Origin of the sequence: Curtobacterium sp. MCBD17_023 (assembly GCF_003224415.1) — a bacterium.
Classification (GTDB): domain Bacteria; phylum Actinomycetota; class Actinomycetes; order Actinomycetales; family Microbacteriaceae; genus Curtobacterium.
In genome coordinates, this window is record NZ_QKLJ01000001.1 from 169,889 (window position 1) to 279,869 (window position 109,981).

Sequence of the window (109,981 nt, forward strand, 5' to 3'; positions counted from 1 at the left end):
CACGAGGCGCATCGCGCGACCCGCGACGTCCTCGCGCAGGTCCCACTCGGGGCTGCCCGGGGTCGCCTCCGGCAGGCACCGGCGGCAGGCGCGGAACCCGGCGAGGTGCGCGGCGGCGCTCGTCCGGTAGAACGTCACGCCGGTCGACCGCGGGGTCCTGGCCGGACAGCTGGGTCGGCAGTAGATGCCGGTGGAGTGCACGGCGGTGACGAACTGCCCGTCGAACCGGGCGTCCCGCGAGGCCGCGATGCGGTACCGCTCGTCGTGCAGCGCTCCGGCTCCGGTCGTCGTCATGCGGTCAGCCTGACACGGGCCGACGACAGCGGACTGGCGGAGATCGGACATCGCAGCGGGCGGGGGCCGGGGTGACGGGGCGACGGCCGGCCGGGAGGCACGACTACCGTCGTGCGCATGGGTCCCGGTTCCGACACGGTCGCGTCCGACGCGCTGCCGCATGCCCGCGAGGTCGAGGTCGTGATGCTCCTCGCCTCCCGGCGGCACCGCTACGAGGGACGTCCGGCCGACGGTTCCGCTCCTCCGCAGCCGGGGGAACGGGAACTCCGGGAACGGATCGACCTGCGGGCCGGACTGGGCATCGTCGGCGACCGCTACTTCGCGGCCCGGGCGCACGTGCACGCGACCGTGACGGTGATCGGCGTCGAGGGACTCGAGCAGGTCGGCCGCGAGCTCGGCACGTCGATCGACCTGGCGGCGACCCGGCGGAACGTGTTCCTGCGCGGCGTCGACGTCGAGGCGCTGCGCGGCGAGCCGTTCTCGCTCGACACCGGCGACGGGCCCGTGCGCTTCCGCGGGTACCGGCCGGCGAACCCGTGCGCGTGGATGGACACGCAGGTGGCACCGGGGGCGTTCCGCGCGATGCGGGGACACGGCGGGGTGCGGTGTGACCCGGAGTCCGACGGCGTGCTCTCCCTCGGCGCGGCGGTGCTCCGCACGGCCCACCCCGTCCCGGACCCCTGACCGCGACGAGGCGGCCGTGACACGCAACGTGGACGGCACCGCGCAACGGAACACCGCTGCGGGTGACCGCCCACGTCGCGCCCCGTGAGGTGTCAGACGAGCGCTGACTCGATCGCGTCGACGAAGGCCGGCAGGTCGTCCGGCGTGCGCGAGGTGATCACGGTGCCGTTCGTCGTGTCGACCTGGACCTCCTGGTCGACCCACTCGCCGCCGGCGTTGCGCACGTCGGTCTGCAGCGACGGGAACGACGTGATCGTGCGACCCGGCAGGACACCGGCCTCGACCAGGGTCCACGGGCCGTGGCAGATCGCCGCGACCGGCTTGCCCGCGTCGACGAAGGCCTTCACGAGCCCGACCGCGGTGCTGTCCTGGCGGATGGTGTCGGCGTTGATGGTGCCGCCCGGGACGACGAGCGCGTCGTAGTCGCCGGCGGAGACACCGTCGTAGGTGGTGTCGGTGTCGACGCTCTTGCCCGGGTCCTTGTCGCCGACGAGGGTCTCGATCGAGCCGGACTCCTTCGCGGCGACGGTCACGGTGGCTCCACGCTCACGGAGCTGGTCGGTGGGGACGACGATCTCGTCCTGCTCCACGCCGTAGTTCGTCGCGATGACGAGGATCTTCTTGCCGTCGAGGGCTGCCATGGTCACTCCTTCCGCGGACCGGGGTCTCCGGGGCCGCGCGCACCACGGTCGTCGCCCCGCGCTGGACGCGCTCGCAGTGCGCAGTCGACGTCCAGCGAGCGGTGCGCGGAGCGGACCGGAGGCTCAGCCGCGGATCCGGAACCCGTCGCCCTCCGGCGTGACCGTGATCCCGTCGTACCCCGTGATGCGCGGGAGGTCGGGGGCCACGTCGGCGGCGAGCACCCCGACGGCGACCGTCGTCGCGCCGGAGGCGACCGCAGCCTCCAGGCCGGCCGGCGCGTCCTCGAAGGCGAGGCAGTCCGTGGCGGCGAGCCCGAGCAGGGCGGCCCCGCGGAGGTAGCCGTCCGGGTGCGGCTTGCCGTGCTCGACGTCCGCGGCGGAGACGAACGCGTCCGGGACGGGCACGTCCGCGGCCCGCATCCGGTTCACGGCGAGGTCCCGCGGGGCGCTGGTGACGAGCGCCACCGGCACACCGGCGTCCTGCAGCCGTCGGACGAAGGCGCCGGCACCGGGGACCTCGACGATGCCGTCGGTGTTCTCGACCTCGTCGTTCACGAGTTCGAGCGCGACCCGGCGCTGCTCGTCCGGGGACAGGTCGGGCAGGAACCGCCGGATCGTGTCGATCGTCTGACGGCCGTGCGAGAAGGCGAGGATCGTCTGCGGGTCCAGGTCGTGGTCGGCGCCGAACCGTCCCCAGGCACCCTCGACGATCGCGGTCGAGTCGACGAGCGTCCCGTCCATGTCGAACAGGACCCCGGACACCACGACGTCGATCACGTGCCGACCCTACCGCCGGCCGTCCCCGTGAGGCCGGACGGCGACGGCGAAGACAAGCGCCGCCAGCAGGAGCGTGAGCGCTGCACTCCAGACGACGATCGGCGCCTCTCGGAGCGGCGGGAGGAGCCTGCCTGCGAGCATGACCAGAGCCGCTGCGATCGCGAGTACCGGTGGAACCATCCGTCGTGTCGTCTTCGTGGTGCGGGTCATCCCCGACTCGCCTTCCCCGCACAGAACGAGATCGTTCCACTGGTCACTGCGGACGCCGCGGTCAAGCAGGCGATGCAGCCGACACCAGCAGTCACGACACAGGCGGCCGAACAAGCGATCGACAGCGCGGTGATCGCCCATGCAGCAACACCGGCACCATTGAGGCACGACGAGAAGCGACTCCACCACGACGAGCGGACCACCGGCGCGGTCGCCTCCACGATCCGATCGATGCGGCGCGTGCCATCGACCCACGTTCGGAGGCGTCCGGAGTCTGCCGACCGAGGGGTGAGCACCATCTCACTCCACCCGAGCACCGTGTTCCCTTCGACCACGGCGGACAGGTTGGACTGCGGGAGCACCCCGGCTGAGGACGCGAACGGGATCCTGAGTACCGTCCCCCCGGAGGTACGGAATGCCCTGGCGGCCTCGACGTCGAGTAGCAGACCGCTCGCAGATCGACCCGTTCGCTCCGTCCACGTCCCGACCGCAGTCGAGGTGGCCTCCTCCGACAGCGGCTTCCACGTCTCGGCTTCCCGCACGATGTCCTGGAGGTCCTGCTCCACCGACGGTGCGTCGCTCATCGCACTCGGAGCGTTGGTCGCGGTCGAGACCGCGGCGCTCGTCGGAGATGTACCGACCGAGAGTGTGGCGCTGACGGCGAGCACGGTGGAAGCGGCAGTCAGGAGCATGAGACGGGGCGGAACACTGAACGATGGCATGCACCGATCGTACTGAAATGGTACATGTCAGGCAATGATGCTGAGCGATCGGTCCAGCCGCAAGCCGTCAGCGCGCCCGGACGTACCTCGTGAGCAGCACGTCGCCCGCCCCGCGCAGCACGTGCGCCAACCGCATCCGCCGCAGCTCCGGGGACGAGCCGTGGACGATGCGTCCGCCGGCCCCGCCCTCGAGCGACGGGTCGATCGACAGGCACAGCTCGTCGACCAGGTCCGCCGCGACGAGGGACCCGAGGAACGACGGACCGCCCTCGCAGTGGATGCGTGCGAGGCCGCGGTCGACGAGGGCAGCGCGGACGAGCACCGGGTCGACCGAGTCCTCGCCGCAGGACACAACGTCGGCCACGGCCTCGAGGGCCCGGCGGCGCTCGGGGTCGGCTGCGGAGGTCGTGAGCACGATCGGCCGGACGGGCGCCTCGGTGAACACGCGGGACGCCGGGTCGAGGCCGAGCGACCCCGTGACGATCGCGAACACCGGGTGGTCTGCCGTCCCGCGCGCCCGGCGCCAGGCCACGTCCGGGTCGTGCAGGACCATCGGCCCGTAGCCCTCGTCGCGCACGGTGCCCGCGGCGACCAGGACGACGTCGGCCGCTCGCCGCAGCAGGTCGAACACGCGCAGGTCGTCGGGGCCGCCGAGGGAGCCGGACCTCCCCGCCGCCGTGGCGGAGCCGTCGAGCGAGCTGACGAAGTTGACGCGGAACCAGCCCCCGTCCGCGGTGCCCTCGGTGCCGTCCGTGTAGACGGCGAGCAGGTCGTCGTCGGACAGGTCGTCGACGGAGCCAGGCAGGTGGGTCACGTGTTGTGCCTCGCTTCCAGGGGTTCCCGCCAGCCGAGGACGGCCTCGACCATGCGCATCGCGTCGACGGCCTCGGGGACGTCGTGCATCCGGACGATCCGCGCGCCGAGCAGCGCGCTCATGGTCGCGGCGGCGAGGGACCCGGACAGCCGCTCACCGCGCGGTCTGCCGAGGGTCTCCCCGACGAAGTCCTTGTTCGACACCGCCGCGAGGACGGGGTAGCCGAGCGCGACCACCTCCGGCAGGCGCCGGGTCAGCTCGAGGGTGTGCACGGTGGTCTTGTTGAGGTCGTGCCCGGGGTCGATGACGATCCGCTCCTCGGGGATGCCCGCGGCGAGCGCCCGGTCGACCCGGAGCCGGAGGAACGCCGCGACCTCACCGGCGACGTCGGCGTACTGCGGCTTCGGGTACTCCTGCCGGGGTGCGGCGAGCGAGTGGGTGATGACGACGGTGGCGTCCGAGTCCGCGACGACCTCGGCCATCCGCGGGTCCGCCAGCCCGGTGGTGTCGTTCACGACGCTGGCACCGGCGGCGATCGCGGCGGCGGCGACCTCCGGCCGGAAGGTGTCGACGCTGATCGTGACGTCGGACTGCTGCGCGACCTGTGCGACGACGGGCACGACGCGGTCGATCTCGTCCGCCGCGGACAGTTCGGGTCCGGGCGCGAACTTCACGCCGCCGATGTCGACCCAGTCGGCGCCCTGCTCGGCCGCGGTGACGGCGGCCGCGACGGCACGGTCGAGCGCGAAGGTGCGGCCCTGGTCGTGGAAGGAGTCCGGGGTGCGGTTCACGATCGCCATGACGGCGATGCGGGAGTCGAAGTCGATCGTGCGGCGGCCGATGGTGCGGACCGGGGCGCGCAGCTCGGGGACGACCCAGCCGGAGGGTCCGGACGGGAGGCCCGACGCGGGTCCGAGGCGCATCAGGCGTCCGTCCCGTGGCCGGCATCGGCCGCAGCGGCCGTCCCGTTCCCGGTCCCCGCACCGATGAGCGCGATCGCCTCCGCACGACCGGCGGCCTCGGACAGGATCCCGCTCGCCGCGACCGTCACGGTCGTGGAGCCCGTCTGCCGCTCGCCCCGGGTCGTCACGCACTGGTGCTGGGCGTCGAGGACGACGAGGACGCCGCGCGCCTCGAGGCCGTCCTGCACGGCGGCGACGACCTGCTCGCCGAGGCGCTCCTGCAGCTGCGGACGCGAGGCCAGGGCCTCCACCACCCGCGCGAGCGTCCCGAGGCCGATGAGCCGCTCCCCCGGCGCGTACGCCAGGTGCGCGGTCCCGAGGAAGGGCAGCAGGTGGTGTTCGCACACCGACCGGAACCGGATGTCCCGCACGACCACCAGGTCGCCGCGCTCCCCGTCGCCGGCGGGCACCGTGCCGTCCCGGGCGATCTGCGTCGCGTCGAGGTCGAGCCCGTGGAAGAACTCCGTGTAGGCGTCCGCGACCCGCTGCGGGGTGCGTTCGAGTCCTGGTCGGTCGGGGTCCTCGCCGATGCCCGCCAGCAACTCGCGCACGGCGGCCTCGACACGGGCACGGTCCATGCGCTGCGTCACCCGCTCATCCAACACCGGTCACGCGGTGCGGTCCTGACCGGAGAACGCGGTGACGTACCCCGTTCTCCAGGAACGGGCCTCCCGGCAGGACTACCATCCCGTCGCGACGTGACCATCGGCGTTGCCGTCCTCTAAACTCCACCGGTGAGCGCCCCGCAGACATCCAGCCCGCCCCGGAACAGCGTCGCATCCGGTCTCGACCGCTTCTTCTCCATCACCAAGCGCGGATCGACCATCCCGCGCGAGGTCCGTGGTGGCGTCGTGTCCTTCGTGACGATGGCCTACATCGTCATCCTCAACCCGCTCATCCTGGGCGGCTTCAGCGCTGACCAGGCCGCCAAGGACGTCAGCGGCGGATGGCTCGAGAACGCTCAGGTGGCCGCGGCCACCGGCCTCGTCGCGGGCCTGATGACCATCGCGATGGGCGTCATCGCGAACCTGCCGTTCGGCATCGCGGCCGGTCTCGGGATCAACTCGTTCCTGGCCGTCAGCGTCGTGCAGCAGGTGACGTGGGCCGAGGCGATGGGCCTCGTCGTCATCAACGGCGTCATCATCGTGCTGCTGGCCCTGACCGGGATCCGGACGCTGATCTTCACGGCCGTGCCCGCACAGCTCAAGGCCGCGATCACCGTCGGCATCGGCCTGTTCATCGCGTTCATCGGGCTCGTCGACTCCGGGTTCGTGCGCTCGTCGGGGCTCGCGTCGCCGCCGCTGCAGCTCGGCGAGGACGGGTCCGTCGGGGCACTGCCGACCATCGTGTTCCTCATCGGTCTGGTCATCATCGGCACGCTGATGGCCCGCCGCGTCAAGGGCGCGCTGCTCATCGGCATCGTCGCGACGACCGTCATCGCCATCATCCTGCAGGCCGTGTTCCAGGTGCCGACGTCCGTCGAGTCGAAGACCGGCTGGAACCTCAACGCCCCGGGGCTGCCGAGCGCACTGTTCGCCCTGCCCGACCTGTCCCTCGTCGGCCAGTTCGACTTCGGCGCCTTCGCCCGGATCGGCCCGCTCGCCGCGTCGATGCTCGTCTTCACGCTCGTCTTCACGAACTTCTTCGACGCGATGGGCACGATGACCGGCCTGGCGAAGGCGGCGGGGGTCGCGGAGCAGGACGGGACGTTCCCGCGCCTCCGCGCCGCACTCGTCGTCGAGGGTGCCGGCGCGATCGCCGGCGGTGGTGCTTCGGTGTCGTCGAACACGGTGTTCATCGACTCCGCGTCCGGCATCGGCGAGGGCGCCCGCACCGGCATGGCGTCGGTCGTCACCGGCCTGCTGTTCCTGGCGTCGATGTTCCTCACGCCGCTGACCCAGGTCGTCCCGCTCGAGGTCGCCGCCGCCGGGCTCGTCGTCGTCGGTGCCCTCATGGTCGCCCAGGTCGCGGACATCGACTGGACGGACTTCGGGTCGGCGCTGCCGGCGTTCCTCACGATCGTCGTCATGCCGCTGACCTACTCGATCGCGAACGGCATCGGTGCCGGCTTCATCAGCTGGGTCCTCATCAAGGCGCTGTCCGGCAAGGGCCGCCAGGTCTCGTGGCTGCTGTACGTGGTCGCCGCCGGCTTCCTGCTCTACTTCGCACGCGGTCCGCTGGAGTCGCTCCTCGGCGTCGGCTGAGGTCCGGCCGCGGTGCCGCTCGCCGCACCGGCGCCGATCGGCCCGGCACGACAGGAACCGGCCCACACCACGGACGTCCGTGGTGTGGGCCGGTTCCTGTTGTGCGCTGTCGGTCCGCGCTGCGCCGATGTCCGCTGGCGCCGCTCGGCCGGGAGGCGCGGATCAGTCCGGCAGGTCGGCCGGCGTGGCCTCGTGGTGGGGCAGACCCGGCGTCCGCCGGTCCTCCTTCATGCTCGCCTCGAACAGGTGGCGCCTGCCGCCGACGAGCTGCTCACGCGCGGTCCGCTCGAGCTCCTTCGCGGTGGCGTAGTAGCCGTCGTCGTAGTCCTCCATGATCTGGAACGTCCACCGCCCGGCGATGACGTTCCGCCCGACGAGTTCGGTGTCGATCCGCTCGGCGAGCTCGGTGTGCCCGGCCTTCCGCAGCTGCTCGACCGCCTCGCCGATGTTCAGGTCGGCGGTGCCGGTCAGTCGGTGGAAGCCGTAGAGGAGTCCGCGTGCGTGTTCGATGACCTCGATCGCCGCGGAGAGGCTGCCGAGCGCCTCGACGGTCGCCTCGGACACCCCCTCGGGGACCTGGTGTGCGGAGTCGGGACCCTGCCCGTCGTCGTTCGTCATGCTGCTCGTCTACACGACCGCTCCTCGCGTCGTCCTGGGCGTGCTCCGGAGGACGAACGCGGCACGCCGGAGCGCTTGCAGCTGTCGGAGGGCCGACCTAGCATTCGAACACACGTTCGAACGAGGAGGCTCCTGATGATGATCGTCGACACCGCTGCCACCGTGTGGTGGACCGGCGGCGCACCCGCCCGACTGGTGTGGCTGGGCCGGCGCTGGCGCGTCTCCGACGTCCCGACCCGGCTGACCACGACGCCGACCGACCTGCCCACCGCCATCACCCACGCACCCGAGCGCACCGCCGGGTGGCGCTTCCAGGCGACGGCCGAGGACGGCGAGACCCTGGTGGTGGACATCGTCCCGGACGCCGACGGGTGGAGCGTCGCCCGGACGTGGACGTGATCGTGGACGACCCGTCCGGCCCGCGCTACCGTCACCACATGACGAGGTGGGTGGCGCTCCTGCGCGGGGTGAACGTGAACGGGATCACCATCCGCAGCGCCGAGCTGGCCGAGCTCGTCCGCGGCCTCGGGCACACCGACGTCCGGACGGTCCTGGCGTCGGGGAACGTCCTCTTCACGGCGGATGACGCGGCCGACGCGGACGCACTCCGGACGACGGTGGAGCAGGCACTCCGCGACCGCTTCGGGTACGACGCCTGGATCGTCCTCCTCCCGCACGCCGCGATGGCCGGGATCGTCGCGGGCTTCCCGTTCCCGTCCGCAGCGGACCGGCACGACTACGTCGTCTTCGGATCCGAGGACGCCGCGCTCGACGACCTGCTCGACGGCGTCACGGCCGACGGTGTCGAGCAGGTCGCGCGCGGTGACGGCGTCGTCTACTGGTCGTGCCCGAAGGGGTCGAGCACCTCGACGCCCTTCGCGAAGCGCGCCGGGGCCGCCCGCTTCAAGCACACCACGACGACCCGGAACACGAACACGCTCCGCAAGCTCCTCTGACGCAAGGTCAGGCCTGCGGCGGCTGCCCGTTGCTCGCCGTCGTGCCGCCGTCCACGGGCAAGACCGCGCCGGTGATGAACGACGCGTCGTCGCTCGCCAGGAACAGCACCGCGGCCGCGACCTCCTCCGACCGGCCCCCGCGACCGAGGGCGATCCGCTCGGCGAACGCGGCCTTGAGCTCCTCGTCCTCCGCCTGGGACGTCGTGAAGTCCGTCCAGATGAGTCCCGGCGCCACCGCGTTCACCCGCACGCCGTGCTGGCCGTTGTCGAGCGCTGCGGCCTTCGTGAAGTTCGTCACGCCGCCCTTCGCCGCGTTGTACGGGCTCATCCGCCAGTCGGCCGCCAACCCGGACACCGACGAGGTGTTCACGACGGACCCCTTCGTGTCCCGCAGGGCCGGGAGGGCCGCCCGCGTGCCGTAGAACACGCTCGACAGGTCCGTCTCGACGACCCGGCGCCACTCCTCGGGCGCGATCTCGGTGATGTCGCCCGACGTGAACGTGCCGGCGTTGTTCACGAGCACGTCGACGCGACCCCAGCGGTCGATCGCCGCGTCCACGACGGTCGGCCATGCGTCCGGGTCGGCGACGTCCGCCTGCAGCCAGAGCGCCTGCTCGGTCGGCAGGGAGTCGGCGACGTCGCGGACCTTCTCCTCGACGCTGTCCACCAGGACGACGCCGGCGCCCTCGGCGACGAACGCCCGCGCGGTGGCCTCTCCGATGCCGGACCCCGCGCCCGTGACGATCGCGACCTTGCCCTCGAACCGCTTGCCCATGATGTGCTCCTCTCGCGACGGTCGTGCCCGGGGTGGGACGTCATCGGCCCGGAGGGGCACGGGAGACCACGCTGCCCGCCCCGGGCTGGACGGTGGTCCAGGCGGAAGCGGGCAGCGGGACGGGCGGAGGACAGGCCTCCCGACCGGTCAGGAGGTGACGTCGTCCTCCTCGTCGCGCTCCAGCGAGATCGTCGGGATGGAGGCGGTGATCACCGATCCGTCGGCACGGAGCGTGCCCTGGATGTCGCTGGTCGTCGGCGCGTGTCCGCTCATCCGCGGCCCCTGGTGCGGCAGCGGCACGACGGTCGGCTCGTCCGGACGGACCTGGATCGGGGCGTTGTGCACCCACGCGTCGAACCCGCCACCGGTCTCGACCGTGAACGTGAGCGCCTCCTGCGTCAGGTCGACACGGACCCGAGACCCGTTCACGGTGATCCGGAAGGTCAGGCGCTCCCAGTCCACCGGCAGGCGCGGGTTGAACGTGAGCCGGCCACCGTGGTCCCGCATGCCGCCGAAGCCGTTGACGAGCGCGCCCCAGATGCCGCCGGTGGACGCGATGTGCACGCCGTCGGTGGTGTTGCCGTGCAGGTCGGCGAGGTCGACGTAGAGCGCGGTCTGGAAGTACTGGTCGGCGAGCTCGTGGTAGCCGACCTCGGCGGCCATGATCGACTGCACGACGGCGGACAGGGTCGAGTCGCCCGTCGTGAGCGCGTCGTAGTAGTCGAAGTCACGGCGCTTCTCGGCGGGCGTGAACTCGTGGCCCTGCAGGAACAGCGCGAGCACGACGTCGGCCTGCTTGAGCACCTGGAACCGGTAGATCACCAGCGGGTGGTAGTGCAGGAGCAGCGGGCGCTTCGACTCGGGCGTGCGCTCGAGGTCCCACAGCTCCTTGTCGAGGAACTGGGCGTCCTGCGGGTGGATGCCGCGGTGCGGGTCGAAGGGGATCTCCATCGACTCGGCGGCGTGCTCCCAGTTGACGATCTCCTCGGCGTCGAGGCCGGTGCGACGGACCATGCGGGCGTACTCGTCCGGGTCGTCGACCGCGAGCTGCCGGCAGGCGTTCACCGCGGACCACAGGTTCGCCCGCGCCATGACGTTCGTGTACATGTTGTCGTCGACGACCGTCGTGTACTCGTCCGGGCCGGTGACGCCGTCGATGTGGAACTTCTGGTCGCCGTTCGAGCGCCAGAACCCGAGGTCCTCCCACAGCCGGGCGGTCTCGACGAGGATGTCGATCGCACCGCGCTTCAGGAAGTCGGTGTCCCCGGAGGCCCGCACGTACTGCATGAGGGCGTGGGCGATGTCCGCGTCGATGTGGTACTGCGCGGTGCCGGCCGCGTAGTAGGCGCTGGACTCCTCGCCGTTGATCGTCCGCCATGGGAACAGCGCGCCCCGCTGGTTCAGCTCGCGGGCCCGGGAGCGGGCGGCGTCGAGCATGTTGTAGCGGAAGCGGAGAGCGTTCCGGGCGACGATCGGCGCCGTGTACGACAGGAACGGCAGGACGTAGATCTCCATGTCCCAGAAGTAGTGCCCGCCGTAGCCGGAGCCGGTGACGCCCTTCGCCGCGATGCCGTGCCCGTCGGTGCGGGCCGTCGCCTGCGCGAGCTGGAACAGGTTCCAGCGGACGGCCTGCTGGATCTCCGGCTGGCCGGCGACCTCGACGTCGCTGCGGGCCCAGTAGTCGTCGAGCCACTTCCGCTGCTCGCCGAAGACCTGCTCGACGGACTCGTACTTCGCGCGGTCGAGCGTGCGGTCGCAACGGTCCGCGAGTTCACGCGCCGGGACGCCGCGGGAGGTGTGGTAGACGATGCTCTTGACGAGACGGATCGGCTGCCCGGCCTTCGCCTGCACCCGGTAGACGTGCTTGGCGAGGTCGTCCTCGATGCTCGAGGTCTCGTCCCAGGCGTTCTCGGTCTCGAGCCGGTGCTCGACGCCGACGCAGATCGTCATGCCGGAACTCGACGCCTGGTAGCCGAGCAGAGCGCGGGAGCCCGCGTTCCGCTTCAGCCGCGGCTGCAGGACCCGGTCCGTGAACGACTCGGCCTTGCGCGGGTCGAACGCGGCGGCGGCGGCCTTCATGCCGGCGTGGTACTCGTCGGCGACGTCCTGACGGTTGAGTACCTGGCTCGACAGCAGCACCGACGCGTCGTGGTCGAGCATCGTGACCTCGTAGTCGATGACGGCGAGGTGCCGCTCGACGAAGGACACGAGGCGCCGGGAGCGGATGAGGACCCGCTTGCCGGACGGCGTCGACCACTCGGTCTCGCGCAGCAGGTAGCCGCCGCGGAAGTCGAGCCGGCGGCTGTGGCGGAGGATGTCCGCCTCGGACAGGACGAGTGGCTCGTCGTCGACGTACAGGCGGATGACCTTGGCGTCGGGGACGTTGATGATCGTCTGCCCGGTCTTCGCGAACCCGAAGGCGGTCTCTGCGTGCCGGATCGGCCACGTCTCGTGGAACCCGTTGATGTACGTGCCGTACTGGACCCCGCCGCGGCCCTCGTCGAAGTTGCCGCGGAGGCCGAGGTACCCGTTGCCGACCGCGAAGTTCGTCTCGTCGACGCCCTGCTCGTCGGCGTACTCGGTCTCGATCAGGGCCCACTCGTCGACCGGGTACCGGACGCGGTCGAGGGGGTCTTCGGTGATGGGGTTCATGCGGTCTTCCGGGGGTCGACGGGAGGCAGGTCGGCAGCGGGCGCGTCGGTGCCCGCACCGCGCAGGTCGGGCAGCAGGTCGGCGAGGTCGGACACGACGACGTCGGCGCCGTGCTCGCGGAGGGCGTCGGCCCCGGCGCCGCGGTCCACCCCGACCACCAGGCCGAAGGCACCGTTCCGGCCGGCTTCGACACCGCTCGTCGCGTCCTCGACCACGACGCACTCCGCCGCGGTCAGTCCGAAGCGGGTCGCCGCGTCGAGGTACGTGTCGGGGGCGGGCTTGCCGGCGAGCCCGTCCGCGCGCGCGACGGCGCCGTCGACGATCACGTCGAAGCGGTCGATGATGCCCGCGGTGCGGAGCACGTGCTTCGCGTTCGCGGAACTCGACACCACGGCGACCTCGTAGCCGGCGGCGATCGCTGCGGTGAGGAAGCGCACCGACCCCGGGTACGCGGCCACGCCGTGCTCCTCGAGCTCCGCGGTGAACTCGGCGTTCTTCCGGTTGCCGAGCCCGCAGACGGTGTCCAGGGTGGGGTCGTCCGCCGGGGTGCCCTCGGGCAGGTCGATCCCGCGGTCGTGCACGAGCGAGCGGACCCCGTCGTACCGCGGCTTGCCGTCGATGAACGCGAAGTAGTCCTGCTCCGTGTACGGCGCGACCCCGTGTGCGGCGAGGTACGGCGTGAAGAGGCGGCTCCAGGCACGCATGTGCACCTCGGCCGTCGGCGTGAGCACACCGTCGAGGTCGAAGAGGAGCGCCCGCTGGTCCGCGAGGCGAGCAGGGGTTCGCCGATCCGACGACGTCATGGGGCAGACCTTCCAGGGAGCGGTGTCGAACACGAGTGCTGCGCGTCCCACTCTAGGACCGGCACGCGGCGCTGTCCTCCAGCCGTGGCCGATGCCCACGGGTACCGGTCCGGTCCGCACAACGCGGACCTGTGGACGCGTCCAGCGACTGGCAGAGACGCTCGCGCTCATGACATCCGACACCACCGCACGGCCGCAGGACGGGACCGGCTCGAAGCTGAAGCAGGCGATCACCGGTCCCCTGCTGTTCCTGTTCATCCTCGGCGACGTCCTCGGCGCGGGCATCTACGCCCTCATGGGGACGCTCTCGAAGGACGTCGGCGGTGCGCTGTGGGCCCCGCTCGTGCTCGCACTGCTCCTGGCCCTGCTCACCGCGGGCTCGTACGCCGAGCTCGTCACGAAGTACCCGAAGGCCGGTGGCGCCGCGGTGTTCGCCGAGCGTGCCTACAAGGTGCCGCTGGTGTCGTTCCTGGTCGGGTTCTCGATGCTCGCCGCCGGTGTGACGAGCGCGGCCGGCCTCTCCCTCGCGTTCGCCGGCGACTACCTCGGCACGTTCATCGACGTCCCGCCCGTGCCCGCCGCGATCGTGTTCCTCGCCCTCGTCGCCTGCCTGAACGCCCGCGGCATCTCGGACTCACTCCGCAGCAACGTCGTGATGACGATCATCGAGCTCTCCGGCCTGGTCATCGTCATCGTGTCGGTCGCCCTGATGATGGGCGGTGGCGGCGGTGACGTCTCCCGCGTCGGGGCCTTCCCGGCGGAGGCGAACCCGGCACTCGCGACCCTCAGCGCCGCGATCGTCGCCTACTACTCGTTCGTCGGCTTCGAGACCTCCGCCAACGTCGCCGAGGAGGTCCGCGAGCCGGCCAAGGTCTACCCCCGTGCGCTGTTCGGCTCCCTCGCCACCGCCGGCGTCGTCTACGTGCTCGTCGCGCTCGCCAGCTCGATCGCGTTGCCCGCGTCGGAGCTGTCCGACTCGAGCGGCCCGCTCCTGGCGGTCGTCGCCGCGACCGGCGTCGGCATCCCGGACGTGGTCTTCAGCCTCATCGCCCTGGTGGCGGTCGCGAACGGTGCCCTGCTCACCATGATCATGGCGAGCCGCGTCACCTACGGCATGGCCGAACAGCGTCTGCTGCCCAGCCTGCTCGGCAAGGTGCTCCCGAAGCGGAAGACGCCGTGGACCGCGATCATCGCCACCACCGTGGTCGCGATGGCGCTCACCCTCGTCGGGGACGTCGGCACGCTCGCCGAGACCGTCGTGCTCCTGCTGCTCTTCGTCTTCATCAGCACGAACGTCGCGGTCCTCGTGCTCCGCAAGGACAAGGTGGAGCACGAGCACTTCCGGGTGTGGACCTTCGTCCCCGTGCTCGGCGTCGCGTCCTGCATCCTGCTGCTCACGCAGCAGAGCGGGCAGGTCTGGCTGTACGCGGCGATCCTGCTGGCCGTCGGCGTGGTGCTGTACTTCATCGCCCGCGCGACCCGCGGCCGCGACCGGACCGCCTCGGGCACGGACGCCCGCTGACGGAGCCGGGACGGGCCTCCCGGCCGACCGCCGGGAGGCCCGCCCCGCGTCGGCCGTGCCCCCTCGGTCCGTCCAGTGGTCACGTCGCGCACCCGCCGGTCAGCGGAGGTCGCGGACCCAGCTCTCGACGGCGGCGGTGATCGCGCGGCCGGACTCGCGGCGGGAGACCGTTGCGGGGAGGTCGCCGGGCTGGGCGCCGTAGGCCCCGAAGGCGGCGTGGTCCGCGCCGGCGACCTCGGTCATCGTCGCGCTGGCCGGGAGCAGGTCGCGGGCGGCAGCCACGTCCTCGGGCGTCGACAGGCCGTCCCGCGAGCCGGAGACGCTGAGCACGTCGAGGTCGCTGTCCGAGCGGTCGTCCGCGCAGTAGCTGCCGAGCAGGAGGAGCCCGGCGACGTCCCGGTCCTCCGCGAGCTGGCACGCCCGCACGCCCCCGAGTGAGTGCCCGCCGACCGCCCACGTCCGGACGTCGGGCGCATGTGCCTCGAACCGGGCGAGCGGGCGCCTGTCGAAGAACGCGAGGTTGAGCGTCGGCTTGGTGATGACGACCGTCGTGCCGTCCGCGACCACCTGCCGGAACGTCGCCATGTAGGTGTAGGGGTCGACCTTCGCACCGGGCACGAAGACGATCCCGACGCCGTCCGCGATGCCCGTCGGGGTCATCACGACGGCGTCGCCCGCGTCCCGCACGGACACACGGTCGTCCCGCCAGACCGTGAGGGCGGCCGACGGGGTGCCCTGCAGGACGATGTGCGCCCAGACGAGGAACACCAGCACGAGCACGAGCACGACGATGTGCGCCCAGACGAGGAACACCAGCACGAGCACGAGCAGGACGGCGAGGACCCACGAGACGATCCGGAGGAGCCGTCGCCTCCGGGTCGGACCTCGGCGGTCGGAGCGGGGAGCGGTGCTCATGGCCCGACCGTACCGAGGGCACCCGTGCTGCCGCTGCCGGGCCGGATCAGCGCGGGGACTGCCGGGTGCCCGGGGCGTCAGTCGTCGGTGTCGACGGCGTTCGTGACGACCTTCCCGCTGCCGGCGTCGATGCGGATGCTGTGCGTCGTGCCGGAGCCGTCGAGGACGTCGCCCTCCCAGACCACCGTGCCGGCGTGGTCGTCGAGGCCGAGCTCGGTGACCGTGCCGCGGACGGTCTTCGTCAGGGTCGACGCCGCCTGCGCGACCGACAGGTCCGCGGCGCCCACGAACCGCTCGTTCTCCGCGACGTCGTCCGCATCGGCGGTCTCCTCGGTCGGACCGGCGGTGGTGCGCTCACCGTCGGCGTCGACGTGGACCTCCTGCTCGGCACCGTCGGAGGTGACGACGATGACCTCCCACGAGGTCCCGCCGGCCGCCTGCTCGACCGAGGTCACCGTCCCGGAGCCGACGGCCTCGCGCGCGGTGGCCGCCGCGGCGACGAGGGCGTCCTCCCCAGGCGCGGCGGCGGCGTCGGTGGTCGTGTCGTCGTCGCCGGTCGTGCCCTCGGTGGCGGAGACGGACGGGGCGGAGGCCGCCGGGGCTGCGACGTCGTCGCGGTCGTCGTCGTCGGTGGCGCACCCGGCGAGCGCCAGCGCTCCGACGAGCGGGAGGGCGGTGACGAGGGCGATGCGGCGGGCGGTGGTCTTCTTCGTGGTCTGCATGGCGTCAGCCTGCCGAGCGGGCACTGAAGCAGACCTGAAGCGACCTGGGGCGACGCCGCACCAGCCGGCGACCGGGCACCGGGCGACTCAGTCCCGCAGGAGTGGCAGCCGCACGGTGAACCGCGCTCCCCCGTCTGGCGCGGCCGACACCGCGACGGACCCGCCGTGCCCGCGGACCACGGCGTCGACGATCGCGAGTCCCAGCCCGGAGCCCCCGGCGTCCCGCGCCCGGCCCTCGTCGAGCCGCACGAACCGCTCGAACACGCGCGTCCGGTCGCCCTCGGGGATCCCGCGCCCGTCGTCGTCCACGGTGAGCACCGCATCGCCCGCGACGCTCCCGAGCGCGACGGTCACCGCCCGGTCCGCGTGCCGGACGGCGTTGTCCACGAGGTTCCGCACGACCCGTCCGAGCAGCCGGTCGTCGCCGCGGACCCGGGCCGGTGCGACCCCGGACACGTCGACGTGCACGGCCGCCCGCGGCCGTGACGCCTCCGCGAACACGAGGTCGTCGAGGTCGACGGCACGGTCCCGGTCACGTCCGCGTTCGTCCAGGCGGGTGAGCAGGAGCAGCGACTCGACGAGCTCCTGCAGACGGGCTCCCTCGTCGAGCACGACGTCGGCCAGGTCAGCGGTGTCGGTGACCTCGGGGTGCGCCCGTGCGACCTCGGCGTGCTGGCGGATCGTCGCGAGCGGGGAGCGGAGTTCGTGCGAGGCGTCGGAGACGAACCGCCGCTGCGCCTGCTGGGACGCCTCGAGCCGGCCGAGCATGCGGTTCATGGTCACGGCGAGCCGGTCGACCTCGTCCCCGGAGCCCGGTTCGTCGACCCGGGCGTGCAGGTTCGTCCCCTCGACGTCGTCGACCTCGCGGCGCATGCGGTCGACCGGACGGAGCGCACGGCCGACGACGAACCAGGTCACGAGCGACATGAGCGCCACGACGACCGGGACGGCGACGACCAGCAGCACGGTCACCGTCTGCACGGCGGCGTCGGCGTCCTCGAGCGGGGCGCCGACGACGAGGACGCCGCCGGTGCCGTCCGGCAGGTCGACGTCGTCGGCGACGAGCAGCCACCGTTCACCGTCGTGCCGGTACCGGGACTCCTCGGCGGTGCCGAGCGGCCGGCCGGGGCTGTCCTCCGCCCGGGCCAGCACGCGGCCGTCGTCGTCCTGCAGCTGCGCGAGCACGTCGTCGTCCTCCGCCGTCACCGCACCGGCTCCGTCCGCCTCCACCCGGGTGGCGAGGCCGTCGAGCGTCTGCTCCGCCGACGACCGGACGCCGTCGGACAGCGAGGTCCGCAGGACCCCGACGAACGCGACCGCCCCGATCACGAGGGCGACGAGGACGACGAGGGCCGCGCCTCCCGTCGCACGCGCGCGGATGGAACGGGGGCGACGGGGCGGACGCGACCGGTCAGCCACCGTCGGCGGCGAGACGGTACCCGGCCCCGCGGACGGTCTCGATCGCCGACCGGCCGAAGGGCCGGTCGACCGTGCGGCGGAGGTGCCCGACGTAGACCTCGACGATGTTCGGGTCCCCCGTGAAGTCGTCGTCCCAGACGTTCGCGATGACGTCCCGCTTCGACAACACCTGCCCGGAGTGGCGCATGAGGTACTCGAGGACGGTGAACTCCCGGCTCGTCAGGTCGAGCAACGTCTCGCCGCGCCAGACACGACGCTCCGCCGGGTCGAGCCGCAGGTCGCCGGCCTGGAGGACCGTGGGGCGTTCCCGGGATCCGCGCCGGACGAGCGCACGGAGGCGTGCGACGAGCACCGGGAACGAGAACGGCTTCGTCACGTAGTCGTCGGCGCCGGCGTCGAGGGCGTCGACCTGGTCCCACTCGCCGTCCTTCGCGGTCAGCATGAGCACCGGGGTCCAGTCCTGCTCGGCCCGGAGGGTCTCGCAGACCTTCCAACCGCTCATGCCCGGCATCATCAGGTCGAGGACGATGGCGTCGTACGGGTTCTCGCGGGCGTACCAGAGCCCGTCGACCCCGTCGTGGGCGACGTCGACGGCGAACCCCTCGGCCTGCAGGCCCTTCCGGATACCGTCGGCGAGCCGCACCTCGTCGTCGACCACCAGCACGCGCATCGTCCGAGCATGGCGGCGCGGCCTGAACCGGCGCTGAAGCCGGGCCGCGCCGGGGTCTCTCGGACAGGGTGCGGCTGGTCGTCCCCGTCGGGCGCTGGTCGGCTCGGGACGCCGCTCGCCTGCGGAACCTCGATGCCGCCGTGGCCGCTCACCGGACAGCCCCCATCAGCGGTTGAGCGACCACGTCTGCATGCCCTGCATGACGAGCGCGACCCCTACCGTCATGCCGACGGCGCTGAGGGCCATGGCGACGGCCGGGCTCCACCGCGCCCGACGTCGACGGGACGACCAGGCGGCGGTCGCGAACAGGACGAGCATCACCGGCAGGGTCGTCAGCTGGAGCATGCCCCACAGCCCGTGGATGTGCTCGAGCTGGTCCGGGGAGGTACCGGCGACGGCGGCCGGCATCAGGCCGCCGAGCGGGACGTCCCGTGTTGCGGCCCGTTGGGCGACGAGGCACAGTCCCGCGATCCACAGCACGACGCCGATGCTGGTCAGGACTGCCAGGAGACGAGCACCCTCTCGTGACGGGCGCGGTACCCGCTCGGCGATCTCCCGCTGCGCTCTGGACGGCCGAGCCGTCCAGCGTTCCCAGTCGTCGTCCTGCCCCCACGCGTCCCACCCTGAAGTCATGCCCTCACGCTAGGGAGCAGGCGAGGCGGTGACATCGGCCGAACGGCGGTGCCCGGTCATCCGAGCGGGTGAGCCGGCCACGACCAGCCGGCTGCTGCGACGCCCCCGTCTCCCCGTGACGCCCTGTCCACCTCGAGACGCCGCCGGATACCGCGGCGTCTCGCCAGCACCGCGGCGTCTCGGAGGAGGAACGGCGTCTCGGGGAAGCAACGTGGGCGACATCGCGCACTGGGGTCCCGGTGCGCGATGTCGCCCACGTGGCGTGTTGCGAGGGGACTACGCGGCGTCGATCGCGGCGCGGATCTCGGCGGCGGCAGCGCCGACGTCCGAGGCGCTGTAGATCGCGCTGCCGGCCACGGCCACGCGAGCGCCGGCGGCCTTGACGGACGCGACGGACGACGCCTTCACGCCACCGGCGATCGAGAACGGCACGCCCGACGCCTTGCCCTCGTCGAGGAGCGTGTCGAAGGTGAAGCCCTCCTCGGCCTGCTCGTCGAGGCCGGCGTGCACCTCGACGAACTCGACGCCGAGCGCGGTCACCTCGCGGGCACGAGCGGCCTTGTCGGGCACGCCGATCAGGTCGACGACGATGCCCTTGCCGTGCTTCTCCGCCGCGGCGACGGCACCGACGATCGTGCTGTCCCCGGCGACGCCGAGCACGGTGACGAGGTCGGCCCCGGCCTGGAACGCCATGTCGGCCTCGAGCTCGCCGGCGTCCATCGTCTTGAGGTCGGCGAACACGATCTTGTCCGGGTGCGCCTCCTTCATCGCGGTGATCGCGGCGACGCCGGCGCTCTTCACGAGCGGGGTGCCGAGCTCGAGGATGTCGACGTGCGGGGCGGCCTGGGCGGCGAGCTCGAGCGCGGTCTCGGTGGACAGGGTGTCGATGGCGAACTGCAGCTGCATGCTGGTGCTTCCTTCTTCCGTGGGGGTCATTCGAGGTTGGCGTGCCGCGGCCAGAGGTCGTCGGCGGAGTGTCCGCTGCGCTGCCAGAGCGCGTGGAACAGCGCGTCGCCGAGCAGGACGACGCCCTGCTCGAACAGGCTGCCCGCGTACTGCGCCGATGCGGTGCCGGAGCGGTCGGTCTTCGTCGCGGCCGGCAGGACGAGGGTGACCTCGGCCAGCTCGGCGAGCGGCGACGAGGCCGTGGTCGACACGGCGACCACCTGCGCGCCGACGTCCACCGCGGTCCGCGCGGCCTGCACGATGCTGCCGGTGGTGCCCGAGCCGCTCGCGGTGAGCAGGACGTCGCCCGACTCGATCGCGGGGGTCGTCACCTCGCCGACGACGTGGACGTCGAGCCCGAGGTGCATGAGGCGCATCGCGGTCATCCGCAGTGCGAGCCCGGACCGTCCGGCACCGTGCACGAAGACGCGCTCGGCGCCGTCGAGCAGGTCGAGGGCGCGTGCAGCGGGCCCCGGGTCGCTCTCCCCGACCGCGTCGACGAGGTCGTCGAGTTCGTGGCTGACGAGGTCGAGCGCAGCGGTGAGGGTCTGTTCGGACATGCCCTGAGCCTGCGCCTGTCCGCCGCGGTCCGCCGCTACCCGACACGGCGGGCGTCCCGTCCGATCGGGTGGGTGGAACCGGCGTGCAGAGCAGGGCGGGTAGGTTCGGGCCGTGGACACCCAGACGGGACCGGAGACCGGCCGGGAGGCGCGCACTGCCCCCGACGACCAGGTGACGTCCGTCGCGGGGTCCGGTCGGGCCTCCCGTCCCGCGCTCCCCGCGACCGGCGCCGGTCCCGCGAGCCGCGCCGAGACGGCGGAGCACGCGCGCGTCGTCGCGGACCTGACCGACCGGCACTCGCTCACCCTCGAGTCGGTGCTCGCGGTCCTGCGCTCCCCCCGCGTCGGCGACGCCGCGGCCCGTGCGGAGGCGGTCGAGATCGCGTCCGCGGCCCTCGTCGACCTGCGGACGTCGAGCGACCGCCAGCGGGAGGTCCTGCTCGAGCCGGTGACGGGGGCGTTCTCGCGCCTGCGCGCCGACCTGCGTCCGCTCGTCCGGTTCGGTGACCTCGACGTGCAGTTCGTCGAACCGCCCGCGACCGGCCGCGCGCTCCCCGGCGACGTCGCGCACGCTGCCCGGGCGATCGTCCGGAACGCGGTGCTCACCCTCGTCGACGAGGGCAACGCGAACCGGGTCCGCATCCAGTGGGACTGCGACGGGCGCAACCTGCTCATGCAGTTACGGGACGACGGTGCCGGGACGCACGACGTGCAGGACGACGCGATGCGGCCGATCGCCGAGCGCGTCGGGGTCCTCGACGGACGGATGCACGTCGACTCGACGCCGGGCTGGGGGTCCGTGCTCGACATCACGATCCCACTCGACCCCGCCCCCGGATCGGTGCCGAGCCCGGACGAGGCCGACCTGACGCCCCGCGAGGCCGAGGTCCTGCGCCTCGTCGCGACCGGCGTCGGCAACCGCGAGATCGCGGACGGCCTCGGCATCTCGGTGAACACGGCGAAGTACCACGTGGCGAACCTGCTCCGGAAGCTCGGGGCGCGGACCCGGGCGGAGCTCGCGGCGCACGTGCACGCCGGCTGAAGCGGGACCGCCCGGGCGGTGGCGTCCTACCCACGGCGCGGTGGCGTCCTACCGACGGCTCTGGCACGATCGGAGCGAGGGAGGTGTGATGAACCCGCGTGTGCTGTTCCAGGACGTCAAGCCGGTCGACGTCGTCGCCTCCCTCGACGACCTCCGCGGTCCGGCAACCGGTCCGCTCGTGCTCCCGCTCGCGGTCTACTGGGGCCCGGAACCGCTGGTCGACCTGGCATCCACCTCGGACGTCGCCAAGGCGTACCAAGCGGTCCTCCGCGAGGGCGACGCCAGAGCCCAGGCGGCGCTGCTCGACCGGGACCTGCTCGTCCGGACATGGCCGGATCTCTTGCTGCCCGATCGCGTCCGGGCAGCGTGGGAGGCGCACTTCCCGAAGTTGACGGCGTGACCGACCTGCGCGCTGCGCAGCGGGAGGTCACCGCGCTCGTCCTGAGGACGGTCGGCGGACAGGGCTTCGTGCTCGCTGGCTCCGGCGCGATCCGCGAGCACGGCCTCGTCGACCGGCCGACCCGCGACATCGACCTGTTCACCGACCGGTACGACCGCGAGTTGTTCCGTACCGCAGTCGAGGACGCGGTCGGCGTCCTCTCCGGACACGGGTACCGGGTGGACGTCCGACGGCACGACGAGCTGTTCGCGCAGCTCCTGGTGACGTCCGCGCAGGGTGACCGTGTGGAGATGGACCTCGGGTACGACTGGCGCGGCCATGCCCCGGCGGATCTCCCGATCGGGCCGGTGCTGGCCGCGGACGACGCCGTCGCCTCCAAGCTCGACGCGCTCTACGGCCGCCTCGAGGTGCGCGACTTCATCGACGTCGACGCGATCCGGGCCTCCGGCCGGTGGACGGACGCCGATCTCCTGCGTCTCGTCGCTGAGCGGGACGACGGGTACGACCCCGTCGTCTTCGCACAGCAGCTCCGCCTCGTGACCCGCGTCGCGGACGACCGGTTCGCCGAGTACGGCGTCGCTCCGCCGGAGGTCGCCGCCCTCCGGCAGCGCGCGCTCGCCTGGGCGGGCGAGTTGGAGGACGAGACCGGGGGTCAGCCCGCCGGCGCGAACCGGTAGCCCATCCCCGACTCCGTCACGAGGTACCGCGGGTGCGACGGCTCCGGCTCGAGCTTCCGCCGCAGCTGCGCCATGTACAGCCGCAGGTACCCGGAGTCGGTGCCGTGCGTCGGACCCCACACCTCGGTGAGGAGCATCTCCCGCGTCAGCAGTCGGTCGGGATTCGTCACGAGGACCTCGAGCAGCCGCCACTCGGTCGGGGTGAGCCGGATCGCCGGACCGTCGGGCGCGGTGACCTGCTTCGCGACGAGGTCCACCACGAGGTCGCCGACCCGGATCGTCGGCGCTGCCTCGCCGCCCGCGGGAGCCCGGCGTCGCCCGAGCGCCCGGAGCCTGGCGAGGAGCTCGTCCATCTCGAACGGCTTCGTCACGTAGTCGTCGGCACCGGCGTCGAGCGCGTCGACCTTGTCGCCCGAGTCCGTCCGCCCGGACAGCACGAGCACGGGTACCTGCGACCACCCGCGGATGCCCTCGAGCACCCCGATGCCGTCGAGCCGCGGCATGCCGAGGTCGAGCATGACGATGTCCGGCCGCTCGGTGATGACGGCGTCGATGGCCGCCCGACCGTCCCGGGCCGTGACAACCTCGTACCCGCGGGCCCCGAGCGTCACGGCGAGCGCCCGCACGAGCTGCGCGTCGTCGTCCGCGATCAACACCTTCATCGTCCCACCACTCCCAGGTGTCCGGCGATCGGCAACCGCACCACGACGGTGAGCCCGCCGCCCGGGGTGTCGTCGACCTCGATCGTGCCGCCCATGCCCTCGGTGAACCCGCGCGCGAGCGCCAGCCCGAGCCCGAGCCCGGTCTCGTTGTCGGTGTCGCCGAGGCGCTGGAACGGCTGGAACACGTCCTCGCGCCGGTCCTCGGGGATGCCCGGACCGCGGTCGGCGACCCGGAGTTCGACCCCGCCGGCGAAGGCGCTCGCCGCGATCCGGACGCGCTCGCCGTCGGGTGAGTAGCGGACGGCGTTGGCGAGCAGGTTCACGACGACGCGCTGCAGCAGCACGGGGTCGGCGAGCACCGGCGGGAGCTCGGCGGGCAGGTCGAGGTCGACGTCCTCCGGCCCGAGCTCGAGTTCGTCGAGCGCGGGGGCGACGACCGTGTCGAGCGAGGTCGGGACCGGGGACGCGGCCAGTACCCCGGCCTGCACACGGCTGACGTCGAGCAGGTCGCCCAACAGCACCGCCAGTTGACGGAGGCTCTCGTCGGCGGTGGCGAGCAGGGCCTCCCGGTCGGCTTCGCGCAACCGCACGTCCCGCGCCCGGAGGGACTGCACGGCCGCGGACGCGGCGGCGATCGGCCGCCGCACGTCGTGGCTGACGGCCGCCAGGATCGCGCTCCGCACCCGGTCGACCGCGGTGATCCGCTCGGCGTCGACGGCGGTGCGGGTCAGCGCGCGGTGCTCGAGGGCGGCGTCGAGCTGCTGCTCGACGACCCGCAGCAGCCGGCGCTGGGTGGGGTCGTCAGGCGCACCGGCGAACTCCAGGACGGCGCCGGACGGGAGGCTCGTGGTCGCGTCCGGTGCGTCCCCGAACGTCCCCGACGTCGCCGGCACCTCGTCGCCCTGGCGGACCCGGACCCCGGCGAAGCCGAACGCCTCGCGGGTCCGGTCGACGAGGGCCTGGAGGGCGTCGTCGCCGCGGAGGACGCTGCCGGCGATCCCGACGAGGAGCCCGGACTCGGCGGCCGCGCGGCGGGCGGTGCGGGACCGGCGGGCGGAGCGGTCGACCACGAAGCTGACGAGCACGGCGCTGACGACGTACATGACGAGGGCGACCAGGTGCCAGGGCTGTTGCACGGTGACCTGGTGCAGGGGTTGCACGAAGAAGAAGTCGAGACTCAACCCGGAGAGCACGGCGGCGAACACCGCGGGGAGCATGCCGCCGATGAGCGCCACCACGAGCACGAGCAGCTGGTAGGCCAGGACGTCGACCGTGATGGAGTCGGGGTCGTCGGTCAGGCTGAGCAGCCAGGTCAACAGCGGCCCGGCGACCAGCGCGAGCACGAAGGCGGCGAGCACCCGGCTGCGGGACAGGCTCCCGCCGAGCTTCGGCAGCGCGAACCCGCCGCCGGCGCGCTCGTGCGTCACGACGTGCACGTCGATGTCGCCGGACTCGCGGATGACCGTGCTGCCGATGCCCGGGCCGGTGAGTGCGGCGGCGAGTCGGCTGCGACGGCTGATGCCCATCACGATCTGCGTCGCGTCGATCGAGCGGGCGAAGCGGACGAGGGTCGTCGGCACGTCGTCGCCGACGACCTGGTGGTAGGTGCCGCCGAGCTGTTCGAGCAGGGCGCGCTGCGTGCCGAGCGCACCAGGGTGGCGCTCGCGGAGGCCGTCGTTCGTCGTGACGTGCACGGCCGCGAGCTCGCCGCCGGCGGACCGGGCCGCGATGCGGGCGCCGCGACGGAGCAGGGTCTCGCCCTCCGGGCCTCCCGTCAGGGCGACGAGGACGCGCTCCCGCGTCTCCCACCGGTTCGCGATGCCGTGTTCGGCGCGGTACCGCTTCAGGGCGTCGTCGACCTCGTCGGCGAGCCAGAGCAGCGCGATCTCGCGGAGGGCGGTGAGGTTGCCCAGCCGGAAGTAGTTCGACAGTGCGGCGTCGACGCGGGCGGCCGGGTACACGAGCCCGTCGGACAGCCGGTCGCGCAGGGCCTGCGGGGAGAGGTCGACGACCTCGATCTGGTCGGCCGCGCGGACGACGGCGTCCGGGACGGTCTCGCGCTGCACGGTGCCGGTGATCTCGCGGACGACGTCGCCGAGTGACTGCATGTGCTGCACGTTCACCGTCGAGATGACGTCGATGCCCGCGGCCCGGAGCGCCTCGACGTCCTGCCAGCGCTTCTCGTGCGGGCTGCCCGGGGCGTTCGTGTGGGCGAGCTCGTCGACGAGGGCGACCTCGGGGCGACGGGCGAGCACGGCGTCGAGGTCCATGTCGTCGAGCGCGACCCCGCGGTGCTCGACCGTCCGGCGCGGGACGACCTCGAGCCCGTCGACGAGCGCGGCGGTGGCGGCGCGGCCGTGGGTCTCGACGACGGCGACGACCACGTCCCGCCCGTGGTCGGCCATCCGACGCCCCTCTTCGAGCATCGTGTAGGTCTTGCCGACGCCGGGGGCCGCACCGAGCAGCACCCGCAGCTTGCCTCGCTTCACGTGCTCATCCTCTCCTGCTCGGTGCCCGGCGCGGACCGGATCTGCACGTCTTCGTCCAGCTCGAACCGCAGTCACACGCGGTTCGGACGGGTCCCGGTTGCACGAGTCCGGTCCACACCGGGGTCAGCGCGCCCGCGCCAGGGCCAGGTTCAGCTCGAGGACGTTCACCGCGGGGGCGCCGAGCACGCCGAGCTGGCGGCCGTCGGTGTGCTCGGCGACCAGGGCACGCACCCGGGCCTCGGACAGCCCGCGGGCGGCGGCGACACGGGACACCTGCTGCTCCGCGTACGCCGGGCTGATGTCCGGGTCGAGGCCGGAGCCCGACGCGGTCACGGCGTCCGCGGGCACCTGCGATGCGGGCACGCCGTCGGCCTCCGCGATCGCGGCTCGGCGCTCCTCGACGGCCTTCGTCAGGTCGGGGTTGGACGGGCCCAGGTTGGACCCGGACGACGCACCGGCGTCGTACCCCTCCTCCCCCGCGGCGGAAGGACGGGACTGGAACCAGCGGTCCGCTTCCTTGCCGGCGAAGGACTGGCCGATGAGGGAGGAACCGACGACCGTGCCGGACGAGTCGGTGACCATCGAGCCGTTCGCCTGGTCGGAGAAGGCGGCCTGGCCGACGCCCCACACCGCGAGCGGGTAGGCGACGCCGAGGACGACGGTGGCGAGCACGGTGAGGCGGACGGCCACGCCGGCGGAGCGGGAGAACGAACGAGTGGAAGTCATGACGAGAACCCCGGGATGAGACCGACCACGAGGTCGATCAGCTTGATGCCGATGAAGGGGACGACCACGCCGCCGAGCCCGTAGACGAGCAGGTTGCGGCCGAGGATCGACGACGCCGACGCTGCGCGGTACTTCACGCCACGCAGGGACAGCGGGATGAGCGCGACGATGACGAGCGCGTTGAAGACGATCGCCGACAGGATCGCCGACGCGGGGCTGTGCAGCCCCATGACGTTGAGGACACCGAGGCCCGGGAACGTCGCCTGGAACATCGCCGGGATGATGGCGAAGTACTTCGCGATGTCGTTGGCGATGGAGAACGTGGTCAGGGCACCGCGGGTGATGAGGAGCTGCTTGCCGATCCGGACGACGTCGATGAGCTTGGTCGGGTCCGAGTCGAGGTCGACCATGTTGCCGGCCTCCTTCGCCGCGGTCGTCCCGGTGTTCATCGCGACGCCGACGTCCGCCTGGGCCAGCGCCGGGGCGTCGTTCGTGCCGTCACCGGTCATCGCGACGAGGTTGCCGCCCTCCTGCTCCCGCTTGATGAGCGCGAGCTTGTCCTCCGGCGTGGCCTCGGCGAGGTAGTCGTCGACGCCGGCCTCGGCGGCGATCGCCTTCGCGGTGCGCGGGTTGTCGCCCGTGATCATCACGGTGCGGATGCCCATGCTGCGGAGTTCGGTGAAGCGCTCGGCGAGGCCGTCCTTGACGACGTCCTTGAGGTGCACGACACCGAGCAGCGCGACCCGGCCCGACGGGTCCTTCCGGGCGACGACGAGCGGGGTCCCACCCTGGTCGGAGACCTCGGCGACGGTGGCGTCGACGGACGCCGTGACGGCGGGGTCGCTCGTGTCCGCCCACGCGAGCACCGCTGCCGCGGCGCCCTTGCGGACCTCGGTGCCGTCCGGCAGGTCGACGCCCGACATGCGCGTCTGTGCGGTGAACGGCACCTCGACGGCACCGGCCGGGAGGCCCTGCACGGCCCCGGCGGTCAGCGCCAGGTCCACGATGGAGCGGCCCTCGGGCGTCCCGTCGGCAGCGCTGGACAGCGCGGCCGCGGCCGTGAGGTCGGCCTCGGTCACCCCGGGCACCGGCACGAACCGGGAGGCCCGACGGTTGCCGTACGTGATCGTGCCGGTCTTGTCGAGGAGCAGCGTGGTGATGTCACCGGCTGCCTCGACCGCGCGGCCCGACATCGCGAGGACGTTGTGCTGCACGAGCCGGTCCATGCCGGCGATGCCGATCGCCGAGAGCAGCGCCCCGATGGTGGTCGGGATGAGGCAGACGAGCAGGGCGATGAGCACCGTGATGCTGACCGTCGAGCCGACGAGCCCGGCGATCGGCTGCAGCGTGAGGCAGACGATGACGAACACGATCGACAGCGACGCGAGCAGGATGTTGAGCGCGATCTCGTTCGGCGTCTTCTGCCGCGCGGCACCCTCGACGAGCCGGATCATCCGGTCGATGAAGGTCTCGCCCGGGGTGGACGTGATGCGCACCACGATCCGGTCGGACAGCACGCGGGTGCCGCCCGTGACGGCACTGCGGTCGCCGCCGGACTCGCGGATGACCGGTGCGGACTCGCCCGTCACGGCGGACTCGTCGACCGAGGCGATGCCGTCGACGACGTCCCCGTCGCCGGGGATCACCTCGCCGGCGACCACGACGACGAGGTCGCCCTTCGCCAGGTCGACCGACGCGACGTCCTCGGTGGACGCCGACAGTGCGGCCGGGTCGGCCGGGGAGTACCCGACGATGCGCCGGGCGGTGGTCGTCGAGCGGGTCTTCCGCAGGGTGTCGGCCTGGGCCTTGCCCCGGCCCTCGGCGACGGACTCCGCCAGGTTGGCGAACAGGACGGTCAGCCACAGCCAGACGGCGATGACGAGGGTGAAGGAGGACGGGACGGGCGCGCCGGAGTCGGCCGCGCCTCCCGTCCGGCTGAACGGCTCGACGACGGCGGTGACCGTCGTCAGGGCCGCGCCCACCTCGACGAGGAACATGACCGGGTTCTTCCACATGAGCCGGGGGTCCAGCTTGCGGAAGGCGCCCGGGAGGCCCGCCGCCAGTTGGCGGGGCCCGAACGCCGACGGGCGTCGGCCCGGTTCGGGGGTCGTGTGCTGCTCCGTCTCGGGAGTCAGGGTGGTCATCAGGACAGTCCTTCTGCGAGCGGCCCCAGTGCGAGCACCGGGAAGTAGGTGAGTGCGGTGACGATGACGGCGACGCCACCGAGGAGCGCGATGAACAGCGGCCGGTGCGTCGGCAGGGTGCCGACGGTCGCGGGGACCTTGTCCTGCGCGGCGAGCGACCCGGCGAGCGCCAGGACGAACACCATCGGCACGAAGCGGCCGAGCAGCATCGCGACACCGAGCGCGGAGTTCATCCACGTCGTGTTCGCGGTGAGACCGCCGAAGGCCGAGCCGTTGTTGTTGCCGGCGCTGGTGAACGCGTAGAGCAGTTCGGACAGGCCGTGGTTGCCCGGGTTGAAGAGGCTCGTGCCGAGCACCTGCTCCCGGACGCCCGGGATGACGAGCGACAGCGCCGTGCCGAGCAGCACCACGGTCGGGGTGACCAGGATGTACAGCGCCGCGAAGGTCATCTCCTTGGCGCGGATCTTCTTGCCGAGGTACTCCGGCGTGCGGCCGACGAGCAGCCCGCCGATGAACACCGTGATCACGGCGAGCACGAGCATGCCGTACAGGCCCGAGCCGACGCCGCCGGGGGTGACCTCGCCGAGCATCATGTTGACGAGCGCCATCATGCCGCCGAGCGGGGTGAAGCTGTCGTGCATGGCGTTCACGGCGCCCGTGGACGTCGAGGTCGTCGCCGTCCCGAAGAGCGTCGAGCCGAGGATGCCGAAGCGGACCTCCTTGCCCTCCATCGCGGCACCCGCGGCGTGCGTCGCGGCACCGCCACCGGCGAGCTCCGCGATCGACATCGCCGAGAGCGACACCAGGAAGATGCTGCTCATCACGGTGACGATCGCGGTCCCCTGACGGGTGTCGCCGACCATCCTCCCGAAGGCGCGCGGCAGGGAGAACGGGATGACGAGCATGAGGAACACCTCGAACAGGTTCGTCCACGCCTGCGGGTTCTCGAACGGGTGCGCCGAGTTCGCGTTGAAGTAGCCGCCACCGTTCGTGCCGAGCATCTTGATCGCCTCCTGCGAGGCGACGAACCCGTCCGGGACGTGCTGCGTCCCGCCGGCGAGCGTCGCGACGTCCGTGCCGGCGCCCCACGACTGGATGACACCACCGGCGACGAGCACGAGGGCGGAGACGAACGCCAGCGGCAGGAGCAGACGACCGGTGCCACGGACGACGTCGACCCAGATGTTGCCGATCGTGCCCTGACGGCGGCGGGCGAATCCGCGGACGAGGGCGACGGCGACGGACAGGCCGACGGCGGCGGACAGGAAGTTCTGCACCGCGAGGCCGGCCATCTGCACGGTGTACCCGACGGTGACCTCGGGCGAGTACGACTGCCAGTTCGTGTTCGCGACGAACGAGGCTGCCGTGTTGAACGCGAGTGCGGGGCCCACGGCGGGCAGGCCGAGGTCGCCCGGCAGCACGATCTGGATGCGCTGGAGCAGGTACACGAGCAGGAGCCCGACGACGCTGAACAGCAGCACGCCGCGGAGGTAGGCGGGCCAGGACTGCTCGGCGTCGGGGTCGACGCCGATCACGCGGTACACGAGTCGCTCGACACGGCCGTGCCGGGGGCTCGTGAAGACGCGGGCCATCCAGTCGCCGACGGGACGGTGCACGAGGACGAGCAGCAGGACGAGGACCGCGACCTGGGCGATGCCCGCCCAGGTCTGCGCGGTGCCCATCAGAACCGCTCGGGGCGCACGAGCGCCCAGACGAGGTACACGACAGCGGCGATGCCGAGGACGGCAGCGGCGATGGTGATGCCGATCACAGCCGCTCCACCCCCTTGGCGATCAGTGTCACGACGCCGAAGACGGCGAGGACACCGGCGACGACGAAGACGTCGAACACGTGGGACTCCTGGAGATCGAGGTGCCCGCGGCAGGTGCCGTGGACCGCACCGGTGGTGGTGCGGTACCGATGCTGTGCCCGGTGCTGTGCCTCGCGGCCCGTCCTAACGGTTCCCTGACGGACGCGTGCGCGACGCATGCGCGCCACTAACAGAGGCGCGCAGCTGATCGGCGAGCGCCGTCGTCGCCGTTCGGAGATGCTCCGGACCGACCACCGTGAACGGCACGGTGAACCCGGCGAACCGGGCCGCGAGCGCCGGCCGCGACCACGACCCCGTCGTCAGCCGACAGGTGCCGTCGTCGAGGTCCTCGAGCACGGCGTCGTCGTCGACGTACGGTGCGACTCCGTTCGCCGGGACGTGGAGGACGGCGGTGCCGGTGCACGGCCAGCCACGTCCGAGGGGATCAGCGGTCCCCTCGGCCCCGCGGAACCGGGCCGCGACGAACGCCGCCGGGTCACCGCCCGGCACCGGCCGGGGTGTGAACGCCAGACCGCTCGGCGCCCGGGGCTGCATCCGGTCGATGCGGTACGTGCGCCAGTCGTCCGCATCGGGCGACCAGGCGAGGAGGTACCAGCGACCCGACCGCGCGACGACGGCGTGCGGCTCGACGCGGCGGGTCGGCCCGCCGTCCGTACCGACGCCGGGCCAGGCGGACGTGTACCCGAAGCGGAGGACGTGGGCGGAGCGGACGGCGTCGCTCACGGCGACCAGGACCGCGGGGTCCACGACGGTGCTCTCCGGCGCGGTCGCGACCTCGACCGCGTCGATCCGGTGGCGGAGCCGCGACGGCATCACCTGGCGCACGGTCGCGATGGCCCGCGCTGCGGCGTCGGCGATGTCCGCGCCGGACGCCGGTGCGACGGCGAGCGCCAGGGCGACGGCGACCGCCTGGTCGTCATCGAACAGGAGCGGTGGCAACTCCGAGCCCGCGGCCAACCGGTAGCCACCGGTCGGGCCACGGAGCGACGTGATCCGGTAGCCGAGCTCCCGCAGGCGGTCGACGTCGCGGCGCACGGTCCTCGGGCTGACGTCGAGCCGCTCGGCCAGCACGTCACCGGCCCAGTCGCGCCGGACCTGCAGCAGCGACAGCAGGGTGAGCATGCGAGACGACGGTCCGGACATGGTGCGAGTCTGCCGGAGGATGCGGACACGATCTGACCGCATCACCGGGGAGGCTCGTCAGCAGCGCGGCCGGAGCGGTCGCCACCAGCACGAGGAGTCGACATGACGTTCACCACCACCCCGCACCTCAACTTCGACGGCCGGGCCCAGGATGCCCTGGCGTTCTACGCGGCCGCCTTCGGGACCGAGGCCTCGGTCGCCACGTACGGGCAGGCGGGCGCATCGGAGGACCCGGCGTGGGCCGACCGGGTCGTCTTCGGTCAGGTCGAGCTCCCCGGGGGCGCCCGGGTCATGGCGTTCGACGTCTGGCCGGGACAGCCCTACGACCAGGGCCAGAACGCCTCCTACGTGTACCTGATCGCCACGGACGAGGCCGAGCTCCGCGCCGCGTGGGACGGGCTCGCCGTGGGCGCCGAGGTCCGGCAGCCGCTGGGCCCGTCGGCGTGGTCGCCCCTGGCCGGGCAGCTCCGCGACGAGTTCGGGGTCGTGTGGGCGTTCGACATGCCGCAGCAGCAGTCCTGACCCGCCTGGACCGGGCGTGCCACGCGCGCGCCCGGCCCGGTCAGCCGACCGGCACCCAGGTGCTCACGGTCACGGTGGCGGTCACGGTCGTCGGCGCGAAGACCGTGTCCGCCGCGACGTGGTGGTGACTCGGCCCCATGTGCACCACGTCGTGCACGTCCTCGGCGGACAGGTCCATCGTCCACGTCAGGTCCTCGCTCGACCGGAGCGCGAACGCCGGCGTGAGGGACCCGTGCAGGCGCCGCTCCTTCTCGGGGTCGACGCTGATCGTCGCCTCGGCGAGTTCCGCGAGGTGCCCGACCCGGGGCGTCACGACGGCCAACACCCCGGCGGGGTGCAGCACCCGGGCGTACTCCCGCTGGTTCCGCGGTGCGAAGACGTCCAGCACGACGGCCGCGGCGTCGTCGATGACCGGGAGGCGCTCGGTCACGTCCCCGACGACGGCCCCGGCGCGCGTGTGGACGCGCGCCGCACGTCGGATCGCGACGGCCGACAGGTCCAGGGCGACCCCGAGCCTCACGTCCGGTCCTGCCGGTCCGTCCTCCTCCGCCGGTCGCGCGGCGTCGAGCACGTGCGCGAGGTAGGTGCCCGGGCCGGAGCCGACGTCGAGGACGATGCCGGGAGCGGTCGCGCTGACGGTGACGGCGGCGAGCGCACGTTCCACGGGCGCGTAGTGCCCGCGCCCGAGGAACCGCAGACGCGCGTCCACCATCTCCGGGGTGTCCGCGGTCAGCGCCCGGCGCTTGGCGGGCAGGAGCGTCAGGTGTCCCTGCTTCGCCTCGTCGTACCGGTGTCCGTTCGTGCACCCGGCCTGTCCGCTCCCGGTGCGCGCGAGCGGCTCGGTGCACACGGGACACGCGAGCACGGGGAGGAGGTCGTCGCGCACCGGTCCAGGGTACGGGGAGGGCGGTAGGTTGCCGGCATGGCCGTCATCCACGAAGCGACCCTCACCCCCGGCAAACTCGACGCGATCAGCGCCTGGCTGCCCGGACAGCCCTGGAGCGGGGTCGGCACCCGTACCGCGGTCGAGCAGGTCGGCCGGTTCCGGTTCGACGACCCCGACGGTGAGGTCGGGGTGGAGACCTACCTCGTCCGCGCCGGGGACGGGCCCCTGCTGCACGTGCCGCTGACCTACCGCGGTGCTCCGCTCGCCGGCGCCGGCCCCTTCCTGGTCACCGAGATGGAGCACTCCGTCCTCGGGCACCGCTGGGTGTACGACGCCGTGGGCGACCCCGTGTACGCGGACGTGCTGCGCCGTGCGATCGCGACCGGCGGCCACGAGGCGGACCTGCAGCGGGCCTCCGGAGACGGCACCGTCGAGAAGGAGGGACGGGCGTCGGGCAGCGGTGCCGACGCGGAGTCCCCCACGGTGACCGAGGTCACGGTGCACACCGAGGGGACGACCACCACGATCACGACCGGGCACGGCGCCGTCGCGGTCCTCCGGGTGCTCGGAGGACCGATCCCGGCCGGAGCGACGCTCACCGCCGGCTGGGGTGTCGACCGCTCCGCGGTGGTCGCCGTCCTGCTCGCGTAGCCGAAGCGGGTACGGCCAGGGCCTCGCACGCACGGGTGGCGGCTGGCAGGATCGGTCCGGTGAAGACACTGGAGTTGCCACAGACGGACCTCACCGCTTCCGACGTCGTCGTCGGACTGATGCGGATCAACGACATGAGCGACGAGGACATCCGGTCGCTGTACGCCGCGTCGCGCGACGCGGGCGTGACGATGTTCGACCACGCGGCCGTGTACGGCGGCTGGCACGGCTGCGAGGAGCGCTTCGGTGGCGCGGTCACGCTGTCCGCGGCCGAGCGCAGCGAGATCCAGCTGCAGACCAAGGTCGGCATCCGGCCGACCGCGAACGGCGCGTACTTCGACTTCTCGTACGAGCACATCATGTCCTCGGTCGAGGAGTCGCTGACCGCCCTGCGCACCGACTTCATCGACGTGCTGCTCCTGCACCGCCCGGACGCGCTGGTCGAGCCGGACGAGGTCGCGAAGGCGTTCGACGAGCTGCACGCCGCCGGCAAGGTGCACCACTTCGGCGTCTCGAACCACACCCCGGGTCAGACCGAGTTGCTGAAGAAGTCCGTGCGGCAGCCGCTCGCGTTCAACCAGGTGCAGCTGAGCATCACGCACGCGAACGTCATCACGCAGGGCCTCGTCGCGAACATGGCCAGCCTCGACCAGTCGATCGACCGGGACAACGACATCCTCAACCACGCCCGCCTGAACGACGTCACGCTGCAGGCCTGGTCGCCGTTCCAGAAGGGCTTCTTCGACGGCGTCTTCCTGGGCGACCGCGAGCACCACGCCGAGCTCAACGACGTGCTCGAGGAGATCGCCTCGGCGCACGGCGTCACCCCGACCGGGATCGCGGTGGCGTGGATCACCCGGCACCCCGCGCACTTCCAGGTGGTGCTCGGGACGACGAACCCGCAGCGCGTCCGCGACTCCGCCGCCGGCTCGGACGTCGAGCTCAGCCGCGAGGAGTGGTACCGCGTCCTGACTGCGGCGGGGCACACCGTCCCCTGACGCCCGACCTCCGGGCCACGTCCCACCGGGCCCCGACCTGTCGCCTCAGCGCGTCGGGTCGGGGTCCTCGTCGTGGTCCCGCAGCGTCGGCGCCGCGGTCGGGTCGGTCGTCCCCCCGGACACGACCTCGATCCGGAACCCGAACGCAGCCGGGTCCTCGTCGAGCTCGAGCCCGTCGCCGCTGACCTGGTCCTCGGGGATGGCGCGACCCTTCGACGGGTCGAACGCGCTGCTCATCGACATCCGACGAGCATGCCCGGCGTCCCCGGGAGTCGCCGCAACGTCGGCTGGCTAGGAGCCGAGGTCCTCAGGGTGCAGGCGGTCGCCGGGGTGGGGCGTGCGGAAGACGGGCCCGCCGCCGGCCTCGTCCTCGTCGTCGTGCCGGACCGGGGAGTCACCGGGGTTCCCGGTCGCCTCGGCTCCGGACACGTCGGCTCCCGACGGCTCGGACCCGGAGGACTCGGGCCCGCCGGAGGCCCCGCGGGCTTCCTCGACCTCGAGTTCGTCCTGGTCGGAACCGTCCACGGGGACGTCGCTGCCCTGCTGCATGGGATCGAACGGTGCACTCATCGACATGGGTCGAGTGTGCTCCTCGCAGGTGGACAGCGCGTCCGGACTGTCCGTCGGGCGTCAGCCCCGGCCGGGAGCGTCGCCGGACTTGCCGGGCCCGCCGCCGGGGCCACCACCCGGTCCACCGTTCCCGGTGCCCTTGCCCGGGTTCGCGGGGACCTCCTGCGAGGTCGTGTCGACGCCCGTGTCCAGGGGCTCCTCGACCGGCAGACTCGTCTCGACGCTGGGCTCCGGGACCGGGACCGACGAGGGCAGTTCCTCGGCCGGCTCGCTCGGCTGTTCCTCCGCGGGCTCGCTCGGCTGCTGCTCGGCCGGCTCGCTCGGCTGCTGCTCGGCGGGCTCGCTCGGCTGCTGCTCCGCGGGCTCGCTCGGCTGCTCCTCGGCCGGCTCGCTCGACTGGTCCTCGGTGGGCTGCTGTTCGGCGGGCTCGCTGGACTGGGTGGGAGCCGGCGTCCCGTCGTCCCGGCCGAGGGCGAGCGCTGCGACCAGCACCCCGGCGACCAGGAGCACGGCGAGGACGATCACCGGCAGCACCCAGCGCTTCCGCTCGCGCTCCTCGGGCGCACTCCCCGACGGGCCGGCCGGGACGGCAGCGGTACCCGTCCGTCCACCCGCACCGCCGGCGGCACCGGCACCGGCACCGGCCGGCGTCCCGAGCACCGTGGTCGCGACGTCGTCGTCAGCGCTGCGTGCGGACTGCGTCGGCAGGCGGCGGGTCGCCGTGTCCGCATCGGAGGCTCCGCTCACCGACATCGCACGGGTCGCGGCGTCCGCCGACGCGGCTCCCGCTCCGGCCGCGGCGGCCGCCCCGACCGCCCCGCCAGCGGCAGCCGCCTTCGTGAGCGCCCCCGGGCCTCCCGGCAGGAGCTGGGTGGCGGGCGCGACGTCGTCGCGGCCGAGTGCCCGGAGCCGCGCCGCCGCTTCCGCGGCGGACGGACGGTCCTCCGGGTGCTGCGCGGTCATGACGTGCAGGAGCGTCCGCCACGCCGTCGGCAGGTGTTGGTCGATCTCGGGAGCCCGCGCGAGTCGGGCGGTGGCTGCCTCGACGGCGCTGCCGGGGAAGGCCTGCTTGCCGGTCAGGGCCTCGAGGAGCATGAGCCCGAGCGCGTACACGTCGGCCTCGCCGGTCACCGGCTGACCGAGGACCTGCTCCGGGGCCAGGTAGGCGGCCGTGCCGATCACGGTGCCGGTGCCCGTGACCCGGGCGGCGTCGCGGAGGAGCGCGATGCCGAAGTCGGCGAGCTTGACGTGCTCGCCGTCCTGCTCGAGCAGGACGTTCGCGGGCTTGACGTCCCGGTGCACGATGCCCTGCGCGTGCACGGCGGCGAGGCCCTCCGCGACCTGCGCCCCGACGCGGGCGGTCGTGACGGTGTCGAGCGGTCCCTCGCGCAACCGCGTGGCGAGGTCACTGCCCGGGACGAGCTCCATGACGAGGAACGAGTCGCCGTCGGCGGTGTCGAGAGCCGCGTCGAACAGCGTCACGAGGTTCGGGCTGCGGAGCCCGGCGAGCACGTGGATCTCGGCCTCCGCGCGAGCCCGCTCGCCGTGGTCGACCGGTCCGATCCGGAAGAGCTTGACCGCGACCTCGCGTCCGAGCTGCTCGTCGACGGCGCGGTACACCGACGCCATCCCGCCGTGTCCGAGGGTCCCGGTCACCCGGTACCTGCCACCGATCAGCCGTTCTTCCATGCAGGGGAACCTACCGGGCTCAGCTGGCGAGCACGCGCAGCCGGGTCAGGACGGGGTGGGCTCCGCTCCCCGGTGCAGCGCCGTCAGGTAGAGCCGGTGCGCGGTGATCACCACCGCGAGCCAGGCGAGGCCGAGCGCCCACGCCGCCAGGACGTCCGTCGTCCAGTGGTGCCCGAGGAACACCCGCGAGACGCCGACCGACAGGACGAACAGCGTGCCCGCGACGATCGTCCAGACCCGGGTCACGACGCGGCTCTGGCGGAGGAGCAGCAGGTACACGATGGTGCCGACGATGACGGTGGAGTTGAGGGTGTGCCCGGACGGGAACGACGGCGAGTGCTCGTACGGCGGGACGGCGTCGGACAGGGGCGGACGGCTGCGACCGATCAGGTCCTTGCCGGCGATGGTCATCGCGAGCGACCCGGCGCTGGCGGCGACGAGCAGGACGAGCGGCGTCCACGCGCGGCGCTGGACCGTGAACCCGATCAGGAAGAGCACGGCGACGATCGGCATCCCGATGGTCCCGGCGATGTCGGTCCACCACGTGACGCCCTGGTCGAGCACGGGCGAGCGGAGCGTCAGCATCCAGTCGAGCACGGGGCGGTCGAGCACGGCGACGTCGTCGGCCTCGCGCACGGCGTCGTAGACCTCGGACGCGGCCCAGGTCGCGGTCGTCGCGATGCCGATCCCGACGAGCAGCGTCAACACGAGCAACGGGAGGGCGCCGTACCGTCGACCGAGGGCGGCCCACCCGTCCGCGACCGACCGGCCGGCGCGGGTCCGCCAGCGGGTGAGGTCGACGTCGCCGACGGTCCGGTCGGCGCGCTCGCGGTCGGCGCCGCCGATCACGGGGGTCCGACCGGAGGGGGTGTCGTGCTGTTCCATCCGACCAGCCTGGACTCCCGTGGCTGTGCAGGCCCGGCCGACGGTGCGGCTACTTCGCCTCGGAGTAGGCGTCGACGACCGCCACCGACAGCGGGAAGGTGACCGGGAACCCGCCGAACATGATCCGCCCGGCGTCGACTGCGGCGGCGCGGACCTGCTCGGCCACCCACTCGGCGTCCGCGGCGGGAGCGTGCACGACGAGCTCGTCGTGCACGAAGAACACGATGTGTGCGCCGGCGGTGACGGGCCCGGACGTCCTGGTGGCGAGCCGGGTGCGGAGGCCGCCCATCCAGGAGAGCGCCCACTCCGCCGCCGTCCCCTGCACCACGAAGTTCCGGGTGAACCTGCCCCAGCTCCGGGCTCGCGACTCGACGGCCCGCTGCATGCCCGGCGACCCCTCCACCGAGTAGGCGCGGTTCCTCGCCTCGAACCAGGACGGGTCGGGGACCGGGGAGGTCCTGCCGAGCCGCGTCGTCACGGGCTCGCCGCGTTCCCCGGCCCGGGCCGCCTGCTCGACCAGGTCGAGCGCGCGCGGGAAGGCCCGGGCGAGCCGCGGGACGAACCGGCCGCCCTCGCCCTGGGTGGCGCCGTACATCGCCCCGAGCATCGCCATCTTGGCCTGCTGCCGGGTCTGCACGGCACCGGACGCCACGACCCCGTCGTACAGGTCCTGCCCGTCGCCGGCGGCCGCCATGGCGGTGTCGCCGGACATCGCCGCGAGGACCCGCGGTTCGAGCTGCGCTGCGTCCGCGACGACGAGCTTCCACCCGGGGTCGGCGACCACGGCGGCCCGGACCTGCTTCGGCAGCTGCAGGGCGCCGCCGCCGTTCGCGGCCCACCGTCCGGTGACGACCCCGCCGACGACGTACTCGGGGTGGAACCGGCCGTCCCGCACCCACTCGTCGAGCCAGGTCCAGCCGTTCGCGGTGAGCAGCCGGTACAGCCGCTTGTACTCGAGCAGCGGTTCGATCGCCGGGTGCTCCAGGTGCTGCAGCTCCCACTTCCGGGTGCTCTCCACGACGAGCCCGGCCCGCCGCAGGGACCGCAGGACGTCCGCGGGTGAGTCCGGGTTGAGGCCGGGGTCGTCGAGCCGCTCGCGCAGGACCTCGGCCAGGTCCTCGAGCTTCCGGGGACGGACGCCGTACGGGACCCGTGGTCCGAGGGCGTCGGCGAGCAGGCGCTCGTGCACGTCCGTCCGCCAGGGCAGGCCGGCGTGCTTGACCTCGGCCGCGACGAGTGCACCGGCGGACTCGGCCGCCAGCAGCAGTCGGAGCGCGCCCGGCTCGGTCGAACCGGCCACGGCGTCGAGCTGCGCCCGCAACTCCGCGACCGGGTCGAGGTCGTCGTCGGCCGGGGCGAGCGCGAACAGGTCGTCGTCGAAGAGCGACGCCTGCGTGGCCGGCGCTGGCCGGGCCTCCACGACGGCCGGTGCGTCCCAGCCGCTCTCCGGCGCCTGCGCGAGGGCGGACCCGCGGCTCGCCAGGGCGGTCCGGAGGACCCGGTGTCCCAGGCGCAGGTCGACACAGCGGGCGACCCGCCCGCCGGCGGCGAGCACCGCGGGGTACCAGCGCGCGGTGTCGGACCAGACCCAACGGACGCCCGGTGCGTCGGTCACGGCGACGAAGGCCGGGAGGTCCGACTCGGCCACCCGTGTCGGCTCGCCGTCCGGCTGCCCCGCGTCCGTCAGCGGCGTCGCGGTGACGCGGCCGCCGACGGCGGCGAGGACGAGGTGCACGGGTCGATTCTGCCGTGCGCCACCGTCCGCCCCGCACCGGGCGGTGCGCTCAGTCGCCCGGGCGGACCGCAGCGCTGTCGGCGACGTCGATGCGGACGTCGCCGGACTCGGTCTCCTCGACCTCCACGCGGGGTGCCTCGTCGTGCTCGTCGGACCCGGACATCCGGCGGAACGTGTCGTGCCGACGCTCCTCGAAGGTCATGTCGACGCCGTCGTCCAGGTGGTCTCGGTCGGGTGCGCTCATGCGGGCGACGGTACGCCGACCGGAGCGGTCCCGGCGCGCTCGGACCAGTACCCGCCAGCGGCCCACCGCTCCTGGACCGCACGCTGGAGCCGACCCGAGGGCACCGCCCGACGCGCGGACGCCAGGTCGGTGCCGAAGACGAACTTCGCCACGGAGACGTCACCCGCCCCGTGCGGATCGGCCGGTCCCGGCAGCAGCGCGAACCGCGCTGCGAAGCGCGCGGTGTTCGACGACGGGCCGAGGACGGCAGCGACCTCGGGATCGAGCAGCCACGACGAGCACACGAACGTGTCGACCGTGGACGCCGGGTCGAGCCGCCGGAGCACGGTGGGCGCGGCCGCGAACGACCGGTCGCATGCGGCCGGGTCGAGCGGTCCCGTCTCCGGCACGTGCACCCCCCACGCCAGCGTCCCGTCCGGCAGCCGGGCGGTCCGCTCGAACTGGAGGCGCCCCACGGCCACCACGCGGCCGGTCGCCACCTGGACGAGCCAGTCGAGACCCGTGCCGTCGAGCCCGTAGCGGCCGACCTTGCGGTCGACGTCGGCGACGCTCGCCGCGGCGTCCTCCGGGCTGCAACCGTGGGTGACGAGCCACTGCTCGGTGACCGGCAGCACCGCACGGAGGGCTCCGAGGAGGGCGGCCTCCCGGCGCGTCGGGCCGAGGTGGGCCACGGCGTCCTCGAGCGCCGGAGCCAGCCCCGCTGGTTCCCCCGGCGAGCCGACGGCGGCGGTGAGGAGCGCGACGGGGTCGGGGCGGGCCTCCCGTCCGTCGTCGGCCGGACTCACTTGAGACCGGAGGAGGCGAGCCCGTCGATCACCCGGCGCTGCAGCACGATGAACATGATGAGCACGGGCGCCATCGCCATCAGGCTCGCTGCCATCAGCACCGGGTAGTTCACGGTCCGGTCACTCGACAGCGTCGCGAGCCCGGCGGCCAGGGGCATGGCCTCGGCACGGGTCGACACCACGAGGGGCCAGAGCAGTTCGTTCCACGACCAGAGCACGGTGGTGATCGCGAGCACGCTCATGGACGGTCGCGCCAGGGGGAGCATGATGCGCCAGAACGTCTGGAACGGGTTCGCACCGTCCATCCGGGCAGCCTCCTCGAGCTCGGCGGGCATGTTGAGGAACGCGGTCCGCATCAGGAACGTGCCGAACGCGCTGAACAGCCCCGGCGCGACGATGCCGGCGAGGGTGTCGAGCCAGCCGAGTCCCTGCACGATCTGGTACTGCGAGATGAGGTAGACCTGCGACGGCACCAGCAGGATCGACAGCACGATCCCGAGGATCAGCCCACGGCCCCGGAACCGCATGCGCGCGAAGGCGTAGCCGGCGAGCGTGCACAGGACGATCTGCGCCACGGTCCGGATGAGCGTCACCCAGATCGACGTCCCGAGCTGGCTGAGGAACGGCAGCCGCTCGAACACCTGCGCGAAGTTGTCCCACTGCAGCTGACCCGGCCAGAACACCGGCGTCGGGGAGGTCACCTGCGCGTTGGTCGACAGCGACATGATGATCTGCCAGAGGAACGGGAACGCCATCACGAACCCACCCACCCCGAGCACCACGTGGATCCACCAGTGGCTGCCGCCGCGGCGACCGGGACGTGCCTGGCCGCGGACCCGGCTCCGGCTGGCGGCCGAGGCGGCCGCCGAGAGCTTGCTGCCGTGCGCTTCGATGATGCCGGTCATGACTGCACCCACTTCTTCTGGACACGGAACTGGACGACCGTGATGATGCCGATGAGCAGGAAGATGACCATCGCGATCGCCGCCGCGAAGCCCTTGTCGCCGTCGACGAACCCGGAGTTGTAGAAGTAGAAGACGAGGGACATCGTCTCCGGGACCACCGGGTTCAGCGGGCCGAGGATCGCGTAGAGCAGGTCGAACAGCTGGAAGCTCGAGATGGTCGTGACGATGAGCACGAAGAAGATGCTCGGGCTGAGGAGCGGCACCGTGACCGAGCGGAACTGCCGCCACCGGCTGGCGCCGTCGAGCTCGGCCGCTTCGTACAGCTCGGGCGGGATGTCCTTGAGCCCGGCTCCCAGGATGATCATCGAGAACCCGAGCGATGACCACAGCCCGACCAGCGAGACGGCGACGAGCGCGAAGCCCGGGGTCGAGATCCAGTACGGGCCGTCGATGCCGAACAGGCCGAGGAACGAGTTCACGATGCCGAAGTCGCCGTTGAACATGATGCGCCAGACCAGGGCGATCGCCGCCGGCATCGCGACGTAGGGCAGGAAGAACAGCACGCGGTAGAACTGTGCGAAGCGCAGGCCGGGGGTGTTCAGCAGGCTCGCGAGCCAGACCGCGATCGGGATGCCGAGCAGGACGATCACGGTGTAGACGATCGTGTTGCCCAGCGACTGGTAGAGCTGCGGGTCCGCCAGCAGTCGCGTGTAGTTCGCGAGTCCGGTGAAGCTCGCTCCGCCGAACACGCCCCAGCTCGTGAACGAGTAGTAGAACGTCTGGATGATCGGCCAGATGAAGAAGGTGCCGACGCCGATGAGCAGCGGCAGGACGAAGAGCCACGGCCAGAATCCGTCGCTGCGTGGGGCCCGCGTCGGCCGCGACGGGTCGGCGGGGCGGGTCTCGGGCGGCGGGGACGCCTGCGCGGCATCGGGTCGCTGGGTGTGGATCGTCATCAGGTCGCTCCTCGGCCAGGGCGGTCGGATCGGGTGGTCCGGGTGGTGCTGGGTGCTGCGGGTGGTGCGGACGTGTGGGTGCCGGCCGGTCGGGCGTGGGGCCCGACCGACCGGCTCGTCGTCACTCCTTGGCGAGTGCCGCGTCCATCTTCTGGGCGAGTTCCTTCGTCACCTGGTCGACGGGCTCGGAACCGTCGAACGCACTCGGCAGCAGGTTCGTCTCGAGGGTGTTCCACGCGGCGGTGTTCTTCGACACCGGCAGCGGCTTGGCGTAGTCGACCGCGTCGAGGAAGACCTGCAGGTCGGCATCGGGCATGGTCTTCGTGAAGGCGTCCTGCGTGCCGGTGTAGGCGGGGATGACGGCGCCCATGTCGCCCTGCTGCTGCTGGGCGGGCTTGCTGGCCAGGTAGGCCTGGAGTGCCTGCGCGGCGGCTTTCTCCTTCGAGCCCTCCGCGACGACGTTCGAGACGCCGTGGATGACGGTCGCCTGCTCCTTGCCCTTGGGCAGCGGGTAGGCGACGACGTCCTTCTCGAGGTCGGATCCGATGAGCGCGGAGCGGAACCAGCTGCCGCCCTGGTACATCGCGACCTTGCCGGAGGTGAACCACTGGTCGGCCGTGGTGTCGGTCAGCTGCTTGATCGAGGGCGAGGCCCCGGACGCGATCAGGTCGGTCCAGAAACCGATGCCCTCCTGCGTGGCCTTCGAGTCGTACCCCGACTCGTCGCCGTCGATGACCGAGCCACCGGCCTGGAAGATCGTGTCGTAGTAGGTGGTCTGCCCGTCCATGCCCGCGGCGGCGCCGTACGCACCGTCCGACTTCAGCTTCTCGGAGAGCTCGGTACCGGTCTCCTGGAAGTCGTCCCAGGTCCAGTCCTTCGACGGCATGGCCACGCCGGCCTTCTCGAACAGGGCCTTGTTCATCCAGACGCCGATGGTGTCGAAGTCCTTCGGGACGCCGTACTGGGTGCCGTCGTACGTGTAGAGCTTGTTGAGCGCTGGCGAGTAGTTCTCCGGGTCGATCGCGCCGGACTTCACCTCGCCGGTGATCGGGGCCAGCTTGCCGTTCGCTGCGTACAGCTGGAAGTTCGGGCCGTTCATCCAGAAGAGGTCGGGGAGCGTGTTGCTCGAGCCCTGCGTCTGCAGCTTCGTGAAGTAGCTGGCGTACGGCGTGACGTCGACGTTCACCGTGATGTCGGGGTACTCCTCGTTGAACCCCTTGATGTTCGCCTTGATGGCCTTCACCTGGTTCTGGTCCCAGACGGCGTACGTCAGGTTCGCCTTCGTGTCCTTCGCGACCTCACCGGAGCCGGAGTCCGAGGACCCGGCGGAGGACTGGCTGCTGCATCCGGCGAGGAGCGCGACGGCGCTGACGGCGGCAGCGAGACCGAGCAGTGCGCGGCGGCGGCCGCGGCCCGGACGGGCGGTTGGAGCGGTCATCGGGTGGTCCTTTCGGGGACGTCGTCGCGGTCGGGAGCGGTCGCGAAGTGTCGGAGGGTTGCGTCGGGGAGGGGCGGCACGTCGATGGGGACGGAGCCGTTGCGGAGCGAGCGGGTGGCGAGTGCCCCGGCGGCGACGGCGGCGCGCGCCGCGATCGGGGACAGGGTGGTCGGCTCGCCGAACGCCAGGGAACGGAGGAACTCGGTCACGGTGAGCAGGTCGGCGTCGGCGTGGCCGTCCTCGACGCCGTCGATCGGGTACTCGACGTCCCCGGCCACGTCCCAGTTCCGGCGGTGGTTCCACACCTTGACCACGCCGCCGCCGGTGTCGCCGATGTTCTCGAGGCGCCCATGGGTGCCGATGACCGTGTAGTTCCGCCAGTAGTCGGGCGTGAAGTGGCACTGCTCGTAGCTGGCCTGGACGCCGTTGTCGAGCGTCATCATGACCATCGACACGTCCTCGACGTCGACGACGGGGTTCAGGCCGGTCTGCTCGGCGGGCGGCCAGTTGTCGAACGAGAACCAGTCGGTCATGAGTTCGCCGCTGCGGTCCCGGCGGTCGGTGACGTCCCCGTAGACGGAGAGTGACCCCATGCCGACGACCCGGCTGGTGTAGGCGCCGGCGAGCGCGTGCACGACGTCGAGGTCGTGGCTGGCCTTCTGCAGCAGGAGCGAGTTCACCCGGCTGCGGTCGGCGTGCCAGTCCTTGAAGTAGTAGTCGCCGCCGTTGCCGACGAAGTGGCGGACCCAGACGGCCTTGACCTCGCCGATCTCACCGCGTGCGATCACGTCGAGCATCAGGCGCACCACGGCCGCGTGCCGGAAGTTGTGGCCGACGTAGAGCGGGGTGCCGGTCTCGGCGGCGGTGTCGAGGACGGCGTCGGCGTCCTCGACCGTGATGGCGAGGGGCTTCTCGAGGTAGACGGCGATGCCGGCCCGGAGCAGGTCGATCGCGATCTCGGCGTGGGTCCAGTCCGGGGTGGTGACGATCGCGGCGTCGACGGCGTTCGGGGCACCGTCGGTCCCGATCAGTGCGCGGTGTCCGTCCACGACGGTGGCGTCCGGCCAGGCCTCGGCAGCGCGCTGCCGGCCGGCTTCGGTGACGTCGGCGGCGGCCACGATCCGGGCGTCGACCCCGTCGGCGTCGAGCCCGGCGGCGGCCACGTGGTCCGCGATGTACGACCGCTGGCCGATGCCGACCACGCCGACTCGGAGTGTGCGGGTGCTCGTGGTGCTCATCTCGCTCCCTTGCGTGATTGTGACGGCCATGATGCCAAATCGATCATGAATGCACAATATGCGCTCATGGATCGCTCACGGAAGCGCGATGCGGGGGTTTTACACGCCGGTAACGTTCCCGCCCTCCGTCCGGAGGCGCGGGACGGGTCGGCGGGTCAGTCCGCGACCACGAGCTCCGTGCCGGCGGCTGCCAGGTCCGTGGCGAACGACGCCGGGACGCCACGGTCCGTGACCAGGACGTCGATGCGGTCGAGCGGGCAGATGCGGGCGAAGGTGGACCGCTCGATCTTCGTCGAGTCGGCGACCACGATCACCCGACGACCCACCGAGGCGAAGTGCCGGCTGACCTCGGCCTCCCCCTCGTGCATGGTCGTGGCGCCGTACTGCCCCGTCAGCCCGTCCACGCCGAGCACGACCACGTCCAGCGCGAACTCGTCGAGCGTGTCCCGGACCAGCGGCCCGATCAGCTCGTAGGACTGCCGACGGGCGACCCCACCGGTCACGACGATCTTGACGTTGGCGCGGACCGACAGCTCGTACCCGATGTTCAGGGCGTTGGTGACGATCGTGATGCCGTACTCGCCGTCGGCGCGGATGAAGCGCTCGCTCTTGCCCAGTTCCCGCGCCACCTCGGTCGTCGTGGTCCCGCCGTTCAGCCCGACCGTGTCGCCGGGAGCCACGAGGGCTGCGGTCGCCCGGGCGATCGCCGTCTTCGCCTCGGCCTGGCGGGCGATCTTGTACTGCAGCGGGAGCTCGTACCCGGCGCCGAGGGCAGCGGCGCCCCCGTGGGTCCGGGTGACGAGGCGCTGGTCGGCGAGCGTGGCGAGGTCGCGGCGGGCGGTCGCGGCGGAGATCCCGAGCTCGTCCCCGATCTCGGTGATCGAGACGTTGCCACGGTCACTCACCAGCTCGAGGAGGGCGTTGAGCCTCTGCTGCGGGGTCATGGCGTCATCCTACGGGCGCGTCTCCACCGGTCGCGTGATCGGAAATGACGTTTTGCACTTGCATCGAGCACGATCGATCGTCATGCTGGCCGGTATCCGATCACACGGATCGGTCCGACCGGAAGGACACCATGTCCGACACCTTCGTGGGCGCCGAGCTGGCATCGCAGCCGGACTCCTGGCGCTCCGCCGCGGCCCTGCTGCCCTCGTTCATCGACGTCCTGCCCCAGCCGGGTGAGCGCGTCGCCGTCATCGGCTGCGGCACGAGCTGGTTCATCGCGATGAGCTACGCCGTCGCCCGCGAATCAGCGGGCCTCGGACAGACCGACGCGTTCGCCGGCTCCGAGTACCCCGTCGACCGGCAGTACGACCGCGTCGTCACCATCTCGCGCTCGGGCACGACCACCGAGATCATCGACCTGCTGCGTGCCCTGCCGGAGCAGCGCACCGTGCTGATCACAGCCGTACCGGACAGCCCCGCTGCGGCGGACGCGGACGCCGTCGTCGCGCTGCCGTTCGCCGACGAGCGCTCCGTGGTGCAGACCCGCTTCGCGACCACGGCGCTCGCGCTGCTCCGCGCCTCCCTCGGCGACGACGTCGAGGGCCTCGCCGACCAGGCCGAGACCGCGCTCACCCTGCCGATCGACGACCTGCTCGACGCCGAGCAGGTGACGTTCGTCGGCCGTGGCGCCGCGGTGGGCCTGACGTCCGAGGCCGCCCTGAAGACGCGTGAGGCCGCACAGTTCTGGGCCGAGTCGTACCCGGCGATGGACTACCGCCACGGCCCGATCGCGATCGCGCAGCCCGGTCGCCTGGTCTGGTCCCTCGGCGCCGTGCCGGACGGTCTCGCCGACGAGGTCGCCGCCACCGGTGCCCGCCTCGTGCACCACGACCTCGACCCGCTCGCCGGACTCGTCGTCGTCCACCGGTTCGCCGTCGCCCTCGCGGAGCGCCGCGGGCTCGACCCGGACCACCCGCGATCGCTGACCCGTTCGGTCATCCTCACCTGATGGCCGCGCGCGGGGCGGTGCTCGGAGTCGACGTCGGCGGCACGGGCATCAAGGCCCGACTGACCGCGGACGACGGACTGGTGCTCGACGAGCAGCGTGTCCCGACTCCCCGCGACGACCCCGCTGCCGACGCCCTCGCCGTCGTCGTGGCCGAGCTCGCCGTGCGCGCCGGCTCGGTCGCCCGTCAGCACGGCACGGGCCTCGGCGCCGTCGGCCTGGTCGTCCCCGGAGTGGTCGACGAGGCCGCCGGCCGCTCGGTGCTGTCGGTGAACCTCGGCTGGCAGGACGTGCCCGTGCGCCAGCGGGTGGCCGCGGCGCTCCGGGCGTCGGGCACCGACGTCCCGCTCGCGTTCGGCCACGACGTCCGCGCCGGGGCACTCGCGGAGGTGCGGGCCGGGGGACTCGACCGCGGCACGGTCGCGTTCGTCCCGGTCGGCACCGGGCTCGCGAGCGCCCTGGTCGTCGACGGCCGGGTCGTCAGCGGTGACGGCTGGGCCGGCGAGATCGGCCAGGTCCGCATCCCCCACGGGCCGCTCGCCGGCCTCCGGGTCGAGGAGGTCGCCTCGGCCGGTGCCGTCGCCCGCCGGTGCGGCGTACCGACCGCGCACGCGGCGATGCTCCGCGTGCGCGACGGCGAGCTCCGTGCCCGGCAGGTGTGGGACGACTGCGTCGACGTGCTCACGGACGCGCTGGCCTGGCTGACGGCCGTCGCGGGCTGTCACACGCTGGTCATCGGCGGTGGACTCGCGCAGTCCGGCCCACTCCTGCTCGACCCGCTCACCGCGGCGCTGACGGACCGGTTGGCGGGCGTCAGGGTCCCGGCCGTCGTCGGTGCACGGCACGGCGACGCAGCCGGCGCGATCGGTGCGGGCCTCCTCGCCGAGGAGCTGCTGGAACGAGACCTGCCGACCCGCCACCGGCGGGACGACGACCGCCCGCAGCAGCACGACGACGGGCCCACGGCGGTGTCGGCGTGACGACGCTCGTCCGCGCCCCACGGGTGGTCACCGCCGAGGCCGACCTGGTCGACGGCTGGATCGCGGTGACGGGGGGTCGTGTCACCGCGGTCGGGAGCGGCCCGGCGCCGACGTCCGACCGCGTGCTCGAGGCACCCGGCACCGTCGTCCCGGGGTTCGTCGACCTCCATGCGCACGGCGCCCTCGGCCACGACTTCGCCTCGTGCTCGGCCGACGAGGCCCGCGCCGCCGCCGCGCACCACGCCGGACTCGGGACCGCGCACCTCGTCGCCTCGATCGCGACCGGGACCGTCCCGGACACGGTCGCCGCGCTCCGCCGCCTCCGACCGCTCGTCGCCGACGGGACCCTCGCCGGGCTGCACCTGGAGGGGCCGTGGCTGTCGCCCGCTCGACGCGGCGCGCACGCGGTGTCCCTGCTGCACGCGCCGACCGCCGGCGAGGTCGACCTCCTGGTCGACGCCGGCGGCGCGGCCCTCCGGGTCGTCACGCTCGCACCCGAACTCCCCGGCGCGATCGACGCGATCCGCCGCCTGGTCGACGCCGGGGTCGTCGCCGCGATCGGGCACACCGACGCCGACACGGAGCAGGTGCAGCGAGCGGCCGACGCCGGCGCGACCCTGGTCACCCACCTCTTCAACGGCATGCCCCCGCTGCACCACCGTGAGCCCGGTCCGGTCGGGGTCGCCCTGGCGGACGAGCGGCTGACCGTGGAGTGCATCGTCGACGGCCACCACCTGGACCCGGTCGCCGTCGACCTGGTCCGCCGCGCCGCCGGTGACCGCATGGTCTTCGTCTCGGACGCGATGGCCGCCACCGGCTGCGCGGACGGGGCGTACCGGATCGCCGGGTCCGCCGTGGTCGTCGAGGGCGGTGTCGCGATGCTCGCCGACCGGTCCTCGCTGGCCGGCAGCACCATCACCGTCGGCGACGCCGTCGCCCGGGTCCTCGCCGCTCGTCCCGACAGCGACCGTCCCGGCCACGTCCGGGAGGCCGTGGTCGCCTCGTCCGTCCGGGCGTCCGCCGTGCTCGGCCTGCGTCCACCACTCACCGTCGGTGCTGCGGCCGACCTGGTCGTCATCGACCCCGCCGGCCGTCCCGTCGTCCTGGAGGTCCCCGCGTGATCGTCGTCCTCACCCCGAACCCGGCGGTCGACGTGACCTACCGCGTCGCCGAACAGTCCGTGGGCGTCACCCAGCGCGTGCTCGACGTCGACCGCCGACCGGGCGGGAAGGGCGTCAACGTGGCGCGGGTGCTCGACGCCGCCGGCGTGGCGACGACATCGGTCCTGCCGCTCGGCGGGACCACCGGCGCCTGGACCGCCGCGGCCCTGCAGCGCGACGGACTCGCGGTCACCGCGGTGCCGGTCGCCGGGGACACGCGCACCACGGTCACGGTCGTCGACGACCTCGTGCACCCGACGATGTACGGCGAACCCGGACCCTCGGTGACCGCGGACGAATGGGCCGCGGTGGGCGTCGCACTCCGCCACAGCTGGGCCACGGCGTCCGCGTTCGTCGTGTCCGGGTCCCTCCCGCGCGGCACCGACCCCGACGTGGTGCGCGCCTGGGTGCGCGACGCGGTCGACGCCGGGGTGCTCGTCGTGGCCGACCTGTCGGGTCCGGCGCTGCTCGAGGCCGCGTCCGCCGGGGCGTCGATCTGCAAGCCGAACCGCGACGAGCTCCTCGACGCCACCGGCGCCCGGGACGAACGGACCGGCGCCCTCGACCTGCTCGCACGCGGAGCCGGGATGGTCGTCGTCTCCGCGGGTGCCGCGGGCATCAGTGCGCACACGCTTGCCGGAGTCGTCACCGTCCCGGCCGTCCCCGACGTCCACGGCAACCCGACCGGCGCGGGCGACGCCGCGACGGCGGGGCTCGTCCTCGCCCTCACCGCATCCGGCAGCCGCACCACGTCGGGCGCCCAGCGGTCGGACCTCCTCGGGCACGACCTCCTCGGGCACGACCCCCTCGGGCACGACGTCGTCCGCCACGCCCTGCGTTCCGCCGCGGCGTACGGCGCTGCCGCGGTCCTGCGTCCCGTCGCGGGCGAGGTCGACCTCGACGCCGTCGACCGATTCCTGACCCAGCTCGACCGAACCGGGAGCACCACATGACCACCGGCCTCGCCCTGACCGGCCTCCTCGACACCGCCCGCACCGCCCGCCGGGGCGTCGGCGCCTTCAACGTCGTCCTCCTCGAGCACGCCGAGGCCATCGTGGCCGGTGCCGAGCAGGCCGGACTGCCGGTCGTCCTGCAGATCAGCGAGAACTGCATCCGCTACCACGGTGGGGTGACGCCGATCGTCACCGCGACCCAGGCGATCGCACGATCCGCCGACGTGGCGGTCCTGGTGCACCTCGACCACGTCGAGGACCGCGCACTCGTCCACGCCGGCATCGACCTCGGCGTCGACTCGGTCATGTACGACGGCTCGCACCTCGACTACGACGCCAACCTCGCCGCGACCCGGGAGCTCGCCGACGCGTGCCACACCGCCGGGATCGCGATCGAGGCCGAACTCGGCGAGGTCGGTGGCAAGGACGGTGTCCACGCACCCGGGGTCCGGACCGACCCGGACGACGCCGCCGCGTTCGTCGCGGCGACCGGTGTCGACGCCCTGGCGGTGGCCGTCGGCACCTCCCACGCGATGCAGACCCGTGAAGCGTCCGTCGACCGGGACCTGGTCGGCCGGCTGCGGGCCTCCGTCCCGGTGCCGCTCGTCCTGCACGGCTCGTCGGGCCTGTCCGATGACGAGCTCCGCGGTGCCGTCCACGCGGGCATGACGAAGATCAACATCTCCACGCACCTGAACGGCCTGTTCACCCGGGCGCTGCGGGACGTCCTCGACGACCGGCCGGACCTCGTCGACCCGCGCCGCTACGTGGCCGCGGGTCGGGACGCCGTCGCCGCCGAGACCGCCCGGCTGCTCACGCTCCTGGCCGGCTGAGCCGGACGAGCACCACCGGCGGACCCGCCGTCGGTCACGCGGAGCACGTCGAGCGGTCCGGTCCGCTCAACCCCGGGTGCGGCTCGCCCAGACCACCGTCGTGCCCTTCCGGAGCACCAGGTTGCCGTCCGACTGCATCCGCAGGACCATGCCGGCTCCCCCGCGCTCGGCCGTGCCGGTGGACCACCGCGTCTGGCCGAGCGGAGCCGCGAGCACCAGGTCGCCGCTCGGCAGCAGCAGGAGGGACGCCCCCGCGCCACCGCCGGACCTCCGGGACAGCACCCGGCTGCCGGAGCCGATCACCAGGTCCCCGTCGAAGCGCATGGTGAGCCGCCGGCCGCCGGAGGCGTCCCGCAGCGACTGACCCGGGACGAGCGTGGCCCCGGGGACGAGCCGGTCGGCACCGGGGGCCCGGTTGTGCCACAGCACGGCACCGTCCCGTGCGGTCACGCGGACGTCGCCGGCGTCGGTCACCGTCAGACGTGCGCCGCCCGAGGCGGTCCGTGCGGACGTGGACCAGAGGACCGCACCGGACGGCGCCACGACGGCGAGCCGCCCGGTGGTGCCGAGCCGCAGACCGGCACCCGCGGCACGCCCGCTGCTCTGCCAGAGCCGGCGGCCGTTGCCCCACTCGACCAGCGAGCCGTCCGCCTGCACGTCGAGCCAGTACTGGCCGTTCGGCGAGTGGATCGACGTCCCGGACGGCACGGTCCGGGTCCCCGAGGTCACGGCCGTCGCGCCCGCTCCCGCCGCGGCCGCGGTGGTGGTCGGCCGCGTGCAGTCTGCCGCGGTCGGGAGGAGCCGTCCGAGGGCGGACCACTTCGGCGAGCCGAGCCCGGTCGCCGCGTCCCAGCCCCGGGTAGCGGGCGCGGTGCCGTTGCTGCCGGTGACGACGTCCCGGAACGCGGTCGGGTTCGCGTACAGCGCCTGGTGCACGTCGCCCACGCCGACGGCGCACCCACGTGCGGTCAACGCGACGGCGAGCTGTCCGGCCAGCACCGGGGACGCCAGGCTCGTGCCGCCGCCGAGCACGAAGCCGTGCGCCGTCGACATGTACACCGCCGGACCCTTCGCCGGGTCGGCGAGCGCGGCGACGTCGGGCAGCATGCGCAGCGTGCCGGTGATGCCGGTGCCGGTCTGCCACGCGGGCCGGGCGTAGGCCGACGACGTGCCACCGCCGCCCGCGCCGAGGGAGTTCGACCACCCGGACTCGGTCCACCCGGCCTTCGTCTTGCTGAGCGACGTGCCGCCCACGGCCACGACCGCCGGCGAGGACGCCGGGTACGAGACGTCGCGGATGGTCGTCCTCGGGCCGGTCGGGCAACGGGCGCCGTCGTCACCGGTGGCGGCGAAGACCGTGGCGCCGGCTGCGACGATCCGCGACAGCGCCGCGTCGAGCGCCGCCCGTGCCCCGGCCGGGGTCTGCGTCTCACAGCTGCCCCACGAGATGCTGACCGCGGTGATGCCGGCGGTGCGGACGTCGTCGGCGATGCGGCTGTAGGCGTCGTAGCTGCCCTGGAACGAGTTCGGCGTGACGTACACCCGCTGACGGGCACCCGGCGCGACGGCGAGCAGCGCCTGCTGGTCGAGCGCGACCTCGGTCTCGCCCTGGTACCCGTCGCCCCGGTGCGGGTCGGCGCCGTCGACCGCGATCTGGTCGAGTGCGGGGAGCTTCCGTCCGGTCGCCGCGGCGTAGGCACTCAGGTCGTTGCGGTCCCAGCCGGAGAACTGCACGGTCGCGACCGTCGCGCCGGCGCCCGCGGTGGCCGACCCCGAGGACCGGTACGCGCTCGCCAAGGTGGCAGGGCCGTACCCGGCGGGGACGGCCGCGTGCGCCAGCGCCGGGCGCACGTCGAGCCCGAGCACGGCGACGACGCTCCCGCCGAAGGACTGTGGCAGGGTCGGTTCGGCGGTCGGGTGCATGCCGTCGCCGGTGCCGACCAGGTCGACGCCGAACAGGGCCTCCGCCTGGGCTGCGGTGCCGTGCGCCTCGACCTCCCACGTGTCCGGGTCGGTCACCGTGAAACCGGCGTCGGTCAGCACGGTCCGAGCGCGCGACCGGGCGTCCTCGACCGGTGCGACCGCCGCCACGGCGTCCGCGCGCTGGTCGACGGTGTCCCCGGCGGTCGCCCCGGGGAGCGCGGTGAGGGCGGCCGGGTCGACCGGCCGGAGCACGAGCGTCAGGTCGACCGCGGTGTCGCCGGGTGTCGCGCCGACGGTGGCGTCGGCCGGGGCGGGCACGCCACCGGTCGCGGGAGCGGGCACAGCGGTGCCGGCAGCAGGAGCGGTGGTCGCGGTGGCGGCCGCAGGAGCGGTGGCGGCGGGCAGCGCCTGCGCGGGGAGCCCCGTACCGGTGACGGCGAGCGCCACCACGACGGCGGTGGCGAGGAGGGTCGGCGTGCGGGGTGACATGAGCGATCGCTCCCGGAGGTCGGCGACGACGGCCGTCCCTGACCGTCGGTCCGAGCGGTGACGGACGCTGCACGCTAACGCGGGGCGGCACGACCGCCGCAGCCCCAGTTCCGGGGGCTGCGGCCGCGGTTCAGCAGAGCGGGACGTTCACCGCGAGACCACCCATCGCGGTCTCCTTGTACTTCGTCGACATGTCGGCACCGGTCTGCCGCATCGTCTCGACGACCTGGTCGAGCGAGACGTGGTGCACCCCGTCGCCGCGCAGCGCCATCCGGGCGGCGTTCACGGCCTTGTTCGCGGCGATGGCGTTGCGCTCGATGCAGGGGATCTGCACGAGGCCGCCGATCGGGTCGCACGTCAGCCCGAGGTTGTGCTCCATGGCGATCTCGGCCGCGTTCTCCACCTGCTCGGGGGTCCCGCCCAGGACCTCGGCGAGCCCGGCCGCCGCCATCGACGCCGCGGAACCGACCTCGCCCTGGCAGCCGACCTCGGCGCCGGAGATGGAGGCGCGCTCCTTGTAGATCGAGCCGATCGCACCGGCGGTGAGCAGGAACCGCACGACGGCGTCGTCGCGTTCCGCCCGGGACCCGCGTGCGACCGGTCCGACGTAGGTCAGGGCGTAGGCGAGCACCGCGGGGATGATCCCGGCGGCACCGTTCGTCGGCGCGGTGACGACGCGGCCGCCCGAGGCGTTCTCCTCGTTGACCGCCATCGCCGTGAGGTTCACCCACTCCATCGCGAAGAGCGGGTCGTGGTCCGGGTCGTCACGCGTGAGCTGCTCGTACCAGTCGGCCGCACGTCGGCGGACCTCGAGCCCGCCGGGCAGCGTGCCGGTGCGTCGGACGCTGCGCTCGACGCAGTCCTCCATCACGGCGTGGATGCGCAGGAGCCCGGCACGGACCTCGTCCTCGCTGCGGTGCGCGGTCTCGTTGGCGAGCGCCACACCGCTGACCGGGAGGCCCGTGGTCGCGCAGGCGGACAGCAGCTCGGCTCCGCTGGAGAACGGGTACGGCACCGCGTCCGTCTCGACCGGGATCGCGGTGCCGGCGACGTCCTCGCCCGGCTCCTCGTCCCCGTCGCGGGCGATGAACCCACCGCCGATCGAGTAGTACGTCTGGACGGCGGTCTCGGTCCCGGTCGCGTCGAACGTCCGGAGGCGCATCGCGTTCGGATGCCGCGGCAGCATCGTCAGCGGGTGCAGCACGACGTCGGCGAGCCGGAACGGCACGACGGTCCCGCTCGCCAGGGTCAGGCGTCCGGTGGACTCGAGGGCGGCGAGCGCGGCCGTCATCACGTCGGGGTCGACGTCCTCCGGGCGGTGCCCCATGAGCCCCACCGCGACGGCGCCGAGCGTGCCGTGTCCGTGACCGGTCGAGGCGAGCGAGCCGTAGAGGTCGACGCGGATGGACTCGACGGGTCCGTCCGCCGTCCGCGCGGCGAAGTCGGCGGCGGCGCGCATCGGTCCCACGGTGTGGGAGCTCGACGGGCCGACACCGATGCTGAACAGCTCGAAGACGGAGACCGGCACGACGACGAGCCTACGCCGTCCGGACGGGACGGCAGGGCTCCGGAACCGGGACCCGTGCGGGCGACCCCGGGGAGGTCAGCGGCGCTTCCCCTCGGTCGGCATCACGATCCAGAGCACCACGTAGGCGATCCAGAGCGGCCCGGGGAACAGGCTCAGCAGGACCCAGAGCACGCGGACGGCGGTGCGGGACCAGCCGAAGCGGTCGGCGATGCCGGCGCAGACCCCGGCGAGCAGGCGACCGGAGCGGGGACGGTGGAGTGTGTTCGTCATGTCCCCGACGCTACGGTGTCCCGCTGCGCGGCGGCACCCGGGCGGCACCCCGCCCCGGGGTGGGGGCAACCCCACCCCGGGCTGCACGGGCCTCCCGGCCGTCGCCCTACGGGAGCAGGACGATCTTGCCGCGGGTGTGGCGTTCCTCGAGCTGGGCGTAGGCGTCCTGCACCGCGTCGAGCGGGAAGGTCGCGGCGATCGGGACCTCGATCGACCCGTCGGCGACCATGTTCGCGAGTGCCGACAGGATCTCCGGGTCGGCGGTGTCCGTGCTACCGGACGCCTTCGCGCCCACCTCGGCCGCGGCGTCGAACGCGATGACCGTCTCGATGCGGTCGGCGGGGATCCCGAGCGTGATGCCGAGGTGCACGTACTCCGGGCCGAACGTGTCGATGAGCGCGTCGATGCCGTTGGTGGCGAGCTCGCGGATCCGGTCCTCGAGGCCGTCGCCGTACGCGACCGGGCGGGCCTTCTTCTCGCGCAGCCACTCGTGGTTCGCCTCGGAGGCGATCGCGATGACGTCGACGCCCTCGTTGGTGAGCAGCTGCGTGACGAACCCGCCCACGCCCCCGGCGGCACCGGACACGACGACGGTCTCGCCGGGCCGCGGGTCGACGGCGCGGACGGCCGCCGCGGCGGTGGTGGCGATCACGTCGAGGCCACCGGCGGCCTCCCACGAGAGCAGGCGGGGCTTCGGGACGAGCTGTCCGGCGGGGACGGAGACGTACTCCGCCTGGCTCGATCGCTCCCACGACCACCCGAGGACCTCGTCGCCCTCCTCGAACCCGTCGACGTCGAGGCCGATCGCGGCGACGGTGCCGGCGAGGTCGGTGCCCTGCCCGGACGGCAGCCGTTCGGGGTCGTGGTCGTCGACGAGGCCCTGGCGGATCGCGGTCTCGCCGGGGTTGACGCCGGCGGCGCGGACCTTCACGAGGACCCGCCCGGGGGCGACCTCGGGGACGGGGACCTCGGCCACGTGCAGGACCGCACGGTCGCCCCACTCGTCGAAGCGGACGGCGCGCATGGTGTCAGGGAGAGCAGTCATCCCGCGTCACGGTACGCCAGCACGCTGTCCCGCGCCCGGAGCGACACCACGTGGACCGCTCCATCGGCGGATTCGTGGGACACTGACGCCATGCCCATCCTCCACAAGGACATGCAGCTGTGCATCTCGCTCGCCGCCCGTCCGAGCAACATCGGCACCCGCTTCCACAACTTCCTCTACGACGAACTCGGCCTCGACTTCGTCTACAAGGCGTTCACCACGACGGACCTGCCCGGCGCCGTCGCGGGGATCCGGGCGCTCGGCATCCGCGGCTGCTCGGTGTCGATGCCGTTCAAGGAGGACGTGATCCCCCTCGTCGACGAACTCGAGGAGTCTGCCCGCGCCATCCGCTCCGTCAACACGATCGTCAACGACGGGGGCGTCCTCACCGCGTCGAACACCGACTACGAGGCCGTCGCGTCGTTGCTCGACTCGCACGGCGTCGACCGCTCCGCACGGGTCCTGCTGCGCGGCTCGGGCGGGATGGCGAAGGCCGTCACCGCGGCGTTCCGTGGTGCCGGGTTCGAGCGCCTGACCGTCGTCGCCCGCAACGAGGCGACCGGCAGTGCCCTCGCCGACCAGTACGGCTACGCCTGGGTCGCGGACGAGGACGAGGACGGTGCCGGCGACGCCGACCTGCTCGTCAACGTCACGCCGCTCGGCATGCGCGGCGACGACGAGGCGACGCTGTCGTTCACGCCGGAACGCATCACCGCCGCGCACACGGTCTTCGACGTCGTCGCGTTCCCCGCCGAGACGCCGCTCGTCCGGGCCGGTCGGGAGGCCGGTGCACACGTCATCACGGGCGCCGAGGTCATCGCGCTGCAGGCCGCCCGGCAGTTCGAGCGGTACACGGGCGTCGCGCTGACGGCCGACCAGGTCGCCCGCGCGAGCGCGTTCTCGCGGGAGGAGTAGCGCGAGGCGCCCCCGTCGCCGCGAGACGCCGTCGCCTCGCCGAGACGCCGCCGGATCCGGCGGCGTCTGGCGCAGGCCGCGGCGTCGCACGCGGACGGGGGCGTCCCGGTGCTCGCCAGCGTCAGTGGCTGCGCGCGCGCCCCGCAGCGACCCAGCCGAGTCGGCGGGCGGTCTCGTGGTTCCGGAACCAGATGCCGGGCTGCGCGATGAAACCCGGGACGAGCGACCCGGGGCCCTTCACCGGGTTCTCGCGGATCGTCACGCGGCAGCCGCGCGGGTGCGGCTCGACGTCGACCTCGACACGCGCCTCACCGACCGGCCAGCCCCGCGCCTGGATCACCATGTGGCGTGGCTCGTCGTACTCGAGGACGGTCGTCGTGTCGTTGATGACGAACGGCCAGACGCCGAACGAGTGGTGGATCTCCGTGCCGACCGCGGGCCACCCCGGGTCCTCGCCGCGCATCCGGGACGCGCCGACCACCCACGTCGGGTAGAGCCAGCCGTCGCGGAGGACGTCGAAGACCTCTTCGGGGGTGCAGTGGATGATCCGGACGTTCTTCGCCATGTCAGCTCCTCGGTGCCAGGTCGACGTCCACCGGCAGCCCGTAGGTGTGCCGGAGGGCGCTCTTCGCCGCGTGCCAGCCTGCCATCCCGTGCACCCCGGGCCCGGGAGCCGCGGACTGCGAGGCCAGGTACATGCCGCCGCCCATCCGCCACGGGTCGCTCGAGAGCACGGGACGCTTGACCAGCTGCCAGAAGCTCGCGGCACCGGAGGCGATGTCGCCGCCGGCGTAGTTCGGGTTGTACTGCTCCATGTCCGCCGCGGTCCGGCTGTTCGTCGCCACGATGGTGTCCCGGAAGCCCGGGGCGAAGCGCTCGATCTGGCGGATGACGGATTCCTGGTGGTCGACGGTCGAGCCGGCCGGGACGTGCGCGTACGCCCAGAAGACGTGACCGCCCTCCGGGGCCCGGCCCGGGTCGACGACGGTCGGTTCGGAGCCGAGGACGTACGGGCGCTCGGGGTCCTGCCCGCGGGCGACCTGCGCCTCGGCCTCGGCGATCTCGGCACGGGTGCCGCCGATGTGCACGGTGCCGGCGCGTCGGAGCTCCCGGTTCGTCCACGGCACCGGCTCGGACAGTGCGAAGTCGACCTTGGCCGCTGCGTTGCCGAACCGGAACCGACGCAGGGCCCCGCGCTTCGGTGTCGGCAACTGGTCCCCGGCGATGGCGAGCATGGTGGGGACGCTCGTGTCGAAGAACACCGCCTTGGCCGGGGTCAGGTCCCCGAGCGCGTGCACTTCGCGACCGGTCTCGATCGTGCCGCCGTGCGCGACGAGGTCCGCGGCGAGCGCGTCGACGATCGCCTGGCTCCCGCCGATGGGCACCGGCCACCCGCGGGCGTGGGCGTAGACGCCGAGCGAGAGTGCCGCGGCGGCCGTGGCGAGCGACGGCATGTGCTGGATGGAGTGCGCCGCGACGCCGCTGATCATCGCCGGGGCGACCTCGTCGCGGAAGCGAGCGTTCCACGCGCGGGTCCCCTGCTCGAGCGCACGGAGTCCGAAGCGGGCCACGGTCACCGGGTGTCGTGGCACGTGCAGCAGGGCGTCGGTGGCGAAGTCGGACACCTGGTCGGCGTTCCGCACGAGCGGGGCCATGAGCTGCCGGTAGGCGCGGCCGTCGAGGCCCAGGGCGTCGGCGGTCCGGTCGAGGTCCTGGTACGCGATGCCGGCCCGGCCGCCGTCGAGGGGGTGGCCGAACTGCACCTCGGGCAGGCGGAGCTCGATCCGCTGCTCCATGCCGAAGGCCCGGAAGAACTCGGACTGCAGCGCCATGGGGTGCACGGCCGAGCAGACGTCGTGCAGGTAGCCCGGGAGGGTCAGTTCCTTCGTCCGGGCACCACCGCCGATGGTGTCGTTCCGCTCGACCACCTCGACGCTGAGCCCGGCGCGGGCGAGGGTCACCGCCGCGGCCAGCCCGTTCGGTCCGGCTCCGACGACCACCGCATCAACCATGCGGGTGAGCCTACGGAGCGGCGGCTGGACGTGGTACCGGCCCCGGTCAGCTCGTGGTGGTGTCCGCCTCGGCCGGGTCCGTGCCGTCGTCCGACCCGTCCACGTCCGTCGGGTCGTCGTCGCCCACCGGCCGGCCCGTGCCCACCGGGTGCTCGGCGACCAGGGCCGCGAAGTCCTCGTCGAGGAGCTGTTGCACGCGCTCCTCCCGCCCGATCTCGTAGTCGTCGGCCGGCCGCTGCGCCCACCCGAGTCGTCCGACGACCGTGGTGCCGATGTCGTCCCAGGCCCGGGCCCGGGCGGCCAGCACGATGCCGTCGACGAAGTACTGGTCGTCACGCCGGGCGTCGAGCCGCTCGGCGAGTTCCTCGTAGGTGGCCTCGCGCGTCCGGAGCTTCAGGTCGTCGCCGCGGCGGTAGTCGTGCTGGTGCTGCGAGCGACCGCCCTGCTTGCTCGACCGGACCCGGATCGCCCGCATCCGCTCGGCGTCGGCACGCTGCTCCTCGGCCATCCGGTGCAGTTCCTGACGGGCGGCGTCGGCGATGAGGGCGTGGTCGAAGTACCCCTGGTCGCGCAGGGCGTTCGTGATGATGCGGTTCGCCACGGCCACGGTGACGGCGGCCTTCGCGATGAGGAAGCCCTCGTCCACGGCGCGCTTCAGTTCGACCTGGCTGACGGGTCGGTCGCGCACGTCGGGCTTGCGTCGTCCGAACAGTGCCATGCGACGACGATACCGGCGACGGACGACGGTCCGCCCGGAGACGGACACGGATCACCGTCTGGAGGGACGCCACCGGTCCGCCCCGCCCGTACCGTCGAGGGCATGGTCATCACGGACGACTCCCAGCGCACCGGCCTCGGCACCGCGAGCCTGGTGCTCGGCATCTGCTCACTGCTCGCGGGCTGGACGTTCGTCGCCCCCGTCGTCGGGCTCTGCCTCGGCATCGCGTCCCGCGGTCGGGAACGCGCCGCCCGCGGCCGTGCCGGGTGGGGGATCCTGCTGAACCTCGTCGCGCTGGCCTTCTGGATCCTGCTGTTCGTCTTCGGGCTCGGGCTGGGTGTCCTCGCCACCTGGCAGTCGGTCGTCCAGGGGTCGTGACGGACGGGAGGCGCGGTGCCTGCTGGCACCGCGCCTCCCGTCCGTCATCGCGACCTCGCGACCTCGCGACCTCGCGACCTCAGGGCTCCGTGATGAAGCCCTTCTTCACCATCCACTCGAACGCGACGTCGGCGGGCTCACGTCCCTCGACGTCCACCTGGCGGTTGAGTTCCTGGAGCACCGCGTCGGTGAGCTCCGGCGAGATCTGGTCGAAGACGCCCTCGAGCTGCGGGTACTCCTCCAGCGTCGAGGTCGACAGCACCGGGGCGACGTTGTACGCCGGGAAGAACCCGCGGTCGTCCTCGAGGACGCTCAGCCCGAGGGACTTGATGCGGCCGTCGGTCGTGAAGACCTCGCCGAAGTTGCACGTGCCGCGGTCGGTCGCCGTGTAGACGGTTCCGGTGTCGAGGATGTCGACCGCGTCCTTCGCCACCGCGCTGTCGCCGGAGCCACCGAGATCGAGGCCGTACTTCTCGAGCATCGGCTTGAAGCCGTCCGCTCGGGAGTTGAACTCGGACTCGACGCAGAACGTGCGCTCGTCGGCGGGCAGCTCCGCGATCTGCGACAGCTTCGTGATGCCGCCGAGGTCCTCGACCGCTTCCTCCCGCACCGCGAACGCGTAGGTGTTGTTCATCGGCGCCGGGGCGAGCCAGGTGAGGCCGTTGCCGGCGTCCTCGTCCTTGACCGCCTGCCACTGCTCGGTCTTGTCCGGGATGCCCTCCTTGTGGGCCATGAAGGTCAGCCACGCGGTGCCGGTGTACTCGTACGTCATGTCGGCGTCGTGCGAGGTCATGAGCTGCCGGACGGCGACCGACCCGGGCACGTTCGTCTCGTCGGTGACGTCGAAGCCGGCTGCCGAGGCGGCGAGGACCGCGATCTTCCCGAGGACGAGCTGCTCGGTGAAGTTCTTCGACGTGACCGTGAGCGGGGCGTCCTCGGGCAGGCTGTCGATCCGCTCGATCGTGCCCGGCGCCGCCGCCGGGACGAAGGACGCGGCGGGCTGCAGTCCGCAGCCGGCGAGGAGGCTCGTGGTGACGCCCGCCAGGGCGGCGGCGGTCAGCAGGCGGCGGGGTCGCGGGCTGCGGGTGCGTGCCGTGCGGGTCATCGGAGTCCCTTCGGTCGGGCGAACGTCTCGACGATGCGGCCGAGCCAGTCGATGGACAGGGCGAGCAGGGCGATGAGGAGCGCGCCGGAGACGAGCACCTTCGGCAGGAACAGGTTCACGCCCGTGGTGATGAGCAGCCCGAGCCCACCGGCACCGATGAACGTCGCGAGGGCGGCCGAGCCGACCAGGAGCACGAGCGCGGTGCGGATGCCGGCGAGCATGACGGGCACGGCGAGCGGCAGTTCGACCTTGAGCAGGACGGACGCCGCGCTCATGCCCATGCCCCGGCCGGCCTCGACGAGTCGGGCGTCGACGCTCTCGATGCCGATGATCGTGTTCCGCAGCACGGGCAGGATCGCGTAGAGGACGAGCGCGACGACGGCGGCCCAGAACGTGAACCCGAGCCAGAAGGCCAGGAGCACGACGAGCCCGACGGCGGGGGCGGCCTGACCGAAGTTCGCGACCGCCAGGATCGCCCCGCTCGCCTTGCGCAGCGGTCCGCGGGTCAGCGCGACGCCGAGCGGGATGGCGACGACGAGCACGATGACGGTCGACACGACGGTCAGCAGGACGTGCTGCCAGGCCAGGTCGAGCAGCCCGGAGGGGTTGAGGGTACTGCGCTCGGTCGCGGTCAGGTCCGCGTTGGCGAGCCAGACCGCGAACGCGGCGAGGACGACGATGATCACGACCGGCTGGATGACCAGCCCGCGCCAGCTCGTCCGCTCCCCGGTCGCCGGGGACGCCGTGACGACGTCGCTCACCGGTCGTCCCGGCCGTCGGACGGGACGGAGTCCGCGTCGAACGAGTCGTCGGCGGACCCGGCGGGCTCGTCCCCGAGGTCGGCGGCCGCGCTGCTCGGCATCGCCTGGAGGGGGTTCGTGTTCGTCCCGACAGGGGTGTACGCCTGGTCCTCGGCGGCCGCGGCGCGGGTACGGGTGATCGCGTCCATGACCGTCTCGACCGTGATGACGCCCTGGAAGGCGTCCCGGCGACCGGTCACGAGCGCGGCCCCGGCGCTCGAGACGAGCATGGTGTCGAGCGCGTCGTTCAGGGTGGACGCCTCGGAGACGACGGGCAGGTCCGCCTCGATGCCCTCCGGGATCCGGTCGAGGCGCTCGAGCTGGCGGCGCGACGGCCACCCGATCGGCCGCTGCCGCCGGTCGACGACCACGGCGTGCCCGTGGCCGCCGGCCTCGCGCATGCGCTGCAGGACGGCCTCGGCCTGCTCGCCCGGCGAGCACGTCACGGCGTCGGCCAGCCCGACCTCGCGGACACGGGTGAGCGTGAGCTGCTTGAGCCCGGCACCCGACCCGATGAAGTTCTCCACGAACTCGTTCGCGGGCTCGGCGAGGATGCGCTCCGGGGAGTCGTACTGCACGATGTGCGCGCCCTCGGAGAACACGACGATCCAGTCGCCGAGCTTCACGGCCTCGTCGAAGTCGTGCGTGACGATGACGATCGTCTTGTGCAGTTCGGCCTGGATGCGGATGAGCTCGTCCTGCAGGCGCTGCCGGGTGATCGGGTCGACGGCGCCGAAGGGCTCGTCCATGAGCAGGACGGGCGGGTCCGCTGCGAGCGCGCGGGCGACGCCGACGCGCTGCTGCTGACCGCCGGAGAGCTCCCGCGGGTAGCGGTCGCGGTAGGTGTCCGGGTCGAGCGAGACGAGGTCGAGGAGCTCGTCGACGCGGGCGGCGATCTTCTCCTTCGACCAGCCGAGCATCTTCGGCACGACGGCGATGTTCGCCGCGACGGTCATGTGCGGGAACAGCCCGCCGGCTTGGATGACGTACCCCATCCGGCGGCGCAGCTCGTCGCCGTCGATCTTCGTCACGTCGTCGTCGCCGACGACGATGCGGCCCTCGGTCGGCTCGATGAGGCGGTTGATCATCTTCAGGGTGGTCGTCTTGCCGCAGCCGGAGGGGCCGACGAGCATGACGATCTTGCCGGCCGGGATCTCGAGCGTGATGCCGTCGACCGCGGGCTTCGCCTGGCCCGGGTACCGCTTCGTGACCTGGTCGAGCAGGATGCTCCGGCCGGTGACGTCGGTGTCGGGCGCGGTGGTCGGGGAGTCAGTGCTGGACACGGATACCTCTCGAGGTGGTCAGGCGGCCGAGGCCGAGGAGCAGGAGGTCGAGGACCAGGGCGAGCAGCACGACGCCCACGGTGCCGACGATCACGGAGTTGAGGGAGTTCGCGCCGCCGAGACGGGAGAGCCCGGAGAAGATGAAGGTGCCGAGTCCCGGGCCGAGCGCGTACGCGGCCACGGCGGCGACGCCCATCACCATCTGCGCGGAGACCCGCACGCCGGTGAGGATGATCGGCCACGCCATCGGCAGTTCGACCTGCACGAGGGTGCGGAAGCGGCTCATCCCGATGCCGCGGGCCGACTCGACGACGGCCGGCGGGATCTCGTTGAGCCCGACGACCGCGTTCCGGAGGATCGGCAGCGCGGCGAAGAACGTCACGGTGACGACGGACGGCACGACGCCGAACCCGAGCGGCACGAGCAGCAGGCCGATGACGGCGAAGGAGGGCAGCGTCAGCCCGATCGTGGACACCTCGTTCGCGGCGGACCGCAGACCGGGGATCCGGTAGACGAGCGCCGCGAGGACCACGGCGATGACGGTCGCGAGCACGACGCACTGGACCACCAGCGAGAAGTGCTGCCAGGACGAGAACCAGATCTGGTCCCATCGCTCGGCGATGTACTGGAACACCGGTTCTCCGCTCCCTCCGGTCGGCTGTCCGCCCCACGGAACGGGGTACGGACGGCCCCAAGCTACGCAGGTCGCGGACGTCGGACCGGCGGGCTGGCGACCGTTCCTGGGTGGACACCCATGGAACGCGCGAGGAGAACCCCTGATGAGGGCACAGCTGTACCGGGGACCCTGGGAGAACGGTAACGATCGGGCGGGACGGTCGGCTACAGGCCGGATCCGCGCCTGCCGGCCTCTGCCCGGAGCGCGACCGACCGCAGGGCCACCCGTGCCTGTTCGTGCACGGCGACGCGCTCGGCCGTGAGGAGCAGGCCGGCGACCTGTTCGGCGGTCCGGTCACCACCGTCGTTCCACCGGGTGAGGTCTCGCACGCGGGCCATCCGGACGTCCGGAGCGGGACACCACGTCACCGGGGACCCCTCGGGCACGGCGAGCGCGTGCCACACCAGGTCGAGCGAACGCTGCACCGACTGGGCGTGCACGGCGTGCGGGCCGCCGGCCGCGTCGACGACCGCACCGACCAGACAGGCCCCGACGAGCGGTCGGCCGACGACCTCGATGGCGGCGGCGCTCGACGCGGTCCGGGTGCGTCCGCGGTCGTCGAGGTAGGCGAACCACGCGTGCTGGACCCAACCGCGCTCCACGACGGCCCGAGCGTCCGACAGCACGCGCTGCAGGTCCACCAGTTCGGCCTGCTCCGCCTCGAGCCGCCGCAGTCGTGCGGCGGTCCGTCGGGCGGCGAGGTGGTCGAGGACCCGCCGCACCCGGCCACGCCGGTCGGGGACGGCTCGGGAGGAGGGAGCGGCGTCGGTGGCGACGTCGTGCTGGACGCGGAACTCGAGGGTCATGAGGCCCCTCCCGATCTTCACGTGCACGGATGGTGTGGGGGCACGCTAACCCCGTGCCCGCGGCGGCGGTAGCCCCCGCCCGACGGTCGTGCGCGAACCGGAGGGCCGGTCGGTCAGTCGTCGACCACGGCGTCGATCGCCCGCCGTGCGACCGCGCGGGACGACGCCTCGTCGCTCAGGGCGAGCGCCGAGGCGATCGAGACGGCCCAACCACGCGCCCGGCCCCACGTGTGCGGGTCCAGGCTGGCGTCCTGCGCGGTGACCCGACGTCGGAAGTCGGCCCGGGCCTCCCGGCCGAAGGTGAGCCAGGCGGTGGCGAGGTCGACCGCCGGGTCCCCCGCGGTCACGTCGCCGAAGTCGACGACGGCGGACAGGCGGTCGCCGACCGGGCCGGGCGTGACGAGCAGGTTGAACGGGTGCAGGTCGCCGTGCACCCAGACGGGAGGCCCGGCGTGGCCGGGTAGGTCCGCCGCCGTCCGCCAGAGCGCGGCCAGTTCCACGGCTCGCGGTACGGGGTGCGACGACAGCCGCTCGGTGACCGCCTCGGTCCTGGTGTGCAGCGGGACGGCGCGCACCGGGTTGGCCGGTGCGTCGGCCGGCGCGGGGACGTGCAGTGCGGCCACGAAGGCGGCGAGCGTCCCGGCGACGGACGGGCTGCCGGTCCGGTCGCCGACGGGCACGCCGGGGAACCACGGCACGACGCTCCACGACCACGGGAAGCCGGAGCCGGGTCGACCGGTGCGGACGGGGACCGGGACGGGGACGACCCCGCCGACGAGACGGGCGAGCCCGGGGAGCCACCGCTGCTCGTGCTCGACCAGCGTGGCCGCGGCGGCCCGCCGGGGCAGCCGGACGGCGAGGTCGGGGCCGAGCCGGAGGAGGACGTTGTCCCAGCCGTTCGCGACGACGGTGAGTGGGCGGTCGGCGAGGTCCGGGTGCTGGTCGGCCAGCAGCGCCCGGACGAGCGGGACGTCGACCTCGACCTCGGCTTCGGGCGTGGGCACGACGCGATGCTAGCCCGGCGGTCGTCCGGGTTCGTGTCGTACCGTGCCGCCATGCATGCTTGGCGGGAGCCCGCGCGGTGGGCCAGGACCGGACGGTGGCTGCTGGTGCCGATCGCCGTGCTCGACTGGTTCGCCCTCGTGCCGCAGGTGGTGTTCGTGGTGGCGTTCTCGATCGCCGTCGTGGGGCTGGTCGGGATGGGTGCGGCGCTCGTCGTCCGCGCGCTCGGACGGCGGCGCGGCACGATGGCGGCGCTCGGGGTCCTCATGCTCCTCGGTGGCCTGGCGATGTTCGGGCTCGACCCGTTCCCGGGGTCCGTGCCGTTCCTCGACCCGTGGTGGCCGGAGGTCCTGACGCAGCCGCAGCACGTCGGGAGCGCCTACTGGCAGCTCGCGGCCCTCGGCGTCGTCCTGACCGGCTTCGGGCTGCTCGCGACCCTGCTCGTGGCCGCGTTCACCGACGGGCCGCGCCGCACCGTCCGCTGAGGCATCCGGGTGCGCTGGCCGGTCCGTGTGCACGGGTCGGTCCGGGCGCACGGGATCGCGTGCCGTCAGGCGGTCGGCTACTCCGCGGTCCTCCGGCGCGTGACGACGACGAGCGTCACGTCCGTCGGTGGGTCCTCGTCCCCGAGCAGTCCGCGGACCCGGTCGACCAGGGCCGCCGTGTCCGACGCACCGGCGACCGCCGCAGCGACCTCGTCGAGGGTCGCGAACCCGGGCAGCGTCGTCAGGCCGTCCGAGGACACGACGAGCCGGTCACCGACGGCGAGGTCCAGCGCCACCACTGGGTGCTCCTCTGCCGCACCGCCGACCCCGAGCGGGAGCGCGGACGGGAGCGCCCGGTGCGTTCCGTCCGACCGGACGAGCAGCGCGGTCCCGAGCCCGGCGTCCACCGCGTCGACGTGGCCCGACGTCGGGTCGAGCCGGGCGTGCACGAGCCGGGCGACCGCGTCCGCGACCCGCAGGTCGGGGGCGACCTGGGCCTCCAGGCCGGGCAGTGCGGACGCGAGCGGTTCGTCCACCCGCGCGACGAGTGCCCCGCGGACGGTCGCCGCGAGCAGCGCGGAGGCCGCACCGCCGGTCGCGACGGTGCCGACCGTGACCGCGAGGGTCCCGTCCGCCGCGACCCGCCAGTCGGCGACGTCACCGCCGCCGTCCGGACGTCGTGCCGTCACCGTCGCGAGCTCGAGTCCGGGGACCGCCACCGGGTCGGGCACCAGGCCGGTCCGGACCCGTCCGAGACGGTCGCGCTCGAGCGCGTGGCCGAGCTCGCGCTCCGCCCAGTGCGCCAGGTCGCGCAGCAGCGCGAGGTCCTCGTCGGAGAACGCGCGCGGCTGCGCGTCCATGATGCAGAGCGTCCCGACGCGGGTCCCGTCGTCCATCGACAGCGGCGCGCCCGCGTAGAACCGGATGCCGAGCTCGGCCACGGCAGCGGTGTGGGCGAACCGCTCGTCGAGGGTCGTGTCCGGGATCACCATCGGCGCCGGGGTGAGCACGGTGGTGGCGCAGAACTGCTCACTCGCGGGCACGCTCGACCCCTGGTTCCACCCGAAGGTCGACTGCGTCGTGACGAGGTCGTGGTGGACGAGGTTGAGGAACGTCAACGGCACGCCGAACGCCTCGTGCGTCATCCGGGTGATCCGGTCGAAGCGTTCCTCGGGCCCGGCACCGAGGACGCCGAGCGCCTCGACCAATGCCGTGCGGTGCTCGGCGTCCTGCGGTGTGCTCACACGCCCTGTCTACGCGCTCCCTCGTCCGTGAACCAGTCCCTCGGGTGGGGGTCGGCGGTGAGCTGCCGACGCGGTCCGGTCGGTGCCGCCCACTGCGCGGCGTTCGCCAGCACCCGCTGGATGTCCGGGTGGTGGTACACCGGGTACTCCTGGTCGCCGGGCGAGAAGTAGAACACCTTGCCGAGGCCGCGGCGGTAGGCGACCCCCGAGCGGAAGACCTCGCCGCCGGCGAACGTCGACAGGAAGACCTCCTCGTCGGGGCGCGGGATGTCGAAGTACTCGCCGTACATCTCCTGGCGGTCGATGACGATCGGGTGCGGGACCCCGGCGGCGATCGGGTGGTCGGGCGCGATCGTCCAGACGAGTTCCCGCTCCCCGTCGTTCCGCCACTTCAGCGAGCACGTCGTGCCCATCAGCCGGGTGAACGGCTTCGAGTAGTGGCCGGAGTGCAGCACCACGAGCCCCATGCCGGCGTGCACGTGGCGGACGACGCGCTCGACGACCTCGTCCGCGACCTGGTCGTGGGCGATGTGCCCCCACCAGAACAGGACGTCCGTGTCGGCGAGCCGCTCCTCGGTCAGGCCGTGCTCCGGCTCCTGCAGCGTGGCGGTCGTGACGGTGTGCGTCGACGCGTGCTGGCCGTGGGCCGGGTGCGAGCCGTCGGCGCCGTCCGCGCCGGGGGCGAGTCGGGCCTCCAGGCCGGCGGCGACGACCGCGTGGATGCCGTCCGGGTAGTGCTCGCGGACGGTCTCGTCGCCGCGGGTCTCGTGGACGTTCTCGTTCCAGACGACGATGTTCACCGGACGACCTCCACTTCGTGCCCGGCCTGCGCCGATGCGTAGATCGCGTCCACCACGCGGCTGCGGTGCAGGGCGAACTCGCCGTGGTGCCCGTCGTGCAGACCGGAGCGGATGGTGGCGAGGAACTCCTCGATGACGCGCTGGTGGTGACCCGCGGGGACCTGCACGCCCGGGCGGGTGACCGTCGGGACGCCCTGCTCGTCGGAGTACAGGGTCACGGTGCCCTCGGTGGCGTAGTCGCGGACGAACAGCCGCGCGCCGCCGGTCGAGCCGAGCAGCTCGACCTCGATGTCCTCGACGTCCTTCGAGTAGCTCGCCCACGACGCCTGCAGGAGCAGACTGGCGCCGTTCTCGAAGCGGAGCAGGGCGCTGGCGAAGTCCTCGACGTCGAACGGGCGGCCCGTGGCGGCGGACACCGGGTCGCGGTCGCTCCCGCCCCGACCGGCACGGCCGAGCTCGTTGTACGTCACGGCACTGGCGGTCACCACGCGGGGCTCGCCCATGAGGTGCAGGGCGATGTCGAGCACGTGCGAGCCGAGGTCGATGAGCGGACCACCGCCCGCGGTCTCCTTGTTGACGAACCAGCTGCGGATGCCCGGGATGCCGGCGCGGCGCATCCAGCTCGCGCGGGCGTGGTAGACGTCCCCGATCGGGCCGGTGCCCGGCTCGGCGAGGGCGCCGTCGTCGGTGGCGTCGACGGCGGTACCGGCGGTCTGCCCGCCACGCAGGTGCGTCGCGAGGAACTGCACGTCGGCACGGCGACGGTGGTTGTAGGCGACCTCGAGGACGCGGTCGTTGCGGACGGCCGCGTCGACCATCTCCTGCGCCTGCTGACCGGTCGTGGCGAGGGGCTTCTCGCAGAACACGTGCTTGCCGGACTCGAGTGCGGCGATCGCGATCGGGTGGTGGAGGCTGTTCGGCACGCCGATCGAGACGATGTCCAGGTCGTCGCGGGCCACGAGGTCCTGCCAGTCGGCGTACGCGTTCGGGACGCCTCGGCTGGACGCGAGTTCGCGGAGCCGTTCGGGTTCCTGTCCGGCGAGGGCGATCACCTCCACGCCGGGGAGTGCGGTGAATGCGTCGAGGTGCGTGGTCCCGGCGAAACCGAGGCCGACCACCCCCACGCGCAGCGTCTTCGATGCATCAGTCGTCTGCGACATGCCTCCACGCTACCGAGATTCCGGTCGAATCGATACGACGAGCTCGTGCTGGTCTTTCCTGACCGTTTGGCCTACTTTTTGATCACATCCGCGCAGTCGTCGACACCAGGGGGTGCCGATCAGCGTCCGCGCCGAGGACAGGGGCTCGTCCGATGCAGCACCGCACCATCACCACCGCCGCACTCGCGGCCGTCATCGCTCTCGCCGTGCCGACGAACGCGTGGGCGTCGCCGCACGGCGGTCACCATCATCCGGCACCGACCAGCTCGACCGTGACGTACACGGCGAGCGACGCGGTCATCCCGAACCCCTCCCGCGGGTTCGACCACACCACCGCGACGCACTACCGCGCCGACGGCAGCGGCTACACCCCGCTCGACGCCGCCACACTCCGCGGCTACCGGTCGGAGGGCGTCACGCAGATCGTCCGGGTGTTCTACATGGAGGCGTTCGCCGACCAGCGACGCCTCAGCCCGGCCTGGCTCCGCCTGGTGCAGCGCGACTACGACACCGCCCGCGCGGCCGGCATCGGCGTGATCACCCGGTTCGCCTACGTGCAGGGCGGCGACTACCCGTACTCGGCACCGTACGGCGACGCCGACCTGCCCACCGTGCTCGCGCACATCGAGCAGCTCACGCCGACCCTCCGCCGGAACGCGGACGTCATCCCCACGCTGCAGGAGGGGTTCATCGGCCTCTGGGGCGAGGGCTACTACACGGACCACTTCGCCAGTGATCCGGCGAACCCCGGCGTGCTGACGGAGGCGGACAAGGACGCCAGGCGCCAGGTCGTGGAGGCCGAGCTCGCCGCACTGCCGTCGAGCCGCTCCATCCAGGTGCGCACCATGCAGATGAAGCAGGACGCCCTCCGCACGCCGTCCGGCACCGCCGGCGCGCTCACTCCCGCCCAGGCGCACGACGGTTCCGCGGCGTCGCGCATCGGCCACCACAACGACTGCTTCCTCGCCTCGCCGGACGACTTCGGCACGTTCCTGACCGATCCGCTGTCGCTCGACCAGGACTACCTGGCCGCTGAGTCGCGGTACGTCCCGGTCGGTGGCGAGACCTGCGCGGTGAACGCCCCGCGGTCGGAGTACCCGTCCGCCTCGGCCGAGATGGCGAAGTACCACTACAGCTACCTGAACCTCGACTACAACCAGGCCGTCCTGGCGTCGTGGGGCGATGCGGGCATGACGGACGCCGCGAAGAAGCTCGGCTACCGGTTCACGATGACGTCGAGCACCGTGACCTCCGGGAAGCACGCGTCGGTGTCGGTGTCGGTCCGCAACGACGGCTGGGCTGCGCCGTACAACCCCCGTCCGGTGCAGCTCGTGCTGACGAACGGCCACCGCCGCGTGACCGTCCCCGTCCGTGCGGATGCGTCGTCCTGGCAGCCCGGGACGACCGCGACGGTCACCGCCTCGCTCGCGCGGGTCCCGTCCGGTACCTGGCGGGTGGCACTGGCGCTGCCCGCTCCGGAGCGGTCGATCGCACGGAACCCGGACTTCGCGATCCAGACCGCCAACGTCGGCACGTGGAAGGCCGGCACCGGTGTGAACGACCTCCAGCAGGTCGTCTCCGTCCGACGCTGACCAGGAACCACACGACGCCCCGGCCGACCACGGTCGGGGCGTCGTGCTGTCCCTCAGCGGAGTCCGCCACGATGGTCGGCATGACGCCTCGATCCCTGTTCCGCGGCCTCGCGATCGCGGAACTCGTGACCTGGACGATGCTCCTGGTGGGCATGCTGCTGAAGTACGGCCTCGGCGCCGGGGACTGGCCGGTCCGCGTCGGCGGCGGCGTGCACGGCTTCGTGTTCCTCGCCTACCTCGTCGCCACGACCGTCGTCGCCGTCAACCAGCGCTGGTCGTTCGGCGCCACGGCCCTCGGGTGGCTCAGCTCGGTCGTGCCGTACACGACGCTGCCGTTCGAGGTCGCGGTCGCCCGGCGCGGCATGCTCGACGGCGCGTGGCGTCGCCGGCCGTCGGCCGGGGAACGACCGGGGCCGCTCGACCGGCTGCTGTTCCTCGTGGTGCGGCACCCGGTGCTCGCGGCCGTGGTCGGCGTCGTGCTCGTCGCGGCCGTGTTCGGCGTGCTGCTCGTGCTCGGTCCGCCGGTGCCGTCCCGCTGACGGCAGGCCGCCGGCCGGCTCGCACGCGGGCCGGGTCGCGCGCGGGCCGGATCGCGTGCGGACCGAGTCGCGAAAGCGACAGGTGCGCGCGGAAAGATCCCCGCGGACTGTCGCTTCCGCGCCGGAGTCCGCGTCGGGCCGCACCGGATCAGCGGACCCGCCGAGCGCGGACGGACGGGAGGCCCGGTGCCAGCCGGCGCCGGGCCTCCCGTCCGCGTGGGACCGCGCCTACAGGCTCGCGAGCGCCGCGTTCAGCGTCGCCGACGGGCGCATGACCGCACTCGTCTTGGCGTCGTCGGGCCGGTAGTACCCGCCGATGTCCGCCGGGTGGCCCTGCACCTCGACGAGTTCGTGGACGATCGTGTCCTCCTGCTCGGCGAGGGTCGTGGCGAGGCCCTGGAACGCGGCAGCGAGCTCGGCGTCCTCGGTCTGCGCGGCGAGCTCCTCGGCCCAGTACTTCGCCAGGTAGAAGTGGCTGCCGCGGTTGTCGATCGAGCCGAGCTTGCGGCCGGGCGACTTGTCCTCGTCGAGGAACGTCCCGGTGGCGCGGTCGAGCGTGTCCGCGAGGACCTTCGCCCGGGCGTTGCCGGTCACCCCGGCGAGGTGCTCGAGGCTGACGGCGAGCGCGAGGAACTCCCCGAGGCTGTCCCAGCGCAGGTAGTTCTGCTGCACGAGCTGCTGCACGTGCTTCGGCGCGGACCCGCCGGCACCGGTCTCGAACAGTCCGCCACCGCCGAGGAGCGGGACGACCGAGAGCATCTTGGCCGAGGTGCCGAGCTCCATGATCGGGAACAGGTCGGTCAGGTAGTCGCGGAGCACGTTGCCCGTGACCGAGATCGTGTCCTCGCCGCGGCGGATGCGCTCGAGCGAGAACCGCATCGCGTCCTCGGGCGACAGGACCTCGATCTGCAGGCCGTCGGTGTCGTGCTCCTGCAGGTACGTCCGGACGAGGCCGATCAGCGCGGCGTCGTGCGCACGGGTCTCGTCGAGCCAGAACACCGCGGGCGAGCCGGTGGCGCGGGCACGGGTGACCGCGAGCTTCACCCAGTCACGCACGGCGACGTCTTTGGTCTGGCAGGCGCGCCAGATGTCACCCTGCTCGACGTCGTGCTCGAGGACGGTCTCGCCGGCCGCGTTCGTGACGCGGACCACACCGGCGCCCGGGAGCTCGAAGGTCTTGTCGTGGGAGCCGTACTCCTCCGCCTTGAGCGCCATGAGACCGACGTTCGGCACCGAGCCCATGGTGGCGGGGTCGAACGCGCCGTTCGCGCGGCAGTCCTCGATCACGGCCTGGTAGATGCCGGCGTAGCTCGAGTCCGGGATGACGGCGACGGTGTCGTGCTCCTCGCCGTCCGGGCCCCACATGTGGCCGGAGGTGCGGATCATCGCGGGCATGGACGCGTCCACGATGACGTCGCTCGGGACGTGCAGGTTCGTGATGCCCTTGTCCGAGTCGACCATGGCGAGGTCGGGGCCGGCGTCGATGCCGTCCTGGAACGCCTGCTTGATCTCGGCGCCGTTCGGCAGGGCGTCGAGCCCGGCGAGGATCGAGCCGAGGCCGTCGTTCGGGGTGAGCCCGGCCGCGGCGAGGTCTGCGCCGTAGCGGGCGAAGACGTCGGGGAAGAACGCGCGGATCACGTGCCCGAAGATGATCGGGTCGGAGACCTTCATCATCGTGGCCTTGAGGTGCACCGAGAACAGGACGTCCTCGTCCGCGGCACGCTGGATCTGCTTCCGCAGGAACGCCTCGAGCGCGGCGACGTGCAGCACGGTGCCGTCGACGACCTCTCCGGCGAGCACCGGGATCGGCTGGCCGAGCGTCTGCTCGGTGCCGTCCTGTGCGACGTACGTGATGGTCAGGGTGTCCTCGGCCGGGGCGACCCAGGTCTTCTCGTTCGACCGGAAGTCGTCGACGCCCATCGTGACGACGTTCGTCTTCGAGTCGGCACGCCACGCACCCATGCGGTGCGGGTGCTTGCGGGCGTAGTTCTTGACCGACAGCGGGGCCCGGCGGTCCGAGTTCCCCTCGCGCAGCACCGGGTTCACGGCGCTGCCCTTGACGCGGTCGTACCGGGCGCGGGCGTCGCGCTCGTCGTCCGTGGTCGGCTCGTCCGGGTAGTCCGGCAGGTCGTAGCCCTGCGCCTGGAGCTCCGCGATCGCGACCTTGAGCTGCGGGATCGACGCCGAGATGTTCGGCAGCTTGATGATGTTGGCCTCGGGCGTCCCGGCCAGCTCCCCGAGCTCGGCCAGGGCGTCGTCCAGGCGCTGCTCGTCGGTGAGCCGCTCCGGGAACTGGGCGATGATCCGTCCCGAGAGCGAGATGTCGCGGGTCTCGACCTCGACACCCGCGGTCTTCGCGAAGGACGCGATGACGGGCAGGAAGGAGTGGGTCGCGAGGAACGGGGCCTCGTCGGTGAGCGTGTAGATGATCTTGGCCATGCTGGCGGGTACTCCCTTGTTCGCGCGGTCCGTGCCCCCCCACGCTACTCGCGGCGCGAGATGTCTCGACGTCAAGACACCGACGCTGGGGAAACTGTCGGCCAGGCGCCCGCCTGTGGACGGCGGCCGTGCCGGCGGAGGCGCCACGGGCCTCCCGGTCGTCAGACCGTCAGACGGAAGACCCGCAGCCCGGCGGTGCGCAGCCCGGCGGTCCCGAGCCGGGTCCGCAGGTTGCGGAACGGCCGCCGGAAGCCGGACACCGCCGTGGCCGCTCCGAGCTGGTGCAGGACCTCCGCCGTGAGGGCGCGCTCGAGCTTCGGTACCAGCCGGGTCCGGCCCGACACGGTGATGACGATGCGCACGGCAGTGGGTCGGAGCAACGGGGCGAGCCGTTCGGCGGTCTCCTGCGCGCGGAGGAACGCGGGGTCGTCACCGGAGCGACGGATCGCGATGACCGCCAGTTCGGCGTCCGCCTCGCCGTCGAGGTCCGGCACGTCGTCGACGCCGACCACCCGCATGCGCGCCGCGTCCACCCCGGCGCGGACGGCCGCCGACCGGAGGACGGGGAGGAGGTCCTGGGTACCGGCGAGCACGACCTCCGCCGACCGCAGGTCGATGGGTTCGTGCCGCTCCCGCGGCGATCGGGCCATGAGGGGTCCTCTCCGTCGCTTCCCCCGACCCTACTGACGGACCGGCCGGGAGGCCCGGATCGCCCGTGTCCGCCGGGTCGACTCCCAGCGGGGCCGGCTGCCACCCCACCGCGCCGGAGGCCACCGGCGACACTGCAGGGTGTCGGAAGAGGGGCTGTACAAGCGGACAGCTTCGTGCAGAATGGGCTGCGGCCATGACTCCCCCTGACGCAGACCACCCCAGCAGCACGCCCGTCGTGCACCTGACCCGCCGTGCTGCCCTCGCCGCCGAGCGGGCCGCGCGGGCCCGGCAGACCGAGCAGGTCGAGCAGGTCGAGCAGGTCGAGCAGGTCGAGCAGGCGGCGGGCGCTGCGCAGAGCGGCCGGACCGAGCAGACCGGCCGGACCGAGCAGACCGGCCGGACCGAGCAGAGCGGCCGGACCGAGCGGCCGCACGTCGCCGCTCCCGCATCGGAGCGCCACGCCGACACCCGCATCCGCCGGGTTCCGCGTCGGCAGGTCGCACTCGCGCCGCGTCGGACAGCCGCGGTCGCCGCCCCGACCCCCCGGAGCCCCCGTCGCGCCGCCCGGGCGAGCAGCCTCACGGTGACGAGCGCCGTCGCCGCCCTCGTCATGTTCGGCGCCTCCGCCATGCCCGCGCACGCCGGCACCGGTCCCTCCGTCGCGACCTCGACGCTCGCGCCGACCGTGACCACCCAGGACTTCGCCGTCACCCAGGTCGCCCTGGCGAGCACGAGCCGCGACGGTTTCACGGTCGGTGGTGGCGTCGCCGCGGCCGACGCGAAGCCCGGAGCCTCGGTGACGTACGGCGGCGCGGTCCGCTCGCCGTTCCCCGGTCCCGTGCGGATGAGCTCCGGCTTCGGGTACCGCACGGCTCCCTGTGGCGCGTGCTCGTCGTTGCACCAGGGCCTCGACTTCAACCCCGGCATGGGTGCGCCGATCGGGGCGGTGGCCGCCGGGACGGTCCGGGTCTCGGGCGTGTACTTCTCGTACGGCGAGACCGTCATCATCGACCACGTCGTGGACGGTCGGAAGGTCTCGACCCTCTACGGGCACATGATCCCCGGCTCCTCCCCGCTGCAGGTCGGCGACCGCGTCGAGCCCGGCCAGTTCATCGGCAGCGTCGGCTCCTCCGGGGTCTCGACCGGGGCACACCTGCACCTCGAGGTCCTGATGGACGGCACGCTCCCCATCGACCCGGCAGCGTGGATCGCCGCGCACACCGGGCAACCGCTCTAGATCCCGTCCCGTCCCCTGTCGGGCTGCCACGACCGCGGCGGACAGCGACGGCACAGCCGCCCCGCGGCACCGTCCCAGTCTCCCTGTGCATGATCACAGGATGGACGATCACCACAGACCGCCCGCCCACCCGACGTCGCCGCAGGCGTCCCACTCCGCGCAGCCCCGCTGATGGGCGCCGACACCTGGATCGCCTTCGGACTCGTCGTCCTCTTCGTGCTCGTCGGTGGTGTGTTCGCCGCCGCCGAGATCGCCCTCGTCTCGCTCCGCGAATCCCAGCTGCAGCAGCTCGAACGCCGCGGGTCCCGGGGTGCACGCGTCGCCGCACTCGGCCGTGACCCGAACCGCTTCCTGTCCGCGGTCCAGATCGGCGTCACGGTGGCCGGGTTCTTCTCGGCCGCGTACGGTGCCGCGTCGATCGCGCCCGACGTCGCCCCGCTCCTCACCGGGCTCGGGCTCGAGCAGGGCGCTGCCGAAGCCGTCGCCCTCGTCGCGATGACCCTCGTCATCGCCTACCTCTCGCTCGTGTTCGGTGAACTCGTGCCGAAGCGGCTGGCCCTCCAGCGCGCCGAGTGGTTCTCGATGCTCGTCGCACCGACCCTCGACCGGTTCGCCGTGCTCATGCGCCCCGTGATCTGGGTGCTGTCGACGTCGACGAACGCCGTCGTCCGACTCCTCGGCGGCGACCCCGACGCCCGCAGCGAGTCGATGAGCACCGAGGAACTCCGCGGCCTCGTGACCGACCACGACGCGATCGACGCGCAGGGCCGCCGGATCGCCCGCAGCGCCCTCGACGCCGGGGACCGCATCCTCCGCGAGTCCATGCGGCCCTGGTTCGACGTCGACGTCCTCGACGCGGGCCTGCCGCTCGCCCGGGCGACGGACCAGGCGATCGACCGCGGCCACACGCGGTACCTCGTCACCGGCGGGTCCCGGGACGACGTCGTCGGGTTCGTGCACCTCCGGGACCTCCTGCGACCGACCGACCCCGGCGCGGCCGTCGCGACCGTGGTCCGCCCGGTGCTGGCGATGCCCGAGACGAAGTCGCTGACCGGGGCGATCTCGGACATGCGCGCCGACGGCCACCAGATCGCGCTCGTCGTCGACGAGTACGGCGGCAGCGCCGGCATGGTCACGCTCGAGGCGCTGCTCGAGGACCTGGTGGGGACCATCCGCGACGAGTACGACGACCGCACCCCGACCCGCCACGACGAGGTCGACGGGGCACTCGTCCTCGAGGACCTCGCGGCCGACGGGGACTACGAGACCGTCGGCGGCCTGGTGCAGGTCGCCCTCGACCGTGTCCCGCGCGTCGGCGACCTGGTCGAGGTGGCCGGACACCGGCTCGAGGTGACCGCCATGGCCGGTCACCGCGTCTCCCGCGTGCGGATCAGCGCCGTCCCCGTCGCGGCGGCTGCCGAGGCCGCGGGGTGACCAGCGCCGGACGGGAGGCTCGACACCGGACCGGAGTCGGGCCTCCCGTCCGGCGGTCACCGCGTCGCGCCGCCGTGGCCGGCACCGGCGGTACCCGCACCGGTCCCGGCTCCGCCCCGTAGCCTGGCGTCATGGGTATCGACGTCCGCAACGAGATCCGCGACTTCCTCTCCAGCCGGCGAGCGCGCCTCACCCCCGACCAGGCCGGTATGCCGTCCTTCGGCGGCGGCACCCGGCGCGTCCCGGGCCTCCGTCGTCACGAGGTCGCGATGCTCGCCGGTGTCAGCGTCGACTACTACACGCGGCTCGAACGCGGCACCCTGAAGGGCGTCTCGGAGGGCGTGCTCGACGGTCTCGCCACCGCGCTCCAGCTCGACGAGGCCGAGCGCGCCCACCTGGCCGACCTCGCCCGCCTCGCGAACGCGGGCGTGAAGAGCACCCACCGCGCCGTGCCCACGTCGGTCCGCCCCGCGGTGCAGCGACTCCTCGACGCGATCACCGGGGCACCCGCCTGGATCCGCAACGAGCGGCTCGACATCGTCGCGACGAACACCCTCGGCCGCGCGCTCTACGCGCCCGTCTTCGCCGGGACCGGACGTCCGGTCAACACCGCCCGGTTCGCGTTCCTCGACCCGGCCGCCCGCGACTTCTTCCCGCGCTGGGAACAGACCGCCCGCGATGCCGTCGCCGTGCTGCGGACGACGGCGGCCTCGAACCCCTGCGAGCCGGGCCTGATGACCCTGGTCGGCGAGCTGTCGGTGAAGAGCGAGGAGTTCCGCACGTGGTGGGCCGAGCACGACGTGCACGTGCACCGCTCCGGCCGGAAGCACCTGCACCACCCGATCGTCGGCGACCTCGAGCTGTCGTTCGAGGCGCTCGACCTCGTCGCGGACCCCGGGCTCACGGTGTTCACCTACGGAGCCGACCCCGGGTCGGAGTCCGAGCGATCCCTCTCCCTGCTCGGCACGTGGGCGGCCACCGAGCTCGCCGAGCAGCGGGCGGCGTCACGGTCGTCCGAGTCGGTCGACTGAGGCTCCGCCTCCGACCGGTCGCGGCGCGGGTCCGCCGCCGTAGGCTGACGGCGTGACGAGGACTGCGGACGGATCGGCCGGGGACGCCGACTACGGCACCATCGGCGACGGGTACACCCGGTACCGCCGGCCGGAACCGTCGTTCGAACGGGCGATCCGGGCGGCACTCGGGCAGGCCCGCACCGTGCTGAACGTCGGAGCGGGTGCCGGGTCGTACGAGCCGCGGGACCGCGAGGTCACCGCCGTCGAGCCCTCCGCCACCATGCGGGCACAGCGTCCGGGCGACCTGCCGGAGGCCGTGGACGCGTCTGCCGAGGACCTGCCCTTCGCCGACGACGCCTTCGACGCGGCGATGGCGACGTTCTCCGTGCACCAGTGGGCGGACCTCGAACGCGGTCTCGCCGAGGTCCGGCGCGTCACCCGGGGCCCGGTCGTCCTGCTCACCTGCGATCCCACCCGCGTCGAGGACCTCTGGCTGGCCGAGTACGCCGCCGAGGTGATGGCGACCGAGGCCCGCCGCTACCCGTCCCTGGACCGCATCACCGCTGCCCTCGGTGGCGACGTCACGACCACGCGCCTGCCGATCCCGTTCACGTGCGTCGACGGGTTCTCGGAGGCGTACTACGGCCGACCGGAACGGCTCCTCGACCCGGGCGCCCGCAAGGCGAACTCGGCGTGGGCGTTCGTCGACGAGATGACGGCGGCGCGCTCGGTCAACGCGCTCCGCACCGCGATCGAGGACGGTTCGTGGGACGCCCGGCACGGCCGTCTCCGGGTGCAGCCGTCCTACGAGGGGTCGCTGGTGCTCGTCGTCGCGCGACCGTAGGGTGGAGGACGTGAGCACCCGTTCCGAGGAGGTCGTCGGCGCCAGCGCCGGCATCAGGGCCTGACGCCCCCGCCGTGTCGTCCGACACGGCGCCGTCATCGACCCCTCTGAACGACCGCACCGCTGACGCACGACACTGCGCCGGTGCCAGAACGACAGGCTCACCATGCTCCCGATCACCCCGGAGGCCGTCCGTGCCTCCTTCGTCAACGCCTCCCGTCGCGAACTCGCCGACATGACCGTCCCCGACCTCGACGCCGTCGTGTGGGACGACCTGACCTTCCTCGGGTGGCGTGACCCGAAGACCGCCCGCCGCGCTTACGTGGTCGTCGCGACGCTCGACGGCGACCTCGTCGGCATCCTGTTCCGGCAGGCCGAGGCCTCGCCCAGGTCCCGGGCCCAGTGCTCGTGGTGCCAGGACGTGAAGCTGCCGAACGACGTCGTCTTCTACGCCGCGAAGCGCTCGGGGTCGTCCGGCCGGAAGGGCAACACGGTCGGCACACTGGCCTGCCAGGACTTCCAGTGCTCGCGCAACGTCCGGACGACCCCGCCGCCGGCGTACGAGGGCTACGACGTCGAGGCCGCGCGCCTCCGGCGGATGGAGGACCTGCAGCTGCGCGTCGCGGCCTTCGCAGCCGAGGTCTGACGGCGGACATGAGCAATATATCCATGTTGTGTTCCACCCTTCGGTGCGCCACTCTGGCGCTGAGGCTGACGTCGGTCTCGTCGAAGAGAGGAACACGATGTCCAGAACGAGACGGTGGGCCTCCGTGGCTCTCGCCGCGGGAGCCGGCAGCGACAGGAACGGCCTGTACCTCGACTTCAACTCGTACGACCAGGGAGCGATCATCGGTGGAGGAGCCGCTGCCGCGAACTACGGACTGTGTCTGCTCGGTCCCGCGGTGTGCGCCGTCGCGACGGTCGCCGTCGTCCTGGCCTCGACCGCGATCACGACACACGGCATCCGCTGCGGAACGCATGTCATGCGCGTCCACCTGAGTGGCCGGCCCGGCCCGAAGTGCCTGTGACCCGTCGCGAGGTCCGCCGCTTCGTCGTCCATCCGCTGGTCGCCGGGAGCATCGCGACCGCGCTGGTCATCGGTGGAGCCGCGGTCGCGGCTCCACTCATCGGCACTGCACAAGCCACTCTCGGGGGAGCGATGATCGGCGTCACCGCGGCGGGCAGCGGTGCGTACCTCGCTGCCGCCCATCGTGCACGGCGGCGACACCCCCGCGACTGACAGCAGAACGCAACGGAGGCGGCCCCGCGCAACGCGATCGCGTTGTGTGGGACCGCCTCCGTTGCGTGTTGCGGGAGGGTCAGCGCCCGATGCTCGACATGTCGGGGTAGCGGTCCCCGGTCGGCAGCGGCAGCGCCGACAGGCGCTCGACCTGGTCGGCCGACAGCGTGACGTCGGCCGCGCCGACGTTCTCCTCGAGCCGGGTGACGCGCTTCGTGCCCGGGATCGGGACGATGTCGTCGCCCTGCGCGAGCAGCCACGCGAGGGCGACCTGGGCGGGGGTGCCGCCGACCTCGTCCGCGATGCCCTTCACCGCGTCGACGATCCGCATGTTCGCCGCGAAGGCCTCCTCCTGGAAGCGCGGGTTCGCCGAACGGAAGTCGTCCTCGCCGAGGTCGGACGGCTTCGTGATCGCGCCGGTGAGGAACCCGCGGCCGAGCGGCGAGTACGGCACGAGGCCGATCCCGAGCTCGCGGAGGGTGTCGAGCACGTCGCCCTCCGGGTCGCGCGTCCACAGGGAGTACTCGCTCTGCAGCGCGGTGATCGGGTGCACGGCGTGGGCCTTGCGGATCGTCGCGGCAGAGGCCTCGGACAGCCCGATGTGGCGGATCTTGCCCTCCTGCACGAACCCGGCGAGCTGCCCGATGACGTCCTCGATCGGGACGGCCGGGTCGACGCGGTGCTGGTAGTACAGGTCGATGTGGTCGGTGCCGAGGCGGCGGAGCGACCCCTCGAGGGCGACCCGGACGGACTCGGGGGCGCTGGAGATCGCCCGGGTCTGGGTCGGCGTCTGCTCGTCGGCCTCGTGGTGGTAGAGCCCGAACTTCGTGGCGATGACGACCTCGTCGCGACGGCCCTTGAGGGCTTCGGCGAGGAGTTCCTCGTTCGTGTACGGGCCGTACGCCTCGGCGGTGTCGAAGAGCGTGACGCCGAGGTCGATGGCGCGCTGGATGGTCCGGATCGACTCGGCGTCGTCGGAGCCGGCGCCGGAGTAGAAGGCGCTCATGCCCATGGTGCCGAGGCCGATCGCGCCGACCTGGAGGTCGGAGAGGGAGCGTGTCTGCATGCGTGGTCCTTTCATCAGGTCCGTTGTCTGCAGGTCCCGGTGTACTCGCCCGGGTCGTCGTGGAGGGAGGCCCTGACCGTGCCCGTCTGACGGGAATGCACCGCGGAGCGGGAAGCGGCGGCGGGGAGCGGGAAACGGCAAGGTCGAGGCGGGCGACGGCACCGTCGTGGTGGGGAACCTCCAACCTCCTCGCGCCGCGGCCCCGGTGGTGGTCGGATCGACCCCGTGAACCTGACCTTCCGGCTCCTGCTGCTGACCCTGCGCATCCGGTTGTCCCGGCGGCGGCTGTCGCTGTGGGACGAGTCGCGGACGCCGTTCCGCGTGACGCTCACCGACCTGGACCCGCTGCGGCACGTCAACAACGGGAAGTACCTGTCGCTGCTCGACCTCGGCCGACTCGACCTCATGCTGCGCTCCGGCTTCTGGCAGGTGGTCGGCGCGCGCGGCTGGTACCCGGTCGTGGCCGCACAGACGATCACCTACAAGCGGTCGCTGACGCTCGGGCAGCGCTTCGAGCTGCGCTCGCGGGTACTCGGGGTGGACGAGCGGGCGGTGTACATGGAGCAGACGTTCACGCGGCACGGGGACGTCGTGGCCCGGGCGGTCGTGCAGGCCCGGTTCCTCCGCCGGACTGGAGGCACGGTCCGGCCCGACGAGCTGCTCGCCGCCGCCGGTGGCGCACCCCGCGACCTGACCCTGCCGGGCTGGGTGTCCGCGTGGGCCGACGCCGTCCGCATCAGTGGTTCGGGAGGCGACCGCGTGCGACCATGACCGGCATGGAGATCGAGCCGTTCGTCGTCGCCGACGCCGCCGCCTGGCGCGCCTGGCTGGACGGGCACGAGGACACGTCCGACGGGGTCTGGCTCGTCCTCGCCAAGAAGGGCACGACCAGCCCGACGAGCCTGACGTACGCGCAAGCCCTGGACGAGGCGCTCTGCTCCGGGTGGATCGACGGGTCGAAGCGCGGGCTCGACGCGGCCACGTTCCTGCAGCGGTTCACCCCGCGGCGGAAGGCGTCCCTGTGGTCGAAGCGGAACGTCGGACTCGTCGCCGCGCTGGTGGAGGCCGGACGGATGCGGCCGCGCGGGCAGGCGGAGGTCGACCGCGCGAAGGACGACGGTCGGTGGGACCGCGCGTACGCGGGGGCTGCGACCGCCGAGGTGCCGGCGGACCTCCGGGCAGCGCTCGACGCCGCACCGACGGCCGCCGCTCTGTTCGCGGAGCTCGACGCGACGAACCGGTACGCCGTCGTGCACCGAGTGGTGACCGCCCCGAGCGAGACCGCGCGGGCGAACCGCATCGCGAAGCTCGTCGGTGGCCTCACGCGTGGGGAGACGCCGTACCCCCGTCCCGGTGCGCAGCCTCCACGGGTGGTCGACCCGGAGGCGTAGACCGGGATGCATGACCACTGGCACTGACACCACGAACCGTCCGGCCGCGTCCTCCGGCACCTTCCGCATCGGCGGGGACCTCGAGGTCAACCGCCTCGGCTACGGCACCATGCAGCTCACCGGCCCCGGCGTCTGGGGACCGCCGAAGGACCACGACGAGGCGATCCGCGTCCTGAAGCGCGCCGTCGAGCTGGGCGTGAACTTCTTCGACACGGCCGACTCGTACGGCCCCTACGTCGCCGAGGAGCTCCTCAAGGAGGCCCTCAACCCCTACGGCGACGACGTCGTCATCGCCACGAAGGCCGGCCTGACCCGCACCGGCCCGAACGAGTGGCCGCCGGTCGGCCGCCCGGAGTACCTGCGCCAGGAGGCCGAGATGAGCCTCCGCCGCCTCGGTCTCGAGCGCATCGACCTGTTCCAGCTGCACCGCATCGACCCGAAGGTCCCGCTCGAGGACCAGATCGGGGAGCTGAAGAAGCTGCAGGACGAGGGCAAGATCCGCCACATCGGCCTGTCCGAGGTCTCCGTCGACGACGTGAAGGCCGCGCAGCAGATCGCCACGATCGTCTCCGTGCAGAACCTCTACAACCTCACCGACCGTTCGGCCGAGGAGCTCCTCGACTGGTCGGAGGAGCAGGGCATCGGGTTCATCCCGTGGTTCCCGCTCGCCACCGGCGGCCTGACCGGCGAGGACTCCCCGCTCACCGAACTCGCGAAGCAGAAGGACGCCACCCCGGCGCAGGTCGCACTGGCCTGGCTGCTCAAGCGCTCGCCCGTCATGCTGCCGATCCCCGGCACGTCGAGCGTCGACCACCTCGAGGACAACCTCCAGGGCGCGATGATCGAGCTCAGCGACGAGGAGTTCCAGGAGCTGTCGAAGCTGCACAGCTGAGCTGTCCCGCTCCGACCGGGAGGCCCGTGGCGGGATCGCCACGGGCCTCCCGTCCGTCTGCAGGATGACTTCCGCCCGATCCGCTTGCCGCCGCATACCGGGTATGTGCATACTCGGTATGCCCGGGAAGAGGCGCTCCGCCGGGTCGGAGGGGGAACGATGAGTGTCCGCATGGGCGTACTCGCACTGCTGGTGGCAGAGCCGGGCTACGGCTACCAGCTCCGGGGGGAGTTCGAGCACCGGACCGGGGGCAGCTGGCCGCTGAACATCGGCCAGGTCTACACGACGCTCGACCGGTTGGAGCGCGACGGCCTCGTGGCCCGCGGGGACGCCGACGACGACGGACACGTCGTCTACACGGCGACCGACGCGGGCCGCGAGGCGGTCGACCGTTGGTTCAGCGAGCCGGTCCCGGCCAAGCGCGGACGGGACGAACTCGCGATCAAGTTCGCGATCGCGGTCACCGTCCCCGGCGTCGACGCGCAACGCCTCGTGCAGGTGCAGCGCACGGCAGCGGTCCGGGCGCTGCAGGACCTGACGCGCCTCAAGCGCACCACGGACCCGGCGACCGACCTGGCATGGTCGCTCGTCCTCGAGTCGATGGTGTTCCAGGCCGAGTCCGAGGTCCGCTGGCTCGACCACGTGGAGTCGAGCGTCGCGCGGTACCAGCCGACGTCGCGCGGGACCCTCGGCCAGCCCGACGACGAGGACGCGTACGGCAGCGAGCCCACCGGCCGTCGCCCCGGCGAGGCCGTCCGATGACCTCGACCCCGCTCCTCGAACTCGACGCCGTGGCCGTGCAGTACGGCAGCGGTGCGCAGGCCGTGACCGCTCTGGCCGGTGTCGACCTGACGATCCGTCCGGGCGAGATGGTCGCCGTGATGGGGACCTCCGGATCGGGCAAGTCGACCCTGTTGTCCGTGTCCGGGACGCTCATGCCGCCGACGAGCGGTGAGGTCCGCATCGACGGCGAATGGGTGTCCGACCGTCCGGCCCGGGAGCTCGCGGCCCTGCGTCGGCGGGTGCTCGGCTTCGTCTTCCAGGACTTCAACCTCATCCCCTCGCTGACCGCGGTCGAGAACGTGGCGCTCCCACTCGAGCTCGACGGCTGGCGCACCGGGCGTGCCCGGAAGGCCGCACAGCTCGCACTGGAGAGCGTCGAGCTCGGGCACCGCCTCGACGCCTGGCCGGACGACCTCTCCGGCGGCCAGCGGCAGCGGGTCGCGATCGCCCGCGGGGTCGTCGGCAACCGGAAGCTCGTCCTCGCCGACGAGCCGACCGGTGCCCTCGACTCGCAGACCGGCGAGGTCGTGTTGCGCATGCTCCGCCGACACGTCGACTCCGGTGCCGGCGCGCTGCTCGTCACGCACGACGCCCGGCACGCAGCCTGGGCGGACCGGATCGTGTTCCTCCGCGACGGCCGCATCGTCGACGAGACCGCCTACGCCGGCGTGGAGTTGGCCCTGTCGGACGCGCAGGACCGGTCGTGAGCGAGCGGCCCCGTCGGGACACGCACCGTCCGACGATCCGCAGCCGCTCCCCGTTCGCCCTCCGGCCCGCGCTCCTGCTGGCCCGGCGTCTGGCGTTCGCCCGGACCGGTCGCGCGGTGCTCGTCGCGTCGCTCATCGGGCTGCCGATCGCCGGACTCGCGGCGGGCAGCGTGCTCATCGCATCGACGACACAGAGCACCGAGGACGAGCTGACGGTCGAGCTCGGGCGGTCCGCCGCGCTCCTCGAGTCGAACGGCCCGGACCTGGTCGGGATGCGGCAGGACCCGGTCGACCGCTACGCCGCCGTGACGCGGCCCGGCACGCCGCTCCAGCGTTGGCAGGACGACCCCACCAGCACCGACGCCGACACCCCGGCCCCGCCGACCGCGGACCTGCTCACCTCGGTCCCGGACGGAGCCGCGTCCATCCCGGTGCGGGAGGGCTCCGCGGTCGTCGTCGGGCCGGAGGTCCCCGTGACGGTCACCGCGGTCGAGGGCGAGACCTGGGCCGGCGCCCTCCACGGGCACTGGGACCGGATCGACGGCGCCGTCCCGCGCGCCGCGGGCCAGGTGCTCGTGACACCCGCCACGCTCGACCGCCTGCACGTCGCCGTCGGCGAGACACTCGAGCTCGAGGACCCGGTGCAGCGGCAGGTCACGATCGTCGGCACACTCCGCGACCTCGGTCGACCGTCGTCCACCCTCGCCGTGTTCGCCCCGTGGGGGTCCCTCGGGCTCGGCGACGACGACGCCACCCAGGTGTTCCTCCCCGACCACAGCGTGACCTGGCCCGAGGTCCAGCGGTACAACGACCACGGCATCGTGGTCGAGTCCCGGGCCGTCGTGCTCGACCCGCCCTTCGCCAGCAGGAGCTCCGGCGGGTACGACCCGATCGTCAGTTACGGGTACGTCGGCCTCGCCGGGGCGTTCGCCCTGTTCGAGGTCGGGTTGCTCGCGGCTGCGGCGTTCCTGGTGAGCTCCCGTGCGGACACCCGCTCGCACGCGGTGCTGGCGAGCGTCGGCGGGGACCGGCGCTTCCTCTTCACGGTCGTGTCGTCCTCCGGCCTCGTGCTCGGTGCCGTCGGAGCGGTGTGCGGCACCGTGCTCGGCATCGGCGGCGGTGTCGCGGCCTTCCACCTGCTCGACTCGGGGGACCGCGCTCGCTACCCCGGGGTGCACCTGCCGTGGCTCGTGCTGCTCGCCGTCGTGGCGCTCGGGGTCCTGGCCGGGTGGGCTGCCTCGCTCGTCGCCGCCAGGAGCGCGAGCCGCGTCGACGTGGACAGTGCCCTCCGTGGCGCCACCCGCCCCGCGCCCGCGTCCCGGCGTCGGTGGGCCGCAGCCGCGGGACCCGTGCTCGCCGGGGTCGGCGTGCTGATGACGATGGCCTGCGGCGTGGGCGTGCTGATGCTCAACGACCGTCCGGTGCAGGACGACCACCTCGCGCTCGTGGTCGGCGTCGGCGTGGCGGTCGGTCCCTGCCTGGCGCAGCTCGGCATCGTCCTCGCCGCGCGTCGGCTGCTCGCCGGGGTCGCCCGGATCGGGGAGCGGCTCGGTCTGCCCGCCCGGATCGCCGTCCGCGACGCCGTCCGCAACCCGGTCCGGACGGTCCCCGTGCTCGCGAGCGTGATGAGCGTCGTGTTCGTCTCGACCGTCGTGCTGACCTTCGCGGCCGCGGGACAGGCGCAGACCGACGCGCAGTACGAGTTCTCCACCGCGGAGGGCGTGGGCACCGCGTCCATCACCGGGGACGGGATCGACGCGGCGCTCCGCGACCGGGCACTCCGGGTCGTGCGTCAGGTCCTGCCCGACGCCGACGTCCGACTCCTCGGCGCGGGCGTCGAGACCGGGTCCGACGACGCCCCGGTCACCCTGCCCGTCGACGTGCACCAGCGGGACTGTGCCGACAGCAGCACCGGAGCGTGCTCCGACTGGTTGACCGCACCGGACGCCTCGAGCCCGCACGTCCTGACCGGAGACGTCGACGACCTCGCCGAGCTCCTCGGCCACCGGCCGTCCCGGGCCGCACGCGCCGCACTCGAACGCGGCGACGCCGTCTCCATGCGGCCCGAGTACGTGCGCGACGGCGTGGTCCGGCTCGACACCCGACCCTTCTCGCAGTTCACCGCGTACGGCGAGCAGCCGACCTCGCGGGCGACGAGCTCGACGACCCTGCCGGCCGTGGTCGAGCACACCGACCAACCCCTTCACCTCGGACTGTTCCTCACGCCGCAGGGCGCCCAGCGGCACGGGCTCGAGACCGAGCGCTCCTTCCTGGTCGGGTCCTTCCCGGGCGGCATCACCGACGAGCAGACGGACACCCTCGCGGCGACCTGGCAGACCGCGGCGGGTGCCGACGCCGACCTCTGGTACCCGTGGTTCTCGGTGGAGAACGGCCCCGAGGACCCGTTCCGACCGATCGCGGTCGTCGTCACACTCCTGGCCGGGATCGTCACGCTCGGTGCCACGACCGTGGCGATCGGGCTGGCGCGGGCCGACGGGCGTCGTGACGACGAGGTGCTCGACGCGGTCGGTGCCTCGCCCGGTGTCCGCCGCCTGGTCTCGACCTGGCAGGCCGCGCTGCTCACGCTGGTCGGCTCGCTGGTCGGGGTCGCGCTCGGGACCCTGCCGCTCCGCGCCCTGACGCTCCGGTTCACACCGACACCGGACGGCGTCGTCCACATGCCGTTCGCCCCGGACCCGGTGTCGCTCGCGGTGCTCGGACTCGGGCTGCCGGTCCTCGTGACCGCGGGGGTCTGGGCGGTCGCCGGTCGGCGACGGCGTGTGGCGGTCCGACGGACCGCCTGACGGACGGGAGGCCCGCTGCCAGCTGGCTGCGGGCCCCCCGTCCGGCGGTCACGTCGCCGGCAGCGGACTCGACGCGCTAGTCGGCGAGCCGGGCGAGCAGGGGCAGGAAGAGCCCGGCCAGCCAGGACAGCACCAGCACCGACGCGCCGACCGCGAGGATCCGTCGGCGTCGGCGCTGCCGAGGGGTCTCGTCGACGCCCCACACGCCGGCCCGGACGAGGACACGGTTCGCCTCGCCGACCAGGCGGCGGACCTCCGGGTCCTCCATGTCGAGACGGCCGGCCTCGGCGTGGTCGGCGATCGCGGTGGCCTCGTCCACCGTCAGCGCGGTGTCACCGGTCGGCCGGTCCCTGCGTCGCATGCGCACCACGGTAGCCCGCCGGTGGGGTCGTCGACACCCCGGAACGGACACCGCACTCCGCACTCGCGCGGTGCCGGGTCCGCTGCGCGATGTCGGGCGCCGCGACCGTCTACTCGGGGAGCGGCTCCGCGTACGTGCGGAAGTCGCCGCGCTCGGTGTGGATCGACCAGAGCCGCTCGGCGATCGCGGCGCCCGAGTGGTCCTGTTGCCCGTCGTCGATGCCGAACGGGATGATGAGCTGGCCGACGTGGACCTGCTCGTCCCGCACGGCGTCGTGGAGCAGCTGCGCGTAGGCGCTCTCGCCGGCGAAGGCGACCGACGTGCCGGTGACGCGCGCGCCCGGACGGACCGCGCTGCCGCCGTTGACGAACAGGATCGTGCCGGAGCCGATCGCGCGCATGCCGGGCAGGACCTGGCGGACGGCGCTCACCGAGCCGTAGATGGAGAACTCGATCGGGCCGACGAGGTCCTCGGCGGTCGTCTCGAGCACCGGCCGCATGTACTCCTTGGCGGGCAGCGGGCTGTACTGCAGGACCTCGATCGGTCCGAGCTGCTCGGTGGCCTGCTCGAGCGCACGGCGGAGCGAGTCCCCGTCGCGGACGTTCGCGGCGAACCCGGCGGCCTGGTGCCCCTGCTCCCGGAGCGAGGCGGCGAGCTCGTCGAGGCGGGCCTGGTTGCGGGAGATCAGGGCGACGGCGAAGCCCTCACGGGCGAAACGCTCGGCGACGGCGAGCCCGAGGCCCTTGCCGGCGCCGACGATGGCGATGGTGGTCATGTGGTCCTCCAGGGACTGGTGGTGGGCGTCCCACTGAACCAGGTGCCGTCGTGCGGCAGTCAGGTCCGGTCCGGCACGCACGCGTCCGCCGACACGAGGGCGTCGATCCGCGCCGGGCGCCGTCGGCCGGACAGGTAGTCGTCGAGCGTCTCCCGCCGCGCCCGGAGCCGCGCTTCCTGCCGGAGCAGGTCGTCCCGGACCTGCTCGACCCGGGCGAGGAGGTCCGCCGGCGGCGGTCCCCCGGCGTCTCCGGCCACACAGGGCACCACGTCACGGAGGAGCCCCGACGAGAGCCCGGCCGCGAAGAGGTCCTGGATGAGCGCGACCATCTCGACCGCGTCCGGGTCGTAGTCCCGGTACCCGTTCGGACGCCGTCTGCTCGTGATGAGCCCCTCGTGCTCGTAGTACCGCAGCGCCCGCGTGCTCACACCCGTCGCCGCGCTCAACTCGCCGATCAGCACGATCCCGCCGCCCTCCGCTTGACCTTGACGCTGACGTCAATGTCTACGGTACCCGCATGACCACAGCAGCACAGATGCGCGACCGCACCGCCCTCGTCACCGGGGGCTCCACCGGGATCGGGGCCGCCGTCGCCGACGCCCTCGCGCGAGCGGGAGCGCACCTCGTCCTCGTCGCCCGGGACGCCACCCGGCTCGAGCAGACCGCCGACGGCATCCGCGACCGGCACGGTGTCCCCGTCACGGCCATCGCACTCGACCTGGCCGAGGACGGAGCCGTCACCCGCCTGCTCGACCGCCTGGCCGGCGACGGGACCGAGATCGAACTGCTGGTCGGCAGTGCCGGCGTGGCTTCGCGGGGCCTCGTCGTCGACAGCGACCCGGTCGCCCTGCGCCGCCTCGTCGACCTCAACGTCGGAGCACTCACGGAACTCACGACGGCGGTGGTCACACGGATGGTCGAGCGGGGGCACGGTTCCGTCGTCTCGATCGCGAGCACCGGCGGGTTCGCCCCGGCACCGGTCCTGGCGGCCTACGCGGCCTCGAAGGCGTACGTCCTGTCGTTCACGCAGGCGCTCTGGGCCGAGACACGGCGAAGCGGCGTGCGGGTCGTCGCCGTCAGTCCCGGCCCGACGCGGACCCCGATGAACGCGGCCACCGGCCGGTGGGGACGGCGACCCGAGCAGGTCGCCGCGACCGTCCTCGCGGCGCTCGACGGCTCCGGCCCGTCCGTCGTCGACGGGCGGGCGAACACGCTCGCCGCGACCGTGCTGCGGCTGCTGCCGACCCGCGTCGTCACGGCGCTCGCCCTGCGCGTGCTGGCGCGGTAGCGGCTGCCGGCCACGGCCACGGCCACGGCGACGGCGACGGCGACGGCGACGCTCCACCCAGCGGTTGTGCACCTGCGCGGGGTGCAATCGACGGCCACGCACCGGGAGGCACACCATGGGCAGGACACGTCGTACCGTTTCGGCCGCGAGCGTCGCGCTCGTCGCCCTGACCCTCACCGCCTGCACGGGTACATCCGAGGCCGGCCCGGACCGCGTGCCCCGGGCCTCCGCACCGGCCGACCTGGCTGCCGGGCAGCTGGCGCCGGACGGCGAGACGACCGACGTCGTCACCGGACTGGAGGCCCCCTGGTCCGTCGTGCGCACCGGTGACGGTCCCGACGCGCTCATCAGCCTCCGGGACTCCGCGGAGGTGCTGGAGCTGACGGCCGACGGCGAACGCCGCACGGTCGGGACGGTCCCCGGTGTCCGACACGGGGGCGAGGGCGGCCTGCTCGGACTCGCCCTGCACGAGGACGACCTGTTCGTCTACTCGACCGGCGAGGACGGCAACCGCATCGAGCGCTACGACCTGGAGGGACCGGCCGGGTCGACCACGCTCGGGAACGCCACGACCCTCGTCGACGGCCTGCCCGCGAACACCTTCCACGACGGCGGGCGGATCGCGTTCGGCCCGGACGGCATGCTCTACGCCAGCGTCGGGGACGCCGGCACGAGTGAGGACGCGCAGGACCGGGACTCGCTCGCCGGCAAGATCCTCCGCCTCACCCCGGACGGCGACGTGCCCGACGACAACCCGTTCCCCGGCTCCCCCGTCTGGAGCCTCGGGCACCGGAACGTGCAGGGCCTCGGGTGGAGCGCGGACGGCACGATGTTCGCGTCCGAGTTCGGGCAGGACGCCCGCGACGAACTCAACGTCATCGAACCGGGGAGCAACTACGGCTGGCCGGAGGTCGAGGGCACCGGCGGCGAGGACCAGGGGTTCGTCGACCCCGTCCAGCAGTGGGCGACCGACGACGCCAGCCCGAGCGGCCTCGCCGTCGTCGGGGACACCGTGTTCATCGCGAACCTGCAGGGCCGGGTGCTCCGCGGCGTCCCGGTCGACGACCCCGGCACAGCGCACGAGTACTTCGCCGGGGAGTACGGCCGGATCCGCACGGTGCTCGCCGGCCCGGACGACACGCTCTGGTTCGTCACGAACAACACCGACGGACGCGGCGACCCGGACGAGGGCGACGACCGGATCGTGCAGGTCCCGCTGACCACGGGCTGACGCCCCGGCCGGTCGAACGGCTGCCGACCGGCCCGAGCGTCAGGGGACGAGCCGCTCCGCCCGGTACCGGTCGAACAACCGCGTGAAGGAGTCGAGCGTCCGGTGGTGCTCGGTGAACCCGGCGAGCCGGCTCTTCGACATGTCGGTCATCACCTCGATGTCGCGGCCGAGGTCGGCGTCCGTGTGCCACCACGACGCCAGGCGCTCCAGGTCGGGCTCGACGAGGCCGTGCTCGGCGACGACCTCCGCCCAGACCGGTGCGGCGTCGGCCATCTGCTGCTCGAACGGCCGCGGCGCGGTGTCGAACCCCTCGGCCTCGACACCCAGGTGTGCGGCGATCCGCGGCCACATCCACCGCCAGCGGAAGACGTCGCCGTTCGCGGTGTTGAACGCCTCGTCGGCACCGGCCGGGTCGGTCGCGGCCCACACCATCTGCGCGGCGAGCAGGTCGGCGTCGGTGACGTCGGTCAGCCCGTTCCACTGCGTCTCGCTGCCGGGGAACACCATCGGACGCCCGGTGTGGCGGCTGATCGCGGCGGCGACGGCGATCGTGAGGCCCATGTTCATCGCGTTGCCGACGGCGTACCCGAGGACGGTGTGCGAGCGGTGCACCGACCAGGTGAAGCCTTGGCGTGCCGCGGCGGCGAACAGCTCGTCCTCCTGGGCGTAGTAGAAGTTGTCGACGTCCAGTCGGGGCTCGTCCTCGTGGAACGGGGTGTCCGGCATCGCGCCCTGGCCGTACGCCTCGAACGGGCCGAGGTAGTGCTTCAGGCCGGTCATCAGTGCGACGTGCTGCACCGGCGCACCGGACAGTGCGGCGAGGAGGTCGCGCACCATGCCGCCGTTCACCGCGATGTTCTCGGCCTCGGTGGCCTGGCGGGACCAGGCCGTGAAGAACACGTGCGTCGCCGGGACGTCGGCGAGCGCCGACCCCAGGGACGCCGCCGACCGGAGGTCCGCCGACCGCCAGGTGACGCCGGCGCGCTCGGCTCCGGGTCGGCGCGAGAGCGCGGTGACGGTCCAGCCGTCGCTGACGAGGTGGTCGACGATCGCCGATCCAGCGATGCCGGTGGCGCCGACGACGAGGGCGTGCGGGGTCGCGGTCATGCGGTTCCTTCCGGTGAGGACGGTGGACCGGAGACAACACCTGTCGCCTGGACGTATTCCGCCGACCGGTCCACGCAGGTCCTCAGCCTGGGGTCGACGTCCGGTAGCGCAGTTCGATCGCTCCGCCGTCGAACGCCGTCGTGCCGACGAGGTCGAGCGCACCCGTGCCGGATTCGACGGGCAGGAGCGGCGTGCCGGCTCCGAGCGCGATCGGCATCACCGTGACGTGGAGCTCGTCGAGCAGCCCCGCCTGCTGGTACTGAGCGGCGAGCACGCCACCTCCGACGATCCAGAGGTCGCGGCCCCCGGCGGACGCCACCACCTGTCCGTGGTGGCCCCGCACGTCACCGGTGACCACACGGACGTCCCCGTCCGCCGGGACGTCGAGGCTGCGCGACGAGAAGACCCAGGTCACCTTGTCCGGGTACGGCCACGCGTCGTCGTGTCCACGGAGCCACTCGTAGGTCGTGGCCCCCATCGCCAGGGCGCCGACACCGGCGGTGAAGCGGTCGTGGTGTTCCCGGAACGCGTCGAAGCCGAACTGCAGGAGCCAGTCGAGGTCGTCGTCGGGCCCGGCGACGAACCCGTCGAGGGACGCCGCGACGGAGTAGATCGTGCTCATGTCGGGACGGTACCGAGCAGCACCGACAGCGCGTCCGACGGCCGGGCTCAGACGACGAGCGGCCCGGCGACCGCCACCTCGTCGTTGTCGACGAGCCACCGCACCGCGTCGAGCACCGTCTCCTCCGCCGTGTACCGGGGCGCGTAGCCGAGCAGCCGCCGCGCCTTGTCGATGCTGAACACGTGGCTCCGGGAGAGGTGCTCCCAGCTCGCCTCGGCGTGCTCGGCCGGGACCGCCTGGCGGAACCGGTCCCAGGAGACGGAATCGAGCCGGGCCTCCCGGCCGAACCAGGACGCGGCGAGCGCTGCGTACCCGCGCACCGTGAGCGCGGTCGGGGCGACGACCGTGAAGTCCTGCCCCGCGGCTGCGTCCCGGTGCTCGACGGCGAGCTCGAAGGCCTGGGCGACGTCGTCGGCGTGCACGTGGTGCATCGACTCGGCGCCCAGCCCGGGGACGGGCAGGGGCTCGCCGGCGGACAACGTCCGCCAGACCGTGGGGTCGAGGTTGCCGACGGGACCGATCGGCGCCCAGCCCGGACCACTGATGTGTCCGGGGTGGAGCGACGTCGTCACGACACCCCCGTCGGCGGTTTCCTCCTGGAGCATCCGCGCGATGGCGTCCTTCCCGATGCCGTACTCGCCGACCGGCGGGGTCGCGTTCTCCTCGGTCACCGGCAGCACGGCGCTCGGTCCGGCGCGCCAGATCGACCCGCAGTGGACGAGGTGCACGTCGGTCCCGCGGAGCGCCGCGACCAGGGCCGCAGCGGACTCGACCGTGAAGCAGACGAGGTCGATGACGACGTCCGGCCGCAGCGCGACGATCCGGTCACCGAACGTGCCGTCGCGGTCCTCCTGCTCGCGGTCCGCCGTGACCTGCTCGACGTGCTGCCATTCCGGGGCGTCGACGTAGGCGGAGCGGGTGCCGCGGCTGATGGTCACGACGTCGTGCCCGGCCCGCACCAGGCGCGGGACGAGGAAGGAGCCGATGTGGCCGGTCGCGCCGATGACGACGATGCGCTTGCTGTCCATGCCGTCACCGTACGCGCGGGCCCTCGGCGAGCAGGGGCTACCGTCGTCGGCATGCAGCGACGCACCCTCGGCCGTACCGGCCGCGACGTATCCGTGATCGGCCTCGGCACCTGGCAGTTCGGCGGTGACTGGGGTCCGGTGGCCGCGGAGGACGCCTTCGCCGTGATGGATGCCTCCGCCGAGGCCGGCATCACCCTGTTCGACACCGCCGACGTGTACGGCGACGGCCGCAGCGAGCAGCTCATCGGCCGGTGGATCGCCGCGCATGCCGACGCCGGTGTCACGGTCGCCACGAAGATGGGCCGCCGGGTGGACCAGGTCCCGTCGAACTACGTGGCCCAGAACTTCCGGCAGTGGGTGGACCGGTCGCGGGAGAACCTGGGCCAGGACACCCTCGACCTCGTCCAGCTGCACTGCCCGCCGACCGCGGTCTTCGAGGACGACGCGGTCTACGACGCCCTCGACGCGCTGGTCGCCGACGGGTCGATCGCCGCGTACGGCGTCTCCGTCGAGACCGCCGACCAGGCCCTGACCGCGATCGCCCGCCCGGGCGTCGCGAGCGTGCAGATCATCCTCAACGCGTTCCGCCTCAAGCCGCTCGACCGCGTGCTCCCCGCCGCCCGGGAGGCCGGGGTCGCGATCCTGGCCCGCGTCCCGCTGGCCTCGGGGTTGCTCTCCGGCAAGTACACGACGGACACCACCTTCGCCCCGGAGGACCACCGCACGTACAACCGCAACGGCGAGGCGTTCGACCAGGGTGAGACGTTCAGCGGCGTCCCGTTCGAGGACGGCGTCCGCGCGGCACAGGAGTTCGCGGCGGCCCTGCCCGAGGGCGTCAGCGTCCCGCAGGCGGCCCTCGCCTGGGTCGTCGCGCAGGACGGCGTCACGGCGGCGATCCCCGGTGCCCGCAACGCCGAGCAGGCCCGGTCGAACGCCGAGGCCGGCTCGCTCGAGCTGCCCGCCGACCTCGGGGCGACGGTCCGCGACCTCTACGACCGCTGGTTCCGCGCCACCGTGCACGAACGCTGGTAGCCGCCGACACGACGACGGACGGGAGGCCCGGCTCACCAGGTGAGTCGGGCCTCCCGTCCGTCAGGTCGTGCGACCGGCAGACCGCGGCTCAGGCGCCGCGGACCACCGCACGCGAGCCGGCGATGACGGCCGCGTCCTCGGCGACGGCGACCACCGGGTCCGGCAGGACCGTGCCGACGGCCTTGCGGGCCGCCCAGGCGACGTAGGAACCGACGAGCGCCCCGATCGCGCCGACGATGGCGCCCTCGATCCGCAGGTCCGACTTCCCGGACTTCGTGGTGGTCCCGAACGCCGCACCGACGAAGGCGCCGGCGCCGATGCGACCGAGCAGTGCGGGGAGGGCGATGCGGTTCGGGGTCTTCGGCATCTTGTCGCCGATGATCTCGCCCGCGGCACCCGCGACGAGTCCGGCGCGGCCGAGCGACGAGTCGAAGGTCTTCCACTTCTGCCAGTCGCCGGACAGGCGCTTGTCGCCCTGGTGCAGGCCGAGGACGGCGAGCGGGGTGGCCGAGCGGCCTCCGCTGAGGACCCCGAGCAGCAGGGCGCGCGTGAGGGTGCTGGTGGTCCGGCTCTTCTTGGACATGCGGGTGGTCTCCTTCGTTTCCCTGCCGGCGTCGTCGCGGTCCGGACGCCGCCGTGGTGCGGACGTCGGCACGGTGCGGACGTCGGCACGTGCCCGACGCTACTCAGCGCGGCTGGTGGCGGTCAGTGGTGGGCGGGCACGGCGACGGCCACGGCACCGCGAGCGTCGTTGGGGACCACCGCGGCTGCGTCGTCCATCGCGGCCGTCATCTCGGCGAAGAAGGCGCTCATCTCCGCGATCGTCGTCGGGGAGAGCCGGTCGGCGGCGGCGATCATCCGCGCGTGCACCGCGGTGAGGTTCGACCGCACCGTCTCGTCGCCCGAGTCGGTCGCGACGAGCAGGAACCCGCGGCCGTCGTCGGGGTCGGTCTGCCGGTCGACGTGTCCGGCGGCGACGAGTCGCTTCACGAGGGCCGTGGTGGACGCGGTCGTGATGCCGAGGTGTGCGGCCAGTCCGGTCGGCTTCACCGCGGTGCCGCGCTGTCGGGCCTGCAGGAGGAACCGGACGGCGGCCATGTCGGTGGCGCCCATGTGCATGGTGTCGCGCGTGCGCTGGCGCATGGCGACCTCGGCGGAGCGGTAGCGGCGCATGGCGTTGAGCAGCTCCACGCCGCTCTTCGCCGCACGGTCGGGGTACCAGTACCCGGACTCGTCGTAGGTCCTCGCGTCGACCATGGCGTCACCTCGTCCTCGGTTGCGGGGCGCAGCCGATCCCCAAGGAGTACCAGGACCGGGCGGGCCGGACTCAGCCGGGTCGCAGCGGTGTCCCCCGGTACGGCCGGGCGGGGACGGCTGACGCATCGAGACACCCCCGTCAGCGAGCGACACCTCCATCGCCTCGAGACGCCGCCGGAAGTGACGGCGTCTCGTCCCGCCCGAGGCGTCTCGCAGGCACACCGGCGTCTCGCAGGCACACCGGCGTTCCGCAGGGACGGGAATGTCCGCGGCGGCCCGCGTGTAGAGATGAACACCCCCGAACGAGAAGGAGTCCGCCGTGATCGACGACGACCGCACCCCTGGCCAGCGCGACGACCTCGCCCGCCACCCGCACCTGCACCTGCAGGACGACGACCACGCGGGCTTCGGCCGCTGGCTCGGCCTCATCAACGCCGGGGACTGACCCCCGGGCCGGCACGCCGATGCCGGTACCGCAGTACCGGCGGACCCCTTCCAGGAGGCCCGTCACCCGTCCGTCGGACCGGTGACGGGCCTCCTGTGCGTTGCCCCCGGCGGGCAGCGGGAGGTCGGCCGCCACGGGTACGGTCGGAGCGTGCACGGGGTCGGAGTGGTCGACGAAGCCGGGCGGCTCCGGCTGCTCGGCACCGCGGTGGCGGGTGCTGCGTTCGCGCTCGTCCTCACCATGCTCGTCCTGTCGTCGTTCCGGACCGCGACCCCGCAGGTGCTCGTGTCCGTCGGCCTCCCCGCCGGAGTGGTCGGGGCCGCGGTGGCCGGCTGGCTGCGGCTCCGGTCCTGGCGTGCCGAGGGCGGGTACGAGCGCGTGGTGATGGTCGAGCGGTGGGTGACCGACCGGCACGTCCCCGCCGAGGTGCCCGCGGACGTCTGGGTCCCGCGGCTGCAGGCCCAGGCGGACCAGCAGGTCGGCGGCTGGGGCAAGATCGTGCTCTGCGTCTTCTGGAGCGCCATGACCTGGTCCATGCGCGACCAGCACGGCACGGTGATCACCCTGCTGCTCCTCGGCCTCTGGGCCGGACTGGCGCTGTGGAGCGTGCTGTGGGTGATCCCGCGGGCCCGGGTCGCGCGGGACATGCTGCGGCAGGGCGTCGTCGCGCGGGACTGACGTGGGTACCGCGGTCCCGTGCAGCGACCCTGCGCGGATCAGCCGAGTGCTGCCGTCGCGCTCCGGAGCTCCTGCAGGACGTCGAGTGCGTGGCGTGCGAGACCGTCGTCGTCGCTCCGTTCACCCTCGGACCACCGCGCGTAGCCCTGCTTGAACGCGAGGACGCCCATCTCGCTGGCCAGGTGCGCGGTCGTCTCGGGCACCCCGCGCTCGAGCAGCGCCGTCGTCATCGCGGCGGCCATGCCGACGCTCTTCAGCGCGTCCCGCTCCTGGAGCTCCGTACTCGCGGCCACGGCGGCCTTGAGTCGGGGGCCGAGCTCCCGGTTCCGCGGCCCCATCTCGCCGGAGGCCCGCTCGAGTCCGGCAGCGACGGCCTCGAGCGGGCTCGCCTCGGTCGGGGCACCGGCGATGCCCTCGGCGAGCAGACGGCTCAGGGTCTCCTGTCCGGCGACGAGCAGTTCGCGCTTGTCCGGGAAGTGCCGGAAGAAGGTGCTCTTGGTGACGCCGGCGCGCTCGGCGATCTCGGTGACGGTCGTCGCGTCGTAGCCCTGCTCCGTGAACAGGTCCACGGCGGCGATGACGAGCCGCTCCCGTGCTCCCGGTTCCCATCGCGCCATGCCCACCATCCTACTGACGGCACTCTTGTCCCGTCAGCGCACTCCGACGGGACAAGAGTGCCATCAGTGTCCTACGGTGACGGTACCAACGTCCCATCACTTGAGGAGTCCCCATGCACGTCTTCGTCACGGGCGGAACCGGCACGATCGGCACCGCCGTCGTCGCCGAGTTGCTCGCCACCGGTCACACCGTCCTCGGCCTCGCCCGGTCGGACGCGTCCGCCGCCACCCTCGAGGCCGCCGGCGCCGAGGTCCTGCGCGGCTCGCTCACCGACCTCGACGTCCTGCGCGAGGGAGCCACCCGCGCCGACGGCGTCATCAGCCTGGCGTTCAGTCGCGACTACGGTAGCGCCGAGGCACTCGAGCAGGGCCTCAGCGAGGAGCGCGACGCCATGGCCACGCTCGGTGCAGCACTCATCGAGAGCGGCAAGCCGATCGTCACCGTGTCCGGCACGCCCTGGGTGGCCGGACGCGCTGCGACCGAGGACGACCCGCTGCCCGTCGAGGGTCCGGTCGCGAGCCGCGCGGTCGCCGTCACCGACCTGCTCGCACTGTCGTCGCAGGGCGTCCGCGCCTCGGCCGTCCGGATGCCCCGGACCGTTCACGAGGACGGGCAGGGCGGGTTCGCCGGCCTGCTCACCGAGGCCGCGCGTCGGACCGGGATCGCGGGGTACCCGGGCGACGGTCAGCAGCGCTGGCCCGCCGTGCACGCGCGGGACGCCGCCTCGCTGTTCCGCATCGCCCTCGAGTCCGCGCCGGCCGGCACCGCGTGGCACGCCGTCGGTGACGAGGGCGACCGCGTCGTCGACATCGCCACCGTGGTCGGCCGCCGCCTCGGACTCCCCGTGCGGTCCGTGCCGGACGACACGTTCGGTCCCTTCGGGCCGATCTTCGCCATGGACCAGCCGGCGTCGAGCGCGCACACCCGGCAGGCGCTCGGCTGGGAGCCGACGCATCCGAGCCTCCTCGAGGACCTGGAGGCGCTGCAGCCCTGACGGCGCAGACGACGGACGGGAGGCCCGGTGCCAGCTGGCACCGAGCCTTCCGCGGTCAGCGCCTGGGCTTCCGGGAGCGGTGACGCGCAACGGTCCCGACGTACATCCCGCTCAGTCCTGTGGCGAGGCTCGAGATCAGCACGCCGATCCACTGTGCCGGAGTCCCCACCGTCGCCGCGAAGCACGCCGAACCGGCGACGATCGCTCCGATCGAGACGACGATCGCGAACGTGCGGGTCGTGAATGACGACATCTTCTCCCCCCTCTGGTCTGTGAGCCGCCCGACGGACGACTCGAGAGGCAACAGTAGTACGGGGACACCAGATTCCACCCGGTGACATATCATGCTGATCACGGTGAAGGGATTGCGGTCCTGAAGGGTCGGCAGACGACGGACGGGAGGCCCGGTGCCAGCTGGCACCGAGCCTCCCGTTCGTCAGGTGGTCGCGTCGCGACCGCCTGTCAGTTGTAGTTCGCCACGCGGTTGGGCGAGGTGTTGCCCGCGGGCGTCGGGACGGCCCCGCCGACCCCGTTGATGACGCTCGAGATGGTGCCGACGTCACCGAGGGACACCGTGACGAGACCGTGCGCCTTCACGCCCGGCGTCTGCGGCACCTCGAACGCCCGGTCCGCGTGCACGGACGGGTTCGTGTTGAAGAAGCAGTAGACACCCCCGCCCCAGATCTCGTGCGTGGTGACGTTCGCCGCGACCTTGTACGCCGCGTACCCCGCTCCGGTCGGGCTCTGCCACGAGGCGTTGTCCGGCACGTCGTACGGCATCTCGTTCTGGAAGAAGATCGTCTTGCCGTTGTTGCCGTTCCACTGCACTTCGTACTTCTGGTAGTGCTCGACGAAGAGCCCGGTGGCGAGGACGTCGTTGCCGTTCACCTCGACGCCGGTGGCACCGGTGTTGACCGTCCACCCCGTGGGTGCGCCACCGTGGTCGGCGCGCCACGCCCAGATGTGGTCGATCAGGGTGTCGTCCGCGTTGACCCGCAGCGAGGTGCTGGCCTTGCCCTGGATGCTCGACCCGACGCGGAAGAAGACGTCTTGGATGCTCTGCGGGTTCGCCGCGTGGTCGATGTGCGAGTCCGCCGTCCCCAGTCGGATCAGCTGCGTGCTGTTCTGCGTGCCGGCGTCGACGACGAGGTTCGAGACGTTCACACCAGCGACGTCGTTCGACACCAGGACGGAGTTGCCCTTGGTCGGCACGAGCGTCGGGAAGCCGATGCCGGTCACGACGGTGTTCGCCCGCTGCACGTTGATCGCCGCGTCGAGCTGGTACGTGCCCGGGGTGAAGAACAGGTTCAGCCCCTGCGCGAGCGCGCTGTTGATCGTCGCCGCCGAGTCACCCGGGTGCGCGACGTAGAAGTTCCGCATCGGGATGTCCGTGCCCGCGGTGTTCGGCCAGGTGACACCGCTCGAGTTCTGCCGGAGCGAGGGGACGAACACGTGGTACTTGTTCGACGAGTCCACGTACAGGTAGGGCTTCTCGCGCGTCGTCGGCGTGGTGGCGAGCGTCGTGTAGCTCTTCGAGAAGTCGTTCGCCGGGGCACCCTGCACTCCCGAGAACGTCATGTTCCAGTTCCCGCCCTGCCACGAACCGAGCGTGGAGTTGCGGGTGTACCACTGCTGCTGCGACCCCGAGGTGACGGTGCCGTCGACCTTGCTGTCCGCGATGTAACCGCCGGACGAGTAGCCCTGGCCGCCGTCCTGGTTCGAGGGGCCCATCGTCAGGTTGCCCTTGATGTGCACGCGCCGCATCGGAGCGGCCTGGGACACGGCCCAGCGGTCGGTACCGCCCTCCGGGACGACCGCGACGTTCTCGACCGACCGCCAGAAGTTCTGCGTGGCGTTCTTCTCGTCGCCCGCGTTCCACCCGGAGTCCACGTTGACCGCGCCGGTGATGGTGACGTCGTCGGGGTTCTTCCCGAGGCCGGCGACCGTCGTGTAGAAACCGAGGTTCGCCCAGACACGGTTGTAGCTGCCCGGCTTGAACAGGAAGACGTGCCGCTGGGACCCGAACTGCGCCGTGGTGCTGCGGAGCTGCGAGGTGAAGGCGGCGTCGACGTCGGCCTGGATGGTCGAGGTCGGGGTCGATGGGCTGTAGACCTTGACGTTGCTCCCGAAGTCCGGGGTGTCGCTCGTCGTGACCGCCTGGGCCGAGATCGCCGGGACCAGGGCCCCCACGACGCCGGCACTCACGGCGAGGGCGACGAGACTTCTCATCCGTCGTTGCATGATGCTCGATTCATGACCGGTGCGGCCCCGTTGCCGCACGGACGCGACGGTAGACCCGATCATGCGCGTTCCGCAGTCGGACGAACGGCGGACAAGCACGGGCTCCCGGAACGTGATCGGCCGCCTGATCACCACCCGAAGGCGACCAGACGGCCGGGCTCACCACCCTGGGTGAGCGAGCAGGGCGCGGATACCCGGTCCACGCCCCGCGGTCCATCCTGCCCGATCGCGGAGCGCTCCACCGCCCCCAACTCACGGGGGAGAACGGACGGTTCCCGCGTCAGGGTGCCGGTGCGACCGGGATCTCCCAGTAGCTCGGCTGCTCGTACTGCTCCGACCACCCCCGCCGCATGCGCGCGGCGGCACGGTCGAACGCCTCCACCGGGTCGGTGTCACCCGTCAGCAGGGCCTGCAGCCGGAGACCGTCGTACAGGGCGAGCAGCTGCTGTGCGCCCCGCTCCGGGTCCATCGTCGCCGGCTCGCGGCCCTCCCGCACGTCCGCGGCGAGTGCCGTGCGGATCGTCTCCCGGAACTGCCGGTAGGCGGACCGGTAGTAGTCGGCACCGTCGACCGAGGGGTCCGTCGCCGCGGCGAGTGTCGACGCGAGCAGGCGCATCAGTCCCGATTCCTCGACGTGCGCGGCCAGCAGGGCGTGCATGAACGCCACCGTTCCGCGCTCCGTGATCATCGGGAGCAGGGGTGCCGACACCGCACGCGTCCACCGCTCCACCGTCGCCGCGAGGAGGGCGTGCCGGTTCGGGAACAGCCCCTCGATCTCGGACACGCTCATGCCGCTGCGCTCCGCCACCGCCTCGATGGAGAAGCTCGTCGTCCCGCCGTCGTGCAGGACCGCGATCGCGCCGTTCACGGCGCGGGTGCGCGGGACCTCGTCGTCGGCCGCGTTCTGGTTCGTCAGCGGCGCGAGCGGGTGCTTGCGGAACCACTCGAGCAGGGCGCGGGCCCGCGAGGCGCCGAACTCGGCGTCGCTCGGCCGCTGCGCCTCGAACAGGTCGCTGAAGCCCGGGACCTCGCGCATGAGCGGGTCCAGGGGCTGGAACGCCATGGACCAGTCCGGGAAGGAGCGCTGCTGCACCGGGTCGTCGCAGAGCACCCGGACGTTGGTGTGCCGGGGGTCCAGGCCGATCTGCTCGAAGCGCTGGTGGACGACGTCGTCCTCGCCCTCGATGATGCCGATGCAGTTGCTGTCGCGGTGCGCGAGCATGCCGGTGATGCCGAGGCGCGTGTTCTTCTCGCGTCCGACCGCCAGGATCTGCGCGAGTTCGGAGTCCGAGATCGGTCGGGTCTGCGTGCTGGTGTAGACGAGTGTGCGCACGGTCGGCCTCCCTGGTCGTGGCGGGGCCGGATGCCCTGGCACGAGTCAAACGCGCGACGGGCGACCGCACCAGTCCCGTGTTCGGGTCGCGTGGTCGCGGTGCGTCGGTGCCGGCCGGAAGGCCCGGGGCGGGCCCGTGCTGCGCCTCCCGTCCGGCTCGTGGGACGACGGAGGGCGGGTGACCTCGCGACCACCCGCCCTCGTCGATCAGTGCGGCACTACTTGTGGATCCGACCCGACAGCCCGGTCGTGGTCCCGGTCGTGTAGCCGGTCTTCTTGGCGGTGACGGTCACCTTCAGCCGTTCCCCGACGTCCTTCGACGTCGTCTTGTAGGTGGCCTTGGTCGCTCCGGGGATCGACTTCCCGTCACGCGACCACTTGTAGGTGAACGTGACCCCGCTCGCGTTCCAGGAACCGGGCTTCGCGGTGATGGTCCGGCCGACCTTCCACGACCCGCCGACGGTCGCGCGGCTGCCCTCCTTCAGCGCGAGCTTCGGCGTGGTCGCGACGACCGTGACGGTGGCTCGGGCCTCCCGGCCGGAACCGGCACCGACGGCGGACACGGCGAGCGCGCCGAGGTCCGCGTCGGCCGGGACCTGCAGGGTGCCGGCGACCGCGCCGCTCGACCCGGCGACGGCCGTGTCGACGACCGTCTCACCGGAGCGGAAGGTGACGCCTTCGCCCTGGCGGAAGCCCGTGCCCGTGAGCAGGACCGTGGTACCCGGCGTGACCTTCGCAGCGGAGGTGCCGAGCGCCACCGGAGCGGCCGCGGCGGTCCGCTCGGCACACACGTCACCCTGCTTGCCGACCGGCGCGATCGCCTTCGCCGGCGCCGTGACGCCGTCGTCCTCGCGGACGGTCAGGTTGGTGAACGCGGACGCGCCCATGACGGCGTTGCTGGTGTTCGTGACGCTCACCTTCAAGGCGGAGCTGGGCGTCGCCGAGGCGATGGTGTTGCCGGCCGTCGGCACGGTGACCGCGCGGCAGGTCTCGCCGGGTGCGAAGGTCACGCGCTCCATGCCGACGCCGACGGTGCCGGTCGCCGAGCCGAGGACGCTGACGTACGCGGTGACCGGACGGGACTCGGCACGCGACAGGGAGACGGCGACGTCGGCGGTGCCGGGGCCGGCGCCCTCCTCCACCGCGGTGGGGGCGACGTTCACCGTGGTGCGCGTCTGGGCGACGGCGGTGCCGACGCTCGGGGTGTCGAACGCCAGGTCGGACAGGTAGACCCCGCCGGTGCCGGTGCCGTCGGCCCCGACGCCCGCGGTGAAGCGGACCTCGCGGACGTCGGTGAGGTCCAGGCCGGTCATCGACGCCGTGGGGATCGTCAGCTGCTGCAGGACGATCTTGTTGAGCGTCGTGTTCGTGCCGCCGGGCATCCGATTGACGGCGAGCGGGTTGACCGCAGAGGCAGCGGTCGACCAGGTCCCGCCGGAGCCGTCGAGGACCGTGATCCGGAAGTCGGTGCCGGTGGACACCGCCTCGTCGGGCGCGGTCTTCAGCGTGAGCTGCGTGCTGTCGGAGACGTTGCGTGCCGTCGCGGGGACCGAGACGCGGAGTTCACCGGTGCTCGGCGCTGCCGGGTCGGTGGTGGAGGCTCCGGTCCACAGGAACCGGGTGGTCGGGAACGCGGGGACGTTCGGTGCGAACGAGCCGGGCGTCCAGTGCGGCACCTGGGCCGAGCCCTTGGTGGTGGCGCAGAACGGGTTCGACTGCGGCAGCGTCCGACCGGTCAGGTTCGAGCAGACCGCGGCCGTGGCGCCCCCGACGGTGCGGACGAGGGAGCTCGACTTCGTGAAGTCGGTGACGAGCTTCGTCTTCGAGGTGGGCTGCGCGGCCATGGTCCGGACGTCGGCGAACGGCGTCGCGGTGGTCGCGGGCTTGACCGACCCGTCGAACATCGACTGGAACTGGGTCTCGCCGCCCATGGTGAGGCGGAAGAAGCCGGTCATGTAGCTGACGCCGACCTGGTACTGCTGGTCCGCGGTGAGGCGGGTCGGGCTGGTCGTGGCGCAGGTCGACGTGGTGTCGCGGACGTTCCAGTCGTCGCCGGTCGCCGCCGGGTACTTGCCCGGGGTCCACACGGTGTTGAAGAAGTTGTGGTTCGCGCCCATCACCCACACCGCGGAGCGGAGGACCTCGTCACCGAATGCGTGCCGGGAGTCGTCGATGAAGTGCTGCCCCTGCTGGTTCGACACGTCGCCGTCGCAGTAGGGCAGGAAGACGGCGGTCGGCACGTCGGGCAGCGTCATGCGGCCGAAGTCGACCGGTGCGAGCGGCAGGACCGACTCGATGCCGAACGGCTTCGGGAGCGCTTCGTTGAGGGTGGCGGCCGAGACCACACCCTCACCGCCGCGGGAGTGGCCCATGATGCCGACGTGCGTCAGGTCGAACCGGCCCTTGAGCGACGCCGCCGTCACGGTGGAGGCGGCGGCCGGCTGGTCGGTGCGGGTCGTCGCGCGGACGAGGGCGTCGTCGAGCGTGCGGGTCGTGGTCGTGCTCGGGGCGGAGCTCGTCGCCGTCGTGACGTCGTCGTACGAGACGGCCGTCCCGGCGTCGGCCTTGCCGAGCATGTCCAGCGTGTCGAGGATCAGCTGACCGCGGGCCTGCGCGCCGTAGTCGAGGGCGAGCTGGTTGTCGTTCGAGTTCACGGCGTTCGCGGCGATGGAGACGACGTTGTAGCCGCGGGTGGCGAGTGCACGCGCGGTGCCCTCGTACCCGAGGTACGAGCGCACGTTGGACTGGGTCGGACCGCAGGGCCAGCGCAGCGGGTTCGCACCGGTGCCCGCGCACGAGGTGTGGCGGCCGTGCAGCAAGACGACGGTCGGACGCTCGCCGGCGGCGCTCGTCAGGTACATCTTCCCGGTGAGCTCACCGCGGATGCCGCCGATCGCCGCGAGCGGGATCGCCTGGTCACCGAAGTCGTACTCGGCCTCGGTCACCTCGTAGGCGCCCGGCGTGGACGGGTCCTCGACCGCGTCCGCCGTGGCGAGGGACTTCATCTGCCGCTTCAGGGTGCGGTTCTCGGGGACGGCCGGGGTGACCGGGGCCGTCGTCGTCTCGGTCGCCTTGTCCGCGTCGCCGCTCGACCAGGCCTTGGTGACGTCCTTCGCGTCAGCGACGGACCGGTCGGCGGTGAGGACCTGCAGGGTCTTCCCGTCCGCCGACTCGGTGGCGAGGCCGATCGGCTCACCGTCGACGACGAGTGTGGGGGCGTCGTCGACCATCGGCAGGGGTGCGTCCAGGTCGAGGGACACGAGGTACCCGCCGGGGGCGGTCGTGACGTCCCAGTCGGAGCCGGAGGCGACGACGGGGTCAGGGGTCGGGGCCGCGAACGCGGGCATGGCGGTCAGGGCGAGGGCGGGAGTCAGCGTGGCGGTGATCGCCAGTGCGGCGAGCCGACTCCGGGAACGGGTTCTGGACAAGGGGCTCCTCGAGTGAAGGGGTTCTCAAGAGGAAGCTTCGAGGAGCGTGAGCGTTCGCCGAGCATCGGAAACGGGCTCGTAACCAACACTTGACGGGCGGGAAACACCGGCGCCCCGCCTCAGCCACCGAACGCGATGAACGGCTCCAGCAAGCGGCTGGACCGTCCGGTCGGACCGCTCCAGCCGCACGGGTGCGGCGATCGCGGAGGTCACCGCGTCACGCTCCGGCGAGCAGCGCGTCCGTTTCCCCAGCCGTCGGCGCGGTCGCCGGCCCGGACCGGGTCACCGCGAGCGCCGCTGCCGCGTTGGCCCGACGGACCGCGTCCGGGAGGCCCGCCCCACGCCCCAGCGCGGCGGCCAGCACGCCGGCGTGCGCGTCCCCCGCCCCGTTCGTGTCGACCGCGACGACGGGGAACCCGGGGACCAGGACCGGTGTGCCACCGGACTCGACGACCCAGCAGCCGTGGGCGCCGTCCCGGACCAGGGCGGTCCCCCGCGCTGTCGCCGCGATCGCGGCGGTGGCCTCGGCGAGGGTGGCCGATGTCGGGGAGAGCAGTCGTGCCTCCCGGCTGTTGGCGCTGACCACGTCGGAGCGCGCGGACACGGCGACCAGGAGGTCTCCGGGCAGGGTGTCGACGAGCGGCGACGGGTCGAACACCACGCGGACGGACGGCGGGACGGACTCGAGCCAGTCGGCGATGGCCGCACCGTTCACCGGGTGCGCCAGGCCGTAGCCCGACACGAAGACGATGTCGTCGTCCTGCAGGTCCACATGGTCCAGGTCGGCGCGGGTGAGCTGCCCTTCCGCGCCGACGCTCGTGACGAAGGTGCGCTCGGTCGTGGCGTCGACGAGCGCCACGCAGTAGCCGCTGTCGAGGTCGGCGAGCCCGGGCTGCACGACGGTGACGCCCGAGTCGGCCAGCGCCCGCCGGACGACGTCCCCGAAGGGGCCGGTGCCGTACTGCCCGGCGAACACGACGTCCATGCCGTCCCGGCGGGCGGCGACCATGGTGTTCAGGCCGCCACCGGCCGTGATCTCGGAGCCCGCCGCGATGACGTCCCGCCCGGCTCCGGGAGGGCGTCGATGCGCATCACGATGTCGACGATGACGTTGCCGACCGAGACGAGGCGGCCCATCAGACCGTGTGCTCAGTGTGCGGCAGCGGAGCAGACTGGTCGGGCTGCTCGTGCAGCGTGCCGCGGGGGCCGCCGGTCAGCAGGTAGACCGCGGCCGCGACGATGAACGTGACGACCCAGCCGAGGCCGTTCGCGCCGATCCAGGTGTCCGAGAACGCCCCGACGAACACCGGGTCGGCGTCGCCCACCTGGACGTTCGTGAACAGGAAGCCGACGACGATCGCGACGACCCAGGCGATGACTGCGGGCCAGGCGACCCCACCGGCGTACCAGTAGCGGCCACCACGGCGGAGGTCGAGCAGCGCTTCCGGGTCGTACCAGGTGCGGCGGAGCATGTCGGCGATGAAGACACCGAGCCAGGCCGTGATCGGCACGGCGAGCACCGAGATGAAGGTGATGAACGGGGCGTAGAAGCCGTCGGCCACGAGCATGAAGTACATGGCGCCGAGCGTGGTGATGACGACGTCGACCGCGACGGCCCAGACCCGCGGCACCTTCACGCCGAGGGTCAGCGTGGTGAGGCTCGCCGAGTACACCGACAGGTGGTTCGACAGCAGCAACCCGCCGAACGCGGCGATCAGGTACGGCACGGCCATCCAACTCGGCAGCATGTCGCGGATCGCGGCGACCGGGTCCCCGGCCTGCGCCAGGGTCGGGTCACCGGCGGACACGAGCGAGCCGAGTCCGACCAGGACGACGAGCGGGATGCCCGCACCGGCCGCACTCGCGGCGACGAGCTTGCCGGCGCGGACGCTGGTGCGCGTGTACCGGGCGATGTCGGCGCCCGCGGTGGCCCACCCGATACCGGTCCCGGCCGCGATCGTCCCGATGCCGATCACCATCGCGGCGACCGGGCCGGCGGGCTGCGCGCCGACGACGTCCCAGTCGATGCGGGCGACGAGGAACACCGCGACGAAGACGTTCAGCGCACCGAAGACCCACGTCGCCCACTTCTGCACGGCGACGATGAACGCGTGCCCGAGCCCGGAGATGAGCACCGTGGCGGCGACGAAGACCAGGATCGCGACGATCGTGATGACCGGGTGCGCCTTCGAGCCCCCGTCGGTGCCGAAGAGGATCGTGAACAGCGACAGCAGCACGAACGCGGCGGTCGTGGTGTTCACGGTCTCCCAGCCCAGGCGGCTCAGCAGCGAGATGAACGTCGGGCCGACGTTGCCGCGGACGCCGAACACCGCGCGGCTCAGGGTCAGGCCCGGCGCTCCCCCGCGGCGTCCGGCGATCGAGATGACCCCGACCACGGCGAACGAGCCGGCGGCGCCGATCACCGCGACGAGGAGCGCCTGCCAGACGGTCAGTCCCTGGAAGGCGACGAGCGTGGCACCGAGGGGGAGCCCGAGGATCGAGATGTTCGCGGCGAACCAGACCCAGAACAGCGCGCCGGGCGTCCCGGTGCGTTCGGCGGCCGGCACCGGCTCGATGCCCCGCTGCTCGACGGTGGTCAGGGTCCCGGCGCGGGTGGTGGCGTCGGTCGGCGTGCTGGTCATCAGGTCCTCTTACGTCATCGGAAGGGTGCGAGGGGGAAGCCGGGCGGCGGCAAGGGGGGAACCGCCGCCCGGCGGTCTGGGTGCCGCTACCGGCCGGGGCCGGTGCGGAGGTCGAGGAGGCGCTCGGTGAGCTCCTCGAGGTGCAGGTCGTTGACGGTCTCCACCTGGTGGACCGCGTCGGCGGACCAGGCGGCCGCACCGTGCACGGCACCGAGGACGGCGCCGGCCATGGCGGCGATCGTGTCGGTGTCGCCACCGATGCTCGCCGCGGTGCAGACGGTCCGCCAGGGGTCGAGGTCGAGCGCCACGAGCGCGAGCGCGGCGACGACGGACTCCTGCGACGCGACGCTCGTGCCGATCAGTCCGGACACGACGTCGATCCGTTCGGCGTCGGGGACCGTGGCCAGGTGGCCGCGAGCCCACTCCGTGCGGTCGGCGATCGAGCCACCGGCGACCCAGTGGCCACGGGTCTCGCCGATCCGGGCCGCGGCGACGGCGACGTCGAGCGCCTCGGCACGCGTGGCGCCGTCGATGCCGGCCGAGACCGCTGCCGCGACCGCGCTGGCCCCCGCGATGCCGAGCCCGGTGTCGTGGGTGACCCGGCAGGCGTCCTGCACCGCGTCCACGAGTCCGGCGAGC

116 protein-coding genes (2 of these 116 cut by a window edge) are annotated in these 109,981 nt (G+C 72.8%); 40 read left to right on the forward strand and 76 right to left on the reverse strand.

Features of this window, described 5'->3' with window-relative positions; genetic code table 11:
• On the reverse strand, nt 1–294 hold the 5' portion of the coding sequence (locus DEI84_RS00795; RefSeq protein WP_110889313.1) for a DNA-3-methyladenine glycosylase 2 family protein. 1,308 nt of this gene lie to the left of the window's left edge; the window shows 294 of its 1,602 coding nt (coding positions 1–294); it begins with the start codon at nt 292–294; its stop codon lies off the left edge, out of view.
• A gap of 117 nt (nt 295–411) precedes the next feature.
• Between DEI84_RS00795 and DEI84_RS00800 the strand changes: the two genes are divergently transcribed.
• Nucleotides 412–978, forward strand: a complete 567-nt coding sequence (locus DEI84_RS00800) for a molybdenum cofactor biosysynthesis protein (RefSeq protein WP_110889314.1) — start codon at nt 412–414, stop codon at nt 976–978.
• 92 nt (nt 979–1,070) lie between these two features.
• On the opposite strand, the gene DEI84_RS00805 is transcribed toward DEI84_RS00800, so the two are convergent.
• From DEI84_RS00805 to folE, 7 genes are all read right to left on the reverse strand, one after another.
• Nucleotides 1,071–1,619, reverse strand: coding sequence for a type 1 glutamine amidotransferase domain-containing protein (locus tag DEI84_RS00805; protein WP_110824298.1), 549 nt, complete (start codon nt 1,617–1,619; stop codon nt 1,071–1,073).
• Nucleotides 1,620–1,742: 123 nt separating this feature from the next.
• On the reverse strand, nt 1,743–2,396 hold the full coding sequence (locus tag DEI84_RS00810; protein WP_110889315.1) for an HAD-IA family hydrolase: 654 nt from the start codon (nt 2,394–2,396) through the stop codon (nt 1,743–1,745).
• A 9-nt stretch (nt 2,397–2,405) separates the two neighbouring features.
• Nucleotides 2,406–2,606 carry a hypothetical protein gene (locus DEI84_RS15410; RefSeq protein ID WP_110910547.1) on the reverse strand — a complete coding sequence of 67 codons (201 nt, stop codon included), beginning with the start codon at nt 2,604–2,606 and terminating at the stop codon, nt 2,406–2,408.
• On the reverse strand, nt 2,603–3,328 hold the full coding sequence (locus DEI84_RS00815) for a hypothetical protein (protein ID WP_146236258.1): 726 nt from the start codon (nt 3,326–3,328) through the stop codon (nt 2,603–2,605). The genes DEI84_RS15410 and DEI84_RS00815 overlap by 4 nt, the downstream gene beginning before the upstream one ends.
• Before the next feature lie 67 nt (nt 3,329–3,395).
• Nucleotides 3,396–4,142 carry a pyrimidine reductase family protein gene (locus DEI84_RS00820; RefSeq protein WP_110889317.1) on the reverse strand — a complete coding sequence of 249 codons (747 nt, stop codon included), beginning with the start codon at nt 4,140–4,142 and terminating at the stop codon, nt 3,396–3,398.
• Nucleotides 4,139–5,065: a dihydropteroate synthase gene (gene folP, locus DEI84_RS00825; protein ID WP_110889318.1), complete on the reverse strand. Its 927-nt coding sequence runs from the start codon at nt 5,063–5,065 to the stop codon at nt 4,139–4,141. The genes DEI84_RS00820 and folP overlap by 4 nt, the downstream gene beginning before the upstream one ends.
• The gene (gene folE, locus DEI84_RS00830; protein WP_110889562.1) at nt 5,065–5,682 is read right to left on the reverse strand and encodes a GTP cyclohydrolase I FolE; all 618 of its coding nucleotides are present in this window, start codon (nt 5,680–5,682) and stop codon (nt 5,065–5,067) included. The genes folP and folE overlap by 1 nt, the downstream gene beginning before the upstream one ends.
• A 156-nt stretch (nt 5,683–5,838) precedes the next feature.
• Here folE and DEI84_RS00835 point away from each other — a divergent pair, with 156 nt between their 5' ends.
• Nucleotides 5,839–7,308, forward strand: coding sequence for an NCS2 family permease (locus DEI84_RS00835; RefSeq protein WP_110824303.1), 1,470 nt, complete (start codon nt 5,839–5,841; stop codon nt 7,306–7,308).
• A 162-nt stretch (nt 7,309–7,470) separates the two neighbouring features.
• On the opposite strand, the gene DEI84_RS00840 is transcribed toward DEI84_RS00835, so the two are convergent.
• Nucleotides 7,471–7,926, reverse strand: a complete 456-nt coding sequence (locus DEI84_RS00840) for a hypothetical protein (protein ID WP_110824304.1) — start codon at nt 7,924–7,926, stop codon at nt 7,471–7,473.
• A 135-nt stretch (nt 7,927–8,061) separates the two neighbouring features.
• On the opposite strand from DEI84_RS00840, the gene DEI84_RS00845 reads away from it, so the two are divergent.
• Both DEI84_RS00845 and DEI84_RS00850 read left to right on the forward strand, forming a co-directional pair.
• Complete coding sequence (locus DEI84_RS00845) at nt 8,062–8,325, forward strand: hypothetical protein (protein ID WP_110824305.1); 264 nt, start codon at nt 8,062–8,064, stop codon at nt 8,323–8,325.
• Between the two features lie 38 nt (nt 8,326–8,363).
• Nucleotides 8,364–8,882 (forward strand): DUF1697 domain-containing protein, encoded by a 519-nt coding sequence (locus DEI84_RS00850; protein WP_110889563.1) that lies wholly within the window; start codon nt 8,364–8,366, stop codon nt 8,880–8,882.
• 7 nt (nt 8,883–8,889) lie between these two features.
• Here the strand turns inward: DEI84_RS00850 and DEI84_RS00855 are convergent, their stop codons facing one another.
• The 3 genes from DEI84_RS00855 to DEI84_RS00865 form a co-directional block, all read right to left on the reverse strand.
• Nucleotides 8,890–9,657: an SDR family NAD(P)-dependent oxidoreductase gene (locus DEI84_RS00855; RefSeq protein WP_110889319.1), complete on the reverse strand. Its 768-nt coding sequence runs from the start codon at nt 9,655–9,657 to the stop codon at nt 8,890–8,892.
• A 147-nt stretch (nt 9,658–9,804) separates the two neighbouring features.
• The gene (locus tag DEI84_RS00860; protein ID WP_110889320.1) at nt 9,805–12,309 is read right to left on the reverse strand and encodes a glycoside hydrolase family 65 protein; all 2,505 of its coding nucleotides are present in this window, start codon (nt 12,307–12,309) and stop codon (nt 9,805–9,807) included.
• On the reverse strand, nt 12,306–13,112 hold the full coding sequence (locus tag DEI84_RS00865; protein WP_110889564.1) for an HAD family phosphatase: 807 nt from the start codon (nt 13,110–13,112) through the stop codon (nt 12,306–12,308). Before DEI84_RS00865 ends, DEI84_RS00860 begins: the two co-directional genes overlap by 4 nt.
• 169 nt (nt 13,113–13,281) lie before the next feature.
• On the opposite strand from DEI84_RS00865, the gene DEI84_RS00870 reads away from it, so the two are divergent.
• Nucleotides 13,282–14,634 (forward strand): APC family permease, encoded by a 1,353-nt coding sequence (locus tag DEI84_RS00870; protein WP_110824308.1) that lies wholly within the window; start codon nt 13,282–13,284, stop codon nt 14,632–14,634.
• Between the two features lie 99 nt (nt 14,635–14,733).
• Here the strand turns inward: DEI84_RS00870 and DEI84_RS00875 are convergent, their stop codons facing one another.
• From DEI84_RS00875 to hxlB, 7 genes are all read right to left on the reverse strand, one after another.
• A complete protein-coding gene (locus DEI84_RS00875; RefSeq protein ID WP_110889321.1) occupies nt 14,734–15,549 on the reverse strand; it encodes an alpha/beta hydrolase in 816 nt (271 codons plus the stop codon).
• Between the two features lie 77 nt (nt 15,550–15,626).
• Nucleotides 15,627–16,271: a PepSY domain-containing protein gene (locus DEI84_RS00880; protein WP_110889322.1), complete on the reverse strand. Its 645-nt coding sequence runs from the start codon at nt 16,269–16,271 to the stop codon at nt 15,627–15,629.
• 87 nt (nt 16,272–16,358) lie between these two features.
• Nucleotides 16,359–17,690 (reverse strand): HAMP domain-containing sensor histidine kinase, encoded by a 1,332-nt coding sequence (locus DEI84_RS00885; protein ID WP_258371635.1) that lies wholly within the window; start codon nt 17,688–17,690, stop codon nt 16,359–16,361.
• Nucleotides 17,683–18,360, reverse strand: coding sequence for a response regulator transcription factor (locus tag DEI84_RS00890; RefSeq protein ID WP_110889323.1), 678 nt, complete (start codon nt 18,358–18,360; stop codon nt 17,683–17,685). The genes DEI84_RS00885 and DEI84_RS00890 overlap by 8 nt, the downstream gene beginning before the upstream one ends.
• A 165-nt stretch (nt 18,361–18,525) precedes the next feature.
• Nucleotides 18,526–18,993, reverse strand: coding sequence for a hypothetical protein (locus DEI84_RS00895; protein WP_146234070.1), 468 nt, complete (start codon nt 18,991–18,993; stop codon nt 18,526–18,528).
• 276 nt (nt 18,994–19,269) lie between these two features.
• On the reverse strand, nt 19,270–19,899 hold the full coding sequence (hxlA, locus tag DEI84_RS00900; RefSeq protein ID WP_110824313.1) for a 3-hexulose-6-phosphate synthase: 630 nt from the start codon (nt 19,897–19,899) through the stop codon (nt 19,270–19,272).
• Nucleotides 19,900–19,925: 26 nt separating this feature from the next.
• Nucleotides 19,926–20,498 (reverse strand): 6-phospho-3-hexuloisomerase, encoded by a 573-nt coding sequence (hxlB, locus tag DEI84_RS00905; RefSeq protein WP_110889325.1) that lies wholly within the window; start codon nt 20,496–20,498, stop codon nt 19,926–19,928.
• Between the two features lie 112 nt (nt 20,499–20,610).
• On the opposite strand from hxlB, the gene DEI84_RS00910 reads away from it, so the two are divergent.
• The 3 genes from DEI84_RS00910 (at nt 20,611) to DEI84_RS00915 (ending at nt 22,617) form a co-directional block, all read left to right on the forward strand.
• Nucleotides 20,611–21,540 (forward strand): LuxR C-terminal-related transcriptional regulator, encoded by a 930-nt coding sequence (locus DEI84_RS00910; RefSeq protein ID WP_258371637.1) that lies wholly within the window; start codon nt 20,611–20,613, stop codon nt 21,538–21,540.
• 88 nt (nt 21,541–21,628) lie between these two features.
• Nucleotides 21,629–21,940: a transcriptional regulator gene (locus DEI84_RS15415; protein WP_146236259.1), complete on the forward strand. Its 312-nt coding sequence runs from the start codon at nt 21,629–21,631 to the stop codon at nt 21,938–21,940.
• A complete protein-coding gene (locus DEI84_RS00915) occupies nt 21,937–22,617 on the forward strand; it encodes a nucleotidyl transferase AbiEii/AbiGii toxin family protein (protein ID WP_258371639.1) in 681 nt (226 codons plus the stop codon). The genes DEI84_RS15415 and DEI84_RS00915 overlap by 4 nt, the downstream gene beginning before the upstream one ends.
• Here the strand turns inward: DEI84_RS00915 and DEI84_RS00920 are convergent.
• The 8 genes from DEI84_RS00920 to DEI84_RS00950 all read right to left on the reverse strand — a co-directional run bounded on the left by DEI84_RS00920 (nt 22,593) and on the right by DEI84_RS00950 (nt 31,612).
• Nucleotides 22,593–23,279, reverse strand: a complete 687-nt coding sequence (locus DEI84_RS00920; RefSeq protein WP_110889327.1) for a response regulator — start codon at nt 23,277–23,279, stop codon at nt 22,593–22,595. The two genes, DEI84_RS00915 and DEI84_RS00920, sit on opposite strands and share 25 nt — an antisense overlap.
• Nucleotides 23,276–25,768, reverse strand: coding sequence for an ATP-binding protein (locus DEI84_RS00925; RefSeq protein ID WP_110889328.1), 2,493 nt, complete (start codon nt 25,766–25,768; stop codon nt 23,276–23,278). The genes DEI84_RS00920 and DEI84_RS00925 overlap by 4 nt, the downstream gene beginning before the upstream one ends.
• A 123-nt stretch (nt 25,769–25,891) precedes the next feature.
• Complete coding sequence (gene kdpC / locus DEI84_RS00930; RefSeq protein ID WP_110889329.1) at nt 25,892–26,494, reverse strand: potassium-transporting ATPase subunit KdpC; 603 nt, start codon at nt 26,492–26,494, stop codon at nt 25,892–25,894.
• Nucleotides 26,491–28,638, reverse strand: coding sequence for a potassium-transporting ATPase subunit KdpB (kdpB, locus tag DEI84_RS00935; protein ID WP_110889330.1), 2,148 nt, complete (start codon nt 28,636–28,638; stop codon nt 26,491–26,493). Before kdpB ends, kdpC begins: the two co-directional genes overlap by 4 nt.
• Nucleotides 28,638–30,320, reverse strand: a complete 1,683-nt coding sequence (gene kdpA, locus DEI84_RS00940; RefSeq protein ID WP_110889331.1) for a potassium-transporting ATPase subunit KdpA — start codon at nt 30,318–30,320, stop codon at nt 28,638–28,640. The genes kdpB and kdpA overlap by 1 nt, the downstream gene beginning before the upstream one ends.
• Nucleotides 30,320–30,409, reverse strand: a complete 90-nt coding sequence (locus DEI84_RS00945) for a potassium-transporting ATPase subunit F (RefSeq protein WP_017887940.1) — start codon at nt 30,407–30,409, stop codon at nt 30,320–30,322. Before DEI84_RS00945 ends, kdpA begins: the two co-directional genes overlap by 1 nt.
• Complete coding sequence (locus tag DEI84_RS15420) at nt 30,406–30,627, reverse strand: hypothetical protein (protein ID WP_146236260.1); 222 nt, start codon at nt 30,625–30,627, stop codon at nt 30,406–30,408. The genes DEI84_RS00945 and DEI84_RS15420 overlap by 4 nt, the downstream gene beginning before the upstream one ends.
• Nucleotides 30,593–31,612 carry a YafY family protein gene (locus tag DEI84_RS00950; protein WP_110889332.1) on the reverse strand — a complete coding sequence of 340 codons (1,020 nt, stop codon included), beginning with the start codon at nt 31,610–31,612 and terminating at the stop codon, nt 30,593–30,595. The genes DEI84_RS15420 and DEI84_RS00950 overlap by 35 nt, the downstream gene beginning before the upstream one ends.
• A gap of 102 nt (nt 31,613–31,714) precedes the next feature.
• Between DEI84_RS00950 and DEI84_RS00955 the strand changes: the two genes are divergently transcribed.
• Nucleotides 31,715–32,134 (forward strand): VOC family protein, encoded by a 420-nt coding sequence (locus tag DEI84_RS00955; protein ID WP_110889333.1) that lies wholly within the window; start codon nt 31,715–31,717, stop codon nt 32,132–32,134.
• 40 nt (nt 32,135–32,174) lie between these two features.
• Here DEI84_RS00955 and DEI84_RS00960 read toward each other — a convergent pair whose 3' ends face one another.
• Nucleotides 32,175–33,020: a putative RNA methyltransferase gene (locus DEI84_RS00960; protein ID WP_110889334.1), complete on the reverse strand. Its 846-nt coding sequence runs from the start codon at nt 33,018–33,020 to the stop codon at nt 32,175–32,177.
• Between the two features lie 36 nt (nt 33,021–33,056).
• On the opposite strand from DEI84_RS00960, the gene DEI84_RS00965 reads away from it, so the two are divergent.
• Both DEI84_RS00965 and DEI84_RS00970 read left to right on the forward strand, forming a co-directional pair.
• Nucleotides 33,057–33,671 carry a hypothetical protein gene (locus DEI84_RS00965; RefSeq protein WP_110824325.1) on the forward strand — a complete coding sequence of 205 codons (615 nt, stop codon included), beginning with the start codon at nt 33,057–33,059 and terminating at the stop codon, nt 33,669–33,671.
• A 59-nt stretch (nt 33,672–33,730) separates the two neighbouring features.
• Entirely contained in the window at nt 33,731–34,669 is a 939-nt protein-coding gene (locus DEI84_RS00970) for an aldo/keto reductase family oxidoreductase (RefSeq protein ID WP_110889335.1), read from the forward strand.
• A 45-nt stretch (nt 34,670–34,714) separates the two neighbouring features.
• On the opposite strand, the gene DEI84_RS00975 is transcribed toward DEI84_RS00970, so the two are convergent.
• The 12 genes from DEI84_RS00975 to DEI84_RS01030 form a co-directional block, all read right to left on the reverse strand.
• The gene (locus tag DEI84_RS00975; protein ID WP_110824327.1) at nt 34,715–34,912 is read right to left on the reverse strand and encodes a hypothetical protein; all 198 of its coding nucleotides are present in this window, start codon (nt 34,910–34,912) and stop codon (nt 34,715–34,717) included.
• 48 nt (nt 34,913–34,960) lie between these two features.
• A complete protein-coding gene (locus tag DEI84_RS00980; protein WP_110889336.1) occupies nt 34,961–35,245 on the reverse strand; it encodes a hypothetical protein in 285 nt (94 codons plus the stop codon).
• Between the two features lie 54 nt (nt 35,246–35,299).
• Entirely contained in the window at nt 35,300–36,928 is a 1,629-nt protein-coding gene (locus DEI84_RS00985) for a serine/threonine-protein kinase (RefSeq protein ID WP_110889337.1), read from the reverse strand.
• A 45-nt stretch (nt 36,929–36,973) separates the two neighbouring features.
• A complete protein-coding gene (locus tag DEI84_RS00990; protein ID WP_110824330.1) occupies nt 36,974–37,813 on the reverse strand; it encodes a phosphatase PAP2 family protein in 840 nt (279 codons plus the stop codon).
• A gap of 49 nt (nt 37,814–37,862) precedes the next feature.
• Nucleotides 37,863–39,548, reverse strand: a complete 1,686-nt coding sequence (locus DEI84_RS00995; RefSeq protein WP_110889338.1) for a bifunctional 3'-5' exonuclease/DNA polymerase — start codon at nt 39,546–39,548, stop codon at nt 37,863–37,865.
• Between the two features lie 49 nt (nt 39,549–39,597).
• Nucleotides 39,598–39,792, reverse strand: coding sequence for a multidrug transporter (locus DEI84_RS01000; RefSeq protein ID WP_110824332.1), 195 nt, complete (start codon nt 39,790–39,792; stop codon nt 39,598–39,600).
• Entirely contained in the window at nt 39,789–40,577 is a 789-nt protein-coding gene (locus DEI84_RS01005; protein WP_110889339.1) for a hypothetical protein, read from the reverse strand. Before DEI84_RS01005 ends, DEI84_RS01000 begins: the two co-directional genes overlap by 4 nt.
• Complete coding sequence (locus DEI84_RS01010) at nt 40,574–41,482, reverse strand: carbohydrate ABC transporter permease (protein WP_181419465.1); 909 nt, start codon at nt 41,480–41,482, stop codon at nt 40,574–40,576. Before DEI84_RS01010 ends, DEI84_RS01005 begins: the two co-directional genes overlap by 4 nt.
• Nucleotides 41,479–42,438, reverse strand: a complete 960-nt coding sequence (locus tag DEI84_RS01015) for a carbohydrate ABC transporter permease (RefSeq protein ID WP_110824334.1) — start codon at nt 42,436–42,438, stop codon at nt 41,479–41,481. Before DEI84_RS01015 ends, DEI84_RS01010 begins: the two co-directional genes overlap by 4 nt.
• Before the next feature lie 121 nt (nt 42,439–42,559).
• Complete coding sequence (locus tag DEI84_RS01020) at nt 42,560–43,876, reverse strand: sugar ABC transporter substrate-binding protein (RefSeq protein ID WP_110889340.1); 1,317 nt, start codon at nt 43,874–43,876, stop codon at nt 42,560–42,562.
• On the reverse strand, nt 43,873–45,114 hold the full coding sequence (locus DEI84_RS01025; protein ID WP_110889341.1) for a Gfo/Idh/MocA family protein: 1,242 nt from the start codon (nt 45,112–45,114) through the stop codon (nt 43,873–43,875). The genes DEI84_RS01020 and DEI84_RS01025 overlap by 4 nt, the downstream gene beginning before the upstream one ends.
• Nucleotides 45,115–45,269: 155 nt before the next feature.
• Complete coding sequence (locus DEI84_RS01030; protein WP_110824337.1) at nt 45,270–46,058, reverse strand: DeoR/GlpR family DNA-binding transcription regulator; 789 nt, start codon at nt 46,056–46,058, stop codon at nt 45,270–45,272.
• A gap of 131 nt (nt 46,059–46,189) precedes the next feature.
• On the opposite strand from DEI84_RS01030, the gene DEI84_RS01035 reads away from it, so the two are divergent.
• Genes DEI84_RS01035 through DEI84_RS01055 form a run of 5 tightly spaced genes read left to right on the forward strand, consistent with a single transcriptional unit; the run spans nt 46,190 to nt 50,991 of the window.
• Nucleotides 46,190–47,068 carry an SIS domain-containing protein gene (locus DEI84_RS01035; RefSeq protein WP_110889342.1) on the forward strand — a complete coding sequence of 293 codons (879 nt, stop codon included), beginning with the start codon at nt 46,190–46,192 and terminating at the stop codon, nt 47,066–47,068.
• Nucleotides 47,068–48,045, forward strand: coding sequence for an ROK family protein (locus DEI84_RS01040; protein WP_110889343.1), 978 nt, complete (start codon nt 47,068–47,070; stop codon nt 48,043–48,045). Before DEI84_RS01035 ends, DEI84_RS01040 begins: the two co-directional genes overlap by 1 nt.
• Entirely contained in the window at nt 48,042–49,166 is a 1,125-nt protein-coding gene (locus tag DEI84_RS01045; protein ID WP_110889344.1) for an N-acetylglucosamine-6-phosphate deacetylase, read from the forward strand. The genes DEI84_RS01040 and DEI84_RS01045 overlap by 4 nt, the downstream gene beginning before the upstream one ends.
• Nucleotides 49,163–50,158, forward strand: coding sequence for a 1-phosphofructokinase family hexose kinase (locus DEI84_RS01050; protein WP_110889345.1), 996 nt, complete (start codon nt 49,163–49,165; stop codon nt 50,156–50,158). Before DEI84_RS01045 ends, DEI84_RS01050 begins: the two co-directional genes overlap by 4 nt.
• Entirely contained in the window at nt 50,155–50,991 is an 837-nt protein-coding gene (locus DEI84_RS01055; RefSeq protein WP_110889346.1) for a class II fructose-bisphosphate aldolase, read from the forward strand. The genes DEI84_RS01050 and DEI84_RS01055 overlap by 4 nt, the downstream gene beginning before the upstream one ends.
• A gap of 66 nt (nt 50,992–51,057) precedes the next feature.
• Here the strand turns inward: DEI84_RS01055 and DEI84_RS01060 are convergent, their stop codons facing one another.
• The 4 genes from DEI84_RS01060 to DEI84_RS01075 all read right to left on the reverse strand — a co-directional run bounded on the left by DEI84_RS01060 (nt 51,058) and on the right by DEI84_RS01075 (nt 56,246).
• Complete coding sequence (locus DEI84_RS01060; RefSeq protein ID WP_110889347.1) at nt 51,058–53,403, reverse strand: S8 family serine peptidase; 2,346 nt, start codon at nt 53,401–53,403, stop codon at nt 51,058–51,060.
• 130 nt (nt 53,404–53,533) lie between these two features.
• Nucleotides 53,534–54,931: an L-serine ammonia-lyase gene (locus DEI84_RS01065; RefSeq protein ID WP_110889348.1), complete on the reverse strand. Its 1,398-nt coding sequence runs from the start codon at nt 54,929–54,931 to the stop codon at nt 53,534–53,536.
• Between the two features lie 75 nt (nt 54,932–55,006).
• The gene (locus DEI84_RS01070) at nt 55,007–55,201 is read right to left on the reverse strand and encodes a PspC domain-containing protein (protein WP_110824345.1); all 195 of its coding nucleotides are present in this window, start codon (nt 55,199–55,201) and stop codon (nt 55,007–55,009) included.
• A gap of 106 nt (nt 55,202–55,307) precedes the next feature.
• On the reverse strand, nt 55,308–56,246 hold the full coding sequence (locus DEI84_RS01075; RefSeq protein WP_110889349.1) for an NADP-dependent oxidoreductase: 939 nt from the start codon (nt 56,244–56,246) through the stop codon (nt 55,308–55,310).
• Nucleotides 56,247–56,336: 90 nt separating this feature from the next.
• Here DEI84_RS01075 and DEI84_RS01080 point away from each other — a divergent pair, with 90 nt between their 5' ends.
• Entirely contained in the window at nt 56,337–57,161 is an 825-nt protein-coding gene (locus DEI84_RS01080; protein WP_110889350.1) for a shikimate 5-dehydrogenase, read from the forward strand.
• A 121-nt stretch (nt 57,162–57,282) separates the two neighbouring features.
• On the opposite strand, the gene DEI84_RS01085 is transcribed toward DEI84_RS01080, so the two are convergent.
• From DEI84_RS01085 to DEI84_RS01095, 3 genes are read right to left on the reverse strand one after another with little or no spacing between them, the layout of a single operon-like run.
• A complete protein-coding gene (locus DEI84_RS01085) occupies nt 57,283–57,726 on the reverse strand; it encodes an SRPBCC family protein (RefSeq protein ID WP_110824348.1) in 444 nt (147 codons plus the stop codon).
• A gap of 1 nt (nt 57,727) precedes the next feature.
• Nucleotides 57,728–59,173, reverse strand: a complete 1,446-nt coding sequence (locus DEI84_RS01090) for an NAD(P)/FAD-dependent oxidoreductase (RefSeq protein ID WP_110889351.1) — start codon at nt 59,171–59,173, stop codon at nt 57,728–57,730.
• A gap of 46 nt (nt 59,174–59,219) precedes the next feature.
• The gene (locus tag DEI84_RS01095; RefSeq protein WP_110824350.1) at nt 59,220–59,891 is read right to left on the reverse strand and encodes a hypothetical protein; all 672 of its coding nucleotides are present in this window, start codon (nt 59,889–59,891) and stop codon (nt 59,220–59,222) included.
• Nucleotides 59,892–59,993: 102 nt separating this feature from the next.
• Here DEI84_RS01095 and DEI84_RS01100 point away from each other — a divergent pair, with 102 nt between their 5' ends.
• Nucleotides 59,994–60,269, forward strand: a complete 276-nt coding sequence (locus DEI84_RS01100; protein ID WP_110889352.1) for a hypothetical protein — start codon at nt 59,994–59,996, stop codon at nt 60,267–60,269.
• Nucleotides 60,270–60,348: 79 nt separating this feature from the next.
• On the opposite strand, the gene DEI84_RS01105 is transcribed toward DEI84_RS01100, so the two are convergent.
• The 6 genes from DEI84_RS01105 to DEI84_RS01130 form a co-directional block, all read right to left on the reverse strand.
• Entirely contained in the window at nt 60,349–61,374 is a 1,026-nt protein-coding gene (locus DEI84_RS01105) for a glycine betaine ABC transporter substrate-binding protein (RefSeq protein ID WP_110889353.1), read from the reverse strand.
• Nucleotides 61,371–62,135, reverse strand: coding sequence for an ABC transporter permease (locus DEI84_RS01110; protein WP_110889354.1), 765 nt, complete (start codon nt 62,133–62,135; stop codon nt 61,371–61,373). The genes DEI84_RS01105 and DEI84_RS01110 overlap by 4 nt, the downstream gene beginning before the upstream one ends.
• On the reverse strand, nt 62,132–63,457 hold the full coding sequence (locus DEI84_RS01115) for an ABC transporter ATP-binding protein (protein WP_110889355.1): 1,326 nt from the start codon (nt 63,455–63,457) through the stop codon (nt 62,132–62,134). Before DEI84_RS01115 ends, DEI84_RS01110 begins: the two co-directional genes overlap by 4 nt.
• On the reverse strand, nt 63,444–64,091 hold the full coding sequence (locus DEI84_RS01120; RefSeq protein ID WP_110889356.1) for an ABC transporter permease: 648 nt from the start codon (nt 64,089–64,091) through the stop codon (nt 63,444–63,446). Before DEI84_RS01120 ends, DEI84_RS01115 begins: the two co-directional genes overlap by 14 nt.
• Nucleotides 64,092–64,297: 206 nt before the next feature.
• On the reverse strand, nt 64,298–64,960 hold the full coding sequence (locus DEI84_RS01125; RefSeq protein WP_146232821.1) for a hypothetical protein: 663 nt from the start codon (nt 64,958–64,960) through the stop codon (nt 64,298–64,300).
• Nucleotides 64,961–65,052: 92 nt separating this feature from the next.
• Nucleotides 65,053–65,943, reverse strand: coding sequence for an aminoglycoside phosphotransferase family protein (locus tag DEI84_RS01130; RefSeq protein ID WP_110889357.1), 891 nt, complete (start codon nt 65,941–65,943; stop codon nt 65,053–65,055).
• A gap of 51 nt (nt 65,944–65,994) precedes the next feature.
• Between DEI84_RS01130 and DEI84_RS01135 the strand changes: the two genes are divergently transcribed.
• The gene (locus tag DEI84_RS01135) at nt 65,995–66,426 is read left to right on the forward strand and encodes a hypothetical protein (RefSeq protein ID WP_146232822.1); all 432 of its coding nucleotides are present in this window, start codon (nt 65,995–65,997) and stop codon (nt 66,424–66,426) included.
• 77 nt (nt 66,427–66,503) lie between these two features.
• On the opposite strand, the gene DEI84_RS01140 is transcribed toward DEI84_RS01135, so the two are convergent.
• Genes DEI84_RS01140 through DEI84_RS01150 form a run of 3 tightly spaced genes read right to left on the reverse strand, consistent with a single transcriptional unit; the run spans nt 66,504 to nt 69,630 of the window.
• Nucleotides 66,504–67,670, reverse strand: coding sequence for a GAF domain-containing protein (locus tag DEI84_RS01140; RefSeq protein WP_110889358.1), 1,167 nt, complete (start codon nt 67,668–67,670; stop codon nt 66,504–66,506).
• Nucleotides 67,667–68,470, reverse strand: a complete 804-nt coding sequence (locus DEI84_RS01145; RefSeq protein WP_110889359.1) for a ThuA domain-containing protein — start codon at nt 68,468–68,470, stop codon at nt 67,667–67,669. The genes DEI84_RS01140 and DEI84_RS01145 overlap by 4 nt, the downstream gene beginning before the upstream one ends.
• Nucleotides 68,467–69,630, reverse strand: coding sequence for a Gfo/Idh/MocA family protein (locus DEI84_RS01150; RefSeq protein ID WP_110889360.1), 1,164 nt, complete (start codon nt 69,628–69,630; stop codon nt 68,467–68,469). The genes DEI84_RS01145 and DEI84_RS01150 overlap by 4 nt, the downstream gene beginning before the upstream one ends.
• Nucleotides 69,631–69,782: 152 nt before the next feature.
• Between DEI84_RS01150 and DEI84_RS01155 the strand changes: the two genes are divergently transcribed.
• Together DEI84_RS01155 and DEI84_RS01160 are read left to right on the forward strand one after the other, a co-directional pair.
• Complete coding sequence (locus DEI84_RS01155) at nt 69,783–71,222, forward strand: DUF4832 domain-containing protein (RefSeq protein WP_110889361.1); 1,440 nt, start codon at nt 69,783–69,785, stop codon at nt 71,220–71,222.
• An 80-nt stretch (nt 71,223–71,302) separates the two neighbouring features.
• Complete coding sequence (locus tag DEI84_RS01160; protein WP_110889567.1) at nt 71,303–71,761, forward strand: DUF3817 domain-containing protein; 459 nt, start codon at nt 71,303–71,305, stop codon at nt 71,759–71,761.
• A gap of 228 nt (nt 71,762–71,989) precedes the next feature.
• Here the strand turns inward: DEI84_RS01160 and DEI84_RS01165 are convergent, their stop codons facing one another.
• Both DEI84_RS01165 and DEI84_RS01170 read right to left on the reverse strand, forming a co-directional pair.
• Entirely contained in the window at nt 71,990–74,200 is a 2,211-nt protein-coding gene (locus tag DEI84_RS01165; protein ID WP_110889362.1) for an NADP-dependent isocitrate dehydrogenase, read from the reverse strand.
• Nucleotides 74,201–74,361: 161 nt separating this feature from the next.
• Nucleotides 74,362–74,850 carry a hypothetical protein gene (locus DEI84_RS01170; protein ID WP_110824365.1) on the reverse strand — a complete coding sequence of 163 codons (489 nt, stop codon included), beginning with the start codon at nt 74,848–74,850 and terminating at the stop codon, nt 74,362–74,364.
• A 194-nt stretch (nt 74,851–75,044) separates the two neighbouring features.
• Here DEI84_RS01170 and DEI84_RS01175 point away from each other — a divergent pair, with 194 nt between their 5' ends.
• From DEI84_RS01175 to DEI84_RS01205, 7 genes are all read left to right on the forward strand, one after another.
• A complete protein-coding gene (locus DEI84_RS01175) occupies nt 75,045–76,088 on the forward strand; it encodes a M23 family metallopeptidase (protein ID WP_146236261.1) in 1,044 nt (347 codons plus the stop codon).
• Nucleotides 76,089–76,259: 171 nt separating this feature from the next.
• Nucleotides 76,260–77,522 carry a hemolysin family protein gene (locus tag DEI84_RS01180; RefSeq protein ID WP_110889364.1) on the forward strand — a complete coding sequence of 421 codons (1,263 nt, stop codon included), beginning with the start codon at nt 76,260–76,262 and terminating at the stop codon, nt 77,520–77,522.
• 131 nt (nt 77,523–77,653) lie between these two features.
• The gene (locus DEI84_RS01185) at nt 77,654–78,553 is read left to right on the forward strand and encodes a helix-turn-helix transcriptional regulator (RefSeq protein WP_110824368.1); all 900 of its coding nucleotides are present in this window, start codon (nt 77,654–77,656) and stop codon (nt 78,551–78,553) included.
• Between the two features lie 52 nt (nt 78,554–78,605).
• A complete protein-coding gene (locus DEI84_RS01190; RefSeq protein WP_110889365.1) occupies nt 78,606–79,379 on the forward strand; it encodes a class I SAM-dependent methyltransferase in 774 nt (257 codons plus the stop codon).
• 166 nt (nt 79,380–79,545) lie between these two features.
• Nucleotides 79,546–80,025, forward strand: a complete 480-nt coding sequence (locus DEI84_RS01195) for an FBP domain-containing protein (RefSeq protein WP_110889366.1) — start codon at nt 79,546–79,548, stop codon at nt 80,023–80,025.
• A gap of 97 nt (nt 80,026–80,122) precedes the next feature.
• Nucleotides 80,123–80,407, forward strand: coding sequence for a hypothetical protein (locus tag DEI84_RS01200; RefSeq protein ID WP_146236262.1), 285 nt, complete (start codon nt 80,123–80,125; stop codon nt 80,405–80,407).
• Complete coding sequence (locus DEI84_RS01205) at nt 80,404–80,619, forward strand: hypothetical protein (protein ID WP_110889368.1); 216 nt, start codon at nt 80,404–80,406, stop codon at nt 80,617–80,619. Before DEI84_RS01200 ends, DEI84_RS01205 begins: the two co-directional genes overlap by 4 nt.
• Nucleotides 80,620–80,698: 79 nt before the next feature.
• Here DEI84_RS01205 and DEI84_RS01210 read toward each other — a convergent pair whose 3' ends face one another.
• Nucleotides 80,699–81,685 (reverse strand): aldo/keto reductase, encoded by a 987-nt coding sequence (locus tag DEI84_RS01210; RefSeq protein ID WP_110889369.1) that lies wholly within the window; start codon nt 81,683–81,685, stop codon nt 80,699–80,701.
• A gap of 225 nt (nt 81,686–81,910) precedes the next feature.
• Between DEI84_RS01210 and DEI84_RS01215 the strand changes: the two genes are divergently transcribed.
• The 6 genes from DEI84_RS01215 (at nt 81,911) to DEI84_RS01240 (ending at nt 88,262) form a co-directional block, all read left to right on the forward strand.
• Nucleotides 81,911–82,456: a thioesterase family protein gene (locus DEI84_RS01215; RefSeq protein WP_110889370.1), complete on the forward strand. Its 546-nt coding sequence runs from the start codon at nt 81,911–81,913 to the stop codon at nt 82,454–82,456.
• 5 nt (nt 82,457–82,461) lie between these two features.
• Entirely contained in the window at nt 82,462–83,076 is a 615-nt protein-coding gene (locus tag DEI84_RS01220) for a YdeI family protein (protein ID WP_220032851.1), read from the forward strand.
• Nucleotides 83,077–83,086: 10 nt separating this feature from the next.
• On the forward strand, nt 83,087–83,968 hold the full coding sequence (locus tag DEI84_RS01225; RefSeq protein WP_110889372.1) for an aldo/keto reductase: 882 nt from the start codon (nt 83,087–83,089) through the stop codon (nt 83,966–83,968).
• Nucleotides 83,969–84,139: 171 nt separating this feature from the next.
• Nucleotides 84,140–84,730 (forward strand): PadR family transcriptional regulator, encoded by a 591-nt coding sequence (locus tag DEI84_RS01230; RefSeq protein WP_258371644.1) that lies wholly within the window; start codon nt 84,140–84,142, stop codon nt 84,728–84,730.
• The gene (locus tag DEI84_RS01235; protein ID WP_110889373.1) at nt 84,727–85,458 is read left to right on the forward strand and encodes an ABC transporter ATP-binding protein; all 732 of its coding nucleotides are present in this window, start codon (nt 84,727–84,729) and stop codon (nt 85,456–85,458) included. The genes DEI84_RS01230 and DEI84_RS01235 overlap by 4 nt, the downstream gene beginning before the upstream one ends.
• Entirely contained in the window at nt 85,455–88,262 is a 2,808-nt protein-coding gene (locus DEI84_RS01240; RefSeq protein WP_110889374.1) for an ABC transporter permease, read from the forward strand. Before DEI84_RS01235 ends, DEI84_RS01240 begins: the two co-directional genes overlap by 4 nt.
• Nucleotides 88,263–88,338: 76 nt before the next feature.
• Here DEI84_RS01240 and DEI84_RS01245 read toward each other — a convergent pair whose 3' ends face one another.
• From DEI84_RS01245 to DEI84_RS01255, 3 genes are all read right to left on the reverse strand, one after another.
• Nucleotides 88,339–88,623 (reverse strand): hypothetical protein, encoded by a 285-nt coding sequence (locus tag DEI84_RS01245; RefSeq protein WP_110899783.1) that lies wholly within the window; start codon nt 88,621–88,623, stop codon nt 88,339–88,341.
• Between the two features lie 109 nt (nt 88,624–88,732).
• The gene (locus DEI84_RS01250) at nt 88,733–89,398 is read right to left on the reverse strand and encodes an SDR family oxidoreductase (RefSeq protein WP_110889568.1); all 666 of its coding nucleotides are present in this window, start codon (nt 89,396–89,398) and stop codon (nt 88,733–88,735) included.
• A gap of 59 nt (nt 89,399–89,457) precedes the next feature.
• Nucleotides 89,458–89,826, reverse strand: coding sequence for a MerR family transcriptional regulator (locus DEI84_RS01255; protein ID WP_375537635.1), 369 nt, complete (start codon nt 89,824–89,826; stop codon nt 89,458–89,460).
• An 89-nt stretch (nt 89,827–89,915) separates the two neighbouring features.
• Between DEI84_RS01255 and DEI84_RS01260 the strand changes: the two genes are divergently transcribed.
• Both DEI84_RS01260 and DEI84_RS01265 read left to right on the forward strand, forming a co-directional pair.
• Complete coding sequence (locus DEI84_RS01260) at nt 89,916–90,686, forward strand: SDR family oxidoreductase (protein ID WP_110889376.1); 771 nt, start codon at nt 89,916–89,918, stop codon at nt 90,684–90,686.
• Between the two features lie 115 nt (nt 90,687–90,801).
• Nucleotides 90,802–91,917, forward strand: coding sequence for a sorbosone dehydrogenase family protein (locus tag DEI84_RS01265; RefSeq protein WP_110889377.1), 1,116 nt, complete (start codon nt 90,802–90,804; stop codon nt 91,915–91,917).
• A gap of 39 nt (nt 91,918–91,956) precedes the next feature.
• Here the strand turns inward: DEI84_RS01265 and DEI84_RS01270 are convergent, their stop codons facing one another.
• The 3 genes from DEI84_RS01270 to DEI84_RS01280 form a co-directional block, all read right to left on the reverse strand.
• The gene (locus DEI84_RS01270) at nt 91,957–93,024 is read right to left on the reverse strand and encodes an SDR family oxidoreductase (protein ID WP_110889378.1); all 1,068 of its coding nucleotides are present in this window, start codon (nt 93,022–93,024) and stop codon (nt 91,957–91,959) included.
• An 82-nt stretch (nt 93,025–93,106) separates the two neighbouring features.
• Nucleotides 93,107–93,646 (reverse strand): dihydrofolate reductase family protein, encoded by a 540-nt coding sequence (locus DEI84_RS01275; protein WP_110889379.1) that lies wholly within the window; start codon nt 93,644–93,646, stop codon nt 93,107–93,109.
• Nucleotides 93,647–93,693: 47 nt separating this feature from the next.
• A complete protein-coding gene (locus tag DEI84_RS01280; RefSeq protein ID WP_110889380.1) occupies nt 93,694–94,674 on the reverse strand; it encodes an NAD(P)-dependent oxidoreductase in 981 nt (326 codons plus the stop codon).
• A 51-nt stretch (nt 94,675–94,725) separates the two neighbouring features.
• Between DEI84_RS01280 and DEI84_RS01285 the strand changes: the two genes are divergently transcribed.
• A complete protein-coding gene (locus DEI84_RS01285; RefSeq protein WP_110824390.1) occupies nt 94,726–95,706 on the forward strand; it encodes an aldo/keto reductase in 981 nt (326 codons plus the stop codon).
• A gap of 88 nt (nt 95,707–95,794) precedes the next feature.
• Here the strand turns inward: DEI84_RS01285 and DEI84_RS01290 are convergent, their stop codons facing one another.
• Both DEI84_RS01290 and DEI84_RS15540 read right to left on the reverse strand, forming a co-directional pair.
• Nucleotides 95,795–96,289: a DUF4126 family protein gene (locus tag DEI84_RS01290; RefSeq protein ID WP_110824391.1), complete on the reverse strand. Its 495-nt coding sequence runs from the start codon at nt 96,287–96,289 to the stop codon at nt 95,795–95,797.
• A gap of 122 nt (nt 96,290–96,411) precedes the next feature.
• Entirely contained in the window at nt 96,412–96,963 is a 552-nt protein-coding gene (locus DEI84_RS15540; RefSeq protein ID WP_181420294.1) for a MarR family winged helix-turn-helix transcriptional regulator, read from the reverse strand.
• A gap of 319 nt (nt 96,964–97,282) precedes the next feature.
• On the opposite strand from DEI84_RS15540, the gene DEI84_RS15870 reads away from it, so the two are divergent.
• Nucleotides 97,283–97,408, forward strand: coding sequence for a hypothetical protein (locus DEI84_RS15870; protein ID WP_258365834.1), 126 nt, complete (start codon nt 97,283–97,285; stop codon nt 97,406–97,408).
• 150 nt (nt 97,409–97,558) lie between these two features.
• Nucleotides 97,559–98,086 (forward strand): hypothetical protein, encoded by a 528-nt coding sequence (locus tag DEI84_RS01300; RefSeq protein ID WP_146236263.1) that lies wholly within the window; start codon nt 97,559–97,561, stop codon nt 98,084–98,086.
• A gap of 38 nt (nt 98,087–98,124) precedes the next feature.
• Here DEI84_RS01300 and DEI84_RS01305 read toward each other — a convergent pair whose 3' ends face one another.
• Nucleotides 98,125–98,703, reverse strand: coding sequence for a TetR/AcrR family transcriptional regulator (locus DEI84_RS01305; protein WP_110824394.1), 579 nt, complete (start codon nt 98,701–98,703; stop codon nt 98,125–98,127).
• A gap of 113 nt (nt 98,704–98,816) precedes the next feature.
• Here DEI84_RS01305 and DEI84_RS01310 point away from each other — a divergent pair, with 113 nt between their 5' ends.
• The gene (locus DEI84_RS01310; RefSeq protein ID WP_110889383.1) at nt 98,817–99,698 is read left to right on the forward strand and encodes an SDR family oxidoreductase; all 882 of its coding nucleotides are present in this window, start codon (nt 98,817–98,819) and stop codon (nt 99,696–99,698) included.
• Nucleotides 99,699–99,753: 55 nt separating this feature from the next.
• On the opposite strand, the gene DEI84_RS01315 is transcribed toward DEI84_RS01310, so the two are convergent.
• The 8 genes from DEI84_RS01315 to DEI84_RS01345 form a co-directional block, all read right to left on the reverse strand.
• On the reverse strand, nt 99,754–99,951 hold the full coding sequence (locus tag DEI84_RS01315) for a hypothetical protein (protein ID WP_146236264.1): 198 nt from the start codon (nt 99,949–99,951) through the stop codon (nt 99,754–99,756).
• A 209-nt stretch (nt 99,952–100,160) separates the two neighbouring features.
• Nucleotides 100,161–101,927 carry a hypothetical protein gene (locus DEI84_RS01320; RefSeq protein ID WP_110889385.1) on the reverse strand — a complete coding sequence of 589 codons (1,767 nt, stop codon included), beginning with the start codon at nt 101,925–101,927 and terminating at the stop codon, nt 100,161–100,163.
• 292 nt (nt 101,928–102,219) lie between these two features.
• Complete coding sequence (locus DEI84_RS01325; protein ID WP_181420295.1) at nt 102,220–103,272, reverse strand: BLUF domain-containing protein; 1,053 nt, start codon at nt 103,270–103,272, stop codon at nt 102,220–102,222.
• A 218-nt stretch (nt 103,273–103,490) separates the two neighbouring features.
• Nucleotides 103,491–106,700, reverse strand: a complete 3,210-nt coding sequence (locus tag DEI84_RS01330) for a hypothetical protein (RefSeq protein ID WP_146236265.1) — start codon at nt 106,698–106,700, stop codon at nt 103,491–103,493.
• 217 nt (nt 106,701–106,917) lie between these two features.
• Nucleotides 106,918–107,709, reverse strand: coding sequence for a PfkB family carbohydrate kinase (locus tag DEI84_RS01335; protein WP_258371646.1), 792 nt, complete (start codon nt 107,707–107,709; stop codon nt 106,918–106,920).
• Between the two features lie 5 nt (nt 107,710–107,714).
• Nucleotides 107,715–107,837 carry a hypothetical protein gene (locus tag DEI84_RS15875; RefSeq protein ID WP_258371648.1) on the reverse strand — a complete coding sequence of 41 codons (123 nt, stop codon included), beginning with the start codon at nt 107,835–107,837 and terminating at the stop codon, nt 107,715–107,717.
• Nucleotides 107,837–109,342 (reverse strand): cytosine permease, encoded by a 1,506-nt coding sequence (locus DEI84_RS01340; RefSeq protein WP_110889388.1) that lies wholly within the window; start codon nt 109,340–109,342, stop codon nt 107,837–107,839. Before DEI84_RS01340 ends, DEI84_RS15875 begins: the two co-directional genes overlap by 1 nt.
• Nucleotides 109,343–109,428: 86 nt before the next feature.
• A protein-coding gene (locus DEI84_RS01345; protein WP_110889389.1) for an ADP-ribosylglycohydrolase family protein crosses the window boundary here: on the reverse strand, nt 109,429–109,981 show its 3' portion. It continues 473 nt past the right edge of the window; only the last 553 of its 1,026 coding nucleotides appear in the window; its start codon lies off the right edge, out of view — the gene reads right to left on this strand; it ends in the stop codon at nt 109,429–109,431.

What these genes read in the sequence shown, in the direction of transcription:
- DEI84_RS01090 (WP_110889351.1), bottom strand. Translation starts at nt 59,173, where the DNA reads ATGGTTGATGCGGTGGTCGTCGGAGCCGGACCGAACGGGCTGGCCGCG.
- DEI84_RS01095 (WP_110824350.1), bottom strand. Translation starts at nt 59,891, where the DNA reads ATGGCACTGTTCGGACGACGCAAGCCCGACGTGCGCGACCGACCCGTC.
- DEI84_RS01210 (WP_110889369.1), bottom strand. Translation starts at nt 81,685, where the DNA reads ATGCAGACACGCTCCCTCTCCGACCTCCAGGTCGGCGCGATCGGCCTC.
- DEI84_RS01315 (WP_146236264.1), bottom strand. Translation starts at nt 99,951, where the DNA reads ATGTCGTCATTCACGACCCGCACGTTCGCGATCGTCGTCTCGATCGGA.
- DEI84_RS01265 (WP_110889377.1), top strand. Translation starts at nt 90,802, where the DNA reads ATGGGCAGGACACGTCGTACCGTTTCGGCCGCGAGCGTCGCGCTCGTC.
- hxlA (WP_110824313.1), bottom strand. Translation starts at nt 19,899, where the DNA reads ATGCAGCTGCAGTTCGCCATCGACACCCTGTCCACCGAGACCGCGCTC.
- DEI84_RS01200 (WP_146236262.1), top strand. Translation starts at nt 80,123, where the DNA reads ATGTCCAGAACGAGACGGTGGGCCTCCGTGGCTCTCGCCGCGGGAGCC.
- kdpB (WP_110889330.1), bottom strand. Translation starts at nt 28,638, where the DNA reads ATGACCACCCTGACTCCCGAGACGGAGCAGCACACGACCCCCGAACCG.
- DEI84_RS00805 (WP_110824298.1), bottom strand. Translation starts at nt 1,619, where the DNA reads ATGGCAGCCCTCGACGGCAAGAAGATCCTCGTCATCGCGACGAACTAC.
- DEI84_RS00870 (WP_110824308.1), top strand. Translation starts at nt 13,282, where the DNA reads ATGACATCCGACACCACCGCACGGCCGCAGGACGGGACCGGCTCGAAG.
- DEI84_RS00840 (WP_110824304.1), bottom strand. Translation starts at nt 7,926, where the DNA reads ATGACGAACGACGACGGGCAGGGTCCCGACTCCGCACACCAGGTCCCC.
- DEI84_RS01075 (WP_110889349.1), bottom strand. Translation starts at nt 56,246, where the DNA reads ATGACTGCTCTCCCTGACACCATGCGCGCCGTCCGCTTCGACGAGTGG.
- DEI84_RS01220 (WP_220032851.1), top strand. Translation starts at nt 82,462, where the DNA reads ATGGAGATCGAGCCGTTCGTCGTCGCCGACGCCGCCGCCTGGCGCGCC.
- DEI84_RS15420 (WP_146236260.1), bottom strand. Translation starts at nt 30,627, where the DNA reads ATGCGTCGCGCACGCGTCCGTCAGGGAACCGTTAGGACGGGCCGCGAG.
- DEI84_RS01105 (WP_110889353.1), bottom strand. Translation starts at nt 61,374, where the DNA reads ATGACCCGCACGGCACGCACCCGCAGCCCGCGACCCCGCCGCCTGCTG.
- DEI84_RS01270 (WP_110889378.1), bottom strand. Translation starts at nt 93,024, where the DNA reads ATGACCGCGACCCCGCACGCCCTCGTCGTCGGCGCCACCGGCATCGCT.
- DEI84_RS01135 (WP_146232822.1), top strand. Translation starts at nt 65,995, where the DNA reads ATGCATGCTTGGCGGGAGCCCGCGCGGTGGGCCAGGACCGGACGGTGG.
- DEI84_RS01225 (WP_110889372.1), top strand. Translation starts at nt 83,087, where the DNA reads ATGACCACTGGCACTGACACCACGAACCGTCCGGCCGCGTCCTCCGGC.
- DEI84_RS15415 (WP_146236259.1), top strand. Translation starts at nt 21,629, where the DNA reads ATGAACCCGCGTGTGCTGTTCCAGGACGTCAAGCCGGTCGACGTCGTC.
- DEI84_RS00850 (WP_110889563.1), top strand. Translation starts at nt 8,364, where the DNA reads ATGACGAGGTGGGTGGCGCTCCTGCGCGGGGTGAACGTGAACGGGATC.
- DEI84_RS01155 (WP_110889361.1), top strand. Translation starts at nt 69,783, where the DNA reads ATGCAGCACCGCACCATCACCACCGCCGCACTCGCGGCCGTCATCGCT.
- DEI84_RS01305 (WP_110824394.1), bottom strand. Translation starts at nt 98,703, where the DNA reads ATGGCGCGATGGGAACCGGGAGCACGGGAGCGGCTCGTCATCGCCGCC.
- DEI84_RS01165 (WP_110889362.1), bottom strand. Translation starts at nt 74,200, where the DNA reads ATGGCCAAGATCATCTACACGCTCACCGACGAGGCCCCGTTCCTCGCG.
- DEI84_RS01310 (WP_110889383.1), top strand. Translation starts at nt 98,817, where the DNA reads ATGCACGTCTTCGTCACGGGCGGAACCGGCACGATCGGCACCGCCGTC.
- DEI84_RS01245 (WP_110899783.1), bottom strand. Translation starts at nt 88,623, where the DNA reads ATGCGACGCAGGGACCGGCCGACCGGTGACACCGCGCTGACGGTGGAC.
- DEI84_RS01025 (WP_110889341.1), bottom strand. Translation starts at nt 45,114, where the DNA reads ATGAGCACCACGAGCACCCGCACACTCCGAGTCGGCGTGGTCGGCATC.
- DEI84_RS00865 (WP_110889564.1), bottom strand. Translation starts at nt 13,112, where the DNA reads ATGACGTCGTCGGATCGGCGAACCCCTGCTCGCCTCGCGGACCAGCGG.
- DEI84_RS01000 (WP_110824332.1), bottom strand. Translation starts at nt 39,792, where the DNA reads ATGAGCGCACCCGACCGAGACCACCTGGACGACGGCGTCGACATGACC.
- DEI84_RS00890 (WP_110889323.1), bottom strand. Translation starts at nt 18,360, where the DNA reads ATGCGCGTGCTGGTGGTCGACGACGAGGTGCGGCTCGCCGACGGTATC.
- DEI84_RS00880 (WP_110889322.1), bottom strand. Translation starts at nt 16,271, where the DNA reads ATGCAGACCACGAAGAAGACCACCGCCCGCCGCATCGCCCTCGTCACC.
- DEI84_RS00950 (WP_110889332.1), bottom strand. Translation starts at nt 31,612, where the DNA reads ATGTCCGGACCGTCGTCTCGCATGCTCACCCTGCTGTCGCTGCTGCAG.
- DEI84_RS00895 (WP_146234070.1), bottom strand. Translation starts at nt 18,993, where the DNA reads ATGACTTCAGGGTGGGACGCGTGGGGGCAGGACGACGACTGGGAACGC.
- DEI84_RS01020 (WP_110889340.1), bottom strand. Translation starts at nt 43,876, where the DNA reads ATGACCGCTCCAACCGCCCGTCCGGGCCGCGGCCGCCGCCGCGCACTG.
- DEI84_RS01260 (WP_110889376.1), top strand. Translation starts at nt 89,916, where the DNA reads ATGACCACAGCAGCACAGATGCGCGACCGCACCGCCCTCGTCACCGGG.
- DEI84_RS01030 (WP_110824337.1), bottom strand. Translation starts at nt 46,058, where the DNA reads ATGACCCCGCAGCAGAGGCTCAACGCCCTCCTCGAGCTGGTGAGTGAC.
- DEI84_RS01280 (WP_110889380.1), bottom strand. Translation starts at nt 94,674, where the DNA reads ATGGACAGCAAGCGCATCGTCGTCATCGGCGCGACCGGCCACATCGGC.
- DEI84_RS01055 (WP_110889346.1), top strand. Translation starts at nt 50,155, where the DNA reads ATGACCACCGGCCTCGCCCTGACCGGCCTCCTCGACACCGCCCGCACC.
- DEI84_RS00815 (WP_146236258.1), bottom strand. Translation starts at nt 3,328, where the DNA reads ATGCCATCGTTCAGTGTTCCGCCCCGTCTCATGCTCCTGACTGCCGCT.
- DEI84_RS01175 (WP_146236261.1), top strand. Translation starts at nt 75,045, where the DNA reads ATGACTCCCCCTGACGCAGACCACCCCAGCAGCACGCCCGTCGTGCAC.
- DEI84_RS01250 (WP_110889568.1), bottom strand. Translation starts at nt 89,398, where the DNA reads ATGACCACCATCGCCATCGTCGGCGCCGGCAAGGGCCTCGGGCTCGCC.
- DEI84_RS01285 (WP_110824390.1), top strand. Translation starts at nt 94,726, where the DNA reads ATGCAGCGACGCACCCTCGGCCGTACCGGCCGCGACGTATCCGTGATC.
- DEI84_RS01340 (WP_110889388.1), bottom strand. Translation starts at nt 109,342, where the DNA reads ATGACCAGCACGCCGACCGACGCCACCACCCGCGCCGGGACCCTGACC.
- DEI84_RS00845 (WP_110824305.1), top strand. Translation starts at nt 8,062, where the DNA reads ATGATGATCGTCGACACCGCTGCCACCGTGTGGTGGACCGGCGGCGCA.
- folE (WP_110889562.1), bottom strand. Translation starts at nt 5,682, where the DNA reads ATGGACCGTGCCCGTGTCGAGGCCGCCGTGCGCGAGTTGCTGGCGGGC.
- DEI84_RS01150 (WP_110889360.1), bottom strand. Translation starts at nt 69,630, where the DNA reads ATGTCGCAGACGACTGATGCATCGAAGACGCTGCGCGTGGGGGTGGTC.
- DEI84_RS01195 (WP_110889366.1), top strand. Translation starts at nt 79,546, where the DNA reads ATGCTCCCGATCACCCCGGAGGCCGTCCGTGCCTCCTTCGTCAACGCC.
- DEI84_RS00990 (WP_110824330.1), bottom strand. Translation starts at nt 37,813, where the DNA reads ATGGAACAGCACGACACCCCCTCCGGTCGGACCCCCGTGATCGGCGGC.
- DEI84_RS00975 (WP_110824327.1), bottom strand. Translation starts at nt 34,912, where the DNA reads ATGTCGATGAGCAGCGCGTTCGACCCGTCGAAGGGTCGCGCCATCCCC.
- DEI84_RS01080 (WP_110889350.1), top strand. Translation starts at nt 56,337, where the DNA reads ATGCCCATCCTCCACAAGGACATGCAGCTGTGCATCTCGCTCGCCGCC.
- DEI84_RS01100 (WP_110889352.1), top strand. Translation starts at nt 59,994, where the DNA reads ATGGTCATCACGGACGACTCCCAGCGCACCGGCCTCGGCACCGCGAGC.
- DEI84_RS01320 (WP_110889385.1), bottom strand. Translation starts at nt 101,927, where the DNA reads ATGAGAAGTCTCGTCGCCCTCGCCGTGAGTGCCGGCGTCGTGGGGGCC.
- DEI84_RS15410 (WP_110910547.1), bottom strand. Translation starts at nt 2,606, where the DNA reads ATGACCCGCACCACGAAGACGACACGACGGATGGTTCCACCGGTACTC.
- DEI84_RS01230 (WP_258371644.1), top strand. Translation starts at nt 84,140, where the DNA reads ATGGGCGTACTCGCACTGCTGGTGGCAGAGCCGGGCTACGGCTACCAG.
- kdpA (WP_110889331.1), bottom strand. Translation starts at nt 30,320, where the DNA reads ATGGGCACCGCGCAGACCTGGGCGGGCATCGCCCAGGTCGCGGTCCTC.
- DEI84_RS01035 (WP_110889342.1), top strand. Translation starts at nt 46,190, where the DNA reads ATGTCCGACACCTTCGTGGGCGCCGAGCTGGCATCGCAGCCGGACTCC.
- DEI84_RS01010 (WP_181419465.1), bottom strand. Translation starts at nt 41,482, where the DNA reads ATGACCGGCATCATCGAAGCGCACGGCAGCAAGCTCTCGGCGGCCGCC.
- DEI84_RS01040 (WP_110889343.1), top strand. Translation starts at nt 47,068, where the DNA reads ATGGCCGCGCGCGGGGCGGTGCTCGGAGTCGACGTCGGCGGCACGGGC.
- DEI84_RS01275 (WP_110889379.1), bottom strand. Translation starts at nt 93,646, where the DNA reads ATGAGCACGATCTACTCCGTCGCGGCGTCCCTCGACGGGTTCGTCGCC.
- DEI84_RS01180 (WP_110889364.1), top strand. Translation starts at nt 76,260, where the DNA reads ATGGGCGCCGACACCTGGATCGCCTTCGGACTCGTCGTCCTCTTCGTG.
- DEI84_RS01160 (WP_110889567.1), top strand. Translation starts at nt 71,303, where the DNA reads ATGACGCCTCGATCCCTGTTCCGCGGCCTCGCGATCGCGGAACTCGTG.
- DEI84_RS01335 (WP_258371646.1), bottom strand. Translation starts at nt 107,709, where the DNA reads ATGGTCGCCGCCCGCCGGGACGGCATGGACGTCGTGTTCGCCGGGCAG.
- DEI84_RS01235 (WP_110889373.1), top strand. Translation starts at nt 84,727, where the DNA reads ATGACCTCGACCCCGCTCCTCGAACTCGACGCCGTGGCCGTGCAGTAC.
- DEI84_RS00920 (WP_110889327.1), bottom strand. Translation starts at nt 23,279, where the DNA reads ATGAAGGTGTTGATCGCGGACGACGACGCGCAGCTCGTGCGGGCGCTC.
- DEI84_RS01290 (WP_110824391.1), bottom strand. Translation starts at nt 96,289, where the DNA reads ATGTCCAAGAAGAGCCGGACCACCAGCACCCTCACGCGCGCCCTGCTG.
- DEI84_RS00800 (WP_110889314.1), top strand. Translation starts at nt 412, where the DNA reads ATGGGTCCCGGTTCCGACACGGTCGCGTCCGACGCGCTGCCGCATGCC.
- DEI84_RS01170 (WP_110824365.1), bottom strand. Translation starts at nt 74,850, where the DNA reads ATGGCCCGATCGCCGCGGGAGCGGCACGAACCCATCGACCTGCGGTCG.
- DEI84_RS01060 (WP_110889347.1), bottom strand. Translation starts at nt 53,403, where the DNA reads ATGTCACCCCGCACGCCGACCCTCCTCGCCACCGCCGTCGTGGTGGCG.
- DEI84_RS00955 (WP_110889333.1), top strand. Translation starts at nt 31,715, where the DNA reads ATGACGTTCACCACCACCCCGCACCTCAACTTCGACGGCCGGGCCCAG.
- DEI84_RS01185 (WP_110824368.1), top strand. Translation starts at nt 77,654, where the DNA reads ATGGGTATCGACGTCCGCAACGAGATCCGCGACTTCCTCTCCAGCCGG.
- hxlB (WP_110889325.1), bottom strand. Translation starts at nt 20,498, where the DNA reads ATGTCCGAACAGACCCTCACCGCTGCGCTCGACCTCGTCAGCCACGAA.
- DEI84_RS15540 (WP_181420294.1), bottom strand. Translation starts at nt 96,963, where the DNA reads ATGGTCGACGCGAGGACCTACGACGAGTCCGGGTACTGGTACCCCGAC.
- DEI84_RS00860 (WP_110889320.1), bottom strand. Translation starts at nt 12,309, where the DNA reads ATGAACCCCATCACCGAAGACCCCCTCGACCGCGTCCGGTACCCGGTC.
- DEI84_RS00985 (WP_110889337.1), bottom strand. Translation starts at nt 36,928, where the DNA reads ATGGAAGAACGGCTGATCGGTGGCAGGTACCGGGTGACCGGGACCCTC.
- DEI84_RS15875 (WP_258371648.1), bottom strand. Translation starts at nt 107,837, where the DNA reads ATGGGCCGCCTCGTCTCGGTCGGCAACGTCATCGTCGACATCGTGATG.
- DEI84_RS00875 (WP_110889321.1), bottom strand. Translation starts at nt 15,549, where the DNA reads ATGAGCACCGCTCCCCGCTCCGACCGCCGAGGTCCGACCCGGAGGCGA.
- DEI84_RS01070 (WP_110824345.1), bottom strand. Translation starts at nt 55,201, where the DNA reads ATGACGAACACACTCCACCGTCCCCGCTCCGGTCGCCTGCTCGCCGGG.
- DEI84_RS00855 (WP_110889319.1), bottom strand. Translation starts at nt 9,657, where the DNA reads ATGGGCAAGCGGTTCGAGGGCAAGGTCGCGATCGTCACGGGCGCGGGG.
- DEI84_RS01015 (WP_110824334.1), bottom strand. Translation starts at nt 42,438, where the DNA reads ATGACGATCCACACCCAGCGACCCGATGCCGCGCAGGCGTCCCCGCCG.
- DEI84_RS00965 (WP_110824325.1), top strand. Translation starts at nt 33,057, where the DNA reads ATGGCCGTCATCCACGAAGCGACCCTCACCCCCGGCAAACTCGACGCG.
- DEI84_RS00980 (WP_110889336.1), bottom strand. Translation starts at nt 35,245, where the DNA reads ATGTCGATGAGTGCACCGTTCGATCCCATGCAGCAGGGCAGCGACGTC.
- folP (WP_110889318.1), bottom strand. Translation starts at nt 5,065, where the DNA reads ATGCGCCTCGGACCCGCGTCGGGCCTCCCGTCCGGACCCTCCGGCTGG.
- DEI84_RS01085 (WP_110824348.1), bottom strand. Translation starts at nt 57,726, where the DNA reads ATGGCGAAGAACGTCCGGATCATCCACTGCACCCCCGAAGAGGTCTTC.
- kdpC (WP_110889329.1), bottom strand. Translation starts at nt 26,494, where the DNA reads ATGACTTCCACTCGTTCGTTCTCCCGCTCCGCCGGCGTGGCCGTCCGC.